The sequence below is a fragment of the Sphingomonas degradans genome (assembly GCF_053502645.1).
The window spans coordinates 4,072,672-4,181,483 of sequence record NZ_CP177172.1 but is presented as its reverse complement, the minus strand read 5'-3'; the positions used below and the strand labels follow the sequence as shown (position 1 = coordinate 4,181,483).

The window sequence follows — 108,812 nt, the reverse complement described above, 5'->3', positions numbered from 1 at the left end:
TTGTCGGCGTGCCGTCGGTACCGATTCCCGGTCGGTCGGAATATCGGGTGGTCTACCGTGTCGGACGCGAGATCGCGCGCGATCTGGCCGAATTCGCCCCCAACATCCTCCACGTCTCCGCACCCGAGACGCTGGGACATTGGGCAGTGGCGTACGGGAAGGACCACGGCATCCCGGTACTCGCCTCGGTCCACACCCGCTTCGACACCTATTTACGCTATTACCGCATCGGCTTCCTTGAGGGCGGGATCACTGCGCTGCTGCGCCGGCTGTACCGCAAGTGCGACTCGATCGTCGCGCCGTCCGAATCGATGGCGGAAGTGCTGCGGGGCCAGCGGATGAATGCCGAAATCGGCATCTGGCCGAGCGGCGTCGACCAGGACGTGTTCACCCCCGCCGCCCGCTCGCTGGAATGGCGCCGCGACCTGGGCATCGCCGATGACGAAGTGGTCGTCGGCTTCCTCGGCCGGCTTGTGCTGGAAAAGGGAATCGACGTGTTCTGCGACACGATCGAGATGCTGCGCGCGCGCGGTGTGACGCTGCGCGTGCTGGTGGTGGGCGACGGCCCGGCGCACAAGAGCTTTGCCCAGCGGCTGCCCGACGCGGTGTTCGTCGGGTTCCAGAGCGGCGCCGCGCTGCCCCGCGCGATCGCGTCGATGGATATCTTCCTCAATCCCAGCATCACCGAGACCTTCGGCATCGTCACGCTGGAGGCGATGTCGTGCGGCGTGCCCGTCGTGGGCGCGGATTCGCCGGGCACCGCCAGCCTGATCGTCGACGGCGTCAACGGCCGGCTGATCGCGCCGGGCGACGTCGCCGGCTTCGCCGATGCCGTCGCCGCCTATGCGACCGATCCGGCGCAGCGCGCGCGGGCAGGGGCGGCGGGCGCATCCTTCGCCGCCAGCTATAGCTGGGACGCGGTGAATCGGGGGCTGGCCGAGACCTATCTGCGCGTGATCGCGCGGCGGGAGGGCGCAGAGCCCGCCCCCGCCGGCTGAGACTGGCCCCCCGCGCCAGTCTTCGCTAGACGCGGGCTATCATGAACGACATCACACCCGAACTGCGCGCCGCCGCGCTCGTCTCCAAGGCCTGGCCCTATGAAGAGGCGCGCAAGCTGCTCAAACGCTATCCCGATGGCGCGCCGGCCAAGGGGCATGTGCTGTTCCAGACCGGCTATGGCCCCTCGGGCCTGCCGCATATCGGCACCTTCAACGAAGTGCTGCGCACGACGATGGTGCGCCGTGCGTTCGAGGCGCTGTCGGATATTCCCACGCGGCTGATCGCGTTCAGCGACGACATGGACGGGCTGCGCAAGGTGCCGGACAATGTGCCCAACAAGGAGATGCTGGCGCAGCACCTGGGCAAGCCGCTGACGCGCGTTCCCGACCCGTTCGGCACGCATGACAGCTTTGCCGCGCACAACAACGCCCGGCTGCGCGAATTTCTCGACCGGTTCGGGTTCGAGTATGAATTCGTGTCCTCGACCGAATATTACGCCAACGGCACCTTCGACGAAGCGCTGAAGGGCGTGCTGCGCCACTATCAGGGCATCATGGACGTGATGCTGCCCACGCTGCGCGCCGAGCGGCAGGCGACCTATTCGCCGGTGCTGCCGGTCAGCCCGACGAGCGGCATCGTGCTGCAGGTGCCGGTGGAAGTAGTCGACGCCGAGGCCGGGCTGATCGCGTTCGAGGACGAGGGCGTGCGCGTCGTCCAGAGCGTGCTGGGCGGCCAGGCCAAGCTCCAGTGGAAGGTCGACTGGGCGATGCGCTGGGTCGCGCTGGGCGTGGATTACGAAATGGCGGGCAAGGACCTGATCGATTCGGTGATCCAGTCGGGCAAGATCGCCCGCGTGCTCGGCGGCAAGCCCCCCGAAGGCTTCAACTACGAGATGTTCCTCGACGAAAAGGGCGAGAAGATCTCGAAGTCCAAGGGCAATGGCCTCAGCCTGGAGCAATGGCTGACCTATGGCCCCGACGAGAGCCTCGCCTTCTATGCCTATCGCGAGCCAAAGAAGGCGAAGGCGCTGCACATTGCTTTGATCCCTAGAGCGATCGACGAATACTACCAGTCGCGAGATAAGTGGTGGGATCAGCCGATTGATCAGAAGCTGGGTAACCCTGTACATCACATCCACAACGGCGATGTGCCGTCTGGCAGCTTGCCAGTTACTTTTGGTTTGCTGTTAAATCTCGTGGGTGTGCTCGGTCCAAGTGCCGATCGCCGACAGGTTCTGAATTATCTCGGAAAGTATTTCGGGGAACCCATTGAAAAAGCCACGGAGAGAGATCGTACCGTGGCGACGAAAGGCCTAGCCTATCTCGAAGACGAGTTGGATCGCCTCGTCGACTTTGCAATCGCCTACAATCGAGATTTTGTCGCGCCTGGCCTGTCACGCCGCGTGCCCGAAGGCGTCGAGATCGACGCGCTGAAGCGGCTCGACGCGGACCTCGCGGCGCTGCCCGCCGATGCGCCGGCCGAGGATATCCAGAACATCGTCTATGAAATCGGCAAGACCGCCGGGTTCGAGACGCTGCGCGACTGGTTCAAGGCGCTGTACGAAACGCTGCTGGGCTCCGAACAGGGCCCGCGCATGGGCAGCTTCATCGCGCTGTACGGGATCGACAACTCCCGCAAGCTGATCGCGGAGGCACTGGCCAAGGCATGACGGGAATCGAGGAAGAAAGCGACGCCGTCACCGGGGCACCCGTCAAACCGGATTCGGCACGGCGCGCCTTCCTCAAGAGCGAGGCGGCGGGGGGCATCTTCCTGATCGCGGCAGCGGCGCTGGCGATGCTGGCGGCGAACCTGCCGGGGGTTTCCGCTGCGTATTTCGGGCTGCTGCACCTGGAAACCGGGGTGACGCTGTCGGCGCTGCACGGGCCGATGACGGTGCATCTGTGGATCAACGATGCGCTGATGGCAGTGTTTTTCCTGCTCGTCGGGCTGGAGATCAAGCGCGAGTTCGTCGACGGGCGGCTCGCCACCTGGGAGCATCGGCGGCTGCCGGTGATCGCCGCCGCCGCCGGCATGGCGGTGCCCGCGCTGCTCTATACCCTTGCTGCGGGATCGACGCCGGGGCTGGCATCCGGCTGGGCGATTCCGGCGGCGACCGACATCGCCTTTGCGATCGGCGTGCTGGCGCTGCTGGGCAGCCGCGCGCCGACGTCGCTCAAGCTGTTCCTGACCACGGTGGCGATCGTGGACGATATGGGCGCGGTGGCGATCATCGCAGTCGCCTATACCGCGCATATCGACGTGCTGGCGCTGGGCGGGGCCGCGCTGGTGCTGGCGGCGATGTTCGTGCTCAACCGGCGCGGCGTCCGGAGCCTTGCCCCCTATCTGCTGCTCGCGCTGCTGCTCTGGTATCTGGTGTTCCTGTCGGGCGTGCATGCGACGATCGCGGGCGTGGCGGCGGCGATGATGATTCCGATCGTCAAGTCGCCCGGACGCCCCGACGCCGCCGATTCGCCGCTCCACCGACTGGAGCATGCGCTGCATCCCTGGTCGGCGTTCCTGATCGTGCCGGTGTTCGGTTTCGCCAATGCGGGCGTCGCACTCGGCGGGCTTTCGCCATCGATCCTGCTCGCGCCGCTGCCGCTGGGCATCGTGCTGGGGCTGTTCCTGGGGAAGCAGCTGGGCATTTTCGGCAGCATCTGGCTGGCGGTGCGCTTGCGATTGGCACAGAAGCCCGCCGGGGCCAGCTGGATCCAGGTCTATGGCGTCGCGCTGATCGCCGGCATCGGCTTCACGATGAGCCTGTTCATCGGCGGGCTGGCCTTCCCCGGACGGCTGGAACTGGTGGAGGAGGTCAAGATCGGCGTGCTGGCGGGATCGATCCTCTCGGCGCTGGCGGGCTTTGCGGTGCTGCGCTTCGCCGGACGCGCGCAACGGCTTGGCGCGGGGCGAATCGGCGACTAGGCTGGCGCTCGTGCCCGCATCCGCCCCTTCGCCCGCCACAGCGGATGCCGCCCGGTTGCGGCTGGTACAGGCGCTCCAGCGCGTCGCGCGCGGCGACCGGGCGGGGCTGCGCCAGGTCTATGACATGACCTCCGCGAAGCTGATGGGGGTTTGCCTGCGTATCTGCCAGGATCGTGACGTGGCAGAAGACATCATGCAGGACGTGTATCTCAAGATCTGGAGCCGTGCGGGGCGCTTCGACGCGAACCGGGCGAGCCCGATCACCTGGCTGTGCACGATCGCGCGCAACACCGCGATCGACTGGCGCCGCGCGCACGCGCTGCCGCCCGCGCTGGGGATAGAGGCGGCGGACGGCATCGCCGACGCCCGCCCGATGGTGGACCGCCTGATCGAGGACGGACAGCAACAGGCGCGGATCTTCGACTGCCTCGACGCGCTGGAGGGGCAGCAGCGCACGGCGATCCGATCGGCGTTTTTCGATGGTTTCAGCTACCCCGAACTGGCCGAACGCGCCGCCGTGCCACTGGGCACGATGAAGAGCTGGATTCGCCGCGGCCTCATCCAGCTCAAGGGGTGCCTGGGCGATGGCTGAGCCGATGCCTCCCGAAGAAATCGGCGATACCCTGGCCGCCGAACTGGCACTGGGCGTGCTGGAGGGCGAGGCGCGGGCGGAGGCGCTGCGCCGCCAGCTTGCCGACCGCGCGTTCGCCGCCGACGTGGCGCGCTGGCGCGAGCATTTCGGCGCGCTGGCGGTCGAGATTCCCGGCGTGGAGCCGAGCGCCGGGCTGTGGAACGCAATCGACGCGCGGCTGAACGTCCAGGGTGCCCGCGCGGTACGCATGTGGCGGCGCGCGGCGATCACTGCCAGCGCAGTCGCCGCCGGGCTCGCGCTGGTACTGGTGCTGCGCCCCACCGCGCCGCCGATGTCGCCGCTGATGCAACCGGTCGCGGTAGCGCGGCTGAGCGGGCTTCCCGGCGCGGAGCTTGCCGCGCGCTACGATCCCGCCGGCGGCGTGCTCCGCATCCGTGCCGAAGCGATGCCCGACAGCCCCAAGGCGCCCGAGCTGTGGGTGATCCCGCAGGGCGGCACGCCGCGCTCGCTCGGGCTGGTCGCGGCGCACGGCAATAGCGACCTCGACATACCGGCGGACGCGCGCGCGCTGCTGGTCGATGGCGCGACGCTGGCGATCACGATGGAGGACGCAACCGGCGCGCCCCATGCCGGGCCGAGCGGCCCGCCGGTCGCGGCAGGAAAAATTTCGCTGCTCTGACGCATCCGGCGCGCGAACCGCGCCGTACCTTCCGACGCGCACCCTGAAGAGGTGCGGCGAACCCAATCGGAAGGAAGCCCCAAGATGCTGAAATCTCCGCTCGCGAAAGTCACCTGCGCACTCGGCGCCGTGATGCTTGCCACTGGTGCTACCGCTGCGATCCAGAACTATCCGATGGTCGGCGGTGCCGCCATGTACCCGACCAAGACGATCGTCGAGAATGCCGTCAATTCCAAGGACCACACCACGCTGGTCGCGGCCGTAAAGGCCGCCGGGCTGGTCGAGACGCTCTCGGGTCCCGGCCCCTTCACGGTGTTCGCCCCCACCGACGCCGCCTTCGCCAAGCTGCCCGCCGGCACCGTCGAAACGCTGGTGAAGCCTGAGAACAAGGGCACGCTGACCACGATCCTGACCTATCACGTCGTCCCCGGCAAAATCAGCGCCGCCCAGATCGCCGCCGACGCCAAGGCGCATGGCGGCAAGGCGATGCTGACGACGGTGCAGGGTGAGAAGCTCACCGTGTCGAGCGGCCCGCAGGGTGGCTGGTGGATCACCGATGCCAAGGGCGGCAAGGCCAAGATCACGATCGCCGACGTCAATCAGTCCAACGGCGTGATCCATGTCATCGACGGCGTGCTGATGCCGTAACCCATTCGCTTCGCAAACGCCCTGGCGAAGCGAGGGGGTCGTCGGCCAATCCCTCCGGCGACCCCCACCTATCCAATGCCGAGCCACTCCAGCCCATGGGGCAGGGTGCCGGCGGAAAAATCCACTTGCAGCACCCGGCGATGCGCGTGCCCCGAAGCGGCGGCGGACGCATGCAGGATCGGCGTTGCATACAGCCATACATCCCCCGCATCGGCGAGGCACATCGCCGTGCCACAGCGTTCCACCGCACCGGCAATCTCCGCCTCTGGCACGCGGCCCAGCCGATGCGATCCCGGCGCGATCAGCAGCGGCGCGTTGTCGGCCGGCACCGCGTCCAGATGGATGCGCATCGTCACCATCGCCTCGATCACTGCAAACGGTGGTTCCACGTGGAGCAATCCCGCCTTCACCGACCATGGCCCGAAGCCGGACGTATCCACGCGCGCCGTTACCGCGATCGTGCGATCCTGGTGCCAGCCCAGTGCCCAGTTGTTGCCATCGCTCTTGTCGAACAGGATCGCCCGCACGGGCCGTGCCTCCGCGCCGAGCGTGCGGCAGGCGATGGCACCGAGCGCATCGGGAGCGAGCAACGCCCCAAGTCCCGGCACGTCGTGCAGGCGCACGCCCGCGCGATCCCTCGGCACTCGATCCGCCAGCGCTGCGAGCGCCTTAAGAAAAGGGGCAGCCGCACCTTGCAGGTGCGCTGCCCCCTGTTCTTCCAGTGTGAACGCCGGGCTCAGAGCTTTTCGGTCAGTTCGGGGACGATCTTGAACAGATCGCCGACCAGGCCGATGTCCGCGACCTGGAAGATCGGCGCATCCTCGTCCTTGTTGATGGCGATGATGGTCTTGCTGTCCTTCATCCCCGCCAGATGCTGGATCGCGCCCGAAATGCCGACCGCGATATAGACTTCGGGTGCGACGATCTTGCCGGTCTGGCCGACCTGATAGTCGTTGGGGACATAGCCCGCATCCACGGCCGCGCGCGACGCGCCCACGGCGGCGCCCAGCTTGTCGGCCAGCGGCTCGATCAGCGCGTGGAAATTCTCGCTGTTCTGTAGCGCGCGGCCACCCGACACGATCACCTTGGCGCTGGTCAGCTCCGGACGGACCGACTCGGCGATTTCGGACGAGACGAAGCTGGAGAGCCCCGCATCGCCTTCCGCCGCCACCGCTTCCACGGTGCCGGTGCCGCCGTTCGGCTCCGCCTTGGCAAAGGCAGTGCCGCGCACGGTGAGGACCAGCTTCTTATCGCGGGTCTGGACCGTGGCGATCGCGTTGCCGGCATAGATGGGCCGCGTGAAAGTGTCCGGCCCCTCGACCGACAGGATATCGCTCACCTGCATCACGTCGAGCAGCGCGGCGACGCGCGGCGCGATGTTCTTGCCGTTGGTGGTCGCGGGAAACAGCACGGCGTCATGGCTGTCCATCAGCTTGGCGACGAGCGGTGCGACATTCTCCGCGAGCGCATGGCCATAGGCGGCATCGTCGGCGACATGGACCTTGCCCACGCCGGCGATCTTCGCGGCTTCCTCGGCCACGCCCGATACGCCCGCGCCGGCGACGAGCAGATGGACTTCGCCCAGCTGCGATGCGGCGGTGACGACGGCGAGCGTCGCGTCCTTGACGCTCTGATTGTCGTGTTCGACCCAGACCAACGTCTTCATTTCGCGACTCCCATGCCCTTGAGCTTCTCGACCAGTTCGTCGACGCTCCCGACCTTGATCCCGGCGCTGCGCTTGCCCGGCTCGACGACCTTGAGCGTCGTCAGGCGCGGGGCGATATCGACGCCGTAATCGGCGACGGTCTTCTTCGCGACCGGCTTCGACTTGGCCTTCATGATGTTGGGCAGCGTCGCATAGCGCGGTTCGTTGAGGCGCAGATCGGTGGTGACGATCGCGGGAAGCTTCAGGTCCACCGTCTCGAGCCCACCGTCGATTTCGCGCGTCACGGCGACGCGCTCGCCGGTGACATCGACCTTCGACGCGAACGTGCCCTGCGGCCAGCCGAGCAGCGCGCCCAGCATCTGGCCGGTCTGGTTGGCGTCGTCGTCGATCGCCTGCTTGCCCAGGATGATGAGGCCGGGCTGTTCTTCCTCGGCGACCTTGGCGAGCAGCTTGGCCACGCCCAGCGGCTCCACCTCGTCCTCGGTCGCGATCAGGATGGCGCGATCCGCGCCCATCGCACGCGCAGTGAGCAGCACGTCGGTTTCCGCCTTGGGCACGCCGATGGTCACAACGACCACTTCGGTCGCCACGCCCTTTTCCTTCAGGCGCACGGCTTCCTCGATCGCGATCTCGTCGAACGGGTTCATGCTCATCTTGACGTTCGCCAAGTCGACGCCGGTGCCGTCCGCCTTCACGCGGGGTTTCACATTGTAGTCAAGCACGCGCTTGACCGCCACCAAGACCTTCATCGCATCCTTCCTGTCCGTCAGGGCTGTCCCCCGACAATTGGGTTACGTTTACGCGAACGTCAACCGCTCGCAAGCGATTCGGCGTACGCCTGCACCAGCGTGCCGAAGGATTCCGGGGGCGGAAATTTGGGATAGCTGTGCGCGGCGCCCGTCTGTGCCCAAGGCAGCGCCTCTTCGGTCCAGGTCTCGAGGAAGGGCGGGGCAGGCATCGGCGCGTCGAGCATCGTCGTGCGGATGTTCACAAAGGCGTCGAGACCCTCGGGCCGAGTGAACAGCCAGCTCTTGCAATGATCGCAATGGAAATGCCGGGTGGGGCCGTGCAGGCCCCCGATCACCGGCTCGCCTTCGATCACTGCGAAGCTTTCCGCCGGATAGAGTCCGCTCAGCGAATAGGCGCTGGCGGTCATCCGCTGGCAGCCGGTGCAGTGGCAGGCCATGGTGACGAGCGCATCGCCCGTCACCCGGAACCGCACGCGACCGCAGCGGCAGCCGCCCTCGACCGGCGAAGCCGTCGGGGCGGCCGCGTCGCTCACGCGACCTTCTTCACCTCCGCCACGATCTTCTGGGCGGCGTCGCCCAGGTCGTTGGCGGGAACGATCGCCAGGCCCGAATTGGCCAGGATGTCCTTGCCCTGCTGGACGTTCGTGCCTTCGAGGCGGACGACCAGCGGCACCGACAGGTTCACTTCCTTGGCAGCCGCAACGATGCCCTCTGCGATGATGTCGCAGCGCATGATGCCGCCGAAGATGTTGACCAGAATGCCCTTCACGGCGGGATCGCTCAGGATGATCTTGAACGCCGCCGTGACCTTCTCCTTGCTCGCGCCGCCGCCGACGTCGAGGAAGTTGGCCGGGAACATGCCGTTCAGCTTGATGATGTCCATCGTCGCCATCGCCAGGCCGGCGCCGTTGACCATGCAGCCAATGTCGCCGTCGAGCTTGATATAGGCCAGGTCGTACTTCGACGCTTCCAGCTCGGCGGGGTCTTCCTCGGTCTCGTCGCGCAGTTCCATCAGGTCCTTGTGACGGAACATCGCGTTGGAATCGAACCCGACCTTGGCGTCGAGCACCATCAGATTGCCGTCTTCGGTCACGGCCAGCGGATTGATTTCGATCTGCGCGGCGTCGGTGCCGAGGAAGGCGTCATACAGCTTCGACGCGGTGCTGGCCGCCTGCTTGGCGAGATCGCCCTCCAGGCCCAGCGCCGCCGCGACCGCGCGGCCATGGTGCGGCATGAAGCCGGTGGCGGGGTCGATGTCGATCGTGTGGATCTTTTCCGGCGTGTCGTGCGCGACGGTTTCGATGTCCATGCCGCCTTCGGTCGACACGACCATGCCGATCCGGCCCGACGCACGGTTCACGAGCAGCGCGAGGTAGAATTCCTTGGCGATGTCGACGCCGTCGGTCACGTACAGCCGGTTGACCTGCTTGCCCGCATCGCCGGTCTGGATCGTCACCAGCGTGTTGCCAAGCATGTCGGCAGCGGCAGCGCGGACTTCGTCCTGCGTCTTGGCAAGGCGGACACCGCCCTTGGCGTCGGGGCCGAGTTCCTTGAACTTGCCCTTGCCGCGGCCGCCGGCGTGGATCTGGGCCTTCACCACGTAAAGCGGCCCGGGGAGCTTCTTGGAAACCTCGACGGCCTCCTCAACGGTCATCGCGGCATAGCCGGCGGGGACCGGAACGCCAAACTTGGCCAGCAATTCCTTGGCCTGGTATTCGTGGATGTTCATGAGCGCGCATTCCTCGCTAGAAATCGAAGAGCTGGGAAAATCGAAGATTTGGGGCTGCCTTAAGCACAGCCGCCCCTGCGAATCCACCCCCGGGGTTTACCGTCCGGCACCGATCGCGCACAAAGCCGCCGAACTCGACGTCACGCCCAGTATCTCCGCATCGCCCAGCGCGCGGACACGGTGGAGGAACTGGTCGACCGACTCGGAGGCGCCCGCGTTCGGCAGATCGGCGATCCGCAGCAATTGCTTGAGCGAGAGCCGATCGACCATCCGCCCGGCCATGCACGCCGACAGCGGCCGGGGCAGCCCGGCGCGGATCAGCCCGGCGCGCAGCCGCGCCTCGGGCACCGCGCAGGCGCAAAGGGTGAGGACAAGGGCGAGGGCGCCGAGTTGTTTCGCTTTCATACCGAGCGCGCTATCGTTCCGCGATGCCCATCGCAATCCTCCCCCTCGCGCTTGCCGCCACGCTGGTCGCGGCGCCGATCCGCCCCGATCCCGCCGCTGGCGCGCTTTCGGGCCTTACCGGCTGCTGGGACGCCCCCGGACAGGTGATGGGCAAGCCGGTGCGCATGGCAGTGCGCGGCAGCTGGCGGCTGGGCGAACGCTATATTCTGGTCGAGATGCACGGGCTGGACCCCGCCGATCCGTATGACGCCGCGATCGTGATGGGCGGGCACGATGGCGACAAGCTGGCCGGGTGGTGGATGGACAGTTTCGGCGCGGGCTACAGCGCCGCCGGCAAGGGCGCCGTCACCAATGGCGTGCTGGAAATCGACTATGCCTATCCCGACGCCGGCTATCGCAACCGGCTGGAGCGCAAGGGCAAAGGCTGGCACTGGACGATCACCGAGCGCAAGCCCGACGGATCGACGCGCGCTTTCGCTGCCTATGACCTCACACCGACGCCGTGCGGAGACCAAAGCTTCCCGTTCGACGTCAATCCGGGCCAAACCCACTGACGCGCGGCCCCGAAACGCCTATATCGACGCGATGCACCCGCTTTCCGCCCTTGCCCTGTTCCTCGCCACCGTGATCGGCATGGAAGGATTCGCCTATGTCGCGCATCGCTGGCTGATGCACGGGCCGGGCTGGTTCCTGCATGAGAGCCACCATCGCCCGCGCACCGGCCCGTTCGAGCTGAACGACCTGTATGCCGCGATATTCGCCGTGCCGTCGTTCGTGTTGCTGCTGGGCGGCGTGCAACTCGGCTGGTGGGATGGTTTCACGTGGATCGGTGCCGGCATCGCCGCCTATGGCGCGATCTATTTCGGTTTCCACGACGTGATCGTGCATCGCCGCCTGCGCACCGGCTATGTGCCGCGCTCGTCCTATATGAAGCGCATCGTCCAGGCGCACCGGCTGCACCATGCGGTGGGGACAAAGCATGGCACGGTCAGCTTCGGGTTCCTGTGGGCGCCGCGCCCCGAAATGCTCAAGGCGCAGCTCAAATCCAGCGGCGTGCGGCTGGGGCAAAACGACAGGGGTGATTGACGATTCCCCCGCGCGTCCACACATGCTGATGCGATGGAACAGCTGAACCTTTCCGAGTCCGAGTGGCGCAAGCGCCTGACCCCCGAACAATATCATGTGCTGCGCGAAGCGGGCACCGAGCGCGCCTTTTCGGGACGCTATAACGGCAACAAGGCGGACGGCATCTATCGGTGCGCGGCGTGCCACCTCGAACTGTTCGACAGCGTCGACAAATATGATTCGGGATCGGGCTGGCCCAGCTTTACCCAGCCGATCGCGCCCGATCGCGTGGTCGAACATGCCGACAACAGCCACGGGATGCGCCGGGTGGAGGCGCGGTGCGCGCGATGCGACGGGCATCTCGGCCATGTCTTCCCCGATGGCCCTCCCCCCACGGGGCTGCGCTATTGCATGAATTCGGTCAGCCTGGATTTTCGTTCACGCAGCGGCAACGCAAGCGGGGGTAGCGGCGGCGAGACTGCCGGCTCCTAATCCTTGTGAGCCGTCCGAATAGGCGGTATCCGAACCCCCTCCATGGCCACCAAACCGAAAAAAGCCGGAAAGCCCGGCGCCCGCAGCGGCTCCCGCTGGAAACGCTTCGCAGTGTGGAGCATCGCCGCCGGCGCCGCTATGGGGCTGATCGCCGCCATCGCGCTGGGAATCGCCGTGTATTCGACGCGGTCGTCGCTGCCCAGTTTCGACGAGCTGAAATCATCGCCCAACGGCCAGATGATCCGTGTCCATGCCGCCGACGGCACTGTGCTGGTGTCGCTCGGGCCCAGCTATGGCGAATGGATCAAGTCCGACCAGATTCCGCAGGTGATGAAGGACGCGATCATCGCGACCGAGGACCGGCGATTCGAATCGCATTTCGGCGTCGATCCGGTCGGCATCGTGCGCGGCATCCGCGACAGCTTCGACCGCAAGGGCCGGGTGAGCGCGGTGTCCACCATCACCCAGCAGCTGGCGCGCAACGTCTTCCTCTCGCTCAAGCGCTCCTATGGCCGCAAGGTGCGCGAAGGTGTGCTCGCGCTGGCGCTCGAGCGTAAATTCTCGAAGGACCAGATCCTCGAGCTGTACCTGAACAAGGTCTATTTCGGCGGCGGCGCCTATGGCATCGACGCGGCCAGCCGCAAATTCTTCGGCCACCCCGCCACCGAACTGACGCTGGCCGAGGCCGCCGTTATCGCCGGGCTGGTCAAGGCGCCTTCGCATTACTCCCCCAGCGCCGATGCCGAGGCCGCCGTGGACCGCGCCGGCGTGGTGCTGTCGCTGATGGCAGAGACGGGCAAGATCACCGCCGCGCAGTCGCGCGCGACCGATCCGCGCACCGTCAAGCTGGCCCCCGAACCGCGCCAGAACAGCGTGCGCTATTTCACCGACTGGGCGCTGCCCCAGCTGGAAGTGCTGATCGACGAGACGCAGGCGCCGCTGGAAGTGTGGACCACGCTCGACCTGGGGATGCAGCGCGCCGCCGACGATGCGATCCGCGCCAACGCGCCGGGCAATGCCCAGGGCGCGCTGGTCAGCCTGGACCGCGATGGCGCGGTGCGCGCGATGGTGGGGGGCAAGGACTATGTCTCGTCCATCTACAACCGCGCGACACAGGCCACGCGCCAGCCAGGATCGGCGTTCAAGCTGTTCGTCTATCTCGCCGCGCTGGAGGCCGGGCACAAGACCGACGACATGGTGGTCGACGAGCCGGTGACGATCGACGGGTGGAGCCCGCGCAACAATTCTCGCCGCAATTCGGGCCAGATCACGCTGCGCACGGCCTTTGCCTATTCGATCAACACGATCGCGGCGAAGCTGGGCCAGGAAGTCGGCTTCAGCACAGTCGCCGACATGGCGCGCCGGTTCGGGATCACGACCCCCATCAACACCCAGCCGGCAATGGTGCTGGGCACGTCGAACGTGCGGCTGATCGACATGACCCGCGCCTTTGCATCGGTGGGGCAAAAGGGCGTGGCCGTCACTCCCTATGGCATCACGCGCGTCACGGCGAACAACGCGGTGATCTATCAACATGAAGTCGATACCAGCCATGTGCTGGTCGCCCCCTATGTCGCCGCGCAGATGACCGACCTGCTCCAGACCGCCGTCGCCACGGGCAGCGGACGCGCGGCGCAGATCGGCCGCCCCGTCGCGGGGAAGACGGGGACCACCACGTCGAACAAGGACGGCTGGTTCATCGGCTTTTCCAGCGGCCTCACCACCGGCGTGTGGATGGGCCGTGACGATGCGAAGGTCGTCCCCGGCCTGCAGGGCGGCACCGCGCCCGCACGCGCCTTCGCCGCCTTCATGCGCAAGGCGGTGGCGAACCGCCCGGTCGAGGAGTTCGACACCAAGGTGACGCTGCCCGAATGGCAGCTCGAGCCCGAGGACAACGCCTATTATGCCGGGCCCGACAATGGGGTGTTCGTCGACGAAGACGGCAATCCGGTTCCGCAGGACCAGGGCCGCGAGGCGCCCGCGCAGCAGGACCAGGGCGAAGGGCAGCCGCAGGACAAGCTCGATCAGGACTGGATCGACCGGATGACCGGCAACGCGCCGCCTTCGCAACAACAGCCGGGCCGCGCACCGGCGCGCGAACCGTCACGCCAGCCGCAGGTTCTGACGCCTCCCGATCGCGTCCAGCCGCGCGACGGCGCACAGCAATAGCAGGTAGTCAGAAGCGCCCGGTTCCCCCGCGAAAGCGGGGGCCCAGGGTCACGGGCACTGCGTGCGAAACGCTTCAGCGCCCGCCTATCGCCCCACCCAGTGCAGCGCCGCCCCATGGCTGCGCAGCCAGGCGCGCGCCGCGTCGGGATCGCCCTCGTACAGGTCGTCGACCAGCCGGTGGAACGCGGGCGCATGGTTCATATGGACGCGGTGCGCGACTTCATGCGCCACCGTCGCGCGGCGGACGAAATCGGGCGCCAGGATCAGCCGCCAGCTATAGCGGATCGCCCCCGACGAGGCGCAACTGCCCCAGCGGCCCCGCGGATCGCCGATCGACACCCGCGTCACCGTGACCCCCGCCCGCGCGGCATAGTCCGCCGTCTCGGCGCTCAGCACCCGCAGCGCCTCGGCGCGCAGCCAGCGTTCAATGCGGCGCTCCAGCCCCTCGGCCGGGCCGCCGCAATACAGCCGGTCGCCCTCCAGCCGGGGTGCGCGCGCACCCGGCGCGGGCCAGACGATCTCGACCTGCTCCCCGCGAAACGGAAAGCGCGCGCCCGGCGCGAACGGCATCGACTGCGGCAGCCGCGCCTGTTGCGCCGCGATCCAGCCGCGCTGCTCCTCGGCCCAGGCCAGTGCCTTTTTCAGCGAGGCGCGCGGCGGCAGCGTCAGCCGCACGCGGCCGTCGCGCGGATCGACCGCAAGCCGCATGCGCCGGGCGCGTGCGTTGCGGACGACCTCGACCGGCGGGTTCACAAGATCCGGTCCACCAGGTGATGCTCGAAATCGCCGACATCGTCCTCGGAGACCGTCCAGCCGCGCGTCGATTCCCCCGCGCGGTGCACGGCCTCGCGATCACCCGACACCAGATAATGCCATCCGGGCAGCGCCTCGCCCGCCGCGCGCAGGCGATAGGCACAGGTGGAGGGCAGCCATTCGATGCCGCGCACATTGTTCTTGTTCAGCCGCACGCACTCGCTGACATAGGCGTGGCGGTGCTTGTAATCGCTGCACATGCCCATCTTGCGATCGAGCAGGCGGCAGGCAACGTTGGTGGGCAGCAATTCGCCCGTGTCCTCGTCCTCCAGCTTGTGCAGGCAGCATTTGCCGCAACCGTCGCACAGCGCCTCCCACTGTGCCCGGTCGAGCTTGTCGAGCGGCGTATCCTCCCAGAAGCGCGCGCTCACTTTACCCAGTGCCGCAGCTGCGCGGCGATCGCCGGGCCGTCCTGGTCGATCGGCAGCGACGCCATCGGCTTGCCATCGGGGCTCATCAGGAAGGCGACGGCAAGGTGATCGACCAGATAGCCGCCGCCGGGCGCTGCCGGCTGCTTCTTGAAATACACCGCATAGTTCTTCGCGACCTGCGCGATCTGCGCGGGCGTGCCGGTCAGCCCGACGACGCGGGGGTGGAAATTGCCCACGAACTGCTTGATCGCCGCCGGGGTATCGCGCTCGGGATCGACCGAGACGAACACCGGCACGATCTTTTGCGAGAGCCGGGGGTCGGTCTTGTCCAGCTCGCGCATCGCCGCGCCGATCTTCTGCATGTCGGTGGGGCAGACATCGGGGCAATAGGTGTAGCCGAAATACATGATCCGATAGCGGCCGGTGAAATCGGTATCGCGCACGGTCTTGCCGTCCTGATTGGTCAGCGCGAAGGGTCCGCCGATGCGGGCACCGGCGAGCGGGGGCTTGTCCGCACCCCCGCCACAGCTCGCCAGCGGGGCCGCGAGCAGCGCGCATGCAAGCGCTTGAAACATCCTATTCATAGCGTCTCCTGCCATGATCTGTTACGCCGCGCCTTGCAAGAACTCGTCCGAACAAAGGGTGTCGCTGGATCATGAACTACCGTGGGTTTCGCCTCGCCGCCGCTGCCGTGCTGGTGTTCTCGGCCACGCCTGCCTTCGCGCAGAAATTCTCCGACAGCTATGAATTCCTGGAGGCGGTCCGCAAGGCGGATGGCAACAAGGTCAACAAGTTCCTGCAGGACAAGTCGCTGCGGATCATAAACACCAAGGATCGCAATGGCGAGGGTGCGCTGCACATCGTCGCGGCACGCCACAAGGATTCGGACGCAACCTGGCTGCGCGCGCTGCTCCAGGCGGACGATGCCAACCCCAATATCCAGGATCGCGCGGGCAACACCCCGCTGATCGTCGCCGTCAACCAGGGCTGGGCCGAAGGCGTGTCGATCCTGCTGCGGTACAAGGCGAATGTGAACCTGGCCAATTCGGCCGGCGAGACGCCGCTGATCCGCGCCGTGCTGAACCATGACCAGGCGATGGTCCGCCAGTTGCTCGACGCGGGGGCCAATCCCGATCGCGGCGATTACCGCACCGGCAAGAACGCGCGCGACTATGCCCGCGACGAAACGCGCTTTCCGGCGATCGCCAAGATGCTGGCCGATGCGCCCAAGACCGACACCAACGCTGCGGCAGCGGGGCCGCGGCTGTAAGTTTACTGCGCAGACCACCCGCCCCGCCTCCCCACCCGACCACCATAGCCTGATGGTATCGTTGGTGGTCGGGCGGGGAGGCGGGGCGGGTGGTGGCGGGCTCATGCCAATGAGCCTTGCCCTAAGCGCTCAAAACACCTGCTCGGCCTCCGGGTCGAGCAGGTTGAGCACGCGCCGCGCCGCGCGGCGGGCAAAGGCCAAAGTGATTTTCTTGCGCGTTGGACTGGCCAGCGGCACCGTCGCCGGTTCGCGCACCACCGCCGCGTCATAGCGGTCCGCCACCAGGATACCGGCGCGCGCGGGCAGGAACGCTTCCTGTTCGAACGGGCGCAGATCGAACCCGGCGGGCACTGCCCAGAAGAACCGGTCGCAGTGCGGCAGATATTCCTGCCACTTGCCGTCGCCGAGCAGATCGGCACGCGACACCTTAATCTCGACGATAACGATATTCCCGCGCGCATCGATCGCCATCAGATCGGCGCGCCGGCCCCCGTCCAGCGGCACTTCGGCGATCGCCACGCAATCGTGGCGCAACAACATGCGGGATACGCCGCGCGCCACGTCGGCCGCGTCTATGGGGGGGAGGGCGACCGACGTGGCCGCGGCCGGGGATGGCAGATCGCGCATCCCCGAACGCTAGAACATTACACGAACACGGGAAAGCCCCATTGGACTTTCCCGGCGTGGTTCAGCGATAGAAGACGTGGTTGCCGATGGTGGCGACGGTGGGGCGGCCCCAGCTCGCCTTGCTGTAGCGCGCGTGGAAATACAGCGCCTCTTCGGCCGGGCTGTCCCACAGGTCCTTCTGCGCGACCTGCGCCACGGCGAGCGCGCGGCGCCACTGGGCATTGGCCGGCGGCGTCGGAATCTTGCCGCCGCGCACGAACGAGAACTGGCCGCGCTGGGTCAGCACCGAACAGACCGATTTCGGGAAACGACCCGAAGTGGTGCGGTTGAGGATCACTTCGGCAACGGCCAGCTGGCCGGCGAGCGGTTCGCCCTTCGACTCGTAATAGATGCCGGCGGCGAGGCAGTTGAGTTCGCTCGACAGCGATTCGGGCGCGTCCTGCGCTGCCACGACGGCTGAGAGCGATTCGAATTCCTGGTCTTCCTGGAGCGCCTGCTGCGGCAGCGGCTGGACGATCTCTCCGTCCTGTTTTTCCGGAAGGGTGGCCGCAACGGCGAGTTGCGGCGGAACAACATGGTGTTCCTGCGTGTTTACCGACTGAACCGATGCCGGCTGTGCCGTCATGGTCGGGTCGAGCGTGGCAGCATTCGCAAGTGCGCCAGCGCAAAATGTCACCGCCGCGAAAGTCGCGACGCGAGGCAGAAACTTCATTTGTTTTCAGTACTATGCGGTTGGCGTGCGGACGGGCCACTTTTCTCAGTATGGCGCGCCGGACTTTCCCCCCGACTGCGTAACCGCTCGACTTCACACCTCGAACGGCACAACGCTTATGGATACGAGTGGCCCCTTTCCCTGCACAGGCGTGCAATGTCAACTCAGCGACATCGTTTCAGCGGCGAACCGTTCTGCCGATGCGACGTCCAGTTCGATCACCCACAGATCGGTGTCGCGCGCGCGGCGGCGCTGCCAATAGGCCGTGACCGCCGCGTCGTCAGGGAGTTCGCTGGGCCCCGAAGGGAGCAGCATGGGGGTCCCTTCCGGCCCCACGCCACGCTCGAAAAAGCGCGGATTTCCGCCCTTTTCCAGTGCCAGCACCAGGATCGCGCCTGCGGTCGCGTCGCCGCGCGCCAGCACCATTGCCGCGCCCCCTTCCTGGTTGACCCGGCGGATCAGCGCGCTGACCTGCATCGCGCTCGTCAGCCGCGCCATCAACCCGCCCGATAGCCGGGGAGCGAGGCGAGCGGGATTCTAGAGCGCATGAAGGTGCCGGTGCCGCGCGCCGCCTCTTCGCCGGTGGAATCGATCAGCCGCGCCTCGGCCACGAACACGCGGCGCTGGCCGCTGACCCAGCGGCCCTCGGCCACCACCGGCCCTTCGGCCAGCGGCTTGGTGAGCAGCAGGTTGAACGCCGTGGTCAGCAGGAAACGATCGGTGACAAGGCTGTTGGCCGCATAGAAGGCCGCATCGTCGAGCATCTTGAAATAGCTCGTACCGTGCGCGGCCCCGGCTGCGTGGAACAGTTGCGGTTCAATGTTGAAGCGGATGCGTGCGATCCCGCTTTCCGGAATCTCGAGCACCGAGTCGAACAGCTGGTTGATCGGCGCCGCCGCATAGAGCGATTCGAGCGCACGGAAATGCGCCGCCTCGCCCTGCGGCGGGGGTGCGGGATCAGGCTGCGTCACGCGCTTCCACGCGGGCGAGCAGCGCGAACAGCGCGTCGGGCGAGCCGGCCCCGCGCAGCTTGGCGGCAAAGTTGCGGTCGCGCAGGTGGCGCGAGACACAGGCCAGTGCCTTCAGATGCTCGGCCCCTGCGCCGGTAGGCGACACGAGCATGAACACCATGTCGACCGGCAGCTCATCCACTGCGCCGAAGTCGATCGGGTGGGTGAGCGTCGCGAAAACGCCGCACACCCGCCGCAGGCCATCCAGCTTGCCGTGCGGAATCGCGATTCCGCCGCCAAAGCCGGTCGAGCCGAGCTTTTCCCGCTCGGCCAGCCGATCGGCAACGGCGCGTGCGTCCAGCCCATAGGCGCGCGCCGCAGCGGCCCCCAGTTGCTGGAACAGGTTCTTCTTGTTGGCAGCGCTCACGCCGGACAGCACGGCTTCCGACGTGAGCAGATCGTTAAGTTCGGTCATCAATCATCCAGTAGCGGGGGCCCCCCGGCCCCCGGGCATGCATCAGCATATCATGCCCCCCCGGGGCGTGACGTCATCCTTGAACGCGATTGGGCTCCACCCAGCCGATCGTGCCGTCGCCACGGCGATAGACCATGTTGAAGCTGCCGGTTCCGGTGTTGCGGAACAACAGGGCGTTGGTGTTGCGCAGATCGAGCATCATCACCGCGTCGGACACCGTCGCCTCTGGCACGTCGACGCGCGTCTCGGCGATGATGAGCGGCGCATCGGCGATTTCCTCTTCCTCGGTGTGCTCCTGGAACAGCGTATAGCCGGCATCATAGGCGCCAACTTCGGCGAGCGCATTGATTTCGCCGTTCTGGCGATCCTTCAGGCGGCGGGTATAGCGTCGCAGCTGCTTGTCGATGCGGTCGGCCGCACCCGCAAAGGCGCCATTGGCCTCCATGCCGGTGTTCGATGCCTTGAGCACCAGCCCCTGCATCACGTGCATCACGATGTCGCAGGTGAAGCCGTTGTCGTGCGGCCCCTTGCCGAACGTGACGTTCGACGAGATCGCGCGCGAGAAATATTTGTCGGCAATACCCTGGAGCCGATCCGCAACCTGCGTCTGCAGCGCGCCGCCGGTGTCGACCTGGTGGCCAGAAACACGGATATCCATGGGCAATTCTCCTACTACACTAAATTTTCAACGCGCCGCCTGGCGGATCGTCATCCTGCGTCAACCGGATGCGGCCACCCCCCAGAGCGGATCTTCCAACCCCTTGAGAAACGTTGCGTGGCGCGCAAGTTCCGCCTCGCTCGCCGCAAAATGGCGCGCGGGGCGAACATGGACCCGCGTCGGCGCCTCCGCCGGGGTCTCGCGCAGCACGGGCGTGTCCACCGCCAGCCCCAACGTGATCTGTCGCCCGCCGGTCAGCTCGACATAGACCTGCGCCAGCAGCTGCGCGTCGAGCAACGCCCCGTGCAGCTGGCGCGCGCTCAGGTCGATGCCATAGCGGTTGCACAGCGCGTCCAGCGTGTGCTTCGCGCCGGGATGCCGGCTGCGCGCGATGGTCAGCGTATCGACCATCCGCCCCATGTCCACGAGCGGGCGGCTGCACCGCCCCAGTTCGCCGTTCAGGAAGCCGAAATCGAACCCGGCATTGTGCGCGACCAGCGGGCAATCGCCGATGAAGTCGAGCAGATCCTCGACGACATGCTCGAACAGCGGCTTATCCGACAGGAAGCGTTCGCTCAGGCCATGGACGTTGAACGCCTCGACCGGCATCGACCGCTGCGGATTGATATAGGCGTGGTAATGGCGCCCGGTCGGCACCCGGTTGACCAGTTCGACACAGCCGATCTCGACCAGCCGGTCGCCGCCCGCGAAGCTGAGCCCCGTCGTTTCGGTATCGAACACGATTTCGCGCATGCCGACCTTATCCTCCCGTCGGCGCCGAGAGGCAAGCGATCAGCATACGTACGTGTTCGCGCGTATCCGCATGGGTCCCGCCGGTGGGAATCACGAAATCGGCGCGCGCGCGCTTCTCCGCATCGGGCATCTGCCGGGCCAGGATCGCGTCGAACCGTGCCGCGGTCATGCCCGGCCGCGCCAGCACCCGCGCGCGCTGAACCTCTGCGGGAGCGGAGACCACGGCGATCCGGTCCACGTCCTGCCATCCCCCCGCTTCGAAGAGAAGCGGCACGTCGAGCACCACCAGCGGGGCATCGGCATGCGCCGCCAGAAACGCCGCCCGCGCCGCCGCAACCGCAGGATGCACCAGCGCCTCCAGCCGCGCGAACGCCGCCGGATTGCCGAACACGGCCTCGCCCAGCGCAGTGCGGTTCACGCCCTGCGCATCGGTAGTGTCGGGAAATTCGGCCTCGATCGCGGCGACCAGCGCGCCGCCCGGCCCTTGCAGCCGGTGCACTTCGGCATCGGCATCGAACACGGGCACGCCGGCCTCGGTGAACATCGCCGCCACGGTCGACTTGCCCATGCCGATCGATCCGGTGAGGCCCAGCGTCAGCACGGCCAGCCCTTCACCGCGTCAGCAACGCGCGGAGTTCGTCGTCGCGGTCGCGCGGCGGCTCCGCGCCGAAAAACAGCTCGAACGCCAGCGCCGCCTGGCCGATCAGCATTTCCAGCCCGTCGACCGTATCCAGCCCGCGATCATGCGCCTGGGCGAGCAGCGGGGTCTCCAGCGGCACGTACACCGCGTCATAGACCACGGCATCCTCGGGCAGCGGCGACAAGTCGATCGCCAGCGGCGGCTGGCCGGTCATCCCCAGCGCGCTGGCATTGACCAGCAGCCGAGCCGGAGGCAGCGGCGCGGCCAGCGGCAGCGCCTGGCCCTTGATCCCGAAGGTGGAAAGCAGCGCCGCCGCCTTCAGCACGTTGCGGTTGAGGATCGTCACCTTGCCGATGCCGACCCGCGAAAGCGCGAACAGGATCGCCCGCGCCGCGCCGCCCGCGCCGACCACCACGGCATGCGCGCCCTCCAGCTCCAGCCCCGCGATCGGCGCGTAGAAACCGCCCGCATCGGTGTTGGTGCCGATCAGCACGCCGTCTTCGGCGCGCAGCACGGTGTTGATCGCGCCGATGCTCGCGCGCACGTCGCCGCGATCCTCGACATGATCGAGTGCTGCCTGCTTATGCGGAATGGTGATGTTGCACCCGCGCCAATCGGGATCGCCGCGCCGCGCGTCGAAATAGGCGCCCAGCCCCTCGGGCGTGACATGCGTCGCGCGATACTCGGCGTCGATGCCCAGCGCGTTCAGCCAGAACCCATGGATCAGCGGCGATTTGGAATGCGCGATCGGATCGCCGATCACTTCGGCATAGAGTCTGGTCACGACGGCATCACTCCCCGGACGCGCAGATAGTCGAGCAGCGGCAGCATCGGCATCCCCAATATGGTGAAATGGCTGCCCTCGGTCCGCGCGAACAGCTGCACGCCGGGCCCTTCGATCCGATAGCAGCCGACACAGCCGGCAATGGCGGGCCATTCCTGGTCGAGATAGTCGGCGATGAAGTCTTCGGACAGCGGACGGACATGCATCCGCGCGCGATCGACGTGCCGCCACACCGGGCGCCCGCCCTCGGCGATCACCGCGGCGCTGAACAGATCATGAGTGCGCCCCGACAGGCGGCGCAGATGCGCGGCAGCATCCTCGCGGCTCACCGGCTTGTCGAGCAGGCTGCCGTCGTCGAGCGCGACCACCGAGTCGCAGCCCAGCACCAGCGCCGTCGGGTGCATCCCCGACAGCTTCAGCGCCTTCAGCTCGGCCAGCGCGTCGGACAGGTCGCGCGCGGAGATCCCCCCGGCGACCAGCGAATCCTTGGCCGATGCCTCGTCCACCAGCGCCGCCGCCGCCTCATGTGGGACGCCCGCCTGAGTCAGCATCGCGCGGCGCGACGCGCTTTGGGAAGCGAGGACGAGTTTCATGGCATTCCTGTCTGGAGCGTGCGTTCGTTGCACATCTGGATGATCGCCGCCGCAGTCTCTTCGATCGAGCGGCGCGTGACGTCGATCACCGGCCAGCCATTGTCGGCGAACATCCGCCGGGCAAGCGCGATCTCGCGCTGCACCGACTCCTGGTCGACATAGCTCGTCTCAGGGCTCTGGTTGAGCGACAACAGCCGGTTGCGGCGGATCTGCACCAGCCGGTCGGCACTGGTCGTCAGCCCCACGATCAGCGGACGGCGCAGCGTGAACAGCGACGGCGGCGGCGGCGATTCCACGACGATCGGGATGTTCGCGGTCTTGTATCCGCGATTGGCGAGATAGATCGACGTCGGCGTCTTGGACGAGCGCGAGACGCCCGCGAGGACGATATCGGCCTCTTCCCAATCCTCGGCGCCGATGCCGTCGTCATGCGCGATGGTGAACTGGATCGCGTCGACCCGCGCGAAATAGGCGGCGTCTAGGGTGTGCTGGCGCCCCGGCCGCGCCTTTGCCTCCTGCCCGAGCAGGCCCGACAGCGCGTGGCTGACCGGATCGAGCGGGGCGATCGCAGGCAGCCCCATCGCACGGCACCGCGTTTCCAGCGTCCGGCGGATCTCGCTGTTCACCAGCGTGAAGATCACCAGCCCGGGGTTCTGCGCGATCTCCTGAAGGATGCGTTCCAGATGCGCCTCGGAGCGCACCATCGGCCAGAAATGGCGCAGCGTCTCGACATCGTCGAACTGCGCCAACGCAGCCTTGGCGATGTTCTCCAGCGTCTCGCCGGTGGAATCGGAGAGGAGGTGGAGGTGGAGCCGCACGGCTATGGGGATGGCCTTGTGGATAACATGCCGAAAACCGCTAGCGTAACCTGAGCGCCGGGCCAAGCCGCCGAAATCCGGCTGAGTCACGGGTGATTCGTCCACAGCGCGATCCCCAGCGTTATGATTCCGTCCACAGCCTGTGGGAATCGGGAATCCCTGAATCGAATCTGCGGCGTTCCGCGGCCCGCGATGAGTCAAGCTGTTGGCAGAATCCGGACAGAGTCCTAAACCCCGGCTTTCACCGCCCTACTGACTCCAACAACCCTAAGATTCTTCTCTTATAGATTTAGGATAGTGCCCTGACTCAGTCCGCCCCCCCGTCGTCGGCCAAGCCGCTGCTCCAGACTCTGCGCGGCGAGCGTCAGTCCGTCCCGCCGATCTGGCTCATGCGTCAGGCCGGGCGCTATCTGCCCGAATACCGCGCGCTTCGGGCTGAAAAGGGCGGATTCCTCGCGCTCGCGATGGACCCCGAGTCCGCCGCCGAAATCACGATCCAGCCGATCCGCCGCTTCGGCATGGACGGGGCGATCCTGTTTTCCGACATCCTGGTCGTGCCGATGGCGCTCGGGCAGGATCTGTGGTTCGAAACGGGCGAAGGCCCCCGCCTGGCCCCAAAGGTGCAGGCAAAGGACGTGCTGGACGGCCTCCAGGATGCGCCTGAGGCGCTTGAGCCCGTATATGGCACCGTGCGGAGGGTCGCGGCGCTTCTGCCCCCCCAGACCAGCTTCCTGGGCTTTGCGGGCAGTCCCTGGACGGTCGCGACCTATATGATCAACGGGCAGGGCAGCCGCGAACAGGCGGAGGCGCGGCGGCTGGCCTATGGCGATCCCGCGCTGATGCAGGCGCTGGTCGATCGGATCGAGGCGTGCACGATCACCTATCTGCTGGGCCAGATCGCCGCAGGCGTAGAGGCAGTGCAGCTGTTCGACAGCTGGTCGGGCAGCCTGTCTCCCGCGCAGTTCGAGCGCTGGGTCATTGCCCCCACCGCGCGGATTGCCGCTGCGCTCCATGCTGCCGCCCCGCACGTGCCGGTCATCGGCTTTCCGAAAGGGGCGGGGGGCAAGCTTCCGGCCTATGCGCGTGAGACCGGGGTGGATGCGATCGGTGTCGACGAGACGGTCGATCCCGTCTGGGCGCATGCATCGCTGCCTGAAGGGTTGCCGGTGCAGGGCAATCTCGACCCGCTGGCGCTGATCGCCGGGGGCGCGACGCTGGATGCGGCGGTCGATCGCATCCTCGCCGCGTTCGCCGAGCGGCCGCATGTGTTCAATCTGGGGCACGGCATCCTGCCGGACACGCCGATCGCGCATGTCGAGCAGTTGCTGGCCCGCGTGCGCGGAGACGAGCGATGACGGGGCTCCTGGGCGGCGCCTATCTATGGGTGAAGGCGTTCCATATCATCTTCGTGATCTTCTGGATGGCGGGGCTGTTCCTGCTGCCGCGCTATCTGGTGCACCATCAGGAAGCGCTGGGCACCCCGCAGGCGGCCGATTGGACCCGGCGTGAGGCAATGTTGCGCCGGATGATCCTGACCCCCTCCATCGTCGTCGTATGGGCGCTGGGGCTGGTGCTGGCGGTCAATCTGGGGCTGTTCGAGGGGCAGCCAGGGCTCGGTTGGCTCCACGCCAAGCTGCTGCTCGTAGTGCTGCTGTCGGGCTATCATGGCTGGGCGGTCGCCTATTCGAAGAAGCTGGCGCGCGGGCAGGGGGCGATCCCGTCGCGGCGCCTGCGCCTGCTCAACGAAGTGCCGGCGCTTGCCGCAGTGCTGATCGTTATACTGGCGGTGGTGAAACCGTTCTGACTCCGGTTGACTTGGGGCAGGGGGGAACCTAATTCGCGTAACAGACCGAACGCCCCCGGGCGGCGGTTCCTTCCTCCAGCATCGCTTCTCGTGCGCACATCCGCCGGCCGACGCTCCCCCCGCTAGAATTTCGGACTCCTGCATGCACCTCAAGGACCTCAAGAAGAAATCGCCCGCAGACCTGGTCACCATGGCCGAGGAGCTGGGCGTCGAGAGCGCATCGACGCTGCGCAAGCAGGATCTGCTCTTCGCGATCCTCAAGTCGCAGGCCGAGAATGGCGACCAGATCATGGGCGAGGGCACGATCGAAGTGCTCCCCGACGGTTTCGGTTTCCTGCGCAGCCCGCAGGCCAATTACCTGGCCGGTCCCGACGACATCTATGTCAGCCCCAACCAGGTCCGTAAATTCGGCCTGCGCACGGGCGACACGGTGGAAGGCGAAATCCGCGCACCCAAGGATGGCGAGCGCTATTTCGCACTGACCCGGCTGGTCTCCGTCAATTTCGACGATCCCGATGCGGTTCGCCACCGCGTCAATTTCGACAACCTGACGCCGCTCTATCCCGAACGCAAGCTGACGCTCGACACGCTCGACCCGACGCAGAAGGACAAGTCGGCGCGCGTCATCGACATCATCAGCCCGCAGGGCAAGGGCCAGCGCACGCTGATCGTCGCCCCGCCGCGCGTCGGCAAGACGGTGATGCTCCAGAACATCGCCAAGGCGATCACCGAGAACCATCCCGAAGTGTTCCTGCTGGTGCTGCTCATCGATGAGCGCCCCGAGGAAGTCACCGACATGCAGCGTTCGGTGAAGGGTGAGGTCGTGTCCTCCACCTTTGACGAACCGGCGACCCGCCACGTGCAAGTTGCTGAAATGGTTATCGAAAAGGCAAAGCGGCTGGTCGAGCACAAGAAGGATGTCGTCATCCTGCTCGATTCGATCACGCGCCTTGGCCGCGCCTACAACACCGTCGTTCCCAGCTCGGGCAAGGTGCTGACCGGTGGCGTCGACGCCAATGCGCTCCAGCGCCCGAAGCGATTCTTCGGCGCCGCGCGCAACATCGAAGAGGGCGGCTCGCTCTCGATCATCGCCACCGCGCTGATCGACACGGGCAGCCGCATGGACGAAGTCATCTTCGAAGAGTTCAAGGGCACCGGCAACTCGGAAATCGTCCTCGACCGCAAGGTTGCGGACAAGCGCATCTTCCCCGCGCTCGACGTCGGCAAGTCGGGCACCCGCAAGGAAGAGCTGCTGGTCGACAAGAACAAGCTGTCCAAGATGTGGGTGCTGCGCCGCATCCTGATGCAGATGGGCACGATCGACGCGATGGAGTTCCTCCTCGACAAGATGAAGGACTCCAAGACCAACGAGGATTTCTTCGATTCGATGAACCAGTGAGGGAAGGGCCGGATCGGCCCGACCTGACGGACGCAAAAACGGCGCGGGCAGCGATGCCCGCGCCGTTTTTCATGCTCGAGGGGAAGCGGCCCGGCGGACCGCTCCACGTGAAACAATCACCCCAGATGCTGCGCGAAGAAATCGCTCGTCCGCTGATCGGCCAGTTGCGCCGCCGCCTCCGACCGGCGCTTGCCCATCTCGGCGGCAAAGCCGTGATCCTCGCCGGGATAGTCGAGGATCGTGACCTTGGGGTGGTCGTCCAGCCCTTCGTGCATCTTCGCCTGGATGTCGGGGGTCACGAAGTGATCGGCGCCGGCGACATGGAGCAGCACCGGATTCGCGATCGCATGCTTCTCGCCCAGCAGGCCGTCGATCCCGACGCCATAATAGCCGACGCTGGCGTCGCTATCGGTGCGCGTCGCCGCCATGAACGCCAGGCGCCCGCCCAGGCAATATCCGACCACGCCGACCTTGCCGCCGTCGCCCAGCTGCGTGCGCGCCGCCTTGATCGTCGCCTCGATGTCCGCCACCCCGGCGGTCTGGTCGAACTTGCCCATCAGGCCGAGCGCGGTCTGGAATTCCTCGGGCACATCGGGGTCGAGGTTCACGCCCGGCTCGATCCGCCAGAACAGGTCGGGCGCGAGCGCGAGATAGCCTTGCGCGGCCCAATCGTCGCACTTCTGGCCGATGCCGGGGTTCACGCCGAAAATCTCCTGGATCACGACGATGGCCGCGCGGGGCGTGCCTTCGGGCCGGGCGAGATAGGCGGCGAAGGTGCCGCTGCCGTCCGACGCAGCGATGCTGAGGGTCTCGGTCATAACAATAGTCCTCCGGAGAAGCGCCGCTCATGGTCGAGCAGCCAGGATTTGGTCTGCGGGCCGCGCCCCGCCGAATAGGCACCCAGCGCTCCGCCGGCACCCAGCACGCGGTGGCATGGCACCAGGATGGGGAAGGGGTTGCGCGCGCACAGCTGGCCGATCGCGCGCGGGCTCGATCCCAGTCGCGCCGCGAGCGCGCCATAGCTGCACGTCTCGCCAAAGCCGATACCGATCAGCCCGTCGCGCAGCACGGCGCCGCGTGAAGTGGGGGCGGGGGCAAGCGGCAGGTCGAAGCTGCGACGCTCGCCGGCGAACCACTCCGCCAGTTGCTCGGCAGCCGCACGCACGGCAACGGCGCTGCCCGGCGAGGGTGTTCCCGCCGCGTCGATCGTTACGGAAAACAGCGCGGCGTCATCCCCTTCGATGCGGATGCAGCCGATGGGCGTTGCGATCAGGCTATGGTCGCGCGCATACATGGGGCATGGCGTACCTCTGCCCCGAGGCGTGCTCAAGCGGAGAAGAGCGATGAAGATCAATGTCGAGGTAGAGTGCACGCCCGAAGAGGCGCGCCGAGCGATGGGACTGCCGGACCTTGCGCCGGTGCACGAAAAATACATCGCGATGATGGTCGACGCGATCGACAAGCAGGGCAGCCCCGAGGCGTTCGAAGCGATGCTCAAGACCTGGGCGCCCATGGGCGAGGCGGGGATGAATTTCTGGCGCGGGATGTTCGAGGGCAAGAAGACCGGCTGACATGGACACGATCTTTGCGGTGTCGAGCGGCGCGCCGCCTGCCGCCATCGCGGTGCTGCGGCTCAGCGGCCCGGCGGCGTTCGGCGCGGTCCGCAGCCTCGCCGGCAGCCTTCCCGAACCCCGCCGCGCAGCCGTGCGCGCGCTGCGTGATCCCGCGAACGGGGCGCTGCTCGACCGCGCGCTGGTGCTGGTGTTTCCCGGTCCGCGCAGCGCGACGGGCGAGGACCTGGCCGAGCTGCACCTCCATGGCGGACGCGCGGTGGTGCGCGCGGTCGAAGCCGCGCTGGCGGCGATGCCGGGGCTGCGCGCGGCGGAGGCGGGGGAGTTCACCCGGCGTGCGCTCACCAATGGCCGCATCGATCTGAGCGAGGCGGAGGGGCTGGGTGATCTGCTCGCGGCGGAGACCGAGGCGCAGCGCCGGGTCGCGATCCGATCGGCCGAGGGCGCCGTGCGCCGCGAAGTCGAAGGCTGGACCGCGCGGCTGCTCGCGCTGGCGGGGCAGGTCGAGGCGATCCTGGACCATAGCGACGAAGACGATGTCGAGGCGGGGAGCGACACGCTGTCGGTGCTCCAGGCGACTGCCGCCGCGCTCGCCACCGAGATCCGCGCCGCAACCGATCGCCCTGCCATCGAGCGTTTGCGTGACGGGCTGCGGGTCGTACTGGCGGGGCCACCCAATGCCGGCAAGTCGACGCTGCTCAATGCGCTGGCGCAGCGTGATGCCGCCATCGTCTCGCCAATCGCGGGAACGACGCGCGACCGGATCGAAGTGCCGATCGCGCGGGACGGCGTGGCCTATGTCTTCACAGACACCGCCGGACTGACGGCCCTGCCGGGTGATGCGATCGAGGCGATCGGCGTCGCCCGTGCGCAGGAAGCGCTGGCGGCGGCGGACATCGTGCTGTGGCTGGGTGACGATACCCCGCCGGCGCATCCGGCGCTGCTATGGGTCCATGCCCGCGCCGATGTGGCGGGGCGGGAGGATGCCGGGCAGGCGGACGTTGCGGTGTCGGCGGCGACCGGGCTCGGCCTCGAAGCTCTATGGAACCGCCTCGCCGAGCTTGCAGCGACGCTCTTGCCGCCGCCCGATCTGGTCGCGCTCAACCAGCGCCAGCGCGCGCTCTGTGCGTCGGCGGCGGACGCGCTGGCGGCGTCGGCGGGGCAGGCGGACCTGCTCCTGCTGGCTGAGGATCTGCGCAGTGCGCGGCGCACGCTCGACGCTGTGACGGGACGAGCGGGCGTTGAGGCCATGCTGGACTCGCTATTCTCGCGCTTCTGCATCGGCAAATAGCGGCGTTCCACGTGGAACGCTTTTGACGCGCGGCGACCGAGCGGGTAGGCGGTCGGACATGCAATTCGACGTCATCGTCATCGGCGGAGGCCATGCGGGCACCGAGGCCGCGGCGGTCGCGGCTCGCCGGGGCGCCCGCACTGCGCTGCTTAGTTTCGACCTCACCAAGCTGGGCGCCATGTCGTGCAACCCGGCGATTGGCGGCTTGGGCAAAGGGCATCTGGTCCGCGAAGTCGACGCGTTCGACGGGCTGATCGCGCGCGCGGCCGACGCCGCCGGCATACATTATCGCATGCTGAATCGGAGCAAGGGCACTGCCGTCCAGGGCCCGCGCGTCCAGGCCGACCGCAAGCGCTATGCCGGCGCGATCCAGGCAATGCTGGCCGCGCAGCCCGGCCTGAGCCTGGTCGCAGGCGAGGCCTCTGCCTTGCTGGTAGAGGGCGGGCGGGTCGCGGGCGTCCGGTTGCGCGATGGGTCGTCGATCGCGGCGCGTGCGGTCGTGCTGGCGACGGGCACCTTTCTGGGCGGGCGCATCTTTCGCGGCGAGGAACGGCTTGAGGGCGGCCGGATCGACGAGGCCGCCGCTACCGTGCTGGCGGCGCAGCTGCGCGAGCTTGCGCTGCCGATGGCGCGGCTCAAGACCGGCACGCCGCCCCGGCTCGATGGCCGCACGATCGATTGGGCGCGCGTCGCCGAGCAGCCTTCGGACGTCGAACCCTGGACGATGTCGCCGGTCACCGCCGCGCGCCTTCTGCCCCAATTGCACTGCGGCATCACCCGCACGACCGAGGCAACGCACGACGCGATCCGCTCAGGGCTCGATCGCTCGCCCCTGTTCAGCGGGGCGATCGATGCGCAGGGGCCGCGCTATTGCCCCTCGATCGAGGACAAGATCCACCGCTTCGGCGACCGTGACGGGCATCAGATCTTTCTCGAGCCCGAGGGTCTCGATACGCCGCTGATCTATCCCAACGGCATGTCGACGTCGCTCCCGGTCGATATCCAGGCGGCGATGGTCGCCTCGATTCCGGGGCTGGAGCGCACGCGGATCGTCACGTCGGGCTATGCGGTGGAGTACGACCATATCGATCCGCGCGCGCTGGATGCCACCTTGGGCCTGCCCGATATTCCGGGGCTGTTCTGCGCGGGCCAGATCAATGGCACGACCGGCTATGAGGAAGCGGCGGGGCAGGGCCTTGCGGCGGGCGCCAATGCCGCCGCGCACGCGATGGGGATCGCGCCGCTGCTACTTGATCGCGCGACCAGCTATCTCGGCGTGATGGTCGACGACCTTGTGCTTCAGGGTGTCACCGAACCCTATCGCATGCTGACCGCCCGTGCCGAGTTCCGGCTGCGTCTGCGCGCAGACAATGCCGAGACGCGCCTTGGGCCGGTGGCTGCGGCGCTGGGGTGCCTGACCCCGGCGCGGACCGAACGCCTCGCATGGCGGCTCGAGGAGCGCGCGCGCGTCGAGGCGGCGTTTGCGGACACGCTTACCGCGACGGTGCTGGCAGCGCGCGGCGCGCCGGTGGGGCAGGACGGCGCCCGCCGCTCGGCGAAGGAATGGCTGCGTTTCTCTGGGGTCGAGCTGCACCATCTGGTGTCGGACGTGACTGCCGATCCGGCGATCCTCGCCGAGTTCATCGAGGATGCGCGCTATGCGCCCTATCTGGAGCGGCAGGAAGCCGAGGTCGCCCAGCTGCGCGGTAACGATGCGATCCGCCTCAGCGCCGACCTAGATTTCGCCGCCATTCCCGGCCTTTCTAACGAAATGGTCGAGCGGCTACGGGCGGCGCGCCCGGAAACGCTGGGTGCGGCGTCGCGCATTCGCGGGATCACCCCGGCGGCGCTGTCGGCCATCCTGCTTCACGCCCGAAGGAACGCGGCATGACCGAAGACGAAGCCCGCGCGTGGATCGACCAGACCTTCGGTGTTTCACGTGGAACGCTGCTGGAGCGCTTTGGAGCGCTGCTGAAGGCTGAATCGGCCCGGCAGAACTTGATCGCGGCCTCGACGCTGGACTCGCTCTGGACGCGCCACCTGCTCGATTCCGCGCAGCTGGTGCCGCTCGCCGCCGCTGCGCCGCGCGGCGCGTGGATCGATGTGGGGGCAGGGGCCGGGCTTCCGGGCATCGTCGTCGCGATCCTGACCGAGCGTCCCGTGGTGCTGGTCGAACCGCGTGCCAAGCGCGTGGCCTTCCTGCGCGATGCGGCGGCGGCGCTGGGCATCGACAAGCGCGTCACCGTGCAGCCGACCAAGATCGAGACCTATCGCCCGCTCAATCGCGCCGCCGTGATCTCCGCGCGCGCCGTGGCCGAATTGTCGCAGTTGCTCGCCTCTACGCTGCACTGCACCGATGAATCGACCGTCTGGGTGCTGCCAAAGGGCCGCAATGCACAATCAGAGGTGGAAGCGGCGGGCGAGCGGTGGCAAGGTAGTTTCCACGTGGAACACAGCATCACACAGCCGGATTCCGGTATCGTGGTTGCCCAGGGGGTACGCCCAAGATGATCTGCATCGCGATCGCCAACCAAAAGGGCGGGGTGGGGAAGACCACGACTGCGATCAACGTCGGCACCGCGCTGGCCGCGACCGGCAAGCGGGTGCTGCTGCTCGACCTCGATCCCCAGGGCAATGCCTCGACCGGGCTCGGCATCGGCCGGGCGGAACGCGAGCATTCGACCTATGACCTGCTGCTCAGCGACCATGATCTCGAGGAAGTCGCGGTGCCGACCAAGGTGCCCGGCCTCGACATCGTCCCCGCGACGCAGGACCTGTCGGGCGCTGAAATCGAGCTGATCGAGTTCGAGGCGCGCACCCACCGGCTCGATGCGGCGGTGGCCCGACACACCGCGCATCGCTGGGACGTGATCCTGATCGATTGCCCGCCCTCGCTTGGGTTGCTGACCATCAACGCGATGGTGGCGGCGCATGCGCTGCTCGTGCCGTTGCAGTGCGAGTTCTTCGCGCTGGAGGGGCTCAGCCAGCTGCTCACCACGGTCGAGCGTATCCGCAGCCGGTTCAATCCCGGCCTGTCGATCCTCGGCGTTGCGCTGACGATGTACGATCGCCGCAATCGGCTGACCGATCAGGTTTCGGACGATGTCCGCGCGGTGCTGGGCCGCGTGGTGTTCGATACCGTCATCCCGCGCAACGTCCGCCTGTCCGAAGCGCCCAGCCATGGGCTGCCCGCGCTGATCTACGACCATAAATGCGCCGGCTCCGAAGCCTATATCGCGCTCGCCCGCGAAGTGCTCGACCGCCTGCCCAAGCTCAAGAAGGCCGCATGACCGAACCTGCCGCACGCAAACCTCGCCCCGGCCTTGGCCGCGGACTCAGCGCGCTGCTGGGGGACTCGGTCCCCGAAGCGCCGATCAACGGCAGCCCCGATACCAGCAGCACGCCCGGCGTGCGCACGCTGCCGGTCAGCGCGATGGCGCCGCATCCCGGCCAGCCCCGCCGCCATTTCGACGAGGATGCGCTGGAGGAACTCGCCAAGTCGATTTCGGCGCGCGGGCTGATCCAGCCCATCGTCGTGCGCCCGCACGGCCATAGCTACCAGATCGTCGCTGGCGAGCGCCGCTGGCGCGCGGCGCAGCGCGCCCGGCTCCACGAAGTCCCGGTCATCGTCCGCGAGCTGACCGATGCCGAGACGATGGAACTGGCGCTGGTCGAGAATATCCAGCGCGAAGACCTGAACGCGATCGAAGAGGCCGAGGCCTATTCGAAGCTGATCGACATGTTCGGCCACACTCAGGAGGCGCTGGCCCGGTTGGTCCACAAATCGCGCAGCCATGTCGCGAACCTGCTTCGCCTGCTCGATCTGCCGGCGCCGGTGCGCGAGATGGTGGTCGAGGGGGCGATCGAAATGGGCCATGCCCGCGCGCTGATCGGCGCGCCGGACCCGGAAAAGCTCGCCCGCGTCGTAGCGGACAAGGGGCTGTCGGTGCGCGACACCGAAAAGCTCGCGCGCGAAGCCAAGCCGGCGTCGAAGCGCAAGGGCGCCGAGCCCGTGTCGCGTGACGCCGACCTGGCGGCGCTGGAGGGGCAATTGGGCGACGTGCTGGGGCTCAAGGTCCAGATCGCGCATGCGGCCAAGGGCGGCACGATCACCGTCAGCTATTCGACGCTCGACCAGCTCGACATGGTGTGCCAGCGCCTCAGCGGCGAGCGAATCTAGCGCTATCCCCGTGCCCGGGCGGCGGCGCGGGCGATCGTGGTGCATTCCGCTTCGGCCAGCACTTCGCCCGCGCTGGCGCTGCGCATCATCGCGCGTTCGGTGACGCGTACCCGGTCGATCGCGCGGGCAATCTGCGGGGCGCTCCAGCGGCGCAGCGCGCGGCCCATGGCGGCCTTTTCGCGGAAGAAGATGCGGTGCTTTTCCAGCACATCGTCGACGCTCGCGCCCGCATCCATATCGGCGCGCAACTCGGCCAGCGTCATCAGGCGCCGGGTCAGCTGGCGCAGCAAAGGGATCGCCGAACTGCCCGCCTCGCTCAGCCGCGCCAGTTCGGCGCCGATATCCGCCACGCGCCCGTCCAGCACCGCGTCGATCGCCGTAAACAGCTCGGCATCGCCCAGATCGGCGCCGATCGCGTCCAGCGCCGCGCCATCGGCATCGCGCGGGCGATCGGGGGCGGCGTCGAGGAACAGTGCCAGCTTCTCAATCTCGCGCGCCAGGATCGCCCGGTCGCCCCCGGTCGCGTGCGCCAGCCGCTGCGGGACGTCGCCCGTCAGCCGCAGGCCATGCTCGCGCGCCACCGTCGTCGCCAGCCGCGTCGCATCAATGCCTTCGGGCACGTAACAGGCATGCGCCACCGCCAGCTGGGCCGCGATCGCCATCTTCACCAGCTTGCCGCTGGCCTTGAGTCCCGGTCCGATCGCCACCACGGGGTTTCCCGCGCGCTCGGCGGCCAGCAGCAGCGTGAGTGCCTCCAGCGCGCCTTCCTCGATCCCCGTGACGCGGATGAAGCGCACGGTGCCGAACAGCGACATCGACGCGGCCTCGTCCGCCAGGCGCCCCGGCTGCTCGCGCAGGCCTTTCATGTCGATATCGACGCGCTCGGCATCGGGGCCCAGCGCGCGCGCCAGCCGCTCGGCAAGCTCGGACGCACCGGCCTCATCCGGCCCGTGGAACAGATAGAGCCGCGTCTGCGGGTTCGGCTTGTCGACAGCGGCGCGAATTTGCGTCGCGTTCGCCTTCATTGCGGGGGCGTCGCCCGGGCATAGCGGGCGATCCGCGCGACGATCTGGTCCGCGACGATTCCCGAAAGCCGCTCCAGCGCGCTCTTTTCAGCCGCGATCGTCGCATATTCCGAACCGACCACGTCGATGCCGGCATCAGATCCGGCAGTCGCATCGAGCAGCACGGTGCCGTTGCGCAGATCGATCAGCTGATAGCGGGCGCGCAGCGTCCGCCGTTCGCGCGCCACGCTGTCGTTCCGGCGCACGCCCAGCCCCGAAATCTGGTCGTCCAGCGCCACTTCCAGCCGGAATCGCGGGGGAATCCCCTTGGTATCCAGTCGGTCGCGCAGCGCATTGGCGACCAGCCAGCCCGACTGGCCCTGAATCGGTGCCACATCCACCGCCGCCAGCGTTGACTGGACGGGCCCGGCCGCGCCGCCGCCATACAGCGGCCGCAGCCCGCAGCCCGAAAGCGCCAGCGCGGCGGCGAGGAGGGGCAGCATCCTCATGCGACGATATTCACCAGTCGGTCGGGCACGACGATTACCTTTCGCGGGGCTTTGCCTTCCAGCGCACGAACGATCTTGTCGGACGCCAGTGCCGCCGCTTCGGTATCTTCGCGCGACAGCCCCTTTGCCAATAGCAGCGTGTCGCGCAGCTTGCCATTGACCTGGATGGCTATCGTCACTTCGTCATCGACCAGCAGCGCGGGATCGACGTCGGGCCATGCCGCATCGGCGACCAGCCCCGCATTGCCCATCGCCGCCCATGCTTCCTCGCACAGATGCGGGACCATCGGCGCGACGATGTGCACCAGCGTGCGGATCGCGGCCGTGCGCGAGGCCGAGGGTGCTGCCTTTTCGATCGCGGCGGTCAGTTCGTAGAGCTTGGCCACCGCCTTGTTGAAGGTCAGCGCCTCGATATCCTCGGCCACCCCGGCAATCGTGCGATGCAGGCGCTTGTCGAGATCCTTGTCGGCGCCCTCGGCACCGGCCTGATCGGCCAGGCCGTCGAACAGCCGCCACAGCCGCTGGACGAAGCGCCAGGCGCCCTCGATGCCGTTTTCGCTCCACTCCAGGTCGCGCTCGGGCGGGCTGTCGGAGAGCATGAACCAGCGGACCGCGTCGGCGCCGTACTGGTCGACGATCGGCTCGGGATCGATCGTGTTCTTCTTGGACTTCGACATCTTCTCGATGCGGCCCACTTCGATCACGTCGCCCGATGCGATTTCGATCGCCCCGGCGCTGTCCTTGCGGATTTCGTCGGGCGACAGCCATTTGCCGCCGAGAGTCTTGTACGTCTCGTGCGTCACCATGCCCTGCGTGAACAGGCCTCCGAACGGCTCCGCCACGTCGAGCTTGCCGATATGGCGCAGCGCGCGCGTGAAGAAGCGGGCATAGAGAAGGTGGAGAATCGCATGCTCGACCCCGCCGATATACTGGCCGACGGGCAGCCATTGCTCGGCCACGGCCTTGTCGAATGGCCTGTCCTTCGGCTGGCTGGCGAAGCGTATGAAATACCAGGACGAATCGACGAAGGTGTCGAGCGTGTCGGTCTCGCGCCGGGCGTCCGCGCCGCATTGGGGGCAGGGGACGTGCTTCCAGGTCGGGTGCCGGTCCAGCGGGTTGCCGGGCACGTCGAAGCTGACATCCTCGGGCAGCACCACGGGCAGCTGGTCGCGTGGCACGGGGACCGCGCCGCAGCTGTCGCAATGGATGATCGGGATCGGCGTGCCCCAATAGCGCTGGCGGCTGACGCCCCAGTCGCGCAGGCGCCATACGGTGGTGCCGGTGCCCCAGCCGCCTTCTTCGGCGCGCACGATCACCGCGCGCTTGGCGTCGGGGACGTCGAGCCCGTCGAGGAAGTGCGAGTTCACCAGCGTGCCGGGGCCGGTATAAGCGGCATCGTCGCGGAATTCGGGATCGGTCTTGTCGCCTTCGGAGACGACGCGGCGGATCGGCAGGCCGTATTTGGTCGCGAAATCGAAATCGCGCTGGTCGTGCGCAGGCACGCCGAACACCGCGCCGGTGCCATAGTCCATCAGCACGAAATTGGCGATATAGACCGGCAATTGCCGTGTTGTATCAAAGGGATGCGCGGCGGTGATGCCGGTATCCCAGCCCAGCTTCTCCTGCGTTTCCAGCTCGGCCGCCGTGGTCCCGCCCAGCTTGCACTGCGCAATGAAGGCGGCGACATCCGGGTTCGTCTCGGCCAGCGCCTGCGCGATCGGATGATCGGCGGCGACCGCGACGAAGCTCGCGCCGAACATCGTGTCGGGACGCGTGGTGAACACTTCCACGCTGCCGCCGTCGGACAGGGCGAAGCGGAACTGTAGCCCCTCGGACTTGCCGATCCAGTTTTCCTGCATCAGCTTGACCTTGTCGGGCCAGTGCTCAAGCCCCCGCACGCCCTCCAGCAGGTCGTCGGCGAACTGGGTGATCTTCAGGAACCACTGGCTCAGCTTGCGCCGTTCGATCAGCGCGCCGGAGCGCCACCCGCGCCCGTCGATCACCTGTTCGTTGGCGAGCACGGTCATGTCGACCGGGTCCCAGTTGACTGCCGATTCCTTGCGATAGACCAGGCCGTTCTCGAAGAAATCGAGGAAGATCGCCTGTTCGTGGCCGTAATAATCCGGCTCGCACGTCGCGATTTCGCGCGTCCAGTCGAGCGCGAAGCCCAGCCGCTTGAGCTGCGCCTTCATCGTCGCGATGTTGGCGCGGGTCCAGGTGCCGGGATGGACCTTCTTTTCCATCGCCGCATTCTCGGCGGGCATGCCGAATGCGTCCCAGCCCATCGGATGGAGCACTTCCATGCCCTTCATCCGGCGGAAGCGCGCGAGCACGTCGCCCATCGTGTAGTTGCGGACATGCCCCATATGGATGCGCCCCGAAGGATAGGGGAACATTTCCAGGACATAGCTTTTGGGCTTGGGCGAATCGTCGCGCGCGGCGAAAGTGCGGGAATCGTCCCACACCTTCTGCCACGCGGCGTCCGCCTTCAAGGGATTGAAGCGCGACGCCATGCTATGAATCCAGTCTTAGTTGACGATGGTGGCGCGGCGCAGATCGCGGGCGCGGGTGAGGATGATGTCCTCGAGCTTCTGGACGGTCGCCGCCTGGACCGGGGCCGAAACCCACTGGCCGCCACGATTGATCTCGCGCAGCGCCGCGACGCGCAGGGCGTCGGCGCGCAGGTCCTGGTCGAGCACAGTGACGGTGACCTTCATCCGCTCGGTCGGGGTGTTCGGATTGACGTACCAGTCGGTGACGATCACGCCGCCGTTGGAATCGGTCTGGAGCAGCGGCATGAAGCTGAGCGTGTCGAGCGACGCGCGCCACAGATAGGAATTGACGCCGATCGTCGTGACCTTCGACGCCGCCAGATCGGCATTGGGCCGCTTTTGGCCACCGCATGCGGTGATCGAGAGAGCGAGCGACCCCAGGATCGCGGTGCGCAACAGGCGGTTCATCGACACATTCCTAAAGGCAAATAGAGAGCGGGGAGCATCTATAGGGGCTCGTGTGGCGGGAGCAAGGCGCGCGAATCGCTTTCGCCGGAGAGAAATGCGGCGAATCTGTGGGGTTGTTGCAACAGTGAGTCTAAAATTTATACCGTAGGTGGAACCTTGGTTCGCACTTGTGGTAGTCGCCTCTCACGGAAGAGGAATGCTAATGCACGTGTCGCGCTGGATGACGGGATTTGGACTGGGGGCGCTCTGCGTCGCCGGGACCATCCTCGCGCCGGCGCTACAGGCGCAAGAGAGCGGTCGGGCGGACCATATGGTGGCAAAGCGGCTTGCAGCCGTGGCGTCGGCACGCGGTGGTCTCGACACGTTCACCCCCGCTGCGGCGGACCCCAAGCTGGCGGCGATTCTCGCGCGCAGCGGCCTGCCGCAGAGCGGCTTTCGCTTCACGCCCTCCGATTCGGTGACGCGCTCCAGCCGGGCGGTGACGCTGGCGGTGCGGGCGCGCTCGACGCGGGCGGTGCAGGGCGATCGCAATGCCGCCAACGCGGCCCCCGCAGTCAGCCTCGCGCCGATCGCCTATAATCTGGGCGTCTCGGTCGGCTGGAAGCGCTTTGCCGTGTCGGGTGAGCTGACGCGCGTCGATCTGGTCACCGAACCGGGCAGCCGTGAGCGCGCCGATCTGGGCATCAGCTATTCGGGCAAGCGCATCACCGGGCGCGTCCAGGCTGCGGCCGATCGTCCGCTGGCGAACACGCCGGTGCTGATCGGCGACAAGCCCAGCTATTCGATCGACCTTGGCGGCTCCTATTCGCTGACGCGCAACCTCGATGTGACGGCAGGGCTGCGCTACAAGAGCGAGCAGGATCGCCTGCCGCGTCTCGAGGCCGAGCGCCGCGAGAGCCAGGCGGTCTATGTGGGCACTGCCTTCCGCTTCTAAACCGGACGTGAGGTCCAGGCGTCGATCGCCGCCCATCCATGGACTCCCAGCCCGTGTAGCGACCGCGCCCGCGCGGGGTTCATCCCCCCCAGCGCGATGACAGGCACGCCCAGCCCGCGAATCATCAGCCCCAGCCGCACCCGGCCCAGCACCGCCGCGCCGGGATGCGATCGCGTGGCGAACACCGGCGAGACGAACAACGCATCCGCGCCCGCGCGAATCGCGCGGATAGCCTCGACCCGCGAATGGGCAGGCGCGGTGTGAAGCCCCCGCGCCGGGCGATTCCCATGCGCGCCCGCCGCCCCCCGGCCCAGCGGCGCGGCACCCGCGCGCACCAGCACCAGCCGCCGCCGCCGCGCGACACGCGCGACCTTAGCAAACATCGCCCGCCGTTCGCTTGGCGGCAGCCCATAATGCCGGAACACCACGCCACTCCCGCGCGGCAGGCGTTCCAGCGCGTTCCACAGCGCGTCGCCCATGCGTTCGTCGGTCATCAGCCAAAGGCGCGGGAGAGGGTGGCGGGCGGGCATCGCGGACCCTATAGCGCACCCCATGCCCGCAGACGACGCCAGTCAGCGGCTTGCCGAAGTGCAGGGCGCAATCGCCCATGCCGCCCGGCTCGCCGCCCGCCCGCCCGAATCGGTGACTCTGATCGCCGTGTCCAAAACCCATGATGCCCCGGCGATCCGCCCGCTGATCGCCGCCGGCCAGCGCGTGTTCGGCGAGAACCGCGTCCAGGAGGCGGCGGGCAAATGGCCTGCGCTGCGCGAGGAGACGCCGGGAATCACCGTCCATCTCGTCGGCCAGCTCCAGTCGAACAAGGCGGACGAGGCCGTCGCGCTGTTCGACGCGATCCATTCGGTCGATCGCCCCTCGCTGGTGACGGCGCTGGCGCGGGCGATGGACAAGGCCGATCGCCGCCCGGCCTGCTTCCTCCAGGTCAATATCGGCGACGAGCCGCAAAAGGGCGGCTGCGCGGTCGATGCGCTCACCGCGCTGCTGGCCGAGGCGCATGCGGCGGCGCTGCCCGTTGCGGGCCTGATGGCGGTGCCCCCGCTGGAGACCGAGGCCGCACCCTATTTCGCGCTGCTAGCCAAGCTTGCCCGCGATCACGGGCTGGACGGTCTCAGCATGGGCATGTCGAGCGACTACGCCACCGCCATCACCATCGGCGCGACGCATGTGCGTGTCGGCACTGCTCTGTTCGGGACGCGCGCATGAAGTTCGACGCCATTCTCTTCGACTTCGACGGCGTGCTGATCGAGAGCGAATATGCGGGCAACCGCCAGATTGCCGAATTCCTGACCAGCATCGGCCACCCGACTACGCCCGAACATTCGATGGCGCATTTCATGGGGCTGGCCGGCGATGCCTTCCAGGCGGCGGTAGAGAAGTGGATCGGCGGCCCGCTGCCCGAATCGTTCCACGCCGCCCGCGCGATCGAGGACCGCCGTGCGCTGGAAGAGGGGATGCCCGAAGTCGCCGGTGCGCTGCGCTTCCTCGAGGGCATGCCCGCCGATCTGCCCCGCGCCATCGCCTCGTCGAGCAGCACCCACTGGATCGAGACGCACCTGAACCATCTCGGCGTGCGCGACCTGTTCGGCGACAAGATCTTCTCGGGCCGCGAGCATGTGACGCGCGGCAAGCCGGCGCCCGACCTCTACCTCCACGCCGCCGCCGCTTTGGGCGTGCCGATCGAGGATTGCGTCATCCTGGAGGATTCGCCGGTGGGGGTGACGGGCGCAGTCGCCTCGGGCGCGACGGTGATCGGCCTGTGCGCGGGATCGCACTGCGCGGCGGACCATGCCGAGCGGCTCCGTGCGCTGGGGGTGCAGCACATCGCGCACGATTTCGACGAAGTGGCGCGGCTGATCGGGTAGAAATGGCCTATCTGGACGGACGCCACACCAATTGGGGATGCATAGCCGCGCTTGCGGTCGCTACCCTTGCTGGCGTGCCTTTAGTGGGCGTTTTTGCGCTGACCAGCGGAGGCTGTGAGGGGGTTCCCCCGCCATGCAGCACGAGCGCTGGCTGGACATTTCTCGTCTTTGGAGTCCCCATAATTGTAGGCATCTGCTCGATGTGGGCGACCAACAGGGCTGTGGCCGCACGACGTCGGAGCGGATCTGAAGAGCCGGCGTCCGATAGCGGTGCGGCCGAAAGCAGAGACGGCACCTAGAAAGTCGCGCGAAGACGCGATGATGTTTCGCGCAGAGGCGCAGAGAGCGCAGAGGGTTGCGGTACTCGGTCTCTGCGCTCTCTGCGCCTCTGCGCGAACAAATAAAGCCTTCGGCTGGCAAGGCGTAGCGCCACCTGCGGTGTGCCAGACGGCGCCCCGCACCCAGCGGTACTCCTGCGAAAGCAGGAGCCCAGGATAGCGGCGTGCGGAGCAACCCTCGGCTCCTGCCTTCGCAGGAGCGCAAGCCTGGCCCTAAAACTCGTGCCCCGTCCGGTCGCGCTTGGTCGCCAGGTATCGCGCATTGTGCGGGTTCGCCGGCAGCACGTGCGGCACGCGTTCGATCACGTCCACGCCCGCCGCGCGCAGCGTTTCCACCTTTTGCGGATTGTTGGTGAGCAGCCGGATGCGCGGCTGGCCCAGCAGGCGCAGCATCCGCGCCGCCACCCTGAAATTGCGCGCGTCCACGGCGAAACCCAGCCGGGTGTTCGCATCGACCGTGTCGAATCCCTGGTCCTGGAGCGCATAGGCGCGCAGCTTGTTGATCAGGCCGATCCCGCGCCCTTCCTGTCGCAGGTAGAGCAGGATGCCCCAGCCGCTCCGCGAAATCTCGGCGATCGCGGCCTTTAGCTGCGGGCCGCAATCGCATTTGAGGCTGCCCAGCATGTCGCCGGTCAGGCATTCGCTGTGCAGCCGCACCAGCGGCGCCGCGCCACTCGGCTGGCCGATGACCAGCGCGACATGCTCGCCCGGCATCTCGTCGGTGCGGAACGCGACGATTTCGCTGTCCTCGGCCATCTCCACCGGAAGCCGCGCGCGCCCGACGATGCGCAGGCGATCGGCGTCCTCATGCGCGTCTATGTCCGCCGGGGTGATCGAGTCTTCGGCCGGACCCTCGGCCACGAAAAAGGCGGGCAGCAGCCCCGCAATCCGCGCCAGCCGCAGCGCCGCTTGCGCCGCATCTGCCTGTGCCACGGGAATGGCGCGGAACGGCCCCTTCAGCGGCGTCGCCAGGTCGAATTGCGGGTCGGCCAGCGCGGTCGCAGTGTCGAAATCGAGCCACGGCACGCGCGCGACCAGCACCGGCGCGTCGGGCACCGCTGCGTCACGCTGGTTCGCCAGCTTGAGCGTCGCCGCGCGCCCGGCGGACAGCAGCACCGGCGCCGCGCCCTCGGGATCGAAAGCGCGCAGCCGCTCGGCATCCGCCGTCTCGATCGCGAGCAGTCGCAGCGTCCCCGCATTGCCCCGAATCGCGACCGGCCAGCCGCGCCGCAGCGCGTCCACCGCCAGCGCCGCGCTACGCGCGCTCAAAAGGCGAACTCGGTGACGATCGGCACATGGTCCGAGGGCTTGAGCCAGCTGCGGCACGGTTCACACACCTTGTGCGCGGTCGCCTGTGCCGCGACTTCGGGGCTTGCCCACATATGGTCGAGCCGCCGCCCGCGATCGCTCGCCGCCCAGTCCTTGGCGCGATAGCTCCACCAGGTGAAGCAGCGCTCGGGCGCGGGGATGAAGCGGCGGCCCAGGTCCACCCAGTCATGCGCCGCCTGGAGCCGGGCCAGCGCCGCGACTTCGACCGGCGTGTGGCTGACCACGTCGAGCAGCTGCTTGTGGCTCCACACGTCGCATTCCAGTGGGGCGATGTTGAAATCGCCGGTCAGGATCGTCGGCACCGCAAGGCCCTGTGACCATTCGGTCATGCGCTGGACGAAATCGAGCTTCTGGCCGAATTTGGGATTCACCTCGCGATCGGGCACGTCGCCGCCGGCGGGGACATAGACATTTTCCAGCCGTACGCCGTTGGGCAGCCGCACGCCCACATGCCGCGCCTCCTGGTTCGCCTGCCAGTCGAGCCGGTCGTCCTCGACCACGGGCACTTTGCTGACGATCGCGACGCCGTGGTGCATCCGCTGGCCGTGCTTGATGACATGGGTGTAGCCCAGCGCGCGGAACGGTGCCTCTGGGAAATCGCCGTCGATGACCTTGGTTTCCTGGAGGCACAGCACGTCCGGCGCCTCTTCGCGCAGGAACTGTTCGACGATGTCGATGCGGAAACGGACCGAGTTGATGTTCCAGGAGGCGATCTTCATGGCGCGCGATGTAGAGTTTCGCGAGGCGCTGTACCAGCGGGGCCGCCAGAAAAGGAAAGGCCCCCGCTCCGGGGGCAATGGAGCGAGGGCCGACCTAGCGTTCGTCACGCAGGCGGGAAGTGGGTTCGATCCCGGGCAACAGGGGGAAAAATCCCGGCTATCGCCCCACATCCGCAGCTTCGGTCTAGTGGGGGCAACCTGTCGCCAGCATGAACGAAATGCGGCTTTTGCCGGGCCTTTTCATGCTGGCGGTTCATTGACCCGAACCCCAGGCGGGGCGGGCGGTCTGCGTCGCGCCTTGCGACCTCGCATCAGCGCCCGCGCGGACCCTTTGGCCGGGGGTCGTTCCAGCGGAACGCGCTGTCCGCGACGGCGGTGTTGAATTGCTGGCCGCTGAGCCGGACGGTGGTGCGATTGTTCTGCGAATCGAGCGCGACCCACCCCTGGAGCATCAGCCCGCCGGGGGCCGCGGCGTTCTTCTGGAAGATCATGGTGATCCGGCCATATTCGGGATGGTTGGGATCGTTGACTTCGATCGACACCACGCGCGGGTCGCCGGTGGGCTGCAGCTTGGCGAATTTGGTGATGTCGCGCTTGGGATTGAGCAGCACCGCCAGCGGCGAATTGCCGATCGGCCAGCGCTCGACCTGACGCACCTGGTAATCGATGAAATACAGGCTGTTGCCGTCGGCGACGATCAGCTGGGGCACGCCCTTTTCATACTGGAAGCGGATCTTGCCGGGGCGCTTCAGCGTCATCGTGCCGGTGACCACCCGGCCATTGCGATCGGTCTGGCTGAACCCGGCGGTCATGCTGGTGACGCTGGTCAGGTGCTGCTGCACCTGCGCGAGTTCCGGGGCGGGCGCGGCGGCGACCAGCGCGGGGGTGGCAAGCGCGAGAGTCAGGGCGAGGGGACGTGCAAACACGTGGGTCTTCTCCGATAACTGGGCAGCGCCCTTGGCGGGGGCGGCTTGAATGTCGCGTGAACCCGCCCGCGCGCGAAACGATCCGTCTTAGAGCTGCCGCCCGTCTGTATCCATCAGCACTTCGCGGCGGCCGACATGGTCGGGGCGCGAGACCAGCCCGTCCTTTTCCATGCGCTCGATCAGCCGCGCCGCCGAGTTGTAGCCGACGCGCAACTGGCGTTGCAGCCACGATGTCGACGCCTTCTGGCTCTCCGCCACCAGCTGAGTCGATCGGCGATACAGCTGGTCCTCGGGCGAATCATCGCCTTCGGGCGCGCCGTCCAGGCTGAAGCCGCCATCCTCGGGCTCTTCGGTGACGGCGGTGATGTAGTCGGGCTCACCCTGCGCGCGCCAGAAATCGGACACCGCCTGGACTTCGTCGTCGCTGACGAACGGCCCGTGCACGCGCACCAGCTGCTTGCCGCCGGGCATGTAGAGCATGTCGCCCTTGCCCAGCAGCTGTTCGGCGCCCTGTTCGCCCAGGATGGTGCGCGAATCGATCTTGGACGTGACGTGGAAGCTGATTCGCGTCGGCAGGTTCGCCTTGATGACGCCGGTGATGACGTCCACCGACGGGCGCTGCGTCGCCATGATGAGGTGAATGCCCGCCGCGCGCGCCTTTTGCGCGAGCCGCTGGATCAGGAACTCCACTTCCTTGCCCGCCGTCATCATCAGGTCGGCCAGCTCATCGACGATCACCACGATCTGCGGCAGCGCCTGGAGGTCGAGCGTCTCTTCCTCATAGATCGGCTTGCCGGTGTCGGCGTCATAGCCGGTCTGGACCTTGCGCCCCAGCTTCTGCCCCTTGGCCTTTGCCTGGCGGACCTTGTCGTTATAGCTCGCCAGGCTGCGGACGTTGACGCTCGCCATCATGCGATAGCGGTCCTCCATCTGCTCGACTGCCCATTTCAGCGCGCGCACGGCCTTGGCCGGTTCGGTCACGACGTCGGCCAGCAGATGCGGGATGCCCTTGTACATGCTGAGTTCGAGCATCTTGGGATCGATCATGATCATGCGGCACTGGTCCGGGGTCAGCCGGTAGAGCAGCGACAGGATCATGCAGTTGAGCCCAACCGACTTGCCCGATCCCGTGGTGCCCGCGACCAGCAGGTGCGGCATTGGCGCCAGATCGGCGATCACCGGATCGCCGGCGATGTTCTTGCCCAGCACCAGCGGCAGGCTGGCGCCCTGGTCCTCGAAGCTCTGGCTGCCGATCAGCTCGTGCAGGTTCACCGATTCGCGCTTGGCATTGGGCAGCTCGATGCCGATCACGCTGCGGCCGGGAATCGTCGCGACGCGCGCGGAAATCGCGCTCATGTTGCGGGCGATGTCGTCGGCCAGCTGGATGACGCGGCTGGCCTTGATCCCGGGGGCGGGCTCCAGCTCGTACATCGTCACCACCGGGCCGGGGCGGACCTCGACGATCTGGCCCTTGACGTTGAAATCGTCGAGCACGCTTTCGAGCAGCCGGGCGTTGCGCTCCAGCGCGGCCTTGTCGACCATGGGATTGGTGTTGGCCGGTGCGGGCTTGAGCAGGTCGAGCGGGGGCAGCGCGGTATAGGCGTCCTTGAAATCCAGGCTGCTCTGTTGCGGCGACTTGGTCTTGGCGGGGGCGGGGGAGATACCGCGATCGGCGATGACGGGGCCGGGCCGATTGTCGGGCACCACCACTTTGCGCGGTTCGCGTGGCTCGCGCATCTCGGGCAGGTCGCGGGGCTCGCGCAGGTCGCGCGGCTCGGGGGCGCCCAGCAACGACGGCTTGCCCATCCCGCGCAGGCTGGGCAGCCGGATGCCGCGCTCGGGCAGCGAAAAGTCCAGGCTGCGCGCCCAGATCCACAGCCCGGCCAGCCCGAACACCAGCCCCAGGCCGCGCCCGGCCCAGAATCCGATCACCGGATCGCCGGCGAATCCGATCGCCCAGTTGAACGCACCCGCGATCGTCAGTCCGATCACGCCGCCCCAGCCTCCGACCAGCCACAGCACCGCATCGCTCGAAAAGAACGCCAGCGCCGCCGCCATCAGCACCACGCCGATCACGACGCCGCGCAGCATCCCCGCCCAGTTGCCGAGCGGCCGATCCAGCCACAGCCGGTTCGCGACGATCAGCCCGACCGGCGCGATCAGCGCCACCGGCAGCCCCAGCGTGGCGAGCAGCGCATCGGCCACCCAGGCGCCGATCAGCCCCAGCAGGTTGCGCACCGGCCCGCCCGACGCGGTGTTCAGCGACGGGTCCTGCGAATGATAGGTCAGCAGCGCGAGGACGATCGCGATCGTCGCCAGGAACACCAGAGTCCCCGCGATCACTGCGCCGCTGCGCCGGGCGCCGGCCTTCATCGTGTCGCGGAACTGCGACGGTTGTGCCCGGGTCGCCATGCCCAGCCTCCAGATTTTCAGGGGTGTGGGAGAAAGCATCGCCTGTGGCGAGTCCCGCGTCAAGGCTGGTGCCCGGCCACTGCCGTGCTAAAGACGGCGAATGGAAAGCGCAGATGTCCTCATCCTCGGCGGCGGCCTGGTCGGGAGCGCGCTTGCGGTCGCGCTCGATGCCCATGGCCTGACCTCGATCGTCGTCGATCCCGCCGATCCGGCAACCATCCTCGCCCCCGGCCATGACGGCCGCGCCTCGGCGATCGCCAGCGCGCCGATGCGCATGTTCGAGGCAATCGGCGTCAGCGAACGGCTGGCAGGCAAGGGGTGCCCGATCCAGGGCATCCGCGTGTCCGATGGGCTGGAACCCGGCAAGCTGGATTTCGCGCCGGGCGAAGGCGAGACGGCGCTCGGCCATATGTTCGAGAACCGCGTGCTGCGCACCGCGCTGTACGAGGCGGCAGTGGCCGCGCCGCGCGCCGATATGCGGATGCAGACGCGCGCGCTGTCGGTCGAGCGCGGCGAATTCGGCGTGACCGCACAGCTCGATTCGGGCGCCACCATGCGCGCATCGCTGCTCATTGCCGCGGAGGGGCGCAATTCGCCGACGCGCGAGAGTGCGGGGCTCAAGGTCGCGCGCTGGACCTATGATCACGCCGCGATGATCGCGACGATCAACCATGAGCGCAGCCACGAGAATATCGCGTTCGAGATCTTCTATCCCAAGGGGCCGTTCGCGATCCTGCCGCTGCTCGACGATGCCCATGGCCATCGCTCGGCGATCGTGTGGACAGTCGATGCCGATGAGGCCTCGCCGATGCTGCGCATTTCGGAGCGCGCCTATCTGGCCGAGCTGGACAAGCGGATGGGCGGGTTCCTCGGCACGCTCAGCAACCTGTCGGCGCGGACCAGCTATCCGCTGGGCTTCCACCATGCCGCCTGGATCACGGCGAATCGCCTGGCGCTGGTCGGCGATGCGGCGCACGGCATCCATCCGATCGCGGGGCAGGGCGTGAATGTCGGCTTCCGCGACGTGGCGACGCTGGTCGAGGTGCTCGTCGACGGCAAAAGGCTGGGGATGGACCTGGGCGACCCGCAGCTGCTCGCGCGCTATCAGCGCTGGCGCGGGCTAGACACCTTCTCGGTCGCGCTGGCGACCGACGGGCTCACCCGGCTGTTCGGCATTCCGGGCAAGACCGCCGCATCGGTGCGCCGCTTCGGCCTCTCGGCGGTGGATCGCATCCCGCCGCTCAAGCGCATGTTCATGGCGGAGGCCCGCGGCGAAAGCGGCGACGTGCCCAAGTTGTTGCAGGGCGAAATGGCCTGAACGTCCTGCTCCTCCGCCAAAAGCGGAGGAGGCTAGCGTAAGGCGCCGTTTGTTTATTCAGCTGGCGTCCGGCACAGCCTCCGGCGTCACCCGCCGCCCCGCCTCGGCCAGCAGCACCGGCACGCCCTCGTGCACCGGATAGGCGAGCCCGGCCTCGTCCGACACCAGTTCCTGCGCCGCTTCGTCATAGCGCAGCCTGGTCCGCGTGACCGGGCAGACCAGCTTGTCGAGCAGCCACGGGTCGATCATTGCAGCGTGGCTCCCTCATCGCCGTGGCGACCGAAAAATTGCATCAACTGAACGATCAGTTCCGCCCGGTCGCGCAGCGAATCGGCTTCGAGCAGCGCCTGTTTGGAGGCGATGTCGAACGGCGCGATCTGGGCGATGCCGTTGACCAGCGATTCGTCGTCCAGCCGCGTCACCGCTTCCCAGTCCACGGCATAGCCCTGGCTGTCGGCAAAGCGGCGCGATTCCATTTCCAGCGAGGCGCGGTCGGCCATCGGCAATATGCCGCCATCGCCTACCGGCTCCAGCATCGCCTCGACCTGGCGGAATGGCGTCGTCACGTCGAGCTCGCGCACGATGGTGAATCGGGCCAGACCTTCGAGCACGATGTCGAATCGCCCGTCGGACAAGGCCTCGACTTCGGCGATTCGCCCGACGCAGCCGACATCGAACAGCGCCGGCGGATCGCCTGCGTCGCGCGGCTGGACCATGCCGATGCGCCGGTCGCGCGCCAGTGCGTCCGACACCATCGAACGATAGCGCGGCTCGAAGATGTGCAGCGGCAAGTGCATCCGGGGGAACAGCAGCGCCCCGCCCAGCGGGAACACCGACAGCCGCGTCGCCGTCATCCGAACAGGATCGCGGACAGCTTGCGCCGTTGCGCCGAAACCCAGGGGTCTTCCAGCCCGACCGCCTCGAACAGCGTCAGCAGCCGCTGGCGCGCCGCGCCTTCGTTCCACGTCCGGTCCTCGGCGATCATCGCCAGCAATGTCGCGGCGGCGGCATCGCGGTCGCCCGCCGCCATCTGCCCGCCGGCCAGTTCATAGCGCGCATCCATGTCGCCGGTCGCGGCGGCCTGCGCGGCGAGGCTCGACAGGTCCTCTACCGGCTGGGCCTCCCTGGCGATCGACAGCGCGGCGCGGGCGCGCTCGATTTCGGGAGCCTTGGCCGCATCCTCGGGCAGCGCCGCCAGCGCGGCCTCGGCCTCGTCGGTCCGGCCCAGCGCCACCAGCGCGCGCACGCGCCCTGCCGCGACCTGCGCATGGTCGGGCGCCATTTCGGCAAGCTGGTCGAACACCGACAGCGCGCGCGCGGCGTCGCCTTCCTGCAGCACCTGCTCGCCCATCGCGATCAGCGGCTCCAGCTCGGCTTCGATGCTCGTCGCTTCGCTCTCCAGCGGCAGCTGGCGCAGGATCTGGTCGAGCATGGTGCGCAGCTGCGTCTCGGTGCGCGCCGACGTGAGGTCGGCGACCAGCTGGCCCTGGAACATCGCATAGACGGTCGGGATCGATCGCACCTGGAACTGCGCCGCGATGAACTGATTCGCGTCGACATCGACCTTGGCCAGCTTCACGCCCTTGGCGGCGTAATCGGCGGAGACCTTTTCCAGCACGGGAGTCAGCGCCTTGCACGGCCCGCACCATTCGGCCCAGAAATCGATGATGACCAGGCTGGTCATCGAAGGCTCGACGATATCGCGGCGGAATGCGTCGACGGCTTCCTTCTCGGCGGGGGTCATTCCAAGCGTGGCCAAGGCGCGGCTCCTTCACGGGGGCTAAAGCGGTGATCCGGGTTCGGCGGCTATGTGGGGGTTTCCGCGCAAAGCGCCAAGCCTTTTCCAAAAGTGCGATTATGGGGTTGCGGACCCGAAAAGCCGGTGCTAGTGGCCGCGCCTCACCCAGCCCGGTCCGACCGGGCAAGACGCCAGAGCGGGCGTAGCTCAGGGGTAGAGCACGACCTTGCCAAGGTCGGGGTCGAGGGTTCGAATCCCTTCGCCCGCTCCAGCGACCTTCGCAGCCGATAGCGGCGCGAAGCACCGGGCCCCGGTCAGGGGCATCCCTAAGCATGTATCGTTACGCGCATAGATCACGCTATGTTGCGCCCATGCAGTCGTCCGTCAGGACGCTGCATGACAGAAAATTCATCGGTAACTCACCTAAATGGTGCGCAGTCGCGGCTAGGATAGGGCGGTTCCCGGTTTGCAATTGGCGAAGTGCGCGCATGTCCTCTCCTGTTTTCTTCGACCCCACCGGTCGGCGTGGTATCGTGGCGCGGCGTGCGGCGGCGGCATGCATTCTTGCGATCATCGTCGCGGCGCTTGCCTTTGCGACGACGCTGGTGGCGATGCCGCACGTCAACGGGCTTCCGCTGAATTTCGGGCGCGTACAGCCCGCGCAGCTGCGCATGGACCATGTGCCGACGCGGCACCGTTCGTGGCTGCCCGCGCTGCGCCGCAAGAACAGCCACGCGCCGCTGACGGTCGGCTTTTATGTGCCGGGCAACGAAGCCAGTGTCGCGTCGCTGCGCCAGCATGTCGGCGCGCTCGACTGGGTCGTCCCGGCGACGATCAGCGTGGCGGGCGCGACTCACCAGCTCAACATCACCGACGATCGCCAGTTCGACGCGATCGTCGCCGCCGCGCCCACTGCGCCCAAGGTGCTGCCGATGGTGCAGAACCTCACCGACGACGAATGGGACGGCAAGGGGATCGCCGCGCTGGTCGCCAGCCCGGCGCAGCGCCAGAAGCTGGTGCAGCAGCTCGTCGCCTTTGTCGCGCAGCGGCATGCCGCCGGGCTGGTGATGGATTTCGAGAGCCTGCCTGCGCCCGCGCTGCCGCGCTATCGCCAGTTTCTCGCCGAACTCAACGCTGCGCTGCCCAAGGGGGCGGTGGTCGCGGTGACGGCGCCTGCCGGCGATCCGGACTGGGATCTACGCGCCTTTGCCAAGGTTGCCGATCGCGTGATCCTGATGGCCTATGACGAACATTGGCAGACCGGCACGCCCGGCCCGATCGCGTCGCAGCCCTGGCTGGTCCAGCAGGTCGAATCGGCGCTGCGCCAAGTGGGGTCCGAACGGCTGATCGTCGCGCTCGGCAGCTATGCCTATGACTGGCATGGCGGCGGCGCCGATGCGCTGTCGATCGAAGAGGCATGGCTGGCCGCGCACGACAGCGAGGCGCCGATCACCTTCGATCCCGCCAGCGGCAATGCGGGCTTCGCCTATGACGAGAATGGCGCGCATCACGATATCTGGATGCTCGATGCGGCGGCGACGTGGAACCAGCTCCAGGCGCTGAAGCAGCTCGGAATCGGCAATATCGCGATGTGGCGGCTGGGCACCGAGGATCCGGAGCTGTGGAAGGCGTTCGCCGCGTTCCGCAGCGGCGGCGTGCCGGACCTCACCCGCCTGCGCCCTGCGCTCGACGTCGACGTCGAGGGGACGGGCGAGATATTGCGAATCACGGCATCGCCGACCGAGGGACACCGGACGATGACCTTCGACGCGAATCGCATGATTCGCGGCGTGCGCTACGATTCGCTGCCGACGCCCTATGTCGTCCAGCGCGCGGGCGCAGTGCCAAAGACGATCGCGCTGACCTTTGACGACGGCCCCGACCCGGAATGGACGCCCAAGATCCTCGACGTGCTGGAAAAGGCGAAGGTGCCCGGCACCTTCTTCGTGATCGGCGAGAATGCGCTGACCCAGCCGGGGCTGCTCAACCGGATCATCGCCGGCGGCGGCGAACTGGGGAACCACACCTATACCCACCCCAATCTCGCACTGTCCTCGCCCCAGACGACGACGCTGGAGCTGAACGCCACGCAGCGGCTGGTCCAGGCCTATACCGGGCGGGCGATGCGGCTGTTCCGCGCGCCCTATTTCGGCGATGCCGAGCCGACGACGCAGGACGAAATCGCCCCTGCGCTGGTCGCGCAACAGGCGGGCTATACGGTGGTCGGGCTCCACGTCGATCCCAATGACTGGCAGCGGCCGGGCGAGGACGTCATCGTCCAGCAGGTGCTGGACCAGATACACAGCGCCACGCCCGAAAACCCCCAGAACATCGTGCTGCTCCACGACGGCGGCGGCGACCGGTCGCAGACCGTGGCCGCGCTGCCCCGGATCATCGCGACGCTGCGCGCGGAGGGCTATCGCTTCGTCCCCGTGTCGCAGCTCGTCGGGCTGTCGCAGAACGACGTGATGCCCAAGGTCAGCGGCGCGGACCTGCTGGCGGTGCGCACCGATGTCGTCATCTTCCTGATCCTCGCGACGCTGTCGGCGATCCTGGGCTGGCTGTTCTTCGTCGCGATTGCGCTGGGCATCGGCCGCGCGGTGACGATGGCCGGGCTCGCCTGGGCCCAGGCGCGGCGCCAGCGGCCCGAGCCGCCGGTCTATATGCCGACCGTGTCGGTCATCATCCCGGCCTATAACGAGGAAAAGGTGATCGCCGATTCGGTCCGTCGCGTGCTGGCCAGCGACTATCCCGACATTACGGTGATCGTCGCGGACGATGGGTCGAAGGACGGCACCAGCGCCGTGGTCGCCGCCGCCTTTGCCGACGATCCCCGGGTCACGCTGCTCACGTTGGTCAATGGCGGCAAGGCGGCGGCGCTCAACCGCGCGTTGCAGGATGCGACCGGCGAAGTCGTGATCGCACTCGACGCCGATACCCAGTTCGAGCCGGAGACGATCCGCCGCCTCGCGCGCTGGTTCGCCGATCCGGCGATCGGGGCCGTGGCGGGCGATGCGCGAGTGGGCAACCGCGTCAACCTCGTCACGCGCTGGCAGGCGATCGAGTATATCACCGCGCAGAATCTCGAGCGCCGCGCGCTTGCCGGGTTCGATGCGATGACGGTGATCCCCGGCGCGGTCGGGGCGTGGCGCCGCGCCGCGCTCGACCAGGTCGGCGGTTACCCCGAAGATACGCTGGCCGAGGATCAGGACCTGACCATCGCGATCCAGCGCGCGGGCTGGCGCGTCACCTATGACCCGCGCGCCACCGCCTGGACCGAGGCGCCCGAGACGTTCCGTGCGCTCGCCAAGCAGCGCTATCGCTGGGCGTTCGGCACGCTGCAATGCCTGTGGAAGCACCGCGCGGTGCTGTGGACGCGCAAGCCTTCGGGCCTCGCGCTGGTCGGCCTGCCCCAGGCATGGGTGTTCCAGATCGCCTTTGCCGCGCTGTCGCCGCTGATCGACTTGACGCTGGTGCTGTCGATCCTCGGCACGATCCTGCGCGTGGTCCAGCATGGCTGGGCACAGACCAGCGGCGATGTCGGCTATATGGGCGCGTACTGGCTGGCCTTCGTCACGATCGATGCGCTGTGCGGGCGGCTGGCGTACCGGCTCGACGGCGATCGCGCCCGCTATCCGGTGTTCCTGCTGATCGCCCAGCGCTTCGTCTATCGCCAGATCATGTACTGGGTCGTGGTGCGCGCGATCGCCTCCGCCATCGGCGGCTGGGTGGTCGGCTGGGGCAAGCTCGAGCGGACCGGGCGCGTGTCCGATGCGGCCAAGCCGGCAGCAGGAGCAGGGGAATGAACGCCAATCCTTCCTGGTATCGCCGGATGCTGCGCCGCTGGAAAGCCTGGGTCGCGGGGCTCGTGGCCGTGATCGCGATCGGTCTGGTCGTGTTGTACGCCAGCGCAGGCTTTTTCGATCGCGATCCGGTGCGTCTGTTCGGGATGGAGCATCGCGGCGCGCCGGTCGCCGCGCTCTATTTCTCGGGCGACATGGGCCTGCGCTATGGCATGGGGCCGTATATCGCCGCAGGGCTCGCCGATGCCGGGGTGCCGGTATTGGGCGTCAGTTCGTCCACTGCCTTTGCCACGCACCGCACGCGGGCGGAGACCGATGCGATCTTTGCCAAGGCCGTGCGCGACACGCTGCGCCAGACCGGCGCGCAGCGCGTGATCCTGATCGGCCAGTCCTATGGCGCCGACATCACCCGCGTCGGGCTGGCGTCGCTGCCCGCCGATCTGCGTGCCAAAGTGGCTGCCGCCGTGCTGGTGGTGCCGGGGCGCACCGCCTATTTCCGCGCCGACCCGGCGGGCTTCGCCTATCGCGGCACCCCCGATGCGGGCCCGGAGGAAGCGAACCGCATCGACTGGCTGCCGCTCACCTGCATCCGCGGCGCGCTGGAGCCCGACAGCCTGTGCCCGGTGCTGACCGGGGGCAATGTGCGTAGCATCGTCCTGCCCGGCGGCCATTTCCTCAACAACGACCATGACCTGCTGGTGCGCACCGTGCTGACCGCGCTCACGCCCCAGCTTTCCGCAGGCAAGGAGCCTCGCCAATGAAGCGTTTCCTATCGCTCGCCCTGTCGCCGCTGCTGCTGTGCGCGGCGGCACCCGCGCCGGTGGCCGCCGATCCGATCTTCGGCGTGTGGGGCAACCCGGCCCGGACGATCGCCGTGCGCATCGCGGCGTGCGGCCAAGAGATTTGCGGCACCATCGTCGAGGCGACGGCAAAGGCCGAGCAGGACGCGCGCGCAGCCGGAGTCAACACGCTGATCGGCGTCGAGCTGCTCAAGGATTACCGCCAGACCGCGCCGACGCGCTGGTCGGGCACGGTCTATGTGCCCGATATGGGCCGCAGCTTTTCGTCGCACATCGTGGCCGAATCGCCCAATTCGCTGCGCATCGCCGGCTGTCTGGTAGGAGGATTTCTGTGCAAGTCGCAGGTCTGGACCCGGCTCTGAGCGACACCGCACCGCGCCCGCGACGGCTGGTGGACGGTGTGCGGCGCTTCCGGCGCCCGCTCGCCATTGCGGCCGTTGCCGTGGTGGCATGGCTGGGGTTCGAGGCGCTGCGCACAGTGCTCGCCGAAGTCCATTTCCGCGACGTCCGCGCCGCGCTGGGCGCGATCGGCACCGGGCACCTGCTCGCCGCGCTCGGCTTCACCGCGCTCAGTTATTTCCTGCTGACCTTCTATGACTGGGCGGCGCTGCGCACGATCGGACGCAAGCTGCCCTGGCGCACGGCGGCGCTGGCATCGTTCACCAGCTATACGCTCAGCAACAATCTGGGCCTGTCGCTGCTCACCGGCGGATCGGCGCGGCTGCGCGTCTATTCGGCGGCGGGACTTGAGTTCGCCGATGTCGCGCGCGTCACGCTGATCGCGTCGAGCACCTTCTGGGGCGGCATCCTGGTCACCACGGCCTTTGCGCTGCTGGTCGATCCCGTGCCGCTCCACATCGCCGGATTCGTCGGCAGCGTCGGCGTGCAGCGGTTGCTCGGCGCGGGAGCGCTGGCGCTGTTCGCGGTGCTGATCGTCGCGCGGGGGCGGGCGGCACGGTCGATCCGGCTGGGCGATGCCAGCGTGCCGATTCCAGGGCGCCGCCTGCTGGTGACGCAGATCGCGGTCTCCACCGCCGACCTCGCCTGCGCGTCCGCCGCGCTGTGGGTACTCGTCCCGAACGCCGCCTCGGTCGGGCTGGGGCCGTTCTTCCTCGCCTATGCGCTCGCCATCCTGGTCGGGTTGCTCAGCCATGTGCCGGGCGGGGTGGGGGTGTTCGAGGCGACGATCCTCGCGCTGGTGCCGATCGACCGGACCGATCTGTTCGCGGCGCTGCTGCTGTACCGGCTCGTCTATTATGTCTTCCCGCTTGCCGTTGCCGGCGTGGCGCTGGCGGCGATCGAGGGGCGGCGGCTGCGCCGTCCGCTCACGCTGGGGCTGACCGTGGCGGGTCGGCTGACCCGCGCGCTGGCGCCGTCGCTGCTGGCGGCGCTCGTGTTCGGCGCGGGGCTGATGCTGCTGGTGTCGGGCGCGCTGCCTGCGCTGCACGATCGCATGATCTCGGTGCGGGAGCTGGTGCCGCTGCAGTTCGTCGAGACCTCGCACTTCGCCGGCAGCCTGATCGGCACGGCGCTGTTGCTGATCGCCCCGGCGGTGCAGGCGCGGCTGAAAAGCGGGTTCCACGCCGCGCGCGCGCTGATGATCGCGGGGGCGCTGTTTTCGGTGCTCAAAGGCTTCGATTACGAGGAGGCATTCGTCCTGCTCGGCTTTGCCGGGCTGCTCCAGTTCAGCAAGCCGGCCTTTTACCGCCGCGCCGGCATCGCCGGGGCGCCGATCGCGAGCTGGTGGTGGGCCGCCGCGCTCATCGCGATTGCACTGAGCGCCTGGGCGGGGTTCTTCGCCTATAAGCATGTGCCCTATTCGCAGGCACTGTGGTGGGATTTCGCCTGGCGCGGCAATGCCCCGCGCTTCCTGCGCGCGACGCTCGGCGCCACGGTGCTGGTCGGATGCTGGGCGCTATGGCGGCTGATGTCGGCGGCGCCCGCCGTGGCCCCGGCCACCGACGTGCCCGAGGCGGTCGCCATCCGCGCGATGGCGGACACGGGCCGCGCCGATGCGATGCTGGCCTATACCGGCGACAAGAGCTTCCTGGTCTCCACCGATGGCGACGCCTTCCTGATGTACCGCGTCCAGGGGCGCACCTGGATCGCGATGGGCGATCCGGTCGGCCCCATAGAGGCGTGGCCCGAGCTGGTATGGGAGCTGCGCCGCCGCTGCGATGCCGCGCGTGGGCGGCTGTGCCTGTTCCAGGTCAGCACCGAAATGCTGCCGCTGATCGTCAGCCTGGGGCTCCAGCCGATGAAATATGGCGACGAGGCGATCGTCGACCTTACCCATGGCTTCGACCTGAAGGGGCCGGCGTACAAGTCGCTGCGCCATTCGATCAATCGTGCGGCGGGGGCGGGGCTCAGCTTCGACGTGATTCCCGCCGATCAGGTGCCGTCGCACGCCGAGGCCCTCCGCGCCGTCTCCGACGCCTGGCTCCAGCGCAAGCCGGGCGCGGAAAAGGGATTCAGCCTGGGCCGGTTCGACATGGCCTATCTCGCCCGGTTCGATTGCGCGGTGCTGCGGCTGGAGGGGCGGATCGTCGCCTTCGCCAATATCTGGGAGACGCCCAATCGCGAGGAAATCTCGGTCGATCTGATGCGCCACGTCCCCGATACGCCCTATGGCGCGATGGACCTGCTGTTCGTGCGGCTGTTCCAATATGGCGCCGAACAGGGGTTTGCGCGATTCAACCTCGGCATGGCGCCGCTGTCGGGGCTAAACGATGGGCCGCTGGCGCCGGTCTGGTCGCGGCTGGGCGCCGCCGTCTATGGCCATGGCGAGCGGCTCTACGGCTTTTCCGGGCTGCGAAGCTACAAGAGCAAGTTCGCGCCCGACTGGGTCCCGCGCTATGTCGCGGTGACGCTGGGGCTGTCGGTGCCGCGCGCGCTGATCGATCTGGCGGCGCTGATCGGGGGGTGAGTCACACACCCGTGGGGTGGTTCCGATTGCCGGAATTCCGCTATAGAGAGCGGGACAGGGAGATTGCCATGAAGCCAATTGCACGCCTCATCCTGGGTTTCGGCATCGTCGCCGCGCTGACCGGCGCCGCCGCGCCGCCGCCGCCCGAAGACGTGTGGCGCAACCCCAGCGGATCGGTGCATATCCGCTTCTCGGCGTGCGGAGCGGCGATGTGCGGCACCGTCGTCTGGGCGAGCGAAAAGGCCAAAGCGGATGCGCTCAAGGGCGCGAAGGAGCCGCTGATCGGCACCCAGATCTTCCGCGATTTCGAGGAAGTGAAGCCCGGCACGTGGCGCGGGCGCGTGTACGTGCCCGACATCAACCAGACCTTTTTCGGCACGGTGACCCGGCTCGACAAGGACCGGCTGCTCGGCAAGGGATGCGTGCTGTTCGGCGCGATCTGCAAGAGCCAGACCTGGACGCGAATCGCGCCCTGAGCGCCGCATCGAACGCTGCGTTTCCGAAACTGCCCCTTGCGGAGGGCCCTCCGGATTTCCAGATCGTCCCCAGCAAGAGACCCGGCGGGGACCAGGCCTCCTTTGACACAATGTCGCCACCACAGTGCCATCGGCACTGGCGAATAACGGCGTCTGACAAGGGTTTAGGTATATGCGTTCGATTCTTTCCAAGCTGATTGCGCTGGCATTGCTGGCGTCTCCGTTCGCCGCGCTGCCGGCCGCTGCGTCGGACGAGCCGATGGCCGCGCCGATCGCCAGCGAATGGCGCAATCCCAGCAACAGCGTGCATATCCGGCTCGATCGCTGCGGCACGGAATTGTGCGGCGTGGTCAGCTGGGCCAGCCCCAAGGCGATCGCCGACGCCAAGCGCGGCGGCGCGGACCAGCTGATCGGCACCACGCTGTTCCGCAACCTCAAGCCCACCGGCAACGGCAGCTGGAAGGGCAAGGTGTACGTACCCGATATCCAGAAGACCTTCGCCGGCACGATCCGGTTCCAGGGCGCCAACCAGATGGTCGGCCAGGGCTGCGTGCTGTTCGGCCTGATCTGCAAGGCCCAGACCTGGTCGCGCGTGCGCTGAACCAGCCGTCATCCCGGCGAAAGCCGGGACCTCAGGCGGCCCCATCCCCCACACGCGCAAGGATAGTCGCCCCACCCCCGCCGCCGCGCTATGCTCGCCTTATGGCACAGGGCATGATTCGCGTCGGTATCGGCGGCTGGACGTTCGAACCGTGGCGCGGAACCTTCTACCCGCCCGGTCTGGCGCAGAAGCGTGAGCTGGAATTTGCCAGCCGCGCGCTGACTGCGATCGAAGTCAACGGCACCTATTATTCGAGCTTCAAGCCCGCCACGTTCGAGAGCTGGGCAAGCGCCGTCCCCGACGGCTTCGTCTTCACGATCAAGGGCAGCCGATTCGTCACCAACCGCAAGGTGCTGGCCGAGGCGGGCGAATCGGTCCAGCGCTTTGTGGGGCAGGGGCTGACCGCGCTGGGCGACCGGCTGGGGCCGATCTTCTGGCAGTTCATGGCGACCAAGAAATTCGACGCGCCCGATTTCCAGGCCTTCCTCGATTTGCTCCCCCGCACGCAGGACGGGGTGGCGCTGCGCCATGCGATCCAGGTCCGGCACGCAAGCTTTGCAGTGCCCGAATTCGTCGCGATGTGCCGTGCCGCCGGGGTGGCGATCGTCTACGCCGATTCGCCGCAATATCCCGCCATCGCCGACATCACCGGCGACTTCGTCTATGCCCGGCTGGAGGCCGGCGAGGACGAGAACCCGCTTTGCTACCCCGAGGCCGAACTCCCCCGCTGGGAGTCCGCCGCGCGCCTCTGGGCCGAGGGAGGCCGCCCCGAAGGCCTGCCCTATGTCACCGACGAAGCCCCGCCCGCCACGCCCCGCGAAACCTTCGTCTTCTTCATCCACGGCGGCAAGGTCCGCGCGCCGGCGGCGGCGCAGGAATTGATCCGGCGGCTGGGATAGCTATTCCAGCCCCAGCGCGCCCAACGGGCTGCCCACCAGCCCGCTGACCATCGCCGCCTGGAGCCGGGTGGCGGGCCAGCGCTTCGACAAGGGACCGACCAGCCGGTCGCGCAGGAACGGCAGCACGCGTCCGTCGGACTGGTACACCGGCGTGAACAGCCGGCTCATCGCCTGGTACAGCCGCACATGGCGCCGCCGCAGCCGCACCGCCTGCGCGCACGCCGCGTCGACGGTCTTCGTGCCGCGCAGCGCAAGCGCGAGCGCATGGGCATCGAGCAGCGCCATGTTGGCGCCTTGCCCCAGTTGCGGGCTGGTGCTGTGCCATGCGTCGCCCAGATGGATCAGGCCGGGCTCGGCGGGCGCGCGCAGCGTGCGATGGGCATAGCGCGCGAAGGTGAGCTGCGCGGGATCGGTGATGCCGGCGAGCATTTCCGCCGTTTCGGGCCATAGCGTGGTGACCTCGCGCTTCCACGCTTCCAGCCCAGCATCGTGCCATGCCGCGAGCCGATCGCCCCGGAGCGACCAGAAGAAGGCGGCATGGCTGCCCGCAGCACCGGGCGCCTGCCCCACCGGTAGCACCCCCGCCATCACGCTGGCCCCGCGATAGCGTTGTTGCAGCGCCTGCGCATCGAAATCGTCGCCCGGCCAAGGCACCGTCGTCCAGAGCGCACCATAGGGCAGCGGGCGGCTCGGCTGGGCGGCGAGGCCGCTGCGGGCGCCCATAGCGTCGATCACCAGCGCAAATCGCTCGGATGCAGGCTGCTTGGCAAACACCAGCCGCCGCGCGTCGCCCTCGCGCAGGGTGCCAGTCACGGCATGCCCGGTGCGGATCTCGATTCCCGCCGCCACCACGGCATCGTGCAGCACCGCGAACAGCGCGCCGCGATGGATGCCCACGCCAAACCGGTCGCCGCGCCCCAGCGCCGCATAGCGCACGTCGAGCACGGTGCGCCCGCTCCGCCCTGCGCTGCCGAACAACCGGTCGATCCGCGCACCACGGGCAATGGCGTCCTCGGCGAGCCCCAGCGTCGCCAGCACCGCCAGCCCGGTCGGCTGGAGCATCAGCCCGGACCCGACCGGCCCCGCTGCGTCGAATCGCTCGAACAGCACCACGTCATGCCCGTCGCGGTGCAGCAGCAGCGCAGCGGCAAGCCCGGCGGTCCCGCACCCGGCAATCGCGATCCGCAAGCGCTGCACGGTCAGTCGGCGTCCGCCCGCTTCGGGCTGCACTGCGCAGATACCATCCGTTCGCTGTCGATCACGATCGGGCTGGCGAGCCCCGGCACGCCCTCGCGCACGATCGCCATGCCGCGTGCGATCACCTGGGGGTCGGCGAACACTTCGTCCAGCCGGTTGATCGGCCCGGCGGGGACGCCTTCGCCCTCCAGTGCCTCGTACAGATCGGCCTTGCGCCAATCGAGGATCGCGCGGGCAAGCAGGGGGATCAGCGCGTCGCGATGCGTGACGCGCGCCGGATTGGTGGCGAATCGCGGATCGTCGGCGAGCGGCAGGCCAAGGATCGCGCACAGCTTGCGGAACTGGCCGTCATTGCCGACTGCCACGATCAGCTCGCCGTCGCTGCAGGCAAAGGCCTGGTACGGCACCAGATTGGCGTGGCCATTGCCCATCCGGTGCGGCACCGCGCCGCTCGCCATCCAGTTGAGCGCCTGGTTCGCGAGCACGCCCACCTGCGTATCGAGCAGCGCCATGTCGATATGCGCGCCCGTGCCCGTGACGTCGCGCCGCCGCAGCGCCGCGAGGATCGCGACTGCTGAATATACCCCCGTGAAGATGTCGGCATAGGCGATGCCCGCTTTCTGCGGGGGGCCATCGGGCTCGCCGGTCAGGCTCATCGCGCCGCCCATCCCCTGGATGATGAAGTCATAGCCGGCGCGCGCGGCATAGGGCCCGGTCTGGCCGAACCCGGTGATCGAACACACCACCAGCCGGGGGAAGTCGGCGCGCAGCGTTGCGGGATCGAGGCCGTATTTGACCAGCCCGCCGACCTTGTAATTCTCGATCACGACATCGGCATCGGCCAGCAGCGCGCGCACCGCCGCCTGGCCCTGCGGCGTGGCGATGTCGATCGCAACGCTCGCCTTGCCCCGGTTGCACGCATGGAAATAGGCCGCATCGCGGTTCTGGCCCTCGGCATCGTGGAGGAACGGCGGCCCCCAATGGCGCGTGTCGTCCCCCGCGCCGGGCCGCTCGACCTTGACCACGTCGGCGCCCAGATCCGCCAGCAACTGCCCGCACCACGGCCCCGCCAGGATGCGCGCCAGTTCCACAACCTTGATGCCCGCCAGTGGCTTCACGGGCGGCGGATTTCGTACACGACATGGTCCGGGAACAGCTTGCCGCCGCCGCGATGGTGCCGCCCGGGAACCAGCGTGCCGCCGATCTTCGCCATCGCCCCGCGCGAGCGCAGATTGTCCTTTCCGACGATGAACACGACCGAGCCGACGAAGCGGTGGATATGGTCGAGCATCAACCGCTTCACTTCGCGGTTGTACGTCCCGCCCCAATAGGCGCGCTCGAGAAAGGTCCAGCCGATCTCGATCTCGTCGTCCTCGGGCACATGGCAATCATAGCGGCTCGATCCGATGACTGCGCCCGTCGCCTTGTCCTCGATCGCGAGCGCCCCGCCGCATGCCAGCGCATCGGCGAAGAACTGGCGGAACACGCTTTCCTGCCAGCGGTCCTTTGCGGGATGCAGTTCCCAGATCAGCGGATCGGACGCCACCGCATAGAGCGCGTCCCAGTCCGCCGCCGCCAGCGGGCGCAGCCGGACCAAATCGCCCTCCAGCACCGGTTGCCGATCCGGCACCATCAGAACGCGGCGATCCCCGTGATCGCCCGCCCCAGGATCAGCGCATGGACGTCGTGCGTGCCTTCATAGGTGTTGACCGTTTCCAGGTTGATCGCGTGGCGCATCACATGGAATTCGGCGGAAATGCCGTTGCCGCCGTGCATGTCGCGCGCGGTGCGGGCGATGGCGAGTGCCTTGCCGCAATTGTTGCGCTTGATGATGCTGATCGCCTCGGGGCTCAGCGTGCCGTCGTCGAACATCCGGCCACAGCGCAGCGCCGCCTGAAGCCCCAGCGCGATCTCGGTCTCCATGTCGGCCAGCTTGAGCTGCACCAGCTGGGTCGCCGCCAGCGGGCGACCGAACTGCTGGCGGTCCAGCGTATATTGCCGCGCCTGCGCCATGCACGCCTCCGCCGCGCCCATCGTGCCCCAGGCAATGCCATAGCGCGCACGGTTGAGGCAGCCGAACGGCCCTTTAAGCCCCTCGACATGGGGGAGCAGCGCGTCTTCGCCCACTTCGACGCCGTCCATCACGATCTCGCCGGTGATCGATGCGCGCAAGCTCAGCTTGCCCTCGATCTTGGGCGTGGTCAGCCCCTTCATGCCGCGTTCCAGCACGAAACCCTTGATCGCGCCGCCATGCGCGTCGGATTTGGCCCACACCACCATCACGTCGGCGATGGGGGAATTGGTGATCCACATCTTGGCGCCGGTGATCCGGTATCCGCCGTCCACTTTCTCGGCGCGGGTGCGCATGCCGCCGGGGTCGGAACCCGCATCGGGCTCGGTCAGCCCGAAACAGCCGATCCACTCGCCGGTCGCGAGGCGGGGCAGGAATTTGCGCTTCTGCTCCTCGGTGCCATAGGCATGGATCGGGTGCATCACGAGGCTGGATTGCACCGACATCGCCGAGCGATAGCCAGAATCGACGCGCTCGACTTCGCGCGCGACCAGCCCATAGGCGACATAGCCGAGCCCTGCGCCGCCATAGCTTTCTGGAATCGTCGGGCCCAGCAGCCCCAGCGCGCCCATTTCCGCCATGATCGCCCGGTCGAACCGCTCCTCCAGGAACGCGCTGGTCACGCGCGGCAACAGCTCGCCCTGCGCATAATTGCGTGCGGCACCCTGTACCATCCGCTCTTCGTCGGTCAGCTGTGCGTCCAGCCCGAACGGGTCCTGCCAGTCGAACCGGCCCATCGTCGCCATCAGATCAATCCTCTCAGGTGCCGGGCGTGGTTGCCACCGGCGGCTCCAGCGGCGGCGTGGCGAGGGGGGCCTCGATCGCTGCCTGCTCGATTTCGGTAAGGGCGTGGCGCGCAGCGACAAAGCGGCGCGCGGCGGCGACCCAGCTGCTGCCGGCGGCGTTCACGCCGGGCAGGTGCGACACTTCGCCCAGCGCCGCCTCGACCTGTCCCGCGTCCAGCGTGCGGCGGGCGCGGCGCAGCCGGTCCGACGCGCGCGGGCTCGGCGCATCGGCGGGGCGCAGCACCACCAGGTCGCCGACCAGCCGGCGGACATGCATCCACAGGCTGTCGTCGGGCGCGTTGATCAGGCGCGGCGCGATCGTATCGAGCGCGAGGCGCAGGTCCTCGATCGTCACCGGCTCGGCGGCGGCGCGCAGGATCGCGCCCACCGCTTCGCCATGCGCGTCGCCAAAGCGGGCGCGCAATTGCGCCTCCAGCGGGCCCAGCGGCTGGCCCCGCTCGATCGCGCGCCGCACGGCAAAGGCGATCATCAGCCGCTCGGCGCGCGTCGCATAGCCAGAGGCGGCGCGCGCGCTGCCTTCGGTATCGCGCAGCCGCATCGAAAGCTGGTCGAGCCGCCCGGACAGCTCGGCCTCGCGCGCGTCCAGCGTGGCAAGGGTGCTGGCCTGTGCCGCCGGAGTCTGGGGGACGGGTGCCGCTGTCGTCGCGACGGGGGCGGGCGTCGTGGCGCGCGGAGACAGCGCGCCGCCCAGCTGGAACGCCGCCGCCGTGACGGCAATTCCCCCGGCAAAGGCAAGGCCGCTCAGGACCAGGGTCGACCGGCCACGCGGCTGTTCGGCAGCCGGTTCGGGCGATAGGGTAGCGTCGCTCATGCGCCCCTTATTCGCGCCAGCGTGCGCGGGGTCAATCGGCAGCGCGTCGGCCAAGCGCGATTGCGGTGTCGATCAGCGTCGCGCCGCGCAGGTCGGCGGCGACTCGCACCTGTTCCCAGCCGGCGCCTGCCGCCGCCGCCGCGCGGGGGCTGATCGCCGCCAGCGCGATTCGATCGCGCGCCAGCCCGGCAGCGTCGACCAGCGCCGCCAGCCGCGCGCCCGCGCGTGCCGACTGGACTAGTGCCACAGCGCCGGCCAGCGGGCTGACATCCGCGTCAATGGGTTCGCTCGCATAGACGGTCACCGCCGCCGCAACGATTCCGCCCGCTTCCACCGTCCGCTCGCGCCCGCCCAGGTGGAGCGCGTGGCCCACGCCCGCCCGCGCGGCCTCGGCCAGCAGCGCTGCCGCATCCGCGCTCCCGACCGCGACGACGTCAAATCCCGCCGCCCGCGCCGCTGCCGCCGTCGCGCTGCCCACGGCATGGACCGGCAGTGCGCGCAACGCCACAAGCCCCGGCCCGCCGTGCCGCACCGCATTGGCGCTGGTCAGGATCAGCGCGTCGAACGCGCCCGCCGGCACGTTCCACGCGACCGGCTGGACCGCGAACAGCGGCACGCGCAGCGCGCGCCCGCCCTGCGCTTCGATCGCCGCCGCCGTCGCCGCATTGCCGGGCTCCGGGCGCAGCACGGCGATCGCGCGGCTCATCCGGCGAACAGCCGCCGTACGCCCTCGGGCGCGCGCGCCAGCAGGTCGGCGGCGAGGGCGGCGGGGACGGCATGGTCCAGCGGCGCGCCTTCGATCTGGCCGAACACATGTTCGCTGCCGTCTTCGCTCAGCAATTCGGCGCGCAGCGTCAGGATCGCGCCTTCGATCACTGCCGTCGCCCCCACCGGCGAATGGCAATCGGCCTTGAGCGCCGCCAGCAGCGCGCGCTCGGCCAGCACACAGCCATGGGTGCGGGGATCGTCGATCGCGGTCAGCAGCGCGCGAGCATGGGTGTCGTCGGCGCGGCATTCGATCCCCACGGCGCCCTGCGCGGGTGCAGGCAGCATCGTGTCGATCGGAATCGCGGCGCCGACATCGTGCCGTCCCAGCCGCTCCAGCCCGGCGGCGGCGAGCAGCGTTGCATCGGCCTCGCCCGCCGCCAGCTTGGCCAGCCGCGTATCGACATTGCCGCGAAACAGGATGATTTCCAGGTCGGGGCGCAGCTTGCGCAGCTGGGCTGCCCGGCGCGGCGAGCTGGTGCCGATCACCGCACCGTGGCGCAGCGCGTCGATCGACTCGGCACCGACCAGCCGGTCGCGAATATCGGCGCGGGGCAGCATCGCGACGATGGCGATGGCCTCTGGCCGCACGGTCTCGACATCCTTCATCGAATGCACCGCGCAGTCGATTTCGCCGCTCAGCAGCGCGCGGTCCAGCTCCTTGGTCCACAGCGCCTTGCCGCCGATTTCGGCGAGCGCACGGTCCTGCACCCGGTCGCCCGTGGTGCGGATGACGTGGATTTCGATTTGGTCGGGCGCCAGGCCGTGCGCGGCGACAAGCGCGTCGCGCACCATATGGGCCTGAGTCAAAGCGAGCGGCGACCCACGGGTGCCAAGACGGAAGAGAGAGGGTGCGGAAGACATGGCGGGTTGTGCTAGCGCCCCGGCGGCCTAGATGGAAGCGATGGCACTTATTCTCGGGCTGGAATCGAGCTGCGACGAAACAGCGGCGGCACTGGTCGACAGCGACGGCACGATCCGCGCGCACCAATTGGCGCGCCAGGACGACGCGCATCGCCCCTATGGCGGGGTTGTCCCCGAAATCGCCGCGCGCGCGCATGTCGAGGTGCTGGCCCCGCTGGTCGAGGCCGCGCTGGCCGAGGCGGGCGTGACGCTGGCCGATGTCGATGCCATCGCCGCCACGGCGGGGCCGGGGCTGATCGGCGGCGTGATGGTGGGGCTGGTGACCGGCAAGGCGCTGGCGCTGGCGGCGAACAAGCCGCTGATCGCGGTCAACCATCTGGAAGGGCACGGCCTGTCGCCCCGGCTCAGCGACCGCGACCTCGCCTTTCCCTATCTGCTCCTGCTCGTCTCCGGCGGGCATTGCCAGTTGCTGCTGGTCGAGGGCGTCGGGGCCTATCGCCGGCTCGCGACCACGATCGACGATGCGGCGGGTGAGGCGTTCGACAAGACCGCCAAGCTGCTCGGCCTGGGCTTTCCCGGCGGCCCGGCGGTGGAGGCGGCGGCAAAGCGCGGCAATCCCCGCGCGGTCCCGCTGCCGCGCCCGCTGGTCGGATCGGGCGAGCCGCATTTCTCGTTCGCTGGGCTGAAGAGCGCGGTCGCGCGTGCCGTCGGCGACTATAGCGCGGAGGATCTGGCCGCCTCGTTCCAGCAGGCGGTGGTCGACTGCCTCGTCGATCGTACCCGGCTGGCGTTGGAGGGCGTGCGCCCGACCGCGCTGGTCGTGGCCGGCGGGGTGGCGGCGAACAGTGCGGTGCGCGGGGCGCTCGAATCGCTCGCCACCGAACACGGCCTGCGCTTCGTCGCGCCGCCGCTGTGGCTGTGCACCGACAATGCGGCGATGATCGCCTGGGCCGGGGCCGAACGCTTCGCCGCCGGGCTCACCGATCCGCTGGACTTTCCCGCACGCCCCCGCTGGCCGCTCGATCCGGATGCGGAAAAGGTGCGTGGGGCAGGAGTGAAGGCATGAAGTCGATGCTAGCAGGCATGATGGTGGGACTGGTCGCAATGCCGGCGGCCGCCGATGACATTCCCGCCAGCGCAAGGCCCACCGCAAGGCATTGCCTGTCGGCTGCCAGCCTGTTCAGCCCCGATGCCTTTGGCAGATACCCCGCCGATGCCGACTGGCGCGGCGTGAGAAGGGCGCCGGATGTCCGCAGGGGGAATGCGCATCTCTACCGCACGCTGATCCGGCAGAATGCCCGGAGCGCGCCGGATTTCGCGGGCCATTACAAGATCGTTCGCGCTGGCTGCGGTGCGGGGATGATCTGCCCGCTTATCCTGGATTTGAAGACCGGCAGAGTCTGGCAGATTCCAGGATTGAAAAGCGTCGAGTGGGGTTATTCCCGTGCCCGTGATGTCGAGCGCGAGACGGGTTTCGAGGACTCCCGGCTCGTGTATCGGCGCGACAGCCGGTTGCTGGTCGCGTTGGGCACGCGAAATGAAGATCCGAAGCTGGCGGGCGCAATTCAATATGAATGGACAGATCGCGGGCCACAGCTGCTGCGGTCCGTTCCTGATAGCCAGCTCTGTCCGGGAAGCGACAAGTTATGAAGATCGGCGTGATCGGCGGCGGTGCCTGGGGCACGGCGCTTGCACAGGTCGCGGCGCGCGATGGGGCGCCCGTGCTGCTCTGGGCGCGCGAGGGCGAGGTGGTGCGCAGCATCAACGACGCGCAGGAGAACAGCGCCTTCCTCCCCGGTGTCGCGCTGTCGCCGTCGATTCGCGCGACCGGGAGCCTGGGGGCGCTGGCTGAGTGCGACGCCTTGCTCGTCGTGGCGCCGGCGCAGCATGTCCGCGCGGTGCTGGCCGAGACGGCGGTGGGGGATACTCCGCTGGTGCTGTGCGCCAAGGGGATCGAGGCGGGAACGCAACTGCTCGTCGGCGAAGTCGCGCACCAGGTCGCGCCGCGCGCGCCGATCGCGGTGCTCTCTGGCCCCACCTTCGCGCACGAAGTCGCGGCGGGGAAGCCCACGGCGGTGACGCTGGCGTGCGAGGATGCGGGGTTGCGCACGCGCCTGTCCGATCGGCTCGCGGGGCCGGCGTTCCGTACCTATGGCTCGGCCGACGTGATCGGGGCGGAGATCGGCGGCGCGGTCAAGAACGTGCTCGCCATCGCGTGCGGTGTGGTCGAGGGGGCAGGGCTGGGGCTCAACGCCCGTGCCGCGCTGATCGCGCGGGGCTTTGCCGAAATGACGCGCTTCGGCCTCGCGCGCGGCGCGCAGGCGGAGACGCTGACCGGGCTGTCGGGGCTGGGCGACCTCGTGCTGACCTGCTCGTCCACCAATTCGCGCAACTTCTCGCTCGGGCTCGGGCTGGGGCAGGGGCGCAGCGCATCCGAGCTGCTGGCGGATCGCCGGACCGTGGCCGAAGGCGCCTTCACGGCCCCGGTGCTGCGCGTCGCGGCGCGCGATGCGGGGGTGGACATGCCGGTGACCGCAGCGGTCAACGCGTTGCTCGAAGGCGCGCCGGTCCGCGACGTGATCGACGCGCTGCTCAGCCGCCCGTTACAGCCAGAGGTGCGCTAGGAATTACCCGGATAGGGTAATTTCAGGGCGAAATACCCCTAAACACGCCTAAACTTCCTCAACATATTGGTAATTTCTTACCCCGTTCTGGGCTTTCAGCGTTTGTTTGGAAATGCGCCGCAGCGCATTTCACGGTGCCAGCCCGCTCCCCCACCCGGCCACCCACAGAATACTGCCGTTGGGTGGCCGGGTGGGGGAGCGGGCCGGCACCGCCTTGAAATTCGCTCTTCCGCGAATTTCCAAACGGCTTTCAGAAATCCACCGCAATGCCCTTCACCTCCCAGTCGCCATAGCGGGTGGGATCGGTGCCGAGCGGGTCGTTCGTCTTCTCCGCCGGCGCGGGCTGTGGCAGCGGCGGGCTCTTCGAGAGATAGGCGGGCGGCTTCACATGATCGGGGCGCTGGCCCATGGCATTGCCTCACTGGTTGACTGCCCTCACAGTGGGCGCGAACGCAGCGGGGTTCAAGGCAATGGCTGGCACGGGTTCCGAAATGCGCGCCAATCGGCTAGGGCGCGCCTGATTTGTCTCGTCCCGCTCCCCAATCCGATGCGCCGGGTGTTCCCGCGCGCCGTGCCGCGCTCAAGCTGCTCGATGCCGTGCTCCGCCGTGGGCTCGCGCTCGAACAGGCGCTCGACAATGCCGCCCAGGGGCTGGCGCCCAACGATCGCGGGCTCGCCCATGCGATCGCGGCGGAAACGCTGCGGCGGCTGCCCGATCTCGACGCGCTGATCGATTCGGCGACGCGCCAGCGCCTGCCCGACGATGCCAAGGCGCGCTTCGCGCTGCGCATCGCGCTGGTCCAGGCGCTGGCGTTGGGCACGCCCGGCCATGCCGCGATTTCCACCGTGCTCCCGCTGGTCGATGGCGGCCCGCGCAAGCTGGTCCACGGTGTGTTCGGCACGCTCGTCCGCTCGGGCGTGACGCTGCCCGAGCCGCCGGCGCTGCCCGATGCGGTCGCGCTGCGCTGGCACGCGGCATGGGGCGACCAGATGATCGAGGATGCCGAGCGCGCCATCGCCGTGCCGCCGCCGATCGACCTGACGCTGCGCGACGCGGGCCATGCGCCCGAGCTTGCCGGCATGTCGCTGCTCCCCGGCCATTTGCGGCTGGAGGACAAGGCCGCGATCCCGACGCTGGAGGGCTATGCCGAGGGGGACTGGTGGGTCCAGGACCTTGCCGCGTCGCTGCCCGCCCGGCTGATCGGCGCAGGCGCGGGGGCTGCGCTCGACCTGTGCGCCGCTCCGGGCGGCAAGACGCTCCAGCTCGCCGCTGCCGGTTGGGACGTGACGGCGGTGGACGTGTCCGAAAGTCGTCTGGCGCGACTTCACGAGAATCTGGAGCGCACCGGCCTGAATGCCCGCGTCGTCGCCGCCGACCTGCTGACGTGGCAGCCGCAGTCGCCCGCCGACGCCGTGCTGCTGGACGCGCCGTGCAGCGCCACCGGCATTTTCCGCCGCCATCCGGACGTGCTCCACCGCGTCCGCCCCTCGCTGATCGCCGAAATGGCGGCGCTCCAGGCCCAGCTGCTGGCCCGCGCCGCGCAGTGGGTGAAGCCGGGCGGCGTGCTGGTCTTCTCCACCTGCTCGCTCGAGCCGCAGGAGGGCGAGGCGCAGCTGGCGACTTTCCTCGCCGCGCATCCCGATTTCGCGATCCAGCCCGTGCGCGTCGAGGAACTGCCCGAGGGGATCGTGCCCCGCGACGACGGCAGCCTGCGCATCCTGCCGGGGATGCTGCTCGACAAGGGCGGCGTGGACGGATTCTTCATCGCGCGATTGCGCCGGGCCTAGTGATGCGGTGCCGGCCTGATCAACCGGGTTGAAGCCCTACAGATCAGACCGGGTTGATCCTCCACAGTTTTGGCCGGGTGCTTTTGGTGGTTCGCGCAGCCTGTATCGGGGCGGTGCGAAGCGCCGGAAGCGGCCCGAGCGGTCGATTACACCCAGGTCGGTGTCGCAGAACCGCACGAGGTGCGAACCGTCCTCCTGCGCGGTGATACCGACCACCTCGCCTGCCAGCGATTCGCTCACGAACACGCGCCCCTGGCGCCACTTGATGTCCCCCGACCCCTGCACCGTGCGCGCTTCGTGATCGGCGTCGTACCATGGCTCCGGCACGCGTTCCGGCATCGTCCTTCGCGATGCCTGCCACAGGCTCGCGGGCGCGACCTGGCCAAGCGCCTCGTGCGGCCGCTCTTCGTTATAGTGCGCACGGAACGCATCGAACCGTGCCTGCTGCGCGCCCAGCGTCGCCGCCGCGGGCCGCGAGGTCTGCCCCTTGAGCTCGCGGTGCATCCGCTCGTGACGGCCGTTATCCTGCGGCGAGGCAGGGCGGATGAAGTGGGGCCGAACCCCCAGCTTGAGCCACCATGCCGACAGCCGCGTAAGCCCGCCCGCGCCATCCGATCCGAACGGCGGCCCGTTGTCGCAACGGATCGCCTGCGGCAGGCCATGCGCCTGGAACAGCTGCTCGAATACCGGTCGCACACCCGCAATCGACGGATCGGTGATGCGCACTTCCAGCAGATAGCGGCTGTACGCATCCGTCACTGTCAACGGGTCGCAACGCCTGCCATCCCGCGTGCGGAACCAGCCCTTGAAGTCGCACGCCCATTCCACATTGGGCGCATCCGGCCAAAGCGGCTGCGGATCAACCGCGACCCCACGCCTGCGTATGCGCCGCGGCGCAACCAACCCGCTTCGCTTCACGATGTCCCCGATCGTGGAGGCCGCTGGCCAGTCCCTCCCCGGCGCCTCCCGCTCCAGCCACGCCAGAATCTTCTTCGGACCGAAATGCGGATAGCGTGTCCGCACCGCAATCACCGCCGCCTCCACCTCCGCCACCGTCCGGTGCGGACAACTGCGCGGCGCGTGCGAGCGATCCGCAAACCAACGCGCATCGCCACCCGCGCGCCGCGAATGCCACAGGTAAAAGGTCGACCGATCAATCCCGTAGCGCGCACACAGCGCCGTCACGCTGAATGCCCCGGTATCGTAATCCGACAGCAGACCTATCCGCCGCTCCATCCGGCTGCTCTCCACAAATGGCATCGAAGAAACCCTCCTGCGACACAACGCTGCCGTGGAGGATCAACCCGGTCCAATCTGTGGAACATCTACCCGGTTCGTACCGCCCGCTCCCCCACCCGACCACCCATAGAATACACTGTCGTTGGGTGGTCGGGTGGGGGAGCGGGCCGGCACAGATTCAGCAAAGCGGAAACGCGCTAGTTGCTTGGCGCAGGGGGTGTGCGTAAGGATTCGCGCATGTCCGCCGTCCGCATCGCACCGTCCATCCTCTCCGCCGACTTTGCCCGTCTGGGCGAGGAAATCCGCGCCATCGACGCCGCGGGTGCCGACTGGATCCATGTCGATGTGATGGACGGGCATTTCGTGCCCAACATCACGATCGGGCCAGCGGTGATCAAGGCGCTGCGCCCGCACACGGCCAAGCCGTTCGACGTGCACCTGATGATCGCGCCGGTCGATCCGCTGCTGGCGGCGTTTGCCGACGCGGGCGCCGACACGATTTCGGTCCACCCTGAATCGGGGCCGCACCTGCATCGCACGCTCCAGACGATCAAGGCGCTGGGCAAGCGCGCGGGCGTCGTGCTCAATCCCGCCACCCCGATCGATGCGATCGACCATGTCATGGACCTGGTCGACCTGATCCTGGTGATGAGCGTCAACCCCGGCTTCGGCGGCCAGAAGTTCATCGAGAGCCAGTTGCCCAAGATCGCCGAGCTGCGCCGCCGTATCGACGCCTCGGGCCGCGCGATCGACCTGGAAGTCGATGGCGGGGTCGATCGCGAAACGGCGCCGCGCGTGATCGCGGCGGGCGCCGATGCGCTGGTCGCGGGCACCGCCACCTTCACCGGCGGCCCCGATCGCTATGCGGCGAACATCGCCGCGCTGCGCGCCGGGTGAGCGATTCCCCGCACGATCCCGCCGCCGACGGGATCGAGCCGGGCAAGCGGCTGGTGCGACAGGGCGGCGATCGCGGCCTGAGCCTGGCCGATCGCATCGCCGAGCGACTGCAGCGGCTGAGCTGGCGCCTGCCCTTCCACGCGATGCGGCTGAAGGGGCGGCATCCGCTCAAGCTGATCGCGATCCCCGACGACCCGTTTTTCGGCGACCCCGCGCGCGGCAACGCGCTGCTCGACGGCGTCATCGCCTTTCGCGGCGAAGCGCGGGAGATCGAGGCCGTCGATTTCGCGCATCCCGACTGGTCGCCCGGATTCGACGACTATCTCCAGAGTTTCGCGTGGCTGCGCGACTTGTCGAGCGTCACCACCCGCGCGATTGGCGCGCCGATTGCCGAGGAGCTGACGCGGCGCTGGCTTGCCGTACACGGCGAAAAGGTGAGCGAGCCGGCGTGGCGCGGCGACCTGTGGGGGCGGCGCATCCTGTTCTGGACTGCGCACGCGCCGCTGATCCTGTCTGCCTCCGACCTCGTCTATCGCTCCAGCGTGCTCCACGCGCTGGCACGGGGCGCGCGCCATCTGGACCGCGCGGCCGATCGTACGCCGGTGGGCGCGCCGCGCGTGGCGGCATGGTGCGGCGTGCTGGCGGCGGGGCTGGTGATGCCCGGCGGCGATCCGCGACGCGGCGCCGGCGAGGCGGGGCTGCGCCGCGCGATCGAGCAATCGGTGTTCGACGATGGCGGGCTGGTGTCGCGTTCGCCTGCCGCGCATCTCGACGCGATCCAGTATCTGACGATGCTCGCCGATGGCTATGACGCCCGCCGGCTGGAGCCGCCGACCTTCCTCACCACCACGATCGCGCGGATGGTCACGGCGCTGCTGGGGGTGTGCCATGGCGATGGCGGGCTTTCCAGCTGGCAGGGTGGCGGGCCGATTCCGGGCGACGTGCTTGGCCAGACGGTGGAGGCAACCGGCGTGCGCACCCGCCCGCTGAAACAGGCGCGCGAATGGGGATATCAGCGGCTCCACGCCGGCGGCACCGTCGCGATCATGGACGCCGCACCCCCGCCGCTCGCCCGGCTGGTCGAGGGGGGCTGCGCATCGACGCTGGCATTCGAACTTTCGGACGGCGCGCATCGCATCGTCGTCAATTGCGGCGGCGCGCGCGCGGCGCATGTGCAGCTGCCGGCGGCGCTGGTCGAGGGGCTGCGGACCACCGCCGCGCATTCCACGCTGGTGCTGGCCGACAGCAATTCCACTGCGATCCATGCCGACGGCACGCTCGGGCGCGGCGTGGCCGAAGTCGAGCTGGCGCGGCAGGAAACCGATCGCGGCAGCCGGATCGAGGCGAGTCATGACGGCTATGCCCGCCGTCTGGGCTTCGTCCACCGCCGCATCCTGGCGCTGTCCGACGATGGCAAGGATGTGCGCGGCGAAGACATGCTGCTCCCCGCCGATCGGCGCAAGGCGCGGCCGATGACGCCCTTCGCCATCCGCTTCCACTTGCATCCCAGCGTCGAAATCACCCCCACCGCCGACGGCATGGCCGCGATCCTGCGCCTGCCGGGCGGCACGCTCTGGCAGTTTCGCGGCAAGGGCGCGGCGCTTACGGTCGAGGACAGCGTGTGGATCGACGGCGAGGGGCGGCCGATGGCGACGCGCCAGCTGGTGATCGCCGGCGAGACCCCGCCCGGCGGCACGAACGTCAGCTGGCTGTTCCACCGCGCGAAATAACGTCGAAAAGGGGTTGCCCCCGCGCCCATGATTCGGGAGAGGGCCGCGCATGGATCAGGTCATCATCAAGCGCGCCCTTCTCTCGGTCTCCGACAAGACCGGGATCGTCGAACTCGGACAGGCGCTCGCCGCCCAGGGAGTCGAGCTCGTCTCGACCGGGGGCACTGCCAAGGCACTGCGCGACGCCGGGCTCGACGTGCGCGACATTTCCGACCTCACCGGCTTCCCGGAGATGATGGACGGGCGCGTCAAGACGCTGCACCCGAATGTCCATGGCGGCCTGCTCTCGGTCCGCGCGAACCCCGAGCACCAGGCCTCGATGGCCGAGCACGCCATCGTGCCGATCGACCTGGTCGTGGTGAACCTCTATCCCTTCGCCGAGACCGTCGCCAAGGGCGCGGACCGCGACGAGATCATCGAGAATATCGACATTGGCGGCCCGTCGATGGTGCGCTCTGCCGCGAAGAACCATGAATCGGTCGCGATCGTCACCGATCCCGCCGATTACGCGCTGGTGATGGGCGGCACGACCACGCTGGCGCAGCGCCGCAAGTTCGCCGCCAAGGCCTATGCGGCAACGGCGGCCTATGACGCGGGCATCGCGCGCTGGTTCGCGACGGTCGACCAGGGCGAGGTGCTGCCCACCACGCTGCCGCTCGCGCTCGTGAAGCAGGCCGATCTGCGCTACGGCGAGAACCCGCATCAGCAGGCGGCGCTGTACGTGCCCCAGCGCGTCGTCGGCGGCGGGATCGCCCAGGCCCGGCAGCTTCAGGGCAAGGAACTGAGCTACAACAATTACAACGACGCCGACGCCGCGCTCGAACTGGTCAGCGAATTCCGCGACGGCCCGCCGACCGTGGTGATCGTCAAGCACGCCAATCCCTGCGGCGTGGCGAGCGGCGCGACGCTGGCCGAGGCCTATGCGGCGGCCTTCGCCTGCGACACCGTCTCGGCATTCGGCGGCATCATCGCGGTCAACCGCCCGCTCGACCGCGCGACGGCAGAGGCCATCAGCGGCATCTTCACCGAAGTCGTCTGCGCCCCCGACGCCGATGACGATGCGCGCGCGGTGTTCGCCGCCAAGAAGAACCTGCGCCTGCTGCTGACCGGCGAACTGCCCGATCCGGCGCGCGGCGGGCTGATGCTCAAGTCGATCGCGGGGGGCATGCTGGCGCAATCGCGCGACAACGGCATCGTCACGCGCGACCAGCTCAAGGTCGTGACGAAGCGCCAGCCGACCGAGCAGGAACTGGCCGACTGCCTGTTCGCCTGGACCGTGGCCAAGCACGTCAAGTCGAACGCGATCGTCTATGCCAAGGACGGCAGCACCGCCGGCGTCGGCGCCGGCCAGATGAACCGCCTGGAAAGCGCCCGCATCGCGGCGTGGAAGGCGAAGGACGCGGCGGACAAGGCCGGCTGGGCCACGCCACGCACGATCGGCTCGGCCGTGGCGTCGGACGCTTTCTTCCCCTTCGCCGACGGCCTGCTGGCGGCAGTGGAAGCGGGCGCGACCGCCGTGATCCAGCCGGGCGGCTCGATCCGCGACGACGAAGTGATCGCGGCCGCGGACGAAGCGGGCCTTGCGATGGTGTTCACCGGCATGCGCCACTTCCGGCATTGATCGAAAACGAATGCCCGGCCCCCGCGCCGGGCATTTTCGCGCTCAGGCGGGCTCGGCGACCGGAAGTGCCGCCTCCGCCCCGGGCATCTTGCGGAACAGCGCGCGGTCTTCGGCGCCGAAGCCGAAGCGGATGATGACGAACAGATAGGTCACCAGGATCGCCGGCATCCCCAGGCTGAGCTTCGCCCATTCATACCGATGCGGCAAAGCCATGAACGCCATGCCGACCAGCCCCGAAATCGCGATCGCCGCAAAGAAGCTGGGCCGGACGCGCAGCACCGACGCGCCGAGCAGGCGGCGCAGCACGATCGCCTTGACCACCGATCCGATCGTCACCGAAATCGCCAGCGCCGCCGCCGGGCCGGCGGCCTGCCACCCTTCGGACCAGCCCTGTTGCCGGGCCAGGATGACGAAGGCGAAGCTCAGCGCGATCTGGAACGACAGCACGCACAGCGAGATCATCAGGTTGCGGTGCCGGGCGATATAGACCAGCGCAGTCTCGCACACCGCGCCGGTCGAGGCGAATACCTCCGCCATCAGCAGGATGCACAGCGCGCCCGCACCGGTCACGAACTCGGGCCCGATCAGCCCCATCACGCCCTCGGCGGGCAGGGCGAACATCACCAGCAGCCCCGCCTGCGCACAGGTGATCCAGAACCCGACCTGCCGCACCTGGTTGGCCACCGCGCCCTTGTCGCCCACTGCCAGGCTTTGGGTCACGACGGGCGCGAGGATGGGGTCGAAGCTCGATTTGAGCCGCTGCGGCACCGATGCGACTTGTTGCGCCATGTAATAGACCCCGACCACGCCGGGCGCGAACAACAGCCCCAGGATGAATCGGTCGACGTTGCGCGTGGCCCATTCGATCGTGTCGGCGCCCGCCAGCGGGGCATTGCGCCGCGCCAGTGCCCAGATGTCGGCGGGGCGGGGGCGCCAGCCGCGCGGGAATCCATATTCGCGCACGAACGGCACGATCGACGCCAGCATCGCCGCGACCATCGACACGACATAGGCGAGGATCAGCCCGTCGCGCGCGGAGACGAACGAAAACACCCATGCCGCGATGCTGATCGTCCACGGCTCGATCACCGCCCGCGCGGTCACCGATGCGCGGATATTGTGGCGATAGGCGAGCGCGGACAGCGCCACGTCCGATGCGGCGGTGGCAAACACCACCAGCGGCAACAGCCGCTCCAGCCCGATCACCTGGCTGTTGGGATACATCGCCTGCGGGAAGACCATCAGCACGCCGCACGCGACTGCCGATGCGACCAGCGCGACCACCATCGCGTCCCACACGACATGCGCATGCGGCCGATCGGTCGACGACAGCGCCTGGGCCAGCCCGCGCTTCAGCCCCAGGGTGGCGAACAGCGCGGCGACTTCGATCACCAGCACGGCGATCGCATAGCGACCGACGATGTCAGGGCCATAGACGCGCCCGGCGATGAACAGGAAGGGCAGCCGCGCGGCGAGCCGCAGCATGAAGCCGAGCATGTTGGTGCGCCCGCCCTTGGCCAGCGCGTTGATGTCCTGCGAACCCGCCGCGTCGCTCAATGCGCGGCGCCCCAGCTCGGGCCCACGCCGATCTCGACGCCCAGCGGCACGCTCAGCACGATCGCCGGCTCGGCGGCGGTCGCCATCACGCGCTCGATGATCGGGCGCGCCGCCTCGACATCGGCTTCGGGCAGTTCGAACACCAGTTCGTCGTGCACCTGGAGCAGCATCCGCACATTCGGCAGCCCGGCCTCGGCCAGTGCCGGCCCCATCCGCGCCATCGCGCGCTTGATGATGTCGGCGCTGGTCCCCTGGATCGGGGCGTTGATCGCGGCGCGCTCGCTGCCCGCGCGCTCATTGGGGTTGGACGATTTGAGCCGGGGGAAATGCGTCTTCCGCCCGAACAGCGTGGTGGTGTAGCCACGCTCCTTCGCCTCCGCCAGCGTATCGGCGATATAGCGGTTGATGCCCGGAAAGCGCTCGAAATAGCGGCTGATCATCGCCTGCGCCTCGTCCGGCGTCACGTCCAGCCGCCCGGCCAGGCCCCAGCGCGAAATGCCGTAGAGGATCGCGAAGTTGATCGTCTTGGCCCGCCCGCGCGTGTCGCGGTTCACTTCGCCGAACAGCTCCATCGCGGTCATGCTGTGGATGTCGTCGCCGCGCGCAAAGGCATCGCGCAGCGCCGGCACGTCGGCGATATGCGCCGCCAGCCGCAGCTCGATCTGCGAATAGTCCGCCGCCAGGATGACATTGCCCGGCTCCGCGACAAAGGCGTCGCGGATCTGGCGGCCGACTTCGGTGCGGATCGGGATGTTCTGGAGATTGGGGTCGGTGGAGGACAGGCGCCCGGTCTGCGCGCCGGTGAGGCTGTAGCTGGTATGGACGCGGCCCGTCGCCGGGTTGATCTGCGCCTGGAGCGCGTCGGTATAGGTCGATTTCAGCTTCGACAGCTGGCGCCAGTCGAGCACCTTGGCCGCCATCACCCGGCCCGGCGAATCCTTGTCGGCGGCGATCCGCTCCAGCTCGGTCACGTCGGTGGAATAGACCCCCGACTTGCCCTTGCGCCCGCCCTTGATCCCCATCTGCTCGAACAGCACGTCGCCCAGCTGCTTGGGGCTGCCGATGGTGAACTTGAACCCGGCGATGCCGTGGATTTCGTCTTCCAGCACTGCCATCTGCTTGGAGAACTCGTCCGAGAGGCGCGCGAGCACGGCGGCATCGACCTTGATGCCCGCCTGCTCCATCCCCGCGATCACCGCCACCAGCGGGCGATCGACCATCTCGTACACGCGCGTCGCGCCTTCATGCGACAGGCGCGGCTTGAACCGCCGCCACAGCCGCAGCGTCACATCAGCATCCTCGGCGGCATAGCGCGTCGCCGCCTTCAGATCGACTTCGTGGAAGCCGAGCTGCTTCTTGCCGGTGCCGACCACGTCCTTGTACGCGATGCAGCTGTGCGCAAGGTGCGTCGCCGCCAGCTCGTCCATGCCATGGCCATGCAGCCCGGCATCGAGGTCGAAGCTCATCACGATCGTGTCGTCATAGGGCGCGACTACCAGCCCCAGCCGCGCCAGCACGCTCATGTCGTATTTGAGGTTGTGCCCGATCTTGAGCACCGCCGGGTCCGCCAACAGCGGCTTCAGCTTCGCCAGCGCGGTGGCGGCATCGAGCTGCACCGGCTTTTCGGCGAACATGTCGGTCCCGCCATGCGCGAGCGGGATATAGCAGGCCTTGTTCGGCGCCAGTGCCAGGCTCACGCCGACCAGATCGGCGCGCGTCGCGTCCAGCCCGGTCGTCTCGGTATCGATCGCGACCCAGCCCTGGTGCGTGGCGGCGGCGATCCAGCTATCGAGCGCGTCCTCGGTCACGACGGTCTCGTATCCGTCATGGTCGCACGGCGGGTCCGCTTCGACACCCGGCGCCTCGTGCGTCTCGACCGGCGCGTCGGCGACGGCGGACAGGCGCGACAGCAAGGTGCGAAAGCCGTGATGCTCCAGGAACGCGCGCAGCGGCGCGTCGGGAATTCCCTGAAGCTGCAATGCGTCGAGCGGATCGGGCAGCGGCACGTCGCTCGACAATTCGACCAGCCGGCGCGACAGCCGCGCCATGTCGGCATGTTCGATGAGGTTGTCGCGCATCTTCGACGGCTTCATCGTCGGCGCGGCGGCCAGCACCGCCTCCACCGATCCATGTTCCTGGATCAGCTTCGCCGCCGTCTTGGGGCCGATGCCCGGTACGCCCGGCACGTTATCGGCGGTGTCGCCCATCAGCGCGAGCACGTCGCCCAGCTGCCTGGGCTCGACGCCGAATTTCTCGATCACAGCTTCCGGCCCCAGCCGCCGGTTGTTCATCGTATCGTACAGGTCCAGCCCCGGTTCGATCAGTTGCATCAGGTCCTTGTCGGAACTGACGATCGTGACCGACCACCCTTGCGCCAGCGCCGCCTTGGCATAGCTGGCGATCAGGTCGTCGGCCTCCCAGCCTTCCTCCTCGATGCACGGCAGCGAAAAGGCGCGGGTGGCGTCGCGGATCATGGGGAACTGGGGGACCAGATCCTCCGGCGCAGGCGGCCGATGCGCCTTGTACTGATCGTACAGTTCGTTGCGGAACGTGTGGCTGGACTTGTCCAGGATCACGGCCATGTGCGTCGGGCCATCGGCCTTGTGCAGCTCGTCGGCGAGCTTCCACAGCATCGTCGTATAGCCATAGACCGCGCCCACCGGCTCGCCATGCTTGTTGGTGAGCGGCGGAAGCCGGTGATACGCGCGGAATATGTAACCCGAGCCGTCGACCAGGTAGAGATGATTGCCCATCGTCGAGGGGCTTAGCAGCGGCGATCCGGCCCGTCACCCCGCCAGACGAACGGCTGGTCGAAACCGGGGTATTACCGGTGGCTGGAAACGATCGCGGTCGCCACGGCCTGCATCAGCAACTGGCGCTCGCGGATCGGGCGCGGGGTGTCGCCGATCATCACCGCCAGTGCATAGGAACGGCCATCGGGCGCAGTCAGGATGCCGACATCGTTGAAGCCCGCGGTGCGGCGGCCCAGGTCCTGGCCCGTGCCGGTCTTGTGCGCATAGGACCAGCCCGGCGGCACCGCGCCGTGCACGCGCGCGCGCCCGGTCTTGGCCCCCGCCATCGTCTGGAGCAGCCAATCGCTCGACGCCGGCGACAACAGCTCGCCGCGCTTCAGCCGCGCGAGCGCGTTCGCGATCGCTTCGGGCGCCGCGCCGTCGGGCGGGTCCTTCACATAGGATTCATATGCCGCCAGCCGCACCGTGGGTGAAAGCTGCGCGCGTGCCTGGGCAAAGGCGTTGCCCATCGAATATTGCGGCTTCCACTCCAGCCCGGCGGTTCCCGCCTGGAGCAGCTTTTCGCCCGGCCCGAATCGGATCGCGCCAAGCCCCTTGCGCGCAATGAAGTCCCGCACCGCCTGCGGGCCGCCGACCAGCCGGAGCAGCTTGTCGTTGCAGGTGTTGTCGCTCATCTGCATCGCGCGGCGGCTGATCTCGCCCACGGTGGCGGTATAGCCGGTATCGCCCTTGACCAGCGCGGCGACCGGCTGGTGGAACAGCGTGAAATCGGCGCGGGTGATGGTCAGCGGATCGTCGAGCCGGATCCTGCCGCGATCGACGGCGTCGAGCAGCGTCATCGTCACCCACAGCTTGCTCACGCTCTGCTGCGGCATCCGGCGCGTGGCGTTGGGGGTGGCGACCACCCAGCCATCCTCGACGCTGGTCACCGCGACGCCGGCGACGCCCTGGAAATTGCGCAGCAGCGTGTCGAGCTGCGACACGAGCATCTGGGGTGCGGGCCGCACGGGGGCGGGCGCCGGGCGCGGCGCGGCGGGGAAGGGCATGGTCACGCTATAGCTGGGCGCGGGCAGATAGGCGGCGAGCGCCACATCCTCGTGCACCGCGCATCCCATCAGCAGCGCCGGGCCCAGCCCGGCAACCGTCAACGCTCTTTCGACTTTCGAGAAACTCTCGACCTTCTTCACCAACACAACCTCTTGCCCGGCCGCAACCCTGCTGCGGATACGTTGCTCGCAAAAGCCTGCGACGCGCGCGATGCGACGAATCCTATCATCATAGCGGCGAATCGTGAACCAAAATGACACGATGGGCGTTTATTTTCCGGTTGCGTCCGGGCGCGGGCCGCTCACGGCACCAATATGGTGTCGCGCGCCACTTCGTCGGTCTGGGGGTAATCGAGCGTATAGTGCAGCCCCCGGCTCTCCTTGCGGTGCAGCGCGGACTTCACGATCAGGTCGGCACTTTCCAGCAGGTTGCGCAGTTCGATCAGGTCGGGCGTCACCCGGAAATGGCCGTAATAGTCGTTCACTTCCTCGCGCAGCATCTTGATGCGGTGCGCCGCGCGTTCCAGCCGCTTGGTGGTGCGGACGATGCCGACATAATTCCACATGAAACGGCGGATCTCGGTCCAGTTCTGCTTGATGACGACTTCCTCGTCCGAATCGGCGACGCGGCTTTCGTCCCAGGCGCGTATCGCCGGCGGGGGCGCCAGGTCGCCCCAATGCGCCGCGATATGGTTGGCCGCCGCCTCGCCGAACACGAAGCATTCGAGCAGAGAGTTGCTCGCCAGCCGATTGGCGCCGTGCAGCCCAGACTGGCTGACTTCACCCGCCGCATAGAGGCCCGGCAGGTCGGTGCGCCCGTCGCGGTCCACCATCACCCCGCCACAGGTATAATGCTGCGCCGGCACGACCGGAATCGGCTCCTTCGTCATGTCGATGTCGAGGTCGAGCAGCCGCGCGTGGATCGTCGGGAAATGGTGGCGGACGAAATCGGCGCCCATATGGCTGATGTCGAGATGGACGTAGTCGAGCCCCAGCCGCTTGATCTCATGGTCGATCGCGCGCGCCACGATGTCGCGCGGGGCCAGTTCCATCCGGGGATCGAAACCGGGCATGAAGCGGTGCCCGGCCTCTTCGCCCGCATCGGGGGGCAGCAGCAGGTGCCCGCCTTCGCCGCGCACCGCCTCGGTAATCAGGAAATTCTTGACGTCGAGATTGTAGAGGCAGGTCGGGTGGAACTGCATCATCTCCATGTTCGAGATGCGGCACCCCGCGCGCCACGCCATCGCGATTCCGTCGCCGGTCGCGCCGCGCGGGGCGGTGGAGAACAGATAGGTCCGCCCGGCGCCCCCCGTCGCCAGCACGGTCGCGCGCGCGGTGAACAGCTCGACGCGATTGGTCGCCCGGTTGAACGCATAGACGCCCCAGACATTGCCCGCGCCCGAATAACGCATCTCGTGCCGGCTGGTCGCCAGGTCGATCACGACCATGTCGGGCACCAGCGTGATGTTGGGATGCGCGCGCGCGGCCTTGAGCAGCGCTTCCTGCACCGCCCAGCCGGTGGCGTCATCGACATGGGCGATACGGCGATGGCTGTGCCCGCCCTCGCGCGTCAGGTGGAGCGCGTTGCCCTCGGTGTTGAACGGCACGCCCAGCTTGGCCAGCCGCTCGATCGCAGCGGGGGCGTTCTCGACCACCATTTCCACGGTCGCGCGGTCGTTGAGCCCCGCGCCGGCGACCATCGTGTCTTCGATATGGCTTTCGAACGTGTCGCCCGGTTCGAGCACGGCGGCGATCCCGCCCTGCGCCCAGGCCGTCGATCCTTCGGCCAGCCCGCCCTTGGCGATCACCGTCACCTTGAACCGCGCGGCGAGGTTGAGCGCGGCGGTAAGCCCCGCCGCGCCCGATCCGATGACGAGGATGTCGCTCGTGTGCGCGGCGTCGGCCTGACCAGTGTTCATGCGCGGCTATAAAGGCGTTGCTGGCCGCGCGCGCAATCCCGCGCCGCGCCTTTTTGCGTGGCTCGTCCGTCGCGGCTAGGCTGCGCACCGGTAGTGGAGACGATGGCATGGAATTTCGATGGAAGCGCGTAGCGGCGCCGGTGCTGGCGCTCGCGGCACTGTTCGGGGCGAGCCCGGCGGCGGCGCGGTGTACGCTGGGCCAGGCTGGGGTTACCCAGCGGATCGCGATCGCCGACACCGGGCGCAGCGTGCTGCTGCACCGCCCGCTGGGGCAGGGGGCCGCGCCCGCGCCGCTGCTGTTCCTGTTCCACGGCAGCACCGATACGGGGCAGGGCATCCTCGACCAGACCAAAATGACCGCCACCGCCGACGCGCACGGATTCCTGGTGGTGGCGCCCGATGGCGGCATCCCGGCAGAGCGCGGCTTCGTGTGGAACATTCCCGGCGTGCCCACCGTCACGGGCAAGGTGCCGGGGCCCGGCGATGCCGATGACGTCGCGTTCGTGAAGCAGGCGATCGACTGGCTGGCGGCGCGCGGCTGTGCCGATCCCGCGCGCGTCTATGCCAGCGGCCATTCGGGCGGCGGGCGGTTCACCTCCTGGCTGGGCTGTGTCGCCGCCGATCGCTTCGCCGCGATCGCGCCCAATGTCGGCCTGCGCGCCGGCAATCCGCTGAAGGACGTGGCGCTGCCCGATCCGGCGACCTGCGCCCCGTCCCGGCCGATGCCGGTGCTGGCGTTCGCGGGCGACGCCGACACCACCAACCCCATCCAGGGCGGCGGCGCGGGATACTGGCAATACACGATGCACAGTGCGCTGGCCCGCTGGGCGGACCTGAATGCGTGCCGCGTGGGGCCCGAGGAGCGCGCGGTTTCGGCGGACGTGAAGGAAGAACGGTTCACCCGCTGCCGGGGCGGCGCGGACGTGGCCGGGCGGGTCACGCACGGCGCCGGGCATGTGTGGGTGGCGGACAACGAGGCGATGTGGGCGTTCTTTGCGCGACACCGGCGGTGAGGGCCCGATGACGAAATGGCTGCTTCTTTGCGGGGTCCCATTTCTTCTTGGCGGCTGTGGCACGGACTCGACGTGCTTTTCAAAAACGTTGCAGGTCGCGCGTGACCCGGGGAGCGATCGCTTCGCTGCCACGATCGTCAGAGACTGTGGGGCGACGACGGACTATGTGACGGCAATCCTGGTCGGTCACAGGACGGAATCGCCAAAGGACGCCACCGAGGTTTTCGTCGCCGATAGTGACCATGGTGCCGCTGACGATGCCGGCGGTGGCGCGATCTGGACAAACGTCGTCTGGATCGCTCCTGGCAAGCTCTCCGTCGCCCGCGCCTCGAAAGCGCGTGTTTTCAAGCAGCTGCCCTCTGCGAAAGGAGCAAACATCACGTACAGGGCAAGCGATCCACTTGCATCGCCGCTGGTGGATTGAGCACCCGCTGCACCACCTCGGCAAGAATCGTGGGAGGCCACAGCTTTCGACCGGGCGACGGCAGAGCTTGCGATGGCTTCTGGCGCGTGACACGCTGTCTGGCGTGAAGCGATCGAGAGCAATCCTTCTCAGTATCGCGGGGATCGTCGCGTTCCTGATCCTGACTCTGCCCTATTGGGGCATGGGCTCTGCCGTGTTCCTCGATTCCGAGCGCTCAGTCATTTCCCGTGCATCGTCACCCGACGGGAAGCGCATCGCGCAGGTGGAACGCGTCATCGTTGGCGGCGAGCCTTCGATCGTCATCCTCGTCCGGCGATCCTGGGAGCCAGACTGGTATCTGACGGGCTGTGTCGCGGCGTCGCATTATCAAGACGAGCAAGCCCGAATTGAATGGGCCTCGAACGCGCGTCTGATCATCTTCCACGGCGGCCCGCAAAGCTACTGGGACAACTCTGCCCCGTTCCATAACAATCCATGCAGCGACGTTACGGCCATCTTTCAGACGAAGGGCTCATAAAAGCCGTTGAAATAGATCGACCCCCTACGCCGCCCGCGTCAGGTTCAGGAACACATCCTCCAGGTCCGCCTCACGCGTGCTGACATCGACGATGCCGTATCCGCCCGCCTGCACCGCGCCCAGCACTTCGCCGGCGTTCGCCTGGTCCTTGCGGTAGGTGATCACCAGCACGCGCTCGCCCTTCAGCTCCACCTTCTGGAAGCAGGCATTGTCCGGCGCGGCCACGATGTCGCGGTCCACCGTCACTTCGACCACCTTTTCCTGCGCCATGCCGACCAGCTCGCGGGTCGGCTTGTTGGCGATCAGCTGGCCGTGGTTGATGATCGCGATGCGATCGCACAGCTGCTCGGCCTCTTCCAGATAGTGGGTGGTCAGCACCACCGTCACGCCGCGCTGGTTGAGCTGCTTCACATAGGCCCAGAGCTGCTGGCGCAGTTCCACGTCGACTCCGGCGGTCGGCTCGTCGAGCACGATGATCGGCGGGGAATGGACCATCGCCTTGGCCACCATCAGCCGGCGCTTCATCCCGCCCGACAGCGTGCGCGAATAGGCGTTGGCCTTGTCCTCCAGATGCACCGCGCGCAGCAAGTCCATCGAATGGCGCTGCGCCTTGGGCACGCCGTACAGCCCGGCCTGGATGTCCAGCGTCTCGATGGGGGTGAAGAAGGGATCGAAGGTGATCTCCTGGTTGACGATGCCGATGCTCGCCTTGGCATTGCGCGGGTGGGCGTCGATGTCGAAGCCCCAGATCGTCGCGGTCCCGCTGGTCTTGTTCACCAGCCCGGCCAGGATGTTGATCAGCGTCGATTTGCCCGCGCCGTTCGGCCCCAGCAGTCCGAAAATCTGCCCCCGCGGCACCGCGAAGCTTACGCCGTCCAGCGCCCGCTTGCCCCCCGCATAGGTCTTGCACAGATTCTGGATGTCGATCGCGGCCTGAGTCATGGTTCCCGCAATAAGACGGTGTGCTCCTGATTGCGAGCCCCGTCGGGCTTTGCTACCGGGGGCGCATGATCGCCCCGCCCGAAACCATCCGCACGTCCCATGCCCGCGTGTCCTGCGACGGCAGCGGACCCGGCGTCCCCGCAGCCCTTGGCCATCCGCGCGTGTTCCTGCAGATCGACGAGCATGGCTATGTCGATTGCGGCTATTGCGATCGCCGCTTCGTGCTGATCGGCGGCCCTGCCGACGGCGCGGACCAGAGCCAATTGCCCGACCATCCGGCTGGCGCCAGCATTTAAGTCTCCTATATCGGAGGGATGAGCATTCCCTCCGATCCGCGCGCCTATCTCTATCGCGACGCTTTCGATCCCGACACGGCCACCCGCCTGACCGCCGAGGCGCTGGGCCGGGCCGAGGATGGCGAGCTGTACCTGCAGTATCGCAAGACCGAGGCGTTCGGCTTCGACGATGGCCGGCTCAAGACCGCGTCGTTCGATACGCAATCGGGCTTCGGCCTGCGCGCAGTGTCGGGCGAGACGACGGCCTTTGCCCATGCCAACGAGATCAGCGCCGCCGCCATCCGCCGCGCGGCCGAGACGATGGCGCTGATCGATCCGTCGAACCAGCCCAAGGCGCCCCCGCCCCAGGGCAATAACCGCCATCTCTATACCGATGCCGACCCGCTCGACCTGGTCTCCTTCGCCGACAAGGTGAATCTGTGCCAGACGATCGACGCCGCCGCGCGTGCCCGCGATCCCCGCGTGGTGCAGGTCAGCGTCGGCCTCACCGGATCGTGGAGCGTGGTCGAAGTGGTGCGCCCCGATGGCTTTATCGCCACCGATGTGCGCCCGCTGGTCCGCCTCAACGTGTCGATCGTGGTGGAGTCCAAGGGCCGGCGCGAGACGGGCAGCTTCGGCACCGGCGGGCGCACGCTGTACGACCGGCTGTTCGAGCCGGAGACGTGGAATCGCGCGATCGACGAGGCGCTGGCGCAGGCGCTGGTCAATCTGGACGCCGAAGATGCGCCGGCCGGCGACATGACCGTGCTGTGCGGCCCCGGCTGGCCCGGCGTGCTGCTGCACGAGGCGATCGGCCACGGGCTGGAAGGCGATTTCAATCGCAAGGGCACCAGCGCCTTTTCGGGGCGCATCGGCGAGCGCGTCGCCGCGCCGGGCGTCACTGTGGTCGATGACGGCTCGCTCCACGATCGGCGCGGCTCGCTGTCGATCGATGATGAGGGCACGCCGACGCGCGAGACCGTGCTGATCGAGGACGGCATCCTGCGCGGCTATATGCAGGATCGGCTCAACGCCCGGCTGATGGGCGTCGAGCCGACCGGCAACGGTCGCCGCGAATCTTTCCAGCACGCGCCGATGCCGCGCATGACCAACACCTTCATGAAGGGCGGCAGCGACGATCCCGCCGAGCTGCTCAGCAGGGTGAAGAAGGGCATTTTCGCCAAGAGCTTCGGCGGCGGGCAGGTCGACATCGTCTCCGGCAAGTTCGTATTTTCGTGCACCGAGGCCTATCGCGTCGAGAACGGCAGGATCGGCGCGCCGATCAAGGGCGCGACGCTGATCGGCGACGGCCCCTCGGTGCTGACGCGCGTGACGGGCATCGGCAACGACTTCGCGCTGGACGAAGGCGTCGGCATGTGCGGCAAGGGCGGGCAGAGCGTGCCCGCCGGGGTCGGCCAGCCGACTTTGCTGGTCGAAGGACTGACCGTGGGCGGGACCGCCGCCTGATGGCGCTGGTCGAACTGGGCCGGTTCGATCGGCAGGAGGCGCATATCGTCCAGGCCCGGCTGGAGGCGGACGGCATATTGTCTTTCGTATTCGATGCCGGAACCAGCATCGCCGACGGCAGTTACTTCCTGATCCCGGTGCGGGTGATGGTCGACGACGAGGACCTCGACGCTGCCCGCGCGAGCATCGGAAAGCCTGCCTGATTTTTGGGCAGGCTTTCGCATCTGCACAAAAATTTACCTGTTGCTAATATTTGATTGCGTCGGGCGCCCTCTGCGCGGCGCTTGATTGCGTCTGGCACGCCCCTTGCTGATGTGCTCCCCGGGAAAACTGCCAAGAGGGGGCGACATGAAGCTCATCATCGCCATCATCAAACCGTTCAAGCTCGACGAGGTGCGCGAAGCGCTGACCGCTGTCGGCGTGGCGGGGATGACCGTGACCGAGGTGAAGGGGTTCGGGCGGCAAAAGGGCCAGACCGAAATCTATCGCGGGGCCGAGTACAGCACCAACATGGTGCCCAAGATCAAGATCGAAGTCGCCTGCGGCAGCGACATCGCCGACAAGGTCGTCGAAGCGATCCAGGCAGCCGCCAGCACCGGCGCGATCGGCGATGGCAAGATTTTCGTCCTCGAAATGGGTCAGGCCGTGCGCATCCGCACCGGCGAGACCGACGAGACGGCGCTCTGATGAAGGGGGTATCGATGAAGCATGGAATGAAACTGGCGGCCGCCGCAGGGCTGGCCGCCTTCGCCGCGCTGCCCGCCTGGGCACAGGCGCCGGCTGCGACGGTGGTGCCGGACGCCACGATGGTGAACAAGGGCGACGTCAGCTGGATGCTCGTCTCGTCGGCGTTCGTGCTGATGATGTCGGTCCCCGGCCTCGCGCTGTTCTATGGCGGCCTGGTCCGCACCAAGAACATGCTGTCGGTGCTGATGCAGGTGCTGACGATCGTGTGCGTGGCGGGCCTGGTCTGGTGCGCCTGGGGCTATTCGATGGCGTTCACCAATGGTGGCGGGCTCAACCTCTATGTCGGCGGCTTCTCCAAGGTGCTGCTCCAGGGCGTGACGGCGGGCACGTTCGCCGCGACCTTCTCCAACGGCGTCTATCTGCCCGAATTCGTGTTCGTCGTGTTCCAGATGACCTTCGCGATGATCACCCCGGCGCTGATCGTCGGCGCCTTTGCGGAGCGCGTGAAGTTCACGCCGCTCATCATCTTCACCGTGCTGTGGCTGACGCTGGCCTATTTCCCGATCGCGCACATGGTCTGGTACTGGGCGGGCCCGGACTTCCTGGTCGGCGCACCCGATGACCATGGCCTGCTGTGGGGCTGGGGCGCGCTCGACTTCGCGGGCGGCACCGTGGTCCACATCAACGCCGGCATCGCCGGGCTGGTCGGCTGCCTCGTGATCGGCAAGCGCATCGGCTACAAGACCGATCCGATGCCGCCGCACTCGCTGGTGATGACCATGATCGGCGCGTCGCTGCTGTGGGTGGGCTGGTTCGGCTTCAACGCCGGGTCCAACCTCGAATCGAACGGGCTTGCCGGCCTTGCCTTCATCAACACCATGGTGGCGACCGCCGCCGCCGGCGCGATGTGGGCGATCATCGAACAGATCGTCCACAAGAAGCCGTCGCTGCTCGGCGCCGCTTCGGGCGTGGTGGCCGGCTTGGTCGCGATCACCCCGGCTGCGGGCTTTGCCCATCCGATGACGTCGATCGTCCTCGGCGCGGTCGCCTCGGTCGTCTGCTTCCTGTTCGTCACCAAGGTGAAGAACGCCTTCAAGTACGACGACTCGCTCGACGTGTTCGGCGTGCACTGCGTCGGCGGGATCATCGGTGCGATCGGCACTGCGATCGTCGCGGACCCCGCGCTGGGCGGCCAGGGTGCCCTGAACTACACCGTGATCCCCGCAGTACCCGCAACTTACGACCTGGGGCTGCAAATCGTCACCCAGATCAAGGCCGTTGCGCTGACGCTGGTCTGGTCGGGCCTGGTCTCGCTCGTGCTGTTCCTCGCGCTCAAATACACGATCGGCATCCGCCCCAGCGCGGAAGTCGAAGTCGAGGGCCTCGACATCAACGAACATGGCGAGCGCGCCTACAATTACTGACGAAATCGGGCGCCGCGCAGGTCGCGGCGCCCCACCGATGTTCCTCCTGCGGACGACTGGGCCGGTGGTTTCGACCACCGGCCCTTTTTTTCATCCCAGGTCCGCTGCGATGAATTCGGCGCAGCGGTCGCCGATCATGATGCTGGGGGCATTGGTGTTGCCCCCCACCAGCCGGGGCATGACCGAGGCATCGGCGATGTACAGCCCCTCGACGCCGCGCACCCGCAGCCGGGGGTCGCATACCGCCGCGTCGTCCGATCCCATCCGCGCCGTGCCGACCGGGTGATAAACGGTGTCGGCGCGCGCGCGGATCGCGCTTTCCAGTGCGGCATCGTCCGACAGGTCGAGCGGATAGCGGTCGCGCCCCTGGAAATCGGCCATCGGCGGGGTCTCGAGGATGCGGTACATCGCGCGCACGCCGTGCTTCAGCACCGCCATGTCGCGGTCGTCGGACAGGAAATTGGGATCGATCAGCGGCGCCGCCATCGCATCGCACGATTGCAGCCGCACGGTCCCACGGCTCTCGGGCCGCAGCACGCAGGCATGGCAGCTATAGCCATGGCCCTTGACCTCCGCCCGGCCATGGTCGTCGACGATGGCGATCAGGAAATGGAGCTGCACATCGGGCCGCTCGCCCGCCAGGTCGGTGCGCAGGAACCCGCCTGCCTCGGCATAGGGGGTGGTCATCCCGCCCTTGCGCGTCACCAGCCATTTGGCGATCGAGCCCAGCGATCGGATCGCGCCGGCGGGCGACTTGCCGAGGAAGTAGGTCCCGTCGGTCTCGAACGCGGCGGTATAGTCGATATGGTCCTGCAAATCCGCGCCCACCGCGTCACGCGCGACGCGCACCGGAATGCCCATTTCCTGGAGGTGCGCGCCCGGCCCGATGCCCGACAGCATCAGCATCTGCGGCGTCTGGAACGCGCCCGCCGCCAGCACCACTGCGCGCCGCGCACGGATCTCGTGCGGCTGGCCATGGTGGCGATAGGCGACGCCGGACGCGCGGTTCCCGTCGAACAGGATGCGATCGACCATCGAATCGCACAAAATCTCCAGCCGGTGGGTGCGTTTGGCCGGGTCGAGATAGGCGCGCGCCGCCGTCCAGCGCTCGCCGTTGCGCTGGGTGACCTGGTACAGCCCCAGCCCGTCCTGCCGCTCGCCGTTGAAATCGGGGTTCTCCGGCATCTGGAGCGCCGCCCCCGCCGCGATGAACGCGCGGCTGCCGGGATGGGCATAGTCCTGGTCGCTGACCCAGAGCGGCCCCTCGGCCCCGTGCCAGGCATTGGCGCCGCGCGTATTGTGCTCGCATCGGCGGAACACCGGCAGCACTTCGTCCCATCCCCATCCGGGGCAGCCCAGATCGCGCCACTCGTCATAGTCGGCGGCATTGCCCCGGATATAGAGCATCGCGTTGATCGCGCTCGATCCGCCCAGCCCGCGCCCGCGCGGCTGGTATCCCCGGCGCCCGTTCAGCCCCGGCTGGGGCACGGTCTCGAACGCCCAGTTCACGCCCGGCCGCTGGAACGGCATCATCCCCGGCATGATCGTGCCCAGCCCGGTATTGCGGCCCCCGGCCTCCAGCACCGCGACGGTATAGCGCCCGTTCTCGCTCAGGCGGCCTGCGGCGGCGCTGCCGCCCGATCCTCCCCCGATGACGACGATGTCGGCTTCCTGCATTCCGCCTCTCCCCCTTGCCGCGCCTCCCAGCGCGCCTTTATGATTTCGGACGTGTCGCGGCTGCCGTCATGGCTCCATCCCGGCGGCCGGAGCATATAGCCCAGCCGCGCGCGCCAGCCGGGCGCCGCCGCCACGTCGCGCGCGATCCCGACCCATTCGTGGAACGCGGCCCAGAGCAGGTCGAAACTGCCCAGGTCCTTGACGATGCCATAGCGCGGGCGATCGTCGTCGCGCTCGGGCGTGAAGGTGCCGAACCAGCGGTCCCACACGATGAACACGCCGGCATAGTTGCGGTCCAGATAGCGCGGATTGGTCGCGTGATGGACGCGGTGGTGCGACGGCGTGTTCATCACTGCCTCGAACCAGTGCGGCATCCGCCCGATCACCTCGGTATGAATCCAGAACTGATAGACGAGGTTGAGCCCCGCGACGAAGAACACCATCGGCGGCGGAAAGCCGATCAGGAACAGCGGCAGGCGAAACAGGAAGGCCAGGCTGAAGAACCCGGTCCAGGTCTGCCGCAGCGCCGTGGACAGGTTATAATGCTGGCTCGAATGGTGGATGACATGGCTCGCCCAGAACCACCGCACGCGGTGCGCCGATCGGTGAAAGACGTAATAGGCCAGGTCGTCGACTACAAATGCGACGACGAACCAGTACCAGGCATAGCCGATGTCGAAGAACCGGAACTGCCACACCCATTCCGCCATCGCCAGCACCAGCCCGGCGGAGAGCAGCCCCGCCACGGTGCTGCCCAGCCCGAGCAGCAGCGAGGTCAGCGTGTCGCGCGGGCAATAGCGGCGCCGATCCTTTGCGCGGGCGACCAGCATCTCGATCAGCACCAGCGCGACGAACGCGGGTATCGCAAGCGTGACGGGGTCGGGCAGGCTGGGCATCACCCCGCTTGCTTACCCTGATGTCAGTAACGTGTCACGCCGCGCCGCAGCATGGTGTCAGAGGGCGTGGATGCCCATCAAAACCACCGCGCCGAACCGCGCATCGCCGCTGTCGATGCGCAATCCCTCGGGCACCGATACAGCGGCATATCCGGGCGCCAGCCGCCGCGCGGCGATGTGCGCGCCATGGACTTTGAGCAACGCGGCGTCCCCGGCCCGCCCCGGCACCAGCGCCGCCTGTCCATCCGCGCCCAGAACGGCGCGCGCGGCCTCGAAACCCGAAAGCATCGCCTCCGCCGCTTCGATCGCCGCTGCTTCGCTCTCGATCCGGCCGCCGCCCAGCCGCAGCAGCCGGGCAATGCCCGCCAGCGCCAGCACCGCGACCAGCGATGCCGCGAGCGTCGCCAGCGGGTTCATCCCCGCGCGGAAAGCTGGTCGAGCAGCGGGCGGATGCCCGAAATGTCATAGCCTGCGCCCGCCGCCTTTTCGATCAGCGTCTCGGGATCGGCGCCGCCCTGCGCATGCGCCAGCGCCCACAGATTGCACGAGCGCGTGCCCGATCGGCAGAACGCCAGCACGGGCCCGCCGGCTCCGGCCAGCGCGGTCGCCATCGCCTCGACCTGGGGCAGCGAGAAGCCGGCATGCGTCACCGGGATTTCGGCATAGGCCAGCCCCGCCGCCTCGGCCGCCGCGCGCACGGCGCTGCCGCTCGGCTGGCCGGGCTCCTCGCCCTCGGGACGGTTGTTGACGATCGCGGTAAAGCCGGCGGCGGCAATAGCGGCGACGTCCTCGGGCGCGATCTGCGGGGCGACGCTGATGGTCTCGTCGATACGGCGCATGGTCATTTCCCTTCCTCTGCGGGTTCGGTCTTCACGACAGGGCCTGCATCGGCCCAGCCGACGACCAGCGCCTCGGCCCGCGCGCGCTCGTCGAGCGACTGGCGCGCGCCGAAATCACGGCATCCGGTGTCGAAGCGCTGCGTCTGGACCTGGCCGTCGGCGCGGGTCCAGCGGATCTCGCCATAGGGCGCGTCGGTGATGCGGTTGATGCACGGCAGCGGCACCCCGCCGCGCGCCTCGGCCCGGCCCAGCATCACGCGCACCCGGCGAAACCCGGCGGTGCCCGCGTCGAAGCCGCGCGTCACCAGCGTGCCGGCGTTGAACACGTCGGGGGCAGGGCGCACCTGCTCGCCCTTGCCGCTTGCGTCGATCCACCAGCGCGAGACGGGGCGGCCCCAGCTTTGGGTGACCATCTCGATCCGCTCCAGCCGGGGGGCGGGAGCGGGGGCTTCCTGCGCCGGGGCGGCGCCGGCCAGCGCGCCAGCGAGTGCGATCCAAATTGTCATGCTGCCTCCCGTATGACCTGAAGGAATGCGGAGCCATAGGCTTCCAGCTTGCGCGTGCCCACGCCCGACAGCTCGCCCAGCGCATCCAGGCTGGCCGGGCGCGTCATCGCCATGTCGCGCAGCACCGAATCGTGGAAGATCACATAGGGCGGCAGCCCGGTTTCCTGCGCGATCTCGCGGCGCTTGGCGCGCAGTGCCTCGAACAGCGGATGGCCGACCGGATTGGCGCCGCCGCCCGTCGCCGGGCCGCCGCGCCGCGATCGCCGCTCGCGCTTGGGCGGCTGGACCAGCCTGAGCGTCGCCTCGCCCTTCAGGATCGGGCGCGCCTCGGGCCCGAACTCCAGCCCGCCATGCTCGTTGGTGCGCAGCGCGTCGCGCAGCAGCAGCGCGCGCGCCACCGGCTGGATCAGCGCGGCCTCCTCGCCCGATACGATCCCGAATACCGACAGCGCCTCATGCCCGTTGGTCATGCTGCGCTCGGTCGATTTGCCGAGCAGGATGCTCTCGATATAGCCGACGCCGAACAACATGCCGGTGCGGAACACCGCCGACAGGAATTTCTGCGCCACCACGCTGGCATCGATCGCGGCGGGGGGATGGAGGCAATTGTCGCAATTGCCGCAGCTCTCGGGCGAATCCTGGCCGAAATGCTTGAGCAGGATGCGGCGGCGGCACCCGGCGGTCTCGACCAGCGCGCCCAGCGCTGCCAGCCGCGCGCGCTCGCCCGGCTGGCGGCCGGGTTCGACTTCGCCGATCCGCTGGCGCGCGCGCGCGAAATCCTCGGCCCCCCAGAAGAGGTGCGCCACCGCCGGATCGCCATCGCGCCCCGCGCGCCCGGTTTCCTGGTAATAGGCCTCGATCGACTTGGGCAGCCCGGCATGCGCGACGAAGCGGACATCGGGCTTGTCGATCCCCATGCCGAACGCGACGGTGGCGACCACCACCATGTCTTCGGATGCGACGAACGCAGCCTGGTTGCGCCGCCGCACGGCGGGGTCCAGCCCGGCGTGATAGGGCAGCACGCTGCGCCCTGTGGCGGCGAGCTTTTCGGCCAGCTTCTCCACGCCCGCGCGCGTCTGGGCATAGACGATGCCGGGGCCCGGCTGTTCGGCGATCAGGTCCATCACCTGGCGCGTCGTGTTTTCGCGCGGGGCGATGGTGTAGCGGATATTGGGCCGGTCGAATCCGGCGACGATCAGCCCGTCCGGCGCGATCCCCAGCTGTTCCAGGATATCGGCGCGGGTATGCGCATCGGCCGTCGCGGTCAGCGCCAGTCGGGGAACCTGCGGAAACCGATCGAGCAGCGGGCGCAGCAGGCGGTAGTCGGGGCGGAAATCATGCCCCCATTCGGATACGCAATGCGCCTCGTCGATCGCGAACAGGCTCAGCTTTGCCTGTTCGAGCAGCCGGCGGAACCCTTCGCTCGATGCGCGCTCGGGCGCGACATAGAGCAGGTCCAGCTCGCCTGCGCGGAAGCGGGCGATCGTCTCGTCGCGGTTTTCGTCCACCGATGTCAGCGTCGCGGCGCGGATGCCCACGGCCTCGGCGGCGCGCAACTGGTCGTGCATCAGCGCGATCAGCGGGCTGACGACCAGGCACGTGCCCTCCAGCGCCAGGCTCGGCACCTGATAGCACAAAGATTTTCCCGCACCCGTCGGCATCACCGCCAGCGTGCCCTGTCCGCCCAGCACGCGATCGATCACCTGGCGCTGCACGCCCCGAAAATCGGGGAAGCCAAAGGTCTTGCGGAGGATGTCGCGCGGATCGTTCACCCTGCCCCTATCCCCCGAGCGGGGCCGGGGGGCAAGCGCCTGTCCACAGGCTTGCGGCAGGCGGTGGCACCTTTGCCGTATCCGGGCTTGCCTGATGCCCCCTGCATCCGCCAAGGCTGCGCGCGAATGACGGTGCGCGTGGAAATGGGGAAGGATACCGGCGGCAGCCCGGTATCGATGGATCTCGAAGAACTGCTCGCCACCCGTCTGCTGGTGCAGGGCAATTCGGGGTCGGGAAAGTCGCATCTGCTGCGCCGCCTGCTCGAACAATCGGCGGGGCAGGTGCAACAGGTGGTGATCGACCCCGAGGGCGATTTCGTCACGCTCGGCGATCGTTACGGCCATATCGCGATCGAGGCGGCGGACCATAGCGAGCGCGACGTCGCCCGCTTTGCCGCGCGCATCCGCGAACATCGTGCGTCGGTGGTGCTCAGCCTGGAGGGGCTGGAGGCCGAAGGGCAGATGAAATGCGCCGCCGCGTTCCTCTCTGCATTGTTCGATGCCCCGCGCGATCACTGGTATCCCGCGCTGGTCGTGGTCGACGAGGCGCAGCTGTTCGCGCCCGCCGGTGGCGGCGAAGTCGCCGAGGATGTGCGCCGTGCCTCGCTGGGGGCGATGACCAATTTGATGTGCCGGGGCCGCAAGCGCGGGCTGGCGGGGGTGATCGCGACGCAGCGACTGGCGAAGCTGGCGAAAAACGTCGCGGCAGAGGCCTCCAACTTCCTGATGGGTCGCACCTTTCTCGACATCGACATGGCCCGCGCCGCCGACCTGCTCGGCATGGAGCGTCGCCAGGCCGAGCAGATTCGCGACCTCGAACGCGGCAGCTTCCTCGCGCTCGGCCCCGCCGTGTCGCGCCGCCCGGTGTCGATCCGCATCGGCGATGTCGAGACGAGCGCGCGCAGCTCCAGCCCCAAGCTGACGCCGCTGCCCCAGGCGCCGAGCGAGGATATCAAGGACATGCTGCTCGCCCCCGCCGAGCCGACCTGGACGCCGCCCGCGCCGCCCGCGGCCCCGCCGCCGGTCCCGTCGGAGCGGCTGATCGAACAGCTTGCCCGCTCGGTCCCCGCGCCGGCCGAGACCACGCCCGACGTCGATCCCGAAGAGGCCGCCGCGCGAATCGCCGATGTGCTGCGCGACATCGTCGGCGATCCCGAATCGGCGTTGCGGTCGCCGGCGGTGCTGTACCAGGATTTCCTCGTCCGCTGCCGGATGGTGGGCCTTGCGCGCCCGCAGCTGGACCTGTCGGGCTTTGTCCGGCGGCTGTCGGCGGCGCGCGCGGGCATCCATGGCGATCCGGACGACGATTGGGCGCAGGCGCTCGACGCCGCGCGTGCGCTGCCCGACGACATGCTCGGGCCGTTCCTGCTGATCGCCAAGGCCGCGCGTGAGGGGCTGCCGTGCCCCAGCGACACCGAAATCGCCGCCACCTATGGCACCAGCTCGCTTGGGCGCGTCCGCCGTCTGATGACCTATATCGAAAGCCGCGAGCTGTTCGTCACGCGCATCGACTTGGCGGGCAAGCGGTCGATCACGATTCCCCGGCTCGGCTGGACGACGCAGCCCGCCGAAGTCGGCTGAACCCCGGCCTCATATCCGCCCCAATCGACCTCGACCTTGTCCGAATAAGGATCAAGGGGAGGGGAAGCGATGCTACGCATCGTGGCTGTTGGGGTTGCGAGCCTGTTCGTGTCGGGCGCGTCAGAGATGCGCATCGCGCCGGGCGGGACGCTGTCCGCCACCGTCGCGGGCGTGCCCGCGCAGTTGCGGCTCGATCCGGGTGCGCCGAGCATGCCGATCATGAACCCTGATTTTGCGGCGCGCGCGCAGTTCGATGCCGGGCTGTTCGGGTCGATGGTCCATATCGGCCCGGTGCGTGTCAGTGGGCGTACGGCGGTGATCCGCTACGATCTGGGGCAGGGGGCGTATAAGCGCCGTACCGGCTGGTTCGATGCGCCGGTCGTCGCCGGCGCCGATGGCCTGATCGGCCCCGGCAGCGTGCCGGCGCCGGTGGTGCGCTTCGATCTCCACTCCGCCCGCACGGGGGAGCGCGCAGTATCGCTGCCGCTCGTCGATTTCGGCTTTTCGGGGATGGGGGTGCGGCTGCCCGTGGCCGACGTGACGCTCGAAGTGCGCTTCACGCTCGAGCGCGACGAAAGCCTCGCCACCGCCGCCGCCGGCGCCGCGCTGGCGGAGGCGCAGGGCGGGCAGATGCAGGGGGCGGCGCGCGCGGTGCCGATCCTGCTCGGCGTATCGCGCCCGGTTCGCACGCTGGCGCTGGAGACGCCCTTTGCCGTCGGGCCGCTGTCGCTGCGGGCGGTGCAGGTGCGCACCGGCGATTTCGGCAGCACCGATGGCGTGGCGGACGCGGACAAGGCCGTCGATCCCGACGAGATCCTCGTCACTGCGCAACGCAAGCAGAAGCACCGCACGACGCTGACCATCGGGCGCGCCGCGCTGTCCGGCTGTTCGGCGATCGTGTTCGACAAGCCGGCCAAGCGCGTGACGCTGTACTGTCAGTAGTCAGCGCGCCGGTGCCGCAAGCCCGCTGACCATCAGCGCGAGTGCCGCGTGCGCAACGGGTTCGGGCGCGGGGCCCAGCCGCCCGTCGAGCGCCAGCGTCGCGAGGCCATGGACGGTTGCCCAGCAGGTCATGCTGCCGGTTTGGGCATCGTCGGGCAGCAGGTCCGCCATCCGCCGCGCCAGCACGCCATAGGCGGTGTCCTCGCTCGGCGGTGGCCCCGACGCGGCGCCGCCGAACATCAGCCGGAACAGCGCCGGGCGCCCCAGCGCGAACCGGACATAGGCCATTCCCTGCGCCAGCAACGCCGTGCGGGGATCGGGCGCGGCATCGGCCTCGCGCAGCGTGTCGCGCAGCTCGTCGAAACCGTGCGCGGCCACTGCGCCCAGCAGCGCGTCCTTGTCCGCGAAGTGCCGATACGGCGCCATCGCCGAAACCCCCGCCGCGCGCGCGACCGAACGCAGGCTGAACTCCTCGCCCGAATCGAGCAGCGCCAGCGCGGCAGCGATAAGGCGATCGGACAAGTCACTGCGAGGATAAGTTATTTTCAATGTGTACACCGTAAGCAATGCTGGTATGTTTACAGCATACACATCGGAGTCGAAGCCATGCAATCGGTCCAGCGCAGCACCGTCGATCTTTCCGCCTATCCCGACCTGTGCGTCATCGTGCTGGGCATCCGGCTACGTGGCCTGCGCGGGCTGCGCACGCTGTTCGGCATCGGGCCGGGGCTCAGCGCCGTGCGCGGCAAGAACTGGCCCGACGGGCTGCTCGCCGATGAGCCGCTGATCTTTGGCTGGGGCCATTTCGGGATGCGGCAATATTGGCGCGACCTCGAAAGCCTCCAGGCTTTCACGCGCAGCGCCCCGCATGCGCAGTGGTGGAGCAATTTCCTCAAGCGCTACAATGGCGCCGGTTTCTGGCACGAAACCTATTGCCGCTCGGGCGCGATGGAGGCGGTGTATGTCGATGTCGGCAAGGCTATGGGCTTCGGCCGCTTCGCGCCGCAAGCCCCCGCGACCGGCGCGTTCAAGACGATGGACGGGCGGCTGGCCGCCACCCGCCCCGTCGCCGGCTGAGATCAACCCCCGGCCATCAGGCCGCGCAGCCACTCCTCGGTCGCCTGCGCGTGCGTCACCGGCAGCATATGCCCGCCCTCGATGATCGTCAGCCGCGCGCCCGGAATCGCAGCGGCGGTCTTCTCCCCCTGCAGCACCGGGTCGAGCACCGCGTCGCTGCGGCCATAGAGGATCGCCACCGGCACCGTCATCGCCGGATAGCGCGCCGCGATCGCCGCGACCTCGGCGGGGGTGGTGCGCACTTCGGCCGATCCCGCCATATAGCTGCGCGGTCGCAGCGCCAGCGCGCCGCCGCCGCGCGTCACGAAATCGTCGGGCACCGGATCGGGCGCGAATACCGCCGCCGCTGTCGCGACGGCCTTGCTCGCCCCCACCGGCACCGCCAGCGTCCAGGCGAGCAGCGGGCGCAGCGCCGGCGGGGCGACCAGGCTGGCAAACGCCTTGGGCGCGTGATCCACTTTCTGGGTCAGCGGCGCGATCAGCGCGAGCCCGCGCACCAGCTCGGGCCGCGCCTGCGCGAGTGCCAGCGCGACCGCGCCGCCCAGCGAATGCCCGACCAGCAGCGGCTTTTCCAGGTGCAGCTGGATGATCAGCGCGGCGATCATCTCCGCCTGTCCGGCAATGCCGGGCCGCGTGCCCGACAGCGTCGAATGCCCCCAGCCGGGGCGATCGACCAGGATCACCCGGTGGTCGCGCGCCAGCGGTTCGGCCAGCGCATAGGAAAAGTTACGCAGCTGCCCCATCAGCCCATGGATCATCACGATCGCCGGCGCGTCGCGCGGGCCTAGATCGACATAATGAAGCTGTCCGCCCGGCACATGCGCGAAGCGGCCATCGGCGGGCACCGCGTCCTCCGCCTTGCGCGCGATCAGCCCAGACCATCCCACCAGCCCGGCAACCGCCGCGCCCGCCACACCCAAAGGTATCAGCATCCCCATCCCTCGCTTCTTGTTATGCGTGCAACCTTAGTGGGCGACGCGCGCTTGCCAAGGCTTGGGAGGATGCAGACGATGGAAACGGTACGCGACAATGCGCAGGCGCAGCGCTTCGAGCTGGTCGAGCAGGGGCACGTCGCCCATGCGGACTATGAAATCGACGGCGATGTCGTAGTGTTCACGCACACGATCGTGCCCCCGGCGCTCCAGGGCATGGGCGTCGGCAGCCGGCTGGTCGAAGGCGCACTGGGCCAGGTACGCGCAAGCGGCCGAAAGGTCCGCCCGCTGTGCAGCTTCGTCGCGCGCTATATGGCGCAACACCCCGAATGGCAGGACCTGCGCGAGGCGTGAGGGGCAGGCTGGGGCGGATCGCATTCGGCGCTGATCCCCCCGTATCGACAGGCGAATCGCATAAGAAACGGGAGGGACTATTACACTGTCCGTCATGCTGAATTTATTTCAGCATCCATCGGGCAACAGGCCGTGGCGTCGCTCGTGGAGGGTTGGACCCTGAAACAAGTTCAGGGTGACGACGCATTGTTTGACGCGATCACCCTGCCCACGGGGGGGATGCCAGCGGCGCTTGTCGGGGAGCTTCCTGAATGTCGATCCGGCCTATGCCGCGCCGACGTCCTCGCCCTCTTCGCGCTCCTGCGCCTGCCGGGCCCACATCTCGGCATAGAGCCCGCCCTGGCGGAGCAGCTCGGCGTGCGTGCCCTGCTCGGCGATGCGGCCGGCCTCCATCACGACGATGCGGTCGGCATGGACGATGGTGGACAGGCGGTGGGCGATGACGATCGTGGTGCGGCCCTGTTCGATCGCCTCCAGCGTCGCCTGGATGTCCGCCTCGGTCCGGCTGTCGAGCGCGCTGGTCGCTTCGTCCAGGATCAGGATCGGCGGGTTCTTCACCAGCGTCCGGGCAATCGCCACGCGCTGTTTCTCGCCGCCCGACAGCTTGAGCCCGCGCTCGCCCACGCGCGTGTCGAACCCGTCGGGCAGCGACTGGATGAAGCCCGCAATCGCTGCCCCGCGCGCGGCATTCGCCACGTCCTCCGGCGTCGCGCCTTCGCGGCCATAGGCGATGTTGTAGCCGATCGTGTCGTTGAACAGCACCGTGTCCTGCGGCACGATCCCGATGGCGGCGCGCAGGCTGGCCTGGGTCACGCGGGCGATGTCCTGCCCGTCGATCGTGATCCGCCCGCCGGTCAGGTCATAGAAACGGTACAGCAGCCGCGCGAGCGTGGACTTGCCCGCGCCCGAGGGGCCGACCACCGCCACGGTCGCCCCGGCGGGAATGTCGAGGTCGATGCCTTTCAGGATCGCGCGGTCGGCATCATAGCCGAACGCGACATTCTCGAACCGCACATGCCCGCGCGCCACGGCCAGCGGCTGCGCGCCCGGCACGTCGGTGATTTCGGCGGGGGTATCGACCAGGTCGAACATGCTGCCCATGTCGATCACGCCCTGGCGGATCGTGCGATAGACCATGCCGAGCAGGTCGAGCGGGCGGAACAGCTGGCTGAGCAGCGTCGACACCAGCACGACGTCGCCGGGGGAGAACTCCCCCCGCGCCCAGCCGAACACGATCAGCGCCATCCCCGCGCCCAGCATCGCGTTGGTGATGACGGCCTGACCGATGTTGAGCCATGCCAGCGAATTTTCGCTGACCACCGCCGCGCGCGCATAGGCGGTGACCGCGTCGTCATAGCGCCGCGCCTCGCGCTCCTCGGCGTTGAAATACTTCACGGTCTCGAAATTGAGCAGCGAATCGACGGCGTGCGCGACTGCGCCGGTATCCAGGTCGTTCATCTGCTGGCGCAGCTTGGCCCGCCAGTCGGTCACCCATCGGGTAAAGGCGATGTACACCACCACCATCGTGCACGTGCCCGCGACCAGCCACCAGTTGAAGCGCGTGGCGAAGATGCCGATCACCAGCCCCAGTTCAAGGATCGTCGGGGCGATGTTGAACAGCAGGAAATACAGCATCGTGTCGATGCTCTTGGTCCCGCGCTCGACCACCTTGGTCACCGCGCCGGTGCGCCGCTCCAGGTGGAAGCGCAGCGACAGCGCGTGGAGGTGGCGGAACACGTCGGACGCCAGCCGCTGGGTCGCGATCTGGCCGACCTTTTCGAACACCACGTTGCGCAGATTGTCGAACACCACGCCGCCCAGCCGCGCCGCCGCATAGCCGGCGACCAGCGCGACGACGAGCCACAGCCCGTCGCGCGATCCGCCCGCCATCCGATCGATCGCGCCCTGCAACGCGAACGGCGCGCCATAGACCTGGACCAGCTTGGAACACACGACCAGCGACATCGCGATGACGATGCGCACGCGCAATTGCGGGGCATCGGCGGGCCACAGATAGGGCAGGAATCGCCGCATCGTGCCGAGCATCGGCCGCTCGGGCGCGGAATCAGGTTTTTCGGGAGGCATCAAGCGCGATTTGGGGCGTCCGGCGCCGGGATGCAACGGTCTGGCGGAACAGCATGCGGGCCGCTTCGTTTATACCGCGAAGGGAAACGACGATGGAACCCGTTCTCTACGTTCTCGCGATCATGGGCTGCGGCGACGATTCCGCGCTGTGCAAGCAGGCGCGCGTCGAGCCCGCGCGCTACACCTCGATCATGGCCTGCCAGGAGGCGATGCCCGCCGCGCTCCAGCGCAATACCGACATCGATTATCCGGTCATCAGTGCGACGTGCCAGCGCCAGACGCCGCAAATGGTGCAGAACCGCCCCGCACGCGCCCCGCGCGGGTAAAAAGGGCGCCCCCCAACAACCGTTCGTGCTGAGCCTGTCGAAGCGCCGTGCGTGGCAAAGCCTCAGCGCGGGCGCGTCCACAGATGCGCCGGGCGATGCGCGGAATGGTACAGGTCGCGCCGCCGCACCGCCTGGACAAACGCCCGCGCGATCCACCCCAGCTTGGCCAGCTTGCCCGTGGAGACACGCTGGTCCCACGCCGCCGGCCCCTTTTCCCGGACGTCGCGCGCGATGTCGCCGTAGATTCCCGCCGCCGCCAGCACCGCCCAGGCCGATCGCCGCCCCAGCGCCGGCGTGCCGCCGCGTGCGCTCGCCTCATATTCCTCGGCGCGCCCCGCCAGCCGCGCGGCGAGCAGCGCCAGCTTGCCCCGGTCGGCCATCAGGTCGCTGCGGTCGATGCCCACCTCTGCGAGCCACTCCGCGGGCAAATAGCATCGGCCGGCTGCCGCATCCTCGCCGATGTCGCGGGCGATATTGGCGAGCTGGAACGCCAGCCCCAGGTCGCATGCGCGGTCCAGCACGTCCTGGTCGTCGGGCCGCACGCCCATCACCACCGCCATCATGCAGCCGACCGCGCCGGCGACATGATAGCAATATTGCAGCAGATCGGCTTCGGTCGCGGGCTCGCGGGCGGCGGCGTCGAGCGCGAACCCCTCCACGACATCCCATGCCAGCCGGTGCGGCATCCCCGTCTCGGCGGCGACGATGCGCAGCGAATCGAACGCGGCATCGCCCACCCATTGCCCGGCCAGCGCGGCGCGCGTGCGCGCCCGGATCGCTTCCAGCCGCGCCTGCGGGTCGTCGACGACCGCCATCCCGTGGCCATGGTCCTGCCCATCGGCCAGGTCGTCGCACGCGCGGCACCAGGCATAGAGCATCCACGCCCGCTCGCGCTCCTGTCGCGCGAACAGGCGGCTGGCGGCGGCGAAGCTCTTCGATCCGCGCGCGATCGATTCGCTCGCCGTGGCGACGATCGCCTCGCGCGTCGGCAGCGGCGGAGCGTCGCCGTGCCCGCTCACAGGTCGCTGCGCTGCATGCGGATGATCGGCACGGTGGGCTCGAAATCGTCCATCTTTTCCAGCAGCCGGGGCAGGTCGTAATCGGTCAGCAATATGCCCTGGTGCTGCGGGCGCAGGAAACCGACCTGGCCCATTTTATGCACGAATTCGATCAGCCCGTCGTAGAACCCCGCGACGTTGAGCAGCGCGACGGGCTTGGCATGATAGCCCAGCTGCGCCCAGCTCATCGCTTCCCACAATTCGTCCATCGTGCCGGTGCCGCCGGGGATGGTGAGGAATCCGTCGCTCAATTCGGTGAAGCGTGCCTTGCGCTCATGCATCGTGTCGACGACGTGCAGCTCGGTCAGCCCACGATGCGCGACTTCGGCATTGACCAGCGCCTGCGGGATCACGCCGATCACTTCGCCGCCCGCCGCCAGACAGGCATCGGCCACCGCGCCCATCAGCCCCAGCTTGCCGCCGCCATAGACCACGCCGATGCCGCGTTCGGCAAAGCTGCGGCCAACGTCACGCGCGCATTCGATATAGACCGGATCGGCCGGGGTCGCCGACCCGCAATACACGGCGATACGCTTCACTTGAAATCCTCCAGCATCAGGGCGGCGGTTGCCTTGGCGCTCCCCACCACGCCGGGGATGCCCGCGCCCGGATGCGTGCCCGCACCGACGAAGTACAGGTTGGAAATCGCATCGTCGCGGTTGTGGACCCGGAAATAGGCGCTCTGCGTCAGGATCGGCTCCAGGCTGAAGCCAGACCCCAGATGCGCGTTCAGATCGGTCACGAAATCGGTGGGCGCGTACGAGAATTTGGTGACGATCCGGTCCTTCAGGCCGGGGATCAGCCGCCGTTCGATCTCGGCGATGATCCGCTCCTCCAGCACCGGCGCGACTGCGTCCCAATCGGCGGGGAACTTGCCCAGATGCGGCACGGGGGCCAGCGCATAAAAGGCCGAATGCCCCTCTGGCGCCATGCTCGGGTCGGTCGCGGTCGGGTGGTGCAGGTACAGCGAGAAATCCTCGCTCAGCACGCCATGGTCGTAAATGTCCTCCAGCAACCCCTTGTAGCGCGGGCCAAACAGGATCGAATGGTGAGGCACGTTGGGCACGTCGCCCTTCACCCCGAAATGCAGCACGAACAGCGAGGGCGAGAAGCGCATCCGCTCCAGCTTGTCGGCGGTGCGCTGCGCGGTGCGCGATTCGGCCAGCAGGTGGCGATAGCTGTGGACCACATCGGCGTTGCTCGCCACGGCATCGACGGCAAGGCTGAACCCGCTCTGCGTGCGCACGCCCGTCACCTTGTCGCCCAGCGTGTCGATCGCGGCGACCGGATCGTTCAGCCGCAGCACGCCGCCCAGCCGCTCGAAATGCTTCACCATGCCGGCGACCAGCGTATTGGTGCCGCCCTTGGCGAACCACACCCCGCCGTCGCGCTCCAGCTTGTGGATCAGCGCATAGATCGCGCTGGTCGCCATCGGATTGCCGCCGACCAGCAGCGTGTGGAACGACAGCGCCTCGCGCAGCTTCTCGTTCTTCACGAAGGTCGAGACCATCGCATAGACCGATCGCCACGCCTGGTATTTCATCAGCGCGGGCGCGGCGCGGATCATCGACTTGAAATCGAGGAACGCGACGGTGCCCAGCTTCACATATCCCTGCTCATAGACGCCGGCGGAATATTCCAGGAAGCGGCGGTATCCGGCGACATCCTCGGGGTTCAGCTTGCCGATCTCGGCGGTCAGCAGCGCGTCGTCGTTCGAATAATCGAACGCAGTGCCATCGGGCCAGGACAGCCGGTAAAAGGGCGATACCGGCACCAGTGTGACGTCTTCGGCCAGGTTATGGCCCGAAATCCGCCACAGCTCCTCCAGCGCGTCGGGCGCAGTGATGACGGTGGGGCCGCCATCGAACACGAACCCGTCCTTCTCCCAGTAATAAGCGCGCCCGCCCGGCTTGTCGCGCGCTTCGATAATCGTCGTGTCGATGCCCGCCGATTGCAGGCGGATGGCAAGCGCGAGCCCGCCAAAGCCTGCGCCGATCACTGCAACCCGCTTCATCGTCTTTTTCCCCAAATTGCCCGTATCGCGCGCCCCACTGGCACCGGCGGCTTGCCGGTCAGGATTCGCGCGCGATCGAAAAGGCTGGACTGACCGGCATAGAAGCGCCCGATCAGCCCGGCGTCCAGCGCATAGAAACGTTCGAGCACGCGGTATCGTGCCGCCGGCTCGGCCGCCTTGAACAACATCGCGGTCAGCATCCGATAATATCCGCGCCGGCGCCAGGTGGCGCGGGCATGGCGATGGAGCAGCGCGTGCAGCGCCACGCCCTCGACCAGCCCCGAATCGGCGATCAGCACCGCGGTGCGCACGGCATCGGGCAGCGAATAGCTGGTCAGCGGGTGGAACAGCGCGGCGCGCATCCCCGCCTTTGCCACCCCTTCGCCGCCGGAGCGCCAATAGGCGTCGAAATCGCCGCCATAGGCCACCGGCAGCACGCCGCCTTCCTCGCGCAGCACGCGCGCGACCTGCCATCCGCGCGCCGCGCCATAGGCGTCGATCCGCGTGCCCAGTGCCGCTGTGTCCAGATCGGGCGTGTCGCTGTAATAGGTATCCTCGATAAACAGGCGCGTCGGGGTGAAGGGCAGGCAATAGACGAATCGATAGCCGTCGATCTGCTCGACGGTCGCGTCCATCACCACCGGCCGCTTCAGACCATGGGGCCGCGCGGTCTCGATCTCGCGGCCGAAGAATTTCTGCCAGCCGGCATCGAAATGCCCGGTGTCGCCGCTGCCCCGGCAATCGATCACGCCGCGCGCCGCGATCCGGGTGCCGTCGTCCAGCACGGCGGCTGTGTCGCTCACCGATACCGCGCCGCGCCCCAGCACCAGCGCCTCGGGCGGCAACGTCTCGCGCACCACCGCGTCGAGCCGAGCGGATTCGATCGAGTAATAGGATGCCTTGAGCGTCCGGCGATACCGGGGAAAGGCGATGTCGTACGCGGTCCAGCCATGGCCGAACAACGGCGCGACCAGCCAGCGATGGTCCGGCGCGATATCGCTGGCAAAGAACGACCACAGATGGTTGCCGCCGATGACCGGCGACGCGTCGATCAGCCGCACGTCGAGCCCCGGCTGCTTGCGGGCCAGCGCGAGCGCGATCAGCCCTCCGGCCAGGCCGCCGCCGACAATGGCTATGTCGCAGGTGATCGTTGCCGGCATTCGCTCCGTCTAGCCGAAGCGCGGTGCGGATTAAAGGCCGGGGGTGGTCCGGGCGTGGCGGGGGCGGCCCTGCCCGGACCGGGCGCGGTTCAGAAGCTGTACCGCGCCGATGCAGAAACCGTGCGGCCGTTGACCGATCGCGCCCAGCCGATGCCGTTGGTGGGCACCTGGCTCTGGTTGATCTCGAAATAGCCTGCGGTGTTGAACAGGTTGCTCGCGTTGAGCATCAGCGCCACCCGCTCGATCGGGCGCACCACGATAAAGGCGTTGACCACGGTAAAGCCGGGCATCCGCAACAGGTTGCTGTCCTGCGCATAGCTGCCGGTGATCGTGACCACGTTCGCACCCAGCGTGACATTGCGCAGCTCGACCTGGGGCGTGGCCTCCAGCGTCCAGGACGGCTGGTGGCGCGGCTCCTTGCCGGTCAGCGTGGGGTCGAGCTTGTCCTGCTTGATCTTGGCCTTGGTATAGGTCGCGCCCGCCGTCAGGCTGAACGGGCCCTGGCGGATGCTGCCCTCCATCTCGACGCCGTGCGCGCTATAGCTGCGGATGGTCTGGTTGGCCGATCCGTTGAGCACATTATGGTCGTCGGCGCTGGCCTTGAACGCCGTGACGTTGAGCGTGGCGCCGGCCTTGCGGAACTTGAACCCGCCTTCCAGCTGGCGGACTTCGTCATATTTGTCGCTCGAGTCCGCGACGCTGCCGTCGGTCGCGCTGACCACCGGCGTGAACAGCACCTTGTCGGCATTGGCGCGCGCCCCCCGGCTATAGCGGCCGAATACCGAGAAGAACTCGGCAACGCGATAATTGACGCCGCCGGAATAGCTGAAATAGCCGTAATTATAGTTGACGGGTGCCGGCTTATCGAGCGGCAGGAACGCGACGCGCGTTTCCGGCGCGATGATCTTGCCATCGCCATTGACGTCAAGGCTGACCAGCCCGTTGCGCCCGCCACCCAGATCGGCACCGATCAGGCTGCCGCGCACACGCCCGCTGTCATAGCGCAGGCTGCCGCCGATCGCGATCTTGCCGACATGGTAATTCACCGAGCCATAGGGCGCGAGAATGTCGTACGACACGTCGAAGATACGGCGGAACTTGCTGCCGTTGCGGCTGAACGCGTAGAATCCGTCCAGCGTCTGCGCGACGCCGCCGGCGCTGGTGATGTTGACCATCGCGGTCTTGCCGTTGCCCGCGACATCGGTGTCGATCGCCGAATGCAGCCATTCGGCGCGGAGCTTCTGGTTGGCCTTGTACAGGCCCGCCGTCACGGTCAGGTCGCCGCGCCCCATCTTGAACACCCGCGTCGCGCGCAGATCGTTGGTGAAATTGTCGAGCGACCGCGCGCGGGTCTGCGCCATGTACGAAAAGGCGAGCAGCCCGTTGCCGTTGATGAGCGATCCCGGCGCGATCACCGTGCCCGCATTGGGGCCGCTGGCATAGGTGGCGACGGCGCCGGTGCCCGCCTGTGATGCGGCCAGCGTCGATACCGGTGCGACGTTCGACGGGAAGACGCGCAGGAAGTCGCCCGAATTGGCCGAATAGCGCGCGCGCTCGCTGATCGTGAAGCCGGCGATCTCGAACTGCGCCTCCAGCCCCACCGACTTGCTCACCGGATGCATGCCGTTGTCGGTCGAGAAACGGCGCAGCGTGTTGGTGCCGTCCAGCGTGGTCACCGGGCGGAGATAGGGCGAGAGCAGCGAATCCTTGCGGATGTCGAAGCCGGGGAAGCTCTCGATCACCGGCTTGGCGTCGGTGCC

The 108,812-nt window shown here is 68.1% G+C and carries 113 protein-coding genes and 1 tRNA gene (2 of these 114 only partly in view); 52 read left to right on the top strand and 62 right to left on the bottom strand.

All coding sequences use genetic code 11. The annotated features are described in order from the left end of the window. The 6 genes from ACG3SL_RS19300 to ACG3SL_RS19275 all read left to right on the top strand — a co-directional run. Positions 1 to 998, top strand: the 3' portion of a protein-coding gene (locus ACG3SL_RS19300; protein WP_448662778.1) for a glycosyltransferase family 4 protein. It extends 172 nt beyond the left edge of the window; the window shows 998 of its 1,170 coding nt (coding positions 173–1,170); the start codon falls outside the window, past its left edge; it ends in the stop codon at positions 996 to 998. A gap of 41 nt (positions 999 to 1,039) precedes the next feature. Further along, positions 1,040 to 2,668 carry a lysine--tRNA ligase gene (locus ACG3SL_RS19295; RefSeq protein ID WP_448662777.1) on the top strand — a complete coding sequence of 543 codons (1,629 nt, stop codon included), beginning with the start codon at positions 1,040 to 1,042 and terminating at the stop codon, positions 2,666 to 2,668. Beyond that, positions 2,665 to 3,921: a Na+/H+ antiporter NhaA gene (gene nhaA, locus ACG3SL_RS19290; protein ID WP_448662776.1), complete on the top strand. Its 1,257-nt coding sequence runs from the start codon at positions 2,665 to 2,667 to the stop codon at positions 3,919 to 3,921. Before ACG3SL_RS19295 ends, nhaA begins: the two co-directional genes overlap by 4 nt. 10 nt (positions 3,922 to 3,931) lie before the next feature. Continuing rightward, complete coding sequence (locus ACG3SL_RS19285; protein WP_448662775.1) at positions 3,932 to 4,513, top strand: sigma-70 family RNA polymerase sigma factor; 582 nt, start codon at positions 3,932 to 3,934, stop codon at positions 4,511 to 4,513. After that, complete coding sequence (locus ACG3SL_RS19280; protein WP_448662774.1) at positions 4,506 to 5,192, top strand: anti-sigma factor; 687 nt, start codon at positions 4,506 to 4,508, stop codon at positions 5,190 to 5,192. Before ACG3SL_RS19285 ends, ACG3SL_RS19280 begins: the two co-directional genes overlap by 8 nt. Before the next feature lie 84 nt (positions 5,193 to 5,276). Further along, positions 5,277 to 5,840, top strand: a complete 564-nt coding sequence (locus ACG3SL_RS19275; RefSeq protein ID WP_448662773.1) for a fasciclin domain-containing protein — start codon at positions 5,277 to 5,279, stop codon at positions 5,838 to 5,840. Positions 5,841 to 5,908: 68 nt separating this feature from the next. Here ACG3SL_RS19275 and ACG3SL_RS19270 read toward each other — a convergent pair whose 3' ends face one another. From ACG3SL_RS19270 to ACG3SL_RS19245, 6 genes are all read right to left on the bottom strand, one after another. Next, positions 5,909 to 6,463, bottom strand: coding sequence for a phytanoyl-CoA dioxygenase family protein (locus ACG3SL_RS19270; RefSeq protein WP_448662772.1), 555 nt, complete (start codon positions 6,461 to 6,463; stop codon positions 5,909 to 5,911). A gap of 113 nt (positions 6,464 to 6,576) precedes the next feature. Next, the gene (locus ACG3SL_RS19265; protein ID WP_448662771.1) at positions 6,577 to 7,506 is read right to left on the bottom strand and encodes an electron transfer flavoprotein subunit alpha/FixB family protein; all 930 of its coding nucleotides are present in this window, start codon (positions 7,504 to 7,506) and stop codon (positions 6,577 to 6,579) included. Next, complete coding sequence (locus ACG3SL_RS19260) at positions 7,503 to 8,255, bottom strand: electron transfer flavoprotein subunit beta/FixA family protein (protein WP_448662770.1); 753 nt, start codon at positions 8,253 to 8,255, stop codon at positions 7,503 to 7,505. The genes ACG3SL_RS19265 and ACG3SL_RS19260 overlap by 4 nt, the downstream gene beginning before the upstream one ends. A 59-nt stretch (positions 8,256 to 8,314) precedes the next feature. Further along, complete coding sequence (locus tag ACG3SL_RS19255; RefSeq protein WP_448662769.1) at positions 8,315 to 8,788, bottom strand: GFA family protein; 474 nt, start codon at positions 8,786 to 8,788, stop codon at positions 8,315 to 8,317. Next, complete coding sequence (sucC, locus tag ACG3SL_RS19250; RefSeq protein ID WP_448662768.1) at positions 8,785 to 9,984, bottom strand: ADP-forming succinate--CoA ligase subunit beta; 1,200 nt, start codon at positions 9,982 to 9,984, stop codon at positions 8,785 to 8,787. The genes ACG3SL_RS19255 and sucC overlap by 4 nt, the downstream gene beginning before the upstream one ends. 96 nt (positions 9,985 to 10,080) lie before the next feature. Beyond that, the gene (locus ACG3SL_RS19245) at positions 10,081 to 10,389 is read right to left on the bottom strand and encodes a hypothetical protein (protein WP_448662767.1); all 309 of its coding nucleotides are present in this window, start codon (positions 10,387 to 10,389) and stop codon (positions 10,081 to 10,083) included. 23 nt (positions 10,390 to 10,412) lie between these two features. On the opposite strand from ACG3SL_RS19245, the gene ACG3SL_RS19240 reads away from it, so the two are divergent. From ACG3SL_RS19240 to ACG3SL_RS19225, 4 genes are read left to right on the top strand one after another with little or no spacing between them, the layout of a single operon-like run. Next, a complete protein-coding gene (locus tag ACG3SL_RS19240) occupies positions 10,413 to 10,943 on the top strand; it encodes a hypothetical protein (protein ID WP_448662766.1) in 531 nt (176 codons plus the stop codon). A gap of 31 nt (positions 10,944 to 10,974) precedes the next feature. Continuing rightward, on the top strand, positions 10,975 to 11,475 hold the full coding sequence (locus tag ACG3SL_RS19235) for a sterol desaturase family protein (RefSeq protein WP_448662765.1): 501 nt from the start codon (positions 10,975 to 10,977) through the stop codon (positions 11,473 to 11,475). Positions 11,476 to 11,508: 33 nt separating this feature from the next. Further along, complete coding sequence (msrB, locus tag ACG3SL_RS19230) at positions 11,509 to 11,946, top strand: peptide-methionine (R)-S-oxide reductase MsrB (RefSeq protein WP_448662764.1); 438 nt, start codon at positions 11,509 to 11,511, stop codon at positions 11,944 to 11,946. 42 nt (positions 11,947 to 11,988) lie between these two features. Further along, complete coding sequence (locus ACG3SL_RS19225) at positions 11,989 to 14,115, top strand: transglycosylase domain-containing protein (protein WP_448662763.1); 2,127 nt, start codon at positions 11,989 to 11,991, stop codon at positions 14,113 to 14,115. Positions 14,116 to 14,199: 84 nt separating this feature from the next. On the opposite strand, the gene ACG3SL_RS19220 is transcribed toward ACG3SL_RS19225, so the two are convergent. From ACG3SL_RS19220 to ACG3SL_RS19210, 3 genes are read right to left on the bottom strand one after another with little or no spacing between them, the layout of a single operon-like run. Further along, positions 14,200 to 14,868 carry a M48 family metallopeptidase gene (locus tag ACG3SL_RS19220; RefSeq protein ID WP_448662762.1) on the bottom strand — a complete coding sequence of 223 codons (669 nt, stop codon included), beginning with the start codon at positions 14,866 to 14,868 and terminating at the stop codon, positions 14,200 to 14,202. After that, entirely contained in the window at positions 14,865 to 15,299 is a 435-nt protein-coding gene (locus ACG3SL_RS19215) for a YcgN family cysteine cluster protein (RefSeq protein WP_448662761.1), read from the bottom strand. The genes ACG3SL_RS19220 and ACG3SL_RS19215 overlap by 4 nt, the downstream gene beginning before the upstream one ends. Next, complete coding sequence (locus ACG3SL_RS19210; protein ID WP_448662760.1) at positions 15,296 to 15,883, bottom strand: SCO family protein; 588 nt, start codon at positions 15,881 to 15,883, stop codon at positions 15,296 to 15,298. The genes ACG3SL_RS19215 and ACG3SL_RS19210 overlap by 4 nt, the downstream gene beginning before the upstream one ends. Positions 15,884 to 15,954: 71 nt before the next feature. On the opposite strand from ACG3SL_RS19210, the gene ACG3SL_RS19205 reads away from it, so the two are divergent. After that, positions 15,955 to 16,569, top strand: a complete 615-nt coding sequence (locus ACG3SL_RS19205; RefSeq protein WP_448662759.1) for an ankyrin repeat domain-containing protein — start codon at positions 15,955 to 15,957, stop codon at positions 16,567 to 16,569. A gap of 129 nt (positions 16,570 to 16,698) precedes the next feature. Here ACG3SL_RS19205 and ACG3SL_RS19200 read toward each other — a convergent pair whose 3' ends face one another. From ACG3SL_RS19200 to ACG3SL_RS19150, 11 genes are all read right to left on the bottom strand, one after another. After that, on the bottom strand, positions 16,699 to 17,196 hold the full coding sequence (locus ACG3SL_RS19200; RefSeq protein ID WP_448662758.1) for an MmcB family DNA repair protein: 498 nt from the start codon (positions 17,194 to 17,196) through the stop codon (positions 16,699 to 16,701). A gap of 61 nt (positions 17,197 to 17,257) precedes the next feature. Beyond that, entirely contained in the window at positions 17,258 to 17,908 is a 651-nt protein-coding gene (locus tag ACG3SL_RS19195) for a cell wall hydrolase (protein ID WP_448662757.1), read from the bottom strand. Positions 17,909 to 18,067: 159 nt separating this feature from the next. Next, positions 18,068 to 18,406 carry a DUF1491 family protein gene (locus tag ACG3SL_RS19190; protein WP_448662756.1) on the bottom strand — a complete coding sequence of 113 codons (339 nt, stop codon included), beginning with the start codon at positions 18,404 to 18,406 and terminating at the stop codon, positions 18,068 to 18,070. Then, positions 18,406 to 18,879: a PaaI family thioesterase gene (locus ACG3SL_RS19185; RefSeq protein ID WP_448662755.1), complete on the bottom strand. Its 474-nt coding sequence runs from the start codon at positions 18,877 to 18,879 to the stop codon at positions 18,406 to 18,408. Before ACG3SL_RS19185 ends, ACG3SL_RS19190 begins: the two co-directional genes overlap by 1 nt. Beyond that, complete coding sequence (locus ACG3SL_RS19180) at positions 18,866 to 19,333, bottom strand: PTS sugar transporter subunit IIA (protein WP_448662754.1); 468 nt, start codon at positions 19,331 to 19,333, stop codon at positions 18,866 to 18,868. The genes ACG3SL_RS19185 and ACG3SL_RS19180 overlap by 14 nt, the downstream gene beginning before the upstream one ends. A gap of 73 nt (positions 19,334 to 19,406) precedes the next feature. After that, entirely contained in the window at positions 19,407 to 19,991 is a 585-nt protein-coding gene (hpf, locus tag ACG3SL_RS19175) for a ribosome hibernation-promoting factor, HPF/YfiA family (RefSeq protein WP_448662753.1), read from the bottom strand. A gap of 60 nt (positions 19,992 to 20,051) precedes the next feature. Next, positions 20,052 to 20,744: a DNA polymerase III subunit epsilon gene (gene dnaQ, locus ACG3SL_RS19170; protein ID WP_448662752.1), complete on the bottom strand. Its 693-nt coding sequence runs from the start codon at positions 20,742 to 20,744 to the stop codon at positions 20,052 to 20,054. 7 nt (positions 20,745 to 20,751) lie between these two features. After that, positions 20,752 to 21,345: a dephospho-CoA kinase gene (coaE, locus tag ACG3SL_RS19165; RefSeq protein WP_448662751.1), complete on the bottom strand. Its 594-nt coding sequence runs from the start codon at positions 21,343 to 21,345 to the stop codon at positions 20,752 to 20,754. Positions 21,346 to 21,355: 10 nt separating this feature from the next. After that, positions 21,356 to 22,168 carry a shikimate dehydrogenase gene (gene aroE / locus ACG3SL_RS19160; RefSeq protein ID WP_448662750.1) on the bottom strand — a complete coding sequence of 271 codons (813 nt, stop codon included), beginning with the start codon at positions 22,166 to 22,168 and terminating at the stop codon, positions 21,356 to 21,358. Continuing rightward, on the bottom strand, positions 22,165 to 22,719 hold the full coding sequence (locus ACG3SL_RS19155; RefSeq protein ID WP_448665174.1) for a Maf family protein: 555 nt from the start codon (positions 22,717 to 22,719) through the stop codon (positions 22,165 to 22,167). The genes aroE and ACG3SL_RS19155 overlap by 4 nt, the downstream gene beginning before the upstream one ends. A 38-nt stretch (positions 22,720 to 22,757) precedes the next feature. Beyond that, positions 22,758 to 23,579 carry a pyruvate, water dikinase regulatory protein gene (locus ACG3SL_RS19150; RefSeq protein WP_448662749.1) on the bottom strand — a complete coding sequence of 274 codons (822 nt, stop codon included), beginning with the start codon at positions 23,577 to 23,579 and terminating at the stop codon, positions 22,758 to 22,760. Positions 23,580 to 23,881: 302 nt separating this feature from the next. On the opposite strand from ACG3SL_RS19150, the gene hemE reads away from it, so the two are divergent. The 3 genes from hemE to rho all read left to right on the top strand — a co-directional run bounded on the left by hemE (position 23,882) and on the right by rho (position 26,782). Continuing rightward, a complete protein-coding gene (gene hemE, locus ACG3SL_RS19145; RefSeq protein WP_448665173.1) occupies positions 23,882 to 24,934 on the top strand; it encodes a uroporphyrinogen decarboxylase in 1,053 nt (350 codons plus the stop codon). Then, positions 24,931 to 25,383, top strand: a complete 453-nt coding sequence (locus ACG3SL_RS19140) for a CopD family protein (protein WP_448662748.1) — start codon at positions 24,931 to 24,933, stop codon at positions 25,381 to 25,383. The genes hemE and ACG3SL_RS19140 overlap by 4 nt, the downstream gene beginning before the upstream one ends. A gap of 142 nt (positions 25,384 to 25,525) precedes the next feature. Then, a complete protein-coding gene (gene rho, locus ACG3SL_RS19135) occupies positions 25,526 to 26,782 on the top strand; it encodes a transcription termination factor Rho (protein ID WP_448662747.1) in 1,257 nt (418 codons plus the stop codon). 116 nt (positions 26,783 to 26,898) lie between these two features. Here the strand turns inward: rho and ACG3SL_RS19130 are convergent, their stop codons facing one another. Both ACG3SL_RS19130 and ACG3SL_RS19125 read right to left on the bottom strand, forming a co-directional pair. Continuing rightward, the gene (locus ACG3SL_RS19130; protein WP_448662746.1) at positions 26,899 to 27,600 is read right to left on the bottom strand and encodes a dienelactone hydrolase family protein; all 702 of its coding nucleotides are present in this window, start codon (positions 27,598 to 27,600) and stop codon (positions 26,899 to 26,901) included. Next, positions 27,597 to 28,076: a methylated-DNA--[protein]-cysteine S-methyltransferase gene (locus tag ACG3SL_RS19125; protein ID WP_448662745.1), complete on the bottom strand. Its 480-nt coding sequence runs from the start codon at positions 28,074 to 28,076 to the stop codon at positions 27,597 to 27,599. The genes ACG3SL_RS19130 and ACG3SL_RS19125 overlap by 4 nt, the downstream gene beginning before the upstream one ends. 49 nt (positions 28,077 to 28,125) lie before the next feature. Between ACG3SL_RS19125 and ACG3SL_RS19120 the strand changes: the two genes are divergently transcribed. From ACG3SL_RS19120 to ACG3SL_RS19095, 6 genes are read left to right on the top strand one after another with little or no spacing between them, the layout of a single operon-like run. After that, positions 28,126 to 28,353: a DUF6489 family protein gene (locus ACG3SL_RS19120; protein ID WP_448662744.1), complete on the top strand. Its 228-nt coding sequence runs from the start codon at positions 28,126 to 28,128 to the stop codon at positions 28,351 to 28,353. Position 28,354: 1 nt separating this feature from the next. Then, on the top strand, positions 28,355 to 29,644 hold the full coding sequence (gene mnmE / locus ACG3SL_RS19115; RefSeq protein WP_448662743.1) for a tRNA uridine-5-carboxymethylaminomethyl(34) synthesis GTPase MnmE: 1,290 nt from the start codon (positions 28,355 to 28,357) through the stop codon (positions 29,642 to 29,644). Between the two features lie 58 nt (positions 29,645 to 29,702). Further along, complete coding sequence (gene mnmG, locus ACG3SL_RS19110; protein ID WP_448662742.1) at positions 29,703 to 31,535, top strand: tRNA uridine-5-carboxymethylaminomethyl(34) synthesis enzyme MnmG; 1,833 nt, start codon at positions 29,703 to 29,705, stop codon at positions 31,533 to 31,535. Then, positions 31,532 to 32,155, top strand: a complete 624-nt coding sequence (rsmG, locus tag ACG3SL_RS19105) for a 16S rRNA (guanine(527)-N(7))-methyltransferase RsmG (protein ID WP_448662741.1) — start codon at positions 31,532 to 31,534, stop codon at positions 32,153 to 32,155. The genes mnmG and rsmG overlap by 4 nt, the downstream gene beginning before the upstream one ends. After that, entirely contained in the window at positions 32,152 to 32,934 is a 783-nt protein-coding gene (locus ACG3SL_RS19100; protein ID WP_448662740.1) for a ParA family protein, read from the top strand. Before rsmG ends, ACG3SL_RS19100 begins: the two co-directional genes overlap by 4 nt. Beyond that, a complete protein-coding gene (locus ACG3SL_RS19095) occupies positions 32,931 to 33,824 on the top strand; it encodes a ParB/RepB/Spo0J family partition protein (RefSeq protein WP_448662739.1) in 894 nt (297 codons plus the stop codon). Before ACG3SL_RS19100 ends, ACG3SL_RS19095 begins: the two co-directional genes overlap by 4 nt. Before the next feature lie 2 nt (positions 33,825 to 33,826). On the opposite strand, the gene holA is transcribed toward ACG3SL_RS19095, so the two are convergent. From holA to ACG3SL_RS19075, 4 genes are read right to left on the bottom strand one after another with little or no spacing between them, the layout of a single operon-like run. Beyond that, positions 33,827 to 34,849, bottom strand: coding sequence for a DNA polymerase III subunit delta (gene holA, locus ACG3SL_RS19090; protein ID WP_448662738.1), 1,023 nt, complete (start codon positions 34,847 to 34,849; stop codon positions 33,827 to 33,829). Continuing rightward, positions 34,846 to 35,337, bottom strand: a complete 492-nt coding sequence (gene lptE, locus ACG3SL_RS19085; RefSeq protein ID WP_448662737.1) for an LPS assembly lipoprotein LptE — start codon at positions 35,335 to 35,337, stop codon at positions 34,846 to 34,848. Before lptE ends, holA begins: the two co-directional genes overlap by 4 nt. Continuing rightward, entirely contained in the window at positions 35,334 to 37,850 is a 2,517-nt protein-coding gene (leuS, locus tag ACG3SL_RS19080) for a leucine--tRNA ligase (RefSeq protein WP_448662736.1), read from the bottom strand. The genes lptE and leuS overlap by 4 nt, the downstream gene beginning before the upstream one ends. A gap of 15 nt (positions 37,851 to 37,865) precedes the next feature. Beyond that, positions 37,866 to 38,297 (bottom strand): DUF3576 domain-containing protein, encoded by a 432-nt coding sequence (locus ACG3SL_RS19075; RefSeq protein WP_448662735.1) that lies wholly within the window; start codon positions 38,295 to 38,297, stop codon positions 37,866 to 37,868. A 196-nt stretch (positions 38,298 to 38,493) separates the two neighbouring features. Between ACG3SL_RS19075 and ACG3SL_RS19070 the strand changes: the two genes are divergently transcribed. Then, positions 38,494 to 39,231 carry a hypothetical protein gene (locus tag ACG3SL_RS19070; protein WP_448662734.1) on the top strand — a complete coding sequence of 246 codons (738 nt, stop codon included), beginning with the start codon at positions 38,494 to 38,496 and terminating at the stop codon, positions 39,229 to 39,231. On the opposite strand, the gene ACG3SL_RS19065 is transcribed toward ACG3SL_RS19070, so the two are convergent. Then, positions 39,228 to 39,725, bottom strand: a complete 498-nt coding sequence (locus ACG3SL_RS19065) for a thiamine phosphate synthase (protein ID WP_448662733.1) — start codon at positions 39,723 to 39,725, stop codon at positions 39,228 to 39,230. The genes ACG3SL_RS19070 and ACG3SL_RS19065 overlap by 4 nt on opposite strands. Before the next feature lie 58 nt (positions 39,726 to 39,783). Here ACG3SL_RS19065 and ACG3SL_RS19060 point away from each other — a divergent pair, with 58 nt between their 5' ends. Both ACG3SL_RS19060 and ACG3SL_RS19055 read left to right on the top strand, forming a co-directional pair. After that, positions 39,784 to 40,452: a YggS family pyridoxal phosphate-dependent enzyme gene (locus ACG3SL_RS19060; protein WP_448662732.1), complete on the top strand. Its 669-nt coding sequence runs from the start codon at positions 39,784 to 39,786 to the stop codon at positions 40,450 to 40,452. Next, positions 40,449 to 41,111, top strand: coding sequence for an HAD family hydrolase (locus tag ACG3SL_RS19055; protein WP_448662731.1), 663 nt, complete (start codon positions 40,449 to 40,451; stop codon positions 41,109 to 41,111). Before ACG3SL_RS19060 ends, ACG3SL_RS19055 begins: the two co-directional genes overlap by 4 nt. Before the next feature lie 551 nt (positions 41,112 to 41,662). Here ACG3SL_RS19055 and ribA read toward each other — a convergent pair. The 4 genes from ribA to ACG3SL_RS19035 all read right to left on the bottom strand — a co-directional run bounded on the left by ribA (position 41,663) and on the right by ACG3SL_RS19035 (position 46,835). Next, a complete protein-coding gene (ribA, locus tag ACG3SL_RS19050) occupies positions 41,663 to 42,718 on the bottom strand; it encodes a GTP cyclohydrolase II (RefSeq protein ID WP_448662730.1) in 1,056 nt (351 codons plus the stop codon). Further along, entirely contained in the window at positions 42,715 to 43,497 is a 783-nt protein-coding gene (locus ACG3SL_RS19045; RefSeq protein WP_448662729.1) for an exodeoxyribonuclease III, read from the bottom strand. The genes ribA and ACG3SL_RS19045 overlap by 4 nt, the downstream gene beginning before the upstream one ends. Before the next feature lie 311 nt (positions 43,498 to 43,808). Continuing rightward, entirely contained in the window at positions 43,809 to 44,423 is a 615-nt protein-coding gene (locus ACG3SL_RS19040; RefSeq protein ID WP_448662728.1) for a LolA family protein, read from the bottom strand. 87 nt (positions 44,424 to 44,510) lie between these two features. Then, positions 44,511 to 46,835, bottom strand: a complete 2,325-nt coding sequence (locus ACG3SL_RS19035) for a DNA translocase FtsK (RefSeq protein WP_448662727.1) — start codon at positions 46,833 to 46,835, stop codon at positions 44,511 to 44,513. A gap of 100 nt (positions 46,836 to 46,935) precedes the next feature. On the opposite strand from ACG3SL_RS19035, the gene ACG3SL_RS19030 reads away from it, so the two are divergent. Further along, positions 46,936 to 48,153 carry a UbiH/UbiF/VisC/COQ6 family ubiquinone biosynthesis hydroxylase gene (locus ACG3SL_RS19030; protein WP_448662726.1) on the top strand — a complete coding sequence of 406 codons (1,218 nt, stop codon included), beginning with the start codon at positions 46,936 to 46,938 and terminating at the stop codon, positions 48,151 to 48,153. Between the two features lie 57 nt (positions 48,154 to 48,210). On the opposite strand, the gene ACG3SL_RS19025 is transcribed toward ACG3SL_RS19030, so the two are convergent. The 3 genes from ACG3SL_RS19025 to ACG3SL_RS19015 are packed head-to-tail and all read right to left on the bottom strand — an operon-like array spanning position 48,211 to position 49,897. After that, positions 48,211 to 48,402 carry a Trm112 family protein gene (locus ACG3SL_RS19025; protein WP_448662725.1) on the bottom strand — a complete coding sequence of 64 codons (192 nt, stop codon included), beginning with the start codon at positions 48,400 to 48,402 and terminating at the stop codon, positions 48,211 to 48,213. Continuing rightward, complete coding sequence (locus ACG3SL_RS19020) at positions 48,399 to 49,007, bottom strand: LON peptidase substrate-binding domain-containing protein (RefSeq protein ID WP_448662724.1); 609 nt, start codon at positions 49,005 to 49,007, stop codon at positions 48,399 to 48,401. The genes ACG3SL_RS19025 and ACG3SL_RS19020 overlap by 4 nt, the downstream gene beginning before the upstream one ends. Further along, positions 49,004 to 49,897: a tetratricopeptide repeat protein gene (locus ACG3SL_RS19015; protein ID WP_448665172.1), complete on the bottom strand. Its 894-nt coding sequence runs from the start codon at positions 49,895 to 49,897 to the stop codon at positions 49,004 to 49,006. The genes ACG3SL_RS19020 and ACG3SL_RS19015 overlap by 4 nt, the downstream gene beginning before the upstream one ends. A 190-nt stretch (positions 49,898 to 50,087) precedes the next feature. Here ACG3SL_RS19015 and ACG3SL_RS19010 point away from each other — a divergent pair. The 8 genes from ACG3SL_RS19010 to ACG3SL_RS18975 all read left to right on the top strand — a co-directional run bounded on the left by ACG3SL_RS19010 (position 50,088) and on the right by ACG3SL_RS18975 (position 59,396). After that, positions 50,088 to 50,162, top strand: a tRNA-Gly gene (locus tag ACG3SL_RS19010). 217 nt (positions 50,163 to 50,379) lie between these two features. Continuing rightward, positions 50,380 to 53,697 (top strand): glycosyltransferase, encoded by a 3,318-nt coding sequence (locus ACG3SL_RS19005; RefSeq protein WP_448662723.1) that lies wholly within the window; start codon positions 50,380 to 50,382, stop codon positions 53,695 to 53,697. Further along, entirely contained in the window at positions 53,694 to 54,455 is a 762-nt protein-coding gene (locus ACG3SL_RS19000) for an AcvB/VirJ family lysyl-phosphatidylglycerol hydrolase (RefSeq protein ID WP_448662722.1), read from the top strand. Before ACG3SL_RS19005 ends, ACG3SL_RS19000 begins: the two co-directional genes overlap by 4 nt. Beyond that, a complete protein-coding gene (locus ACG3SL_RS18995) occupies positions 54,452 to 54,856 on the top strand; it encodes a DUF2147 domain-containing protein (protein ID WP_448662721.1) in 405 nt (134 codons plus the stop codon). The genes ACG3SL_RS19000 and ACG3SL_RS18995 overlap by 4 nt, the downstream gene beginning before the upstream one ends. Further along, positions 54,826 to 57,420 (top strand): bifunctional lysylphosphatidylglycerol flippase/synthetase MprF, encoded by a 2,595-nt coding sequence (mprF, locus tag ACG3SL_RS18990; RefSeq protein WP_448662720.1) that lies wholly within the window; start codon positions 54,826 to 54,828, stop codon positions 57,418 to 57,420. The genes ACG3SL_RS18995 and mprF overlap by 31 nt, the downstream gene beginning before the upstream one ends. Before the next feature lie 68 nt (positions 57,421 to 57,488). Then, positions 57,489 to 57,896, top strand: coding sequence for a DUF2147 domain-containing protein (locus tag ACG3SL_RS18985; protein ID WP_448662719.1), 408 nt, complete (start codon positions 57,489 to 57,491; stop codon positions 57,894 to 57,896). A gap of 172 nt (positions 57,897 to 58,068) precedes the next feature. Then, positions 58,069 to 58,497 carry a DUF2147 domain-containing protein gene (locus tag ACG3SL_RS18980; protein WP_448662718.1) on the top strand — a complete coding sequence of 143 codons (429 nt, stop codon included), beginning with the start codon at positions 58,069 to 58,071 and terminating at the stop codon, positions 58,495 to 58,497. A 101-nt stretch (positions 58,498 to 58,598) separates the two neighbouring features. Then, a complete protein-coding gene (locus ACG3SL_RS18975) occupies positions 58,599 to 59,396 on the top strand; it encodes a DUF72 domain-containing protein (protein WP_448662717.1) in 798 nt (265 codons plus the stop codon). On the opposite strand, the gene ACG3SL_RS18970 is transcribed toward ACG3SL_RS18975, so the two are convergent. Genes ACG3SL_RS18970 through hemC form a run of 7 tightly spaced genes read right to left on the bottom strand, consistent with a single transcriptional unit; the run spans position 59,397 to position 65,910 of the window. Beyond that, a complete protein-coding gene (locus tag ACG3SL_RS18970) occupies positions 59,397 to 60,626 on the bottom strand; it encodes an FAD-dependent oxidoreductase (protein WP_448662716.1) in 1,230 nt (409 codons plus the stop codon). Beyond that, positions 60,596 to 61,711 (bottom strand): CaiB/BaiF CoA transferase family protein, encoded by a 1,116-nt coding sequence (locus tag ACG3SL_RS18965; RefSeq protein ID WP_448662715.1) that lies wholly within the window; start codon positions 61,709 to 61,711, stop codon positions 60,596 to 60,598. Before ACG3SL_RS18965 ends, ACG3SL_RS18970 begins: the two co-directional genes overlap by 31 nt. Further along, positions 61,708 to 62,226 carry a GNAT family N-acetyltransferase gene (locus ACG3SL_RS18960; RefSeq protein WP_448662714.1) on the bottom strand — a complete coding sequence of 173 codons (519 nt, stop codon included), beginning with the start codon at positions 62,224 to 62,226 and terminating at the stop codon, positions 61,708 to 61,710. Before ACG3SL_RS18960 ends, ACG3SL_RS18965 begins: the two co-directional genes overlap by 4 nt. Then, entirely contained in the window at positions 62,226 to 63,410 is a 1,185-nt protein-coding gene (locus ACG3SL_RS18955; protein ID WP_448662713.1) for an acyl-CoA dehydrogenase, read from the bottom strand. The genes ACG3SL_RS18960 and ACG3SL_RS18955 overlap by 1 nt, the downstream gene beginning before the upstream one ends. A gap of 13 nt (positions 63,411 to 63,423) precedes the next feature. After that, on the bottom strand, positions 63,424 to 64,281 hold the full coding sequence (locus tag ACG3SL_RS18950; protein WP_448662712.1) for a hypothetical protein: 858 nt from the start codon (positions 64,279 to 64,281) through the stop codon (positions 63,424 to 63,426). Positions 64,282 to 64,312: 31 nt separating this feature from the next. Then, the gene (locus ACG3SL_RS18945; RefSeq protein WP_448662711.1) at positions 64,313 to 64,987 is read right to left on the bottom strand and encodes a uroporphyrinogen-III synthase; all 675 of its coding nucleotides are present in this window, start codon (positions 64,985 to 64,987) and stop codon (positions 64,313 to 64,315) included. Then, the gene (gene hemC / locus ACG3SL_RS18940) at positions 64,984 to 65,910 is read right to left on the bottom strand and encodes a hydroxymethylbilane synthase (protein ID WP_448662710.1); all 927 of its coding nucleotides are present in this window, start codon (positions 65,908 to 65,910) and stop codon (positions 64,984 to 64,986) included. The genes ACG3SL_RS18945 and hemC overlap by 4 nt, the downstream gene beginning before the upstream one ends. A gap of 40 nt (positions 65,911 to 65,950) precedes the next feature. Between hemC and tsaD the strand changes: the two genes are divergently transcribed. From tsaD to ACG3SL_RS18925, 3 genes are read left to right on the top strand one after another with little or no spacing between them, the layout of a single operon-like run. Next, positions 65,951 to 66,976, top strand: coding sequence for a tRNA (adenosine(37)-N6)-threonylcarbamoyltransferase complex transferase subunit TsaD (tsaD, locus tag ACG3SL_RS18935; RefSeq protein ID WP_448662709.1), 1,026 nt, complete (start codon positions 65,951 to 65,953; stop codon positions 66,974 to 66,976). Further along, positions 66,973 to 67,560 carry a hypothetical protein gene (locus tag ACG3SL_RS18930; protein WP_448662708.1) on the top strand — a complete coding sequence of 196 codons (588 nt, stop codon included), beginning with the start codon at positions 66,973 to 66,975 and terminating at the stop codon, positions 67,558 to 67,560. Before tsaD ends, ACG3SL_RS18930 begins: the two co-directional genes overlap by 4 nt. Then, on the top strand, positions 67,557 to 68,534 hold the full coding sequence (locus ACG3SL_RS18925; protein WP_448662707.1) for an NAD(P)H-dependent glycerol-3-phosphate dehydrogenase: 978 nt from the start codon (positions 67,557 to 67,559) through the stop codon (positions 68,532 to 68,534). The genes ACG3SL_RS18930 and ACG3SL_RS18925 overlap by 4 nt, the downstream gene beginning before the upstream one ends. Positions 68,535 to 68,784: 250 nt before the next feature. Here the strand turns inward: ACG3SL_RS18925 and ACG3SL_RS18920 are convergent, their stop codons facing one another. After that, complete coding sequence (locus tag ACG3SL_RS18920) at positions 68,785 to 68,943, bottom strand: DUF1674 domain-containing protein (protein WP_448662706.1); 159 nt, start codon at positions 68,941 to 68,943, stop codon at positions 68,785 to 68,787. 113 nt (positions 68,944 to 69,056) lie between these two features. Here ACG3SL_RS18920 and ACG3SL_RS18915 point away from each other — a divergent pair, with 113 nt between their 5' ends. Next, positions 69,057 to 70,322, top strand: coding sequence for an RsmB/NOP family class I SAM-dependent RNA methyltransferase (locus ACG3SL_RS18915; RefSeq protein ID WP_448662705.1), 1,266 nt, complete (start codon positions 69,057 to 69,059; stop codon positions 70,320 to 70,322). A gap of 36 nt (positions 70,323 to 70,358) precedes the next feature. On the opposite strand, the gene ACG3SL_RS18910 is transcribed toward ACG3SL_RS18915, so the two are convergent. Further along, entirely contained in the window at positions 70,359 to 71,582 is a 1,224-nt protein-coding gene (locus ACG3SL_RS18910; protein WP_448662704.1) for an integrase core domain-containing protein, read from the bottom strand. A 216-nt stretch (positions 71,583 to 71,798) separates the two neighbouring features. On the opposite strand from ACG3SL_RS18910, the gene rpe reads away from it, so the two are divergent. The 3 genes from rpe to purH are packed head-to-tail and all read left to right on the top strand — an operon-like array spanning position 71,799 to position 75,809. Further along, entirely contained in the window at positions 71,799 to 72,458 is a 660-nt protein-coding gene (gene rpe / locus ACG3SL_RS18905) for a ribulose-phosphate 3-epimerase (protein WP_448662703.1), read from the top strand. After that, positions 72,455 to 74,188, top strand: coding sequence for a heparinase II/III family protein (locus ACG3SL_RS18900; RefSeq protein WP_448662702.1), 1,734 nt, complete (start codon positions 72,455 to 72,457; stop codon positions 74,186 to 74,188). Before rpe ends, ACG3SL_RS18900 begins: the two co-directional genes overlap by 4 nt. 49 nt (positions 74,189 to 74,237) lie before the next feature. Further along, positions 74,238 to 75,809 carry a bifunctional phosphoribosylaminoimidazolecarboxamide formyltransferase/IMP cyclohydrolase gene (gene purH, locus ACG3SL_RS18895; RefSeq protein ID WP_448662701.1) on the top strand — a complete coding sequence of 524 codons (1,572 nt, stop codon included), beginning with the start codon at positions 74,238 to 74,240 and terminating at the stop codon, positions 75,807 to 75,809. A 42-nt stretch (positions 75,810 to 75,851) separates the two neighbouring features. Here purH and ACG3SL_RS18890 read toward each other — a convergent pair whose 3' ends face one another. The 4 genes from ACG3SL_RS18890 to nadB all read right to left on the bottom strand — a co-directional run bounded on the left by ACG3SL_RS18890 (position 75,852) and on the right by nadB (position 83,084). Beyond that, positions 75,852 to 77,306 (bottom strand): lipopolysaccharide biosynthesis protein, encoded by a 1,455-nt coding sequence (locus tag ACG3SL_RS18890; RefSeq protein ID WP_448665171.1) that lies wholly within the window; start codon positions 77,304 to 77,306, stop codon positions 75,852 to 75,854. A gap of 56 nt (positions 77,307 to 77,362) precedes the next feature. Next, positions 77,363 to 80,119: a DNA polymerase I gene (gene polA / locus ACG3SL_RS18885; protein ID WP_448662700.1), complete on the bottom strand. Its 2,757-nt coding sequence runs from the start codon at positions 80,117 to 80,119 to the stop codon at positions 77,363 to 77,365. A 71-nt stretch (positions 80,120 to 80,190) separates the two neighbouring features. Further along, complete coding sequence (locus ACG3SL_RS18880) at positions 80,191 to 81,234, bottom strand: serine hydrolase (protein ID WP_448665170.1); 1,044 nt, start codon at positions 81,232 to 81,234, stop codon at positions 80,191 to 80,193. Positions 81,235 to 81,467: 233 nt separating this feature from the next. Then, a complete protein-coding gene (gene nadB / locus ACG3SL_RS18875) occupies positions 81,468 to 83,084 on the bottom strand; it encodes an L-aspartate oxidase (protein ID WP_448662698.1) in 1,617 nt (538 codons plus the stop codon). Between the two features lie 107 nt (positions 83,085 to 83,191). Between nadB and ACG3SL_RS18870 the strand changes: the two genes are divergently transcribed. The 3 genes from ACG3SL_RS18870 to ACG3SL_RS18860 are packed head-to-tail and all read left to right on the top strand — an operon-like array spanning position 83,192 to position 85,038. Then, positions 83,192 to 84,097, top strand: a complete 906-nt coding sequence (locus ACG3SL_RS18870; RefSeq protein WP_448662697.1) for an alpha/beta hydrolase family esterase — start codon at positions 83,192 to 83,194, stop codon at positions 84,095 to 84,097. Between the two features lie 7 nt (positions 84,098 to 84,104). Beyond that, positions 84,105 to 84,521 (top strand): hypothetical protein, encoded by a 417-nt coding sequence (locus tag ACG3SL_RS18865; RefSeq protein ID WP_448662696.1) that lies wholly within the window; start codon positions 84,105 to 84,107, stop codon positions 84,519 to 84,521. Continuing rightward, a complete protein-coding gene (locus tag ACG3SL_RS18860) occupies positions 84,499 to 85,038 on the top strand; it encodes a hypothetical protein (protein WP_448662695.1) in 540 nt (179 codons plus the stop codon). The genes ACG3SL_RS18865 and ACG3SL_RS18860 overlap by 23 nt, the downstream gene beginning before the upstream one ends. A 24-nt stretch (positions 85,039 to 85,062) precedes the next feature. Here the strand turns inward: ACG3SL_RS18860 and ACG3SL_RS18855 are convergent, their stop codons facing one another. Next, positions 85,063 to 85,980 (bottom strand): ABC transporter ATP-binding protein, encoded by a 918-nt coding sequence (locus ACG3SL_RS18855; RefSeq protein ID WP_448662694.1) that lies wholly within the window; start codon positions 85,978 to 85,980, stop codon positions 85,063 to 85,065. A gap of 65 nt (positions 85,981 to 86,045) precedes the next feature. On the opposite strand from ACG3SL_RS18855, the gene ACG3SL_RS18850 reads away from it, so the two are divergent. From ACG3SL_RS18850 to ACG3SL_RS18830, 5 genes are all read left to right on the top strand, one after another. Next, the gene (locus ACG3SL_RS18850; protein ID WP_448662693.1) at positions 86,046 to 86,276 is read left to right on the top strand and encodes a zinc-finger domain-containing protein; all 231 of its coding nucleotides are present in this window, start codon (positions 86,046 to 86,048) and stop codon (positions 86,274 to 86,276) included. An 18-nt stretch (positions 86,277 to 86,294) separates the two neighbouring features. Further along, positions 86,295 to 87,722, top strand: coding sequence for a metalloprotease TldD (tldD, locus tag ACG3SL_RS18845; protein ID WP_448662692.1), 1,428 nt, complete (start codon positions 86,295 to 86,297; stop codon positions 87,720 to 87,722). Then, a complete protein-coding gene (locus ACG3SL_RS18840) occupies positions 87,722 to 87,925 on the top strand; it encodes a putative signal transducing protein (protein ID WP_448662691.1) in 204 nt (67 codons plus the stop codon). Before tldD ends, ACG3SL_RS18840 begins: the two co-directional genes overlap by 1 nt. A 145-nt stretch (positions 87,926 to 88,070) precedes the next feature. Next, positions 88,071 to 88,409 (top strand): P-II family nitrogen regulator, encoded by a 339-nt coding sequence (locus tag ACG3SL_RS18835; RefSeq protein ID WP_448662690.1) that lies wholly within the window; start codon positions 88,071 to 88,073, stop codon positions 88,407 to 88,409. 14 nt (positions 88,410 to 88,423) lie between these two features. Next, on the top strand, positions 88,424 to 89,833 hold the full coding sequence (locus ACG3SL_RS18830) for an ammonium transporter (protein ID WP_448662689.1): 1,410 nt from the start codon (positions 88,424 to 88,426) through the stop codon (positions 89,831 to 89,833). A 90-nt stretch (positions 89,834 to 89,923) separates the two neighbouring features. Here ACG3SL_RS18830 and ACG3SL_RS18825 read toward each other — a convergent pair whose 3' ends face one another. The 6 genes from ACG3SL_RS18825 to recQ are packed head-to-tail and all read right to left on the bottom strand — an operon-like array spanning position 89,924 to position 95,523. Then, on the bottom strand, positions 89,924 to 91,510 hold the full coding sequence (locus ACG3SL_RS18825) for a GMC family oxidoreductase (protein ID WP_448662688.1): 1,587 nt from the start codon (positions 91,508 to 91,510) through the stop codon (positions 89,924 to 89,926). After that, positions 91,444 to 92,406, bottom strand: a complete 963-nt coding sequence (locus tag ACG3SL_RS18820) for a sterol desaturase family protein (RefSeq protein WP_448662687.1) — start codon at positions 92,404 to 92,406, stop codon at positions 91,444 to 91,446. The genes ACG3SL_RS18825 and ACG3SL_RS18820 overlap by 67 nt, the downstream gene beginning before the upstream one ends. Positions 92,407 to 92,463: 57 nt before the next feature. Continuing rightward, positions 92,464 to 92,823 (bottom strand): hypothetical protein, encoded by a 360-nt coding sequence (locus ACG3SL_RS18815; RefSeq protein ID WP_448662686.1) that lies wholly within the window; start codon positions 92,821 to 92,823, stop codon positions 92,464 to 92,466. Beyond that, positions 92,820 to 93,251 carry a TIGR01244 family sulfur transferase gene (locus ACG3SL_RS18810; protein WP_448662685.1) on the bottom strand — a complete coding sequence of 144 codons (432 nt, stop codon included), beginning with the start codon at positions 93,249 to 93,251 and terminating at the stop codon, positions 92,820 to 92,822. Before ACG3SL_RS18810 ends, ACG3SL_RS18815 begins: the two co-directional genes overlap by 4 nt. Continuing rightward, the gene (locus tag ACG3SL_RS18805; RefSeq protein WP_448662684.1) at positions 93,248 to 93,751 is read right to left on the bottom strand and encodes a hypothetical protein; all 504 of its coding nucleotides are present in this window, start codon (positions 93,749 to 93,751) and stop codon (positions 93,248 to 93,250) included. Before ACG3SL_RS18805 ends, ACG3SL_RS18810 begins: the two co-directional genes overlap by 4 nt. Then, positions 93,748 to 95,523, bottom strand: a complete 1,776-nt coding sequence (recQ, locus tag ACG3SL_RS18800) for a DNA helicase RecQ (protein ID WP_448662683.1) — start codon at positions 95,521 to 95,523, stop codon at positions 93,748 to 93,750. The genes ACG3SL_RS18805 and recQ overlap by 4 nt, the downstream gene beginning before the upstream one ends. Positions 95,524 to 95,649: 126 nt before the next feature. Here recQ and ACG3SL_RS18795 point away from each other — a divergent pair, with 126 nt between their 5' ends. Next, positions 95,650 to 97,104: an ATP-binding protein gene (locus ACG3SL_RS18795; RefSeq protein WP_448662682.1), complete on the top strand. Its 1,455-nt coding sequence runs from the start codon at positions 95,650 to 95,652 to the stop codon at positions 97,102 to 97,104. Between the two features lie 69 nt (positions 97,105 to 97,173). After that, complete coding sequence (locus ACG3SL_RS18790) at positions 97,174 to 98,046, top strand: hypothetical protein (protein ID WP_448662681.1); 873 nt, start codon at positions 97,174 to 97,176, stop codon at positions 98,044 to 98,046. Here ACG3SL_RS18790 and ACG3SL_RS18785 read toward each other — a convergent pair whose 3' ends face one another. Further along, on the bottom strand, positions 98,047 to 98,568 hold the full coding sequence (locus tag ACG3SL_RS18785; RefSeq protein WP_448662680.1) for a TetR/AcrR family transcriptional regulator: 522 nt from the start codon (positions 98,566 to 98,568) through the stop codon (positions 98,047 to 98,049). It lies immediately after the preceding gene. Between the two features lie 84 nt (positions 98,569 to 98,652). On the opposite strand from ACG3SL_RS18785, the gene ACG3SL_RS18780 reads away from it, so the two are divergent. Beyond that, positions 98,653 to 99,123: a monooxygenase family protein gene (locus tag ACG3SL_RS18780; protein ID WP_448662679.1), complete on the top strand. Its 471-nt coding sequence runs from the start codon at positions 98,653 to 98,655 to the stop codon at positions 99,121 to 99,123. Positions 99,124 to 99,125: 2 nt separating this feature from the next. Here the strand turns inward: ACG3SL_RS18780 and ACG3SL_RS18775 are convergent, their stop codons facing one another. Continuing rightward, entirely contained in the window at positions 99,126 to 100,055 is a 930-nt protein-coding gene (locus ACG3SL_RS18775) for an alpha/beta fold hydrolase (protein ID WP_448662678.1), read from the bottom strand. A gap of 69 nt (positions 100,056 to 100,124) precedes the next feature. Here ACG3SL_RS18775 and ACG3SL_RS18770 point away from each other — a divergent pair, with 69 nt between their 5' ends. Continuing rightward, the gene (locus tag ACG3SL_RS18770) at positions 100,125 to 100,409 is read left to right on the top strand and encodes a GNAT family N-acetyltransferase (protein ID WP_448662677.1); all 285 of its coding nucleotides are present in this window, start codon (positions 100,125 to 100,127) and stop codon (positions 100,407 to 100,409) included. 264 nt (positions 100,410 to 100,673) lie between these two features. On the opposite strand, the gene ACG3SL_RS18765 is transcribed toward ACG3SL_RS18770, so the two are convergent. Further along, entirely contained in the window at positions 100,674 to 102,494 is a 1,821-nt protein-coding gene (locus tag ACG3SL_RS18765; RefSeq protein ID WP_448662676.1) for an ABCB family ABC transporter ATP-binding protein/permease, read from the bottom strand. 92 nt (positions 102,495 to 102,586) lie between these two features. Between ACG3SL_RS18765 and ACG3SL_RS18760 the strand changes: the two genes are divergently transcribed. After that, the gene (locus ACG3SL_RS18760; RefSeq protein WP_448662675.1) at positions 102,587 to 102,820 is read left to right on the top strand and encodes a hypothetical protein; all 234 of its coding nucleotides are present in this window, start codon (positions 102,587 to 102,589) and stop codon (positions 102,818 to 102,820) included. A 62-nt stretch (positions 102,821 to 102,882) separates the two neighbouring features. On the opposite strand, the gene ACG3SL_RS18755 is transcribed toward ACG3SL_RS18760, so the two are convergent. From ACG3SL_RS18755 to ACG3SL_RS18735, 5 genes are all read right to left on the bottom strand, one after another. Beyond that, positions 102,883 to 103,839 (bottom strand): phytoene/squalene synthase family protein, encoded by a 957-nt coding sequence (locus ACG3SL_RS18755; RefSeq protein WP_448662674.1) that lies wholly within the window; start codon positions 103,837 to 103,839, stop codon positions 102,883 to 102,885. After that, positions 103,836 to 104,417 carry an LOG family protein gene (locus ACG3SL_RS18750; protein ID WP_448662673.1) on the bottom strand — a complete coding sequence of 194 codons (582 nt, stop codon included), beginning with the start codon at positions 104,415 to 104,417 and terminating at the stop codon, positions 103,836 to 103,838. The genes ACG3SL_RS18755 and ACG3SL_RS18750 overlap by 4 nt, the downstream gene beginning before the upstream one ends. Then, positions 104,414 to 105,892 carry a phytoene desaturase gene (locus ACG3SL_RS18745; protein WP_448662672.1) on the bottom strand — a complete coding sequence of 493 codons (1,479 nt, stop codon included), beginning with the start codon at positions 105,890 to 105,892 and terminating at the stop codon, positions 104,414 to 104,416. Before ACG3SL_RS18745 ends, ACG3SL_RS18750 begins: the two co-directional genes overlap by 4 nt. Next, positions 105,889 to 107,052, bottom strand: a complete 1,164-nt coding sequence (gene crtY / locus ACG3SL_RS18740) for a lycopene beta-cyclase CrtY (RefSeq protein ID WP_448662671.1) — start codon at positions 107,050 to 107,052, stop codon at positions 105,889 to 105,891. Before crtY ends, ACG3SL_RS18745 begins: the two co-directional genes overlap by 4 nt. A gap of 89 nt (positions 107,053 to 107,141) precedes the next feature. After that, positions 107,142 to 108,812, bottom strand: partial view of a TonB-dependent receptor domain-containing protein gene (locus ACG3SL_RS18735; protein WP_448662670.1) — the 3' portion only. The gene runs 828 nt beyond the window's last position; the window shows 1,671 of its 2,499 coding nt (coding positions 829–2,499); the start codon falls outside the window, past its right edge — the gene reads right to left on this strand; the stop codon is at positions 107,142 to 107,144.

What these genes read in the sequence shown, in the direction of transcription:
- tsaD (WP_448662709.1), top strand. Translation starts at nt 65,951, where the DNA reads ATGGCACTTATTCTCGGGCTGGAATCGAGCTGCGACGAAACAGCGGCG.
- ACG3SL_RS18780 (WP_448662679.1), top strand. Translation starts at nt 98,653, where the DNA reads ATGCAATCGGTCCAGCGCAGCACCGTCGATCTTTCCGCCTATCCCGAC.
- sucC (WP_448662768.1), bottom strand. Translation starts at nt 9,984, where the DNA reads ATGAACATCCACGAATACCAGGCCAAGGAATTGCTGGCCAAGTTTGGC.
- ACG3SL_RS19140 (WP_448662748.1), top strand. Translation starts at nt 24,931, where the DNA reads ATGACGGGGCTCCTGGGCGGCGCCTATCTATGGGTGAAGGCGTTCCAT.
- ACG3SL_RS19225 (WP_448662763.1), top strand. Translation starts at nt 11,989, where the DNA reads ATGGCCACCAAACCGAAAAAAGCCGGAAAGCCCGGCGCCCGCAGCGGC.
- ACG3SL_RS18815 (WP_448662686.1), bottom strand. Translation starts at nt 92,823, where the DNA reads ATGAACCCGCTGGCGACGCTCGCGGCATCGCTGGTCGCGGTGCTGGCG.
- ACG3SL_RS19020 (WP_448662724.1), bottom strand. Translation starts at nt 49,007, where the DNA reads ATGACGGCGACGCGGCTGTCGGTGTTCCCGCTGGGCGGGGCGCTGCTG.
- ACG3SL_RS18925 (WP_448662707.1), top strand. Translation starts at nt 67,557, where the DNA reads ATGAAGATCGGCGTGATCGGCGGCGGTGCCTGGGGCACGGCGCTTGCA.
- ACG3SL_RS19035 (WP_448662727.1), bottom strand. Translation starts at nt 46,835, where the DNA reads ATGGCGACCCGGGCACAACCGTCGCAGTTCCGCGACACGATGAAGGCC.
- holA (WP_448662738.1), bottom strand. Translation starts at nt 34,849, where the DNA reads ATGAAGGCGAACGCGACGCAAATTCGCGCCGCTGTCGACAAGCCGAAC.
- ACG3SL_RS18910 (WP_448662704.1), bottom strand. Translation starts at nt 71,582, where the DNA reads ATGCCATTTGTGGAGAGCAGCCGGATGGAGCGGCGGATAGGTCTGCTG.
- ACG3SL_RS19065 (WP_448662733.1), bottom strand. Translation starts at nt 39,725, where the DNA reads ATGACCGACGAACGCATGGGCGACGCGCTGTGGAACGCGCTGGAACGC.
- ACG3SL_RS19200 (WP_448662758.1), bottom strand. Translation starts at nt 17,196, where the DNA reads ATGCGCGATCTGCCATCCCCGGCCGCGGCCACGTCGGTCGCCCTCCCC.
- rsmG (WP_448662741.1), top strand. Translation starts at nt 31,532, where the DNA reads ATGACCGAAGACGAAGCCCGCGCGTGGATCGACCAGACCTTCGGTGTT.
- rpe (WP_448662703.1), top strand. Translation starts at nt 71,799, where the DNA reads ATGTCCGCCGTCCGCATCGCACCGTCCATCCTCTCCGCCGACTTTGCC.
- crtY (WP_448662671.1), bottom strand. Translation starts at nt 107,052, where the DNA reads ATGCCGGCAACGATCACCTGCGACATAGCCATTGTCGGCGGCGGCCTG.
- ACG3SL_RS18840 (WP_448662691.1), top strand. Translation starts at nt 87,722, where the DNA reads ATGGCGCTGGTCGAACTGGGCCGGTTCGATCGGCAGGAGGCGCATATC.
- ACG3SL_RS19070 (WP_448662734.1), top strand. Translation starts at nt 38,494, where the DNA reads ATGCTAATGCACGTGTCGCGCTGGATGACGGGATTTGGACTGGGGGCG.
- ACG3SL_RS19180 (WP_448662754.1), bottom strand. Translation starts at nt 19,333, where the DNA reads ATGACCGAACTTAACGATCTGCTCACGTCGGAAGCCGTGCTGTCCGGC.
- ACG3SL_RS19025 (WP_448662725.1), bottom strand. Translation starts at nt 48,402, where the DNA reads ATGATCGACCCGTGGCTGCTCGACAAGCTGGTCTGCCCGGTCACGCGG.
- tldD (WP_448662692.1), top strand. Translation starts at nt 86,295, where the DNA reads ATGAGCATTCCCTCCGATCCGCGCGCCTATCTCTATCGCGACGCTTTC.
- ACG3SL_RS19095 (WP_448662739.1), top strand. Translation starts at nt 32,931, where the DNA reads ATGACCGAACCTGCCGCACGCAAACCTCGCCCCGGCCTTGGCCGCGGA.
- ACG3SL_RS18835 (WP_448662690.1), top strand. Translation starts at nt 88,071, where the DNA reads ATGAAGCTCATCATCGCCATCATCAAACCGTTCAAGCTCGACGAGGTG.
- ACG3SL_RS18790 (WP_448662681.1), top strand. Translation starts at nt 97,174, where the DNA reads ATGCTACGCATCGTGGCTGTTGGGGTTGCGAGCCTGTTCGTGTCGGGC.
- ACG3SL_RS18770 (WP_448662677.1), top strand. Translation starts at nt 100,125, where the DNA reads ATGCAGACGATGGAAACGGTACGCGACAATGCGCAGGCGCAGCGCTTC.
- ACG3SL_RS19000 (WP_448662722.1), top strand. Translation starts at nt 53,694, where the DNA reads ATGAACGCCAATCCTTCCTGGTATCGCCGGATGCTGCGCCGCTGGAAA.
- ACG3SL_RS18805 (WP_448662684.1), bottom strand. Translation starts at nt 93,751, where the DNA reads ATGACAATTTGGATCGCACTCGCTGGCGCGCTGGCCGGCGCCGCCCCG.
- ACG3SL_RS19125 (WP_448662745.1), bottom strand. Translation starts at nt 28,076, where the DNA reads ATGTATGCGCGCGACCATAGCCTGATCGCAACGCCCATCGGCTGCATC.
- ACG3SL_RS19155 (WP_448665174.1), bottom strand. Translation starts at nt 22,719, where the DNA reads ATGCTGACTCAGGCGGGCGTCCCACATGAGGCGGCGGCGGCGCTGGTG.
- ACG3SL_RS19245 (WP_448662767.1), bottom strand. Translation starts at nt 10,389, where the DNA reads ATGAAAGCGAAACAACTCGGCGCCCTCGCCCTTGTCCTCACCCTTTGC.
- ACG3SL_RS19120 (WP_448662744.1), top strand. Translation starts at nt 28,126, where the DNA reads ATGAAGATCAATGTCGAGGTAGAGTGCACGCCCGAAGAGGCGCGCCGA.
- leuS (WP_448662736.1), bottom strand. Translation starts at nt 37,850, where the DNA reads ATGGCGTCGCGCTTCAATCCCTTGAAGGCGGACGCCGCGTGGCAGAAG.
- polA (WP_448662700.1), bottom strand. Translation starts at nt 80,119, where the DNA reads ATGGGCAATCATCTCTACCTGGTCGACGGCTCGGGTTACATATTCCGC.
- hemC (WP_448662710.1), bottom strand. Translation starts at nt 65,910, where the DNA reads ATGTCTTCCGCACCCTCTCTCTTCCGTCTTGGCACCCGTGGGTCGCCG.
- nhaA (WP_448662776.1), top strand. Translation starts at nt 2,665, where the DNA reads ATGACGGGAATCGAGGAAGAAAGCGACGCCGTCACCGGGGCACCCGTC.
- ACG3SL_RS19030 (WP_448662726.1), top strand. Translation starts at nt 46,936, where the DNA reads ATGGAAAGCGCAGATGTCCTCATCCTCGGCGGCGGCCTGGTCGGGAGC.
- nadB (WP_448662698.1), bottom strand. Translation starts at nt 83,084, where the DNA reads ATGAACACTGGTCAGGCCGACGCCGCGCACACGAGCGACATCCTCGTC.
- ACG3SL_RS18855 (WP_448662694.1), bottom strand. Translation starts at nt 85,980, where the DNA reads ATGACTCAGGCCGCGATCGACATCCAGAATCTGTGCAAGACCTATGCG.
- ACG3SL_RS19005 (WP_448662723.1), top strand. Translation starts at nt 50,380, where the DNA reads ATGTCCTCTCCTGTTTTCTTCGACCCCACCGGTCGGCGTGGTATCGTG.
- ACG3SL_RS19235 (WP_448662765.1), top strand. Translation starts at nt 10,975, where the DNA reads ATGCACCCGCTTTCCGCCCTTGCCCTGTTCCTCGCCACCGTGATCGGC.
- ACG3SL_RS19195 (WP_448662757.1), bottom strand. Translation starts at nt 17,908, where the DNA reads ATGAAGTTTCTGCCTCGCGTCGCGACTTTCGCGGCGGTGACATTTTGC.
- hpf (WP_448662753.1), bottom strand. Translation starts at nt 19,991, where the DNA reads ATGGATATCCGTGTTTCTGGCCACCAGGTCGACACCGGCGGCGCGCTG.
- mnmG (WP_448662742.1), top strand. Translation starts at nt 29,703, where the DNA reads ATGCAATTCGACGTCATCGTCATCGGCGGAGGCCATGCGGGCACCGAG.
- ACG3SL_RS19205 (WP_448662759.1), top strand. Translation starts at nt 15,955, where the DNA reads ATGAACTACCGTGGGTTTCGCCTCGCCGCCGCTGCCGTGCTGGTGTTC.
- ACG3SL_RS19260 (WP_448662770.1), bottom strand. Translation starts at nt 8,255, where the DNA reads ATGAAGGTCTTGGTGGCGGTCAAGCGCGTGCTTGACTACAATGTGAAA.
- ACG3SL_RS19280 (WP_448662774.1), top strand. Translation starts at nt 4,506, where the DNA reads ATGGCTGAGCCGATGCCTCCCGAAGAAATCGGCGATACCCTGGCCGCC.
- ACG3SL_RS18960 (WP_448662714.1), bottom strand. Translation starts at nt 62,226, where the DNA reads ATGGTGCCGGATCGGCAACCGGTGCTGGAGGGCGATTTGGTCCGGCTG.
- ACG3SL_RS19190 (WP_448662756.1), bottom strand. Translation starts at nt 18,406, where the DNA reads ATGGCGCGGCTGACGAGCGCGATGCAGGTCAGCGCGCTGATCCGCCGG.
- lptE (WP_448662737.1), bottom strand. Translation starts at nt 35,337, where the DNA reads ATGAGGATGCTGCCCCTCCTCGCCGCCGCGCTGGCGCTTTCGGGCTGC.
- ACG3SL_RS19240 (WP_448662766.1), top strand. Translation starts at nt 10,413, where the DNA reads ATGCCCATCGCAATCCTCCCCCTCGCGCTTGCCGCCACGCTGGTCGCG.
- mnmE (WP_448662743.1), top strand. Translation starts at nt 28,355, where the DNA reads ATGGACACGATCTTTGCGGTGTCGAGCGGCGCGCCGCCTGCCGCCATC.
- ACG3SL_RS18830 (WP_448662689.1), top strand. Translation starts at nt 88,424, where the DNA reads ATGAAGCATGGAATGAAACTGGCGGCCGCCGCAGGGCTGGCCGCCTTC.
- rho (WP_448662747.1), top strand. Translation starts at nt 25,526, where the DNA reads ATGCACCTCAAGGACCTCAAGAAGAAATCGCCCGCAGACCTGGTCACC.
- ACG3SL_RS19100 (WP_448662740.1), top strand. Translation starts at nt 32,152, where the DNA reads ATGATCTGCATCGCGATCGCCAACCAAAAGGGCGGGGTGGGGAAGACC.
- ACG3SL_RS18975 (WP_448662717.1), top strand. Translation starts at nt 58,599, where the DNA reads ATGGCACAGGGCATGATTCGCGTCGGTATCGGCGGCTGGACGTTCGAA.
- ACG3SL_RS18820 (WP_448662687.1), bottom strand. Translation starts at nt 92,406, where the DNA reads ATGCCCAGCCTGCCCGACCCCGTCACGCTTGCGATACCCGCGTTCGTC.
- ACG3SL_RS18890 (WP_448665171.1), bottom strand. Translation starts at nt 77,306, where the DNA reads ATGCTCGGCTTCATGCTGCGGCTCGCCGCGCGGCTGCCCTTCCTGTTC.
- ACG3SL_RS18775 (WP_448662678.1), bottom strand. Translation starts at nt 100,055, where the DNA reads ATGCTGATACCTTTGGGTGTGGCGGGCGCGGCGGTTGCCGGGCTGGTG.
- ACG3SL_RS18745 (WP_448662672.1), bottom strand. Translation starts at nt 105,892, where the DNA reads ATGAAGCGGGTTGCAGTGATCGGCGCAGGCTTTGGCGGGCTCGCGCTT.
- ACG3SL_RS18950 (WP_448662712.1), bottom strand. Translation starts at nt 64,281, where the DNA reads ATGAGCGACGCTACCCTATCGCCCGAACCGGCTGCCGAACAGCCGCGT.
- ACG3SL_RS19130 (WP_448662746.1), bottom strand. Translation starts at nt 27,600, where the DNA reads ATGACCGAGACCCTCAGCATCGCTGCGTCGGACGGCAGCGGCACCTTC.
- ACG3SL_RS19265 (WP_448662771.1), bottom strand. Translation starts at nt 7,506, where the DNA reads ATGAAGACGTTGGTCTGGGTCGAACACGACAATCAGAGCGTCAAGGAC.
- ACG3SL_RS18765 (WP_448662676.1), bottom strand. Translation starts at nt 102,494, where the DNA reads ATGCCTCCCGAAAAACCTGATTCCGCGCCCGAGCGGCCGATGCTCGGC.
- ACG3SL_RS18865 (WP_448662696.1), top strand. Translation starts at nt 84,105, where the DNA reads ATGACGAAATGGCTGCTTCTTTGCGGGGTCCCATTTCTTCTTGGCGGC.
- ACG3SL_RS19015 (WP_448665172.1), bottom strand. Translation starts at nt 49,897, where the DNA reads ATGACCCCCGCCGAGAAGGAAGCCGTCGACGCATTCCGCCGCGATATC.
- ACG3SL_RS18880 (WP_448665170.1), bottom strand. Translation starts at nt 81,234, where the DNA reads ATGGGATGCGCGGTGCACGAGGATGTGGCGCTCGCCGCCTATCTGCCC.
- ACG3SL_RS19210 (WP_448662760.1), bottom strand. Translation starts at nt 15,883, where the DNA reads ATGAATAGGATGTTTCAAGCGCTTGCATGCGCGCTGCTCGCGGCCCCG.
- ACG3SL_RS19075 (WP_448662735.1), bottom strand. Translation starts at nt 38,297, where the DNA reads ATGAACCGCCTGTTGCGCACCGCGATCCTGGGGTCGCTCGCTCTCTCG.
- ACG3SL_RS18955 (WP_448662713.1), bottom strand. Translation starts at nt 63,410, where the DNA reads ATGGCGACGATGGGCCGGTTCGACTGGCAGGACCCGTTCGGGCTGGAC.
- ACG3SL_RS18870 (WP_448662697.1), top strand. Translation starts at nt 83,192, where the DNA reads ATGGAATTTCGATGGAAGCGCGTAGCGGCGCCGGTGCTGGCGCTCGCG.
- ACG3SL_RS18945 (WP_448662711.1), bottom strand. Translation starts at nt 64,987, where the DNA reads ATGAGCCGCGCGATCGCCGTGCTGCGCCCGGAGCCCGGCAATGCGGCG.
- ACG3SL_RS18995 (WP_448662721.1), top strand. Translation starts at nt 54,452, where the DNA reads ATGAAGCGTTTCCTATCGCTCGCCCTGTCGCCGCTGCTGCTGTGCGCG.
- ACG3SL_RS18980 (WP_448662718.1), top strand. Translation starts at nt 58,069, where the DNA reads ATGCGTTCGATTCTTTCCAAGCTGATTGCGCTGGCATTGCTGGCGTCT.
- ACG3SL_RS18930 (WP_448662708.1), top strand. Translation starts at nt 66,973, where the DNA reads ATGAAGTCGATGCTAGCAGGCATGATGGTGGGACTGGTCGCAATGCCG.
- ACG3SL_RS18795 (WP_448662682.1), top strand. Translation starts at nt 95,650, where the DNA reads ATGACGGTGCGCGTGGAAATGGGGAAGGATACCGGCGGCAGCCCGGTA.
- ACG3SL_RS19055 (WP_448662731.1), top strand. Translation starts at nt 40,449, where the DNA reads ATGAAGTTCGACGCCATTCTCTTCGACTTCGACGGCGTGCTGATCGAG.
- ACG3SL_RS18985 (WP_448662719.1), top strand. Translation starts at nt 57,489, where the DNA reads ATGAAGCCAATTGCACGCCTCATCCTGGGTTTCGGCATCGTCGCCGCG.
- ACG3SL_RS18825 (WP_448662688.1), bottom strand. Translation starts at nt 91,510, where the DNA reads ATGCAGGAAGCCGACATCGTCGTCATCGGGGGAGGATCGGGCGGCAGC.
- ACG3SL_RS18920 (WP_448662706.1), bottom strand. Translation starts at nt 68,943, where the DNA reads ATGGGCCAGCGCCCCGATCATGTGAAGCCGCCCGCCTATCTCTCGAAG.
- ACG3SL_RS19275 (WP_448662773.1), top strand. Translation starts at nt 5,277, where the DNA reads ATGCTGAAATCTCCGCTCGCGAAAGTCACCTGCGCACTCGGCGCCGTG.
- ACG3SL_RS18850 (WP_448662693.1), top strand. Translation starts at nt 86,046, where the DNA reads ATGATCGCCCCGCCCGAAACCATCCGCACGTCCCATGCCCGCGTGTCC.
- ACG3SL_RS18760 (WP_448662675.1), top strand. Translation starts at nt 102,587, where the DNA reads ATGGAACCCGTTCTCTACGTTCTCGCGATCATGGGCTGCGGCGACGAT.
- ACG3SL_RS19060 (WP_448662732.1), top strand. Translation starts at nt 39,784, where the DNA reads ATGCCCGCAGACGACGCCAGTCAGCGGCTTGCCGAAGTGCAGGGCGCA.
- ACG3SL_RS18810 (WP_448662685.1), bottom strand. Translation starts at nt 93,251, where the DNA reads ATGACCATGCGCCGTATCGACGAGACCATCAGCGTCGCCCCGCAGATC.
- dnaQ (WP_448662752.1), bottom strand. Translation starts at nt 20,744, where the DNA reads ATGCGCGAAATCGTGTTCGATACCGAAACGACGGGGCTCAGCTTCGCG.
- ACG3SL_RS19045 (WP_448662729.1), bottom strand. Translation starts at nt 43,497, where the DNA reads ATGAAGATCGCCTCCTGGAACATCAACTCGGTCCGTTTCCGCATCGAC.
- ACG3SL_RS19295 (WP_448662777.1), top strand. Translation starts at nt 1,040, where the DNA reads ATGAACGACATCACACCCGAACTGCGCGCCGCCGCGCTCGTCTCCAAG.
- msrB (WP_448662764.1), top strand. Translation starts at nt 11,509, where the DNA reads ATGGAACAGCTGAACCTTTCCGAGTCCGAGTGGCGCAAGCGCCTGACC.
- purH (WP_448662701.1), top strand. Translation starts at nt 74,238, where the DNA reads ATGGATCAGGTCATCATCAAGCGCGCCCTTCTCTCGGTCTCCGACAAG.